The organism is Rhizobium sp. 01T444, assembly GCF_056398305.1.
On the sequence record NZ_JBFTPD010000002.1, the window covers coordinates 450721 to 561451 of the forward strand.

Here is a 110731-nt window from a genome sequence, read left to right on the forward strand (position 1 = left end):
GATCAGGCCGCGTTCGCTTCGTCGCGGATGCGGGCCTTGATATTGTCCACCATGTTTTCGCGAATGGTCGTTTCGCCGTGGGCTGTTCTCATATGTTCGACGGCGCGGCGAACGACTTCAGCGTCATTGTCGGCCCTGGTGTGCCAATCGCATCCGGGAACGAGTGTACCGCATTCGAAAAGTCGCATGGTCTTCTCCTGTCTCTGAAATACAAAACCATCGCGCTTTCGCGCGTTTGAGGAATGTGCGGCAACGGAGAAGGTTCCGGGGGAGAAAGCTTCGGCCGACTTGGACGCCGGCCGAAAGGCTCTGTTTATTGATGGGGCATTGCCCAGGCCATGTAAGTCTCCGAAAGGTGCGCAGGCCTGTTGCTGTTGGCAGCACCTGTTGCCTGCTGTTGAAGTTCTTCCGGAGTCTTGCCGCCTGCGAGCTGCAATTTCACCTGCTCGACAAAGCAGGAGAGCGGCAGGTCGGAACCGCTTTTCGCTCTCAAGTCTTCGGCGATGCGCGTTAGAAACTCGGGCGCTTCGATTGCGCGGGACGTTTCCTGGATATCTGCAGAAGCAGGCGAGCTGCTTTGTACCGTCATGACAATCCTCCTCCGATTGTAACGCACAGAGACTAATTTAGGACGCACTCAGTTCTGATGAAGGCCGTTCAACGCGATTTTACCGGAATAGTATTTCAAATTTACCAGCAGGTTTGCCTTTATCAGCATGCCGGTCTTTGCCCGCATGCTTGGCGCCGGCTTATGGCCAGCGCACGACGGGCGGCAGGGAAGAAAGAATGGATTCGACATTGCCGCCGGTTTTCAGGCCGAAGATCGTCCCTCGGTCGTAGAGCAGATTAAACTCGACATAGCGGCCACGGCGAATCAATTGTTCGTCACGGTCGGCCTCCGTCCAGTCTTTGTTGAAGTTTGAGCGGACGATCTTGGGGTAAACCATGGCGAAGGCCCGGCCGACGTCACGTGTGAAGGCGAAATCGGCTTTCCAGCCGCCGGCTTCCTCGTCGGAATGCAGCCAGTCGTAGAAGATGCCGCCAACACCGCGCGCCTCGTTGCGGTGCTTGAGGAAGAAATAGTCGTCGCACCATTTCTTGTAGGCCTCGTAATCGGCGACCGCATGGTTACGGCAGGTGATTTCCATGGCCTTGTGGAAGAGCTGTGTGTCTTCATCTTCCTGCGTGCGGCGGCGACCGAGAACCGGGGTCAGGTCGGCGCCGCCGCCGAACCAGCGGCTGGTGGTGACGACCATGCGGGTGTTCATGTGAACGGCCGGCACGTTGGGATTGACCGGATGGGCGATCAGCGAAATCCCCGACGCCCAGAAGCGCGGATCTTCGGCGGCGCCCGGTATCTGTGCCCGGAAGTCGGGCGCGAATTCGCCATAGACGGTGGATGTATGAACGCCGACCTTTTCGAAGACGCGGCCTTCCATCATCGACATGCGGCCACCGCCGCCTGCACCGTTTTCGCGCGACCAGTCTTTGGCGACAAAGCGGCCGGGCTCCTGATCGGAGAGGGGGCCTTCGAGTTCATCCTCCAGCGCTTCGAAGGAAGCACAGATCGTGTCCCGCAGTCCCTCGAACCATGTACGGGCGGCAGTCTTTTTGTCCTCGATGTCTTCGGGCAGGCCGATCGGCAGTTCCGGTCTTTCCATGCGATTCGCTCTTTGTTGATTACAATCCCGGTTTAGCAGGTGCAGCAGAAGCCTGCCAGCAGTGGAAAGCGCCTGCAAGATTCGACTCGCAAAGGGCGGATTTCGATACTACTTTTCATGCAGAGGTAGGTTTTATGGCAAAAATTCCGGGGCCTCCGCCCTTCGAAGGCTTGAAGCGCAGAATAGCAAAGCATCGGGCAGAGGCGTCCGCCCGCGAGAGGGATCATTTTGTCCGCGAAACATACCGGATGGGGCTTTTGGAAGCCCGCGCCAAGGCGCGCGAATGGTTCGACGAATATCCGAAAGCCGCCTATTGGACCGAAGTGGAAAGCTGGCGCCAGCTGGAAGGCGACCAGATCGAATTCACCATGCGTCGCTTGCCATCCGCCGATTGAACTTATTCGGCTGCATCACGCAGGCGGCTTTCGATCAGAAGGCCGCTTTCGTCGAGGATCGGATGCGCCACTGAGACGATGTGCGCATTGATACGCTTCAGGTCACGCAGCATATCGAGATGAAGTGAGCTCGTCTGGAGGCTGTCGGCACGCCCGTCGCGCAGCCGCTCCAGATGTCGCTCGGCCGATTGCTTTTCCATGCGGCGGACCTCGACCTTCACTTCCATCATCTGCCGGGCGAGATTGAAGTCGCGGGTGACGAAGATCGTCTGGGCGACGCGCAGGTTGTCGATCGTCAGATCAAACAGTTTGCGCAATTCCCTGTAGCCGTCTTCGGAGAATTTCAGGCCGAGCGAGACCTTCTTGCCGACCTGCTCCAGCAAGCCTTTCTCGATGATGTCGCCCATATGCTCGAGATTGATCGCGTAGTCGATGATAACGATAGACCGGCGAGCATTCTCGTCGCTGAGCCCGCCGCGGCCGAGCTTGGAGAGATAGACCTTCACCTCCTGCTGCAGCAGATCCACGCGCTTTTCGAGCGCAGGGATTTCGGCGAGCTTGGACATGTCATTGTGTTCGAAGGCATCGGAAGCGCGCAGGAGCATGCGTTCGATCAGATCGCCGACGCCGAGTACTTCGCGCGTCGCGCTGGCAAGGGCCACGACGGGCGTCGACAGCTCCTGCATATCGAGAAACTTGGGACCCTGATCCGGCTGCACGTCATCAGGCACGAGGCGGGCGGTAAAGACAGCCAACATCCGCGAAAAGGGCCAGGCCACGGCGGCAAGAAGGATGTTGAAGATCAGATGCGTATCGACCGGCAGCTTGGCGGGGCCGAAGGGCAGCATTTGAAGCAGCGGCGCCGCATAGCCGGCAAGCGGCAGCGCAATCAGGCAGCCCGCGGTGCGGACGATGAGATTGCCGAGCGTGACGCGTCTCGCCGAGGCGGGGCCGGAGAGGGTTGCGACAACGGGCGGAATCGCGCCGCCGAGATTGGCGCCGAGGACGAGAACGATGATCAGTTCCGGGGACACGATGCCCGTTGACGCGAGCGACAGTATCAGGACGACGACGGCAAGGCTCGACGACGAGATAAAGGCGAGTGCTGCGGAAAAAACCAGGGCGACCGGCCACGCATCGCCGAGCAGGCCGATGAAGGCAGCCAGTGCCGGCGACGTGCGCATGGGCTCCGTCGCATTGCTCAGTAGATGCAGGGAGAGCAGCATCAGGCCGATGCCAATCATGGCCGCGCCGCCGCCGTGGCGGGCGCTGGACTTTCCGCGATAGAGCACGATGCCGCCAAGAATAAGCAGTGGCGAAAGCCATTCGATGCCGGTAGCGACTATCCAGGCGGTCACGGCAGTCCCGACATTGGCGCCGAGCAGCACGATCTGGGCCATGCGCGGCTTGATGAGATCGCGCTCCACGAAAGAGGCCGTCATGAGGGCCGTCGCAGTCGAACTCTGCAGGGCGATGGTTGCCAGGAAACCTGACAGGATCGAGCGCGGCCCGTTCGCGGTGCCTGTCGCAAGCCCGGTCCTCAGGCGTGCGCCGAAGGCACGCGTAACACCGTCCTTGACCTGCGCAAGGCCGAAGAGCAACAGCGCAATCGCGCCGAACAGATTGATCATGACGATCGTGGATTCCATGGCCTTGGTCTTTTTCTTCTTCTTGAGAAGTTTTCTCGGGTCTACGTTTCCGTAGTCGAGTAAATCATTGGAATCTCACTGCTTGTGCAGAATTATTGATTGCCTGGCTAATTAATATAGGCGCTTTTGCGTCGATTCAAAGCGTCGTTTGCGACATCAAGGCCGCCAAGGATCGGCATGGGCCGGTTCACGACCAGGCGGTCTGCCGCATTGCCTCGCCTGTTATCATCGCGGCGGAGACGGCAAGGTTGATCGAACGCTGGCCTTCCACCATCGGAATCAGAATGCGCCCGTCGGCGCGTTCATGCACATGATCGGGCACGCCGGCGCTTTCACGGCCGAAGAGCAAGATATCGTCGGGACGGAAGACGAAATCCGTGTAGCGCTGCGATGCCTTCGTGGTGGCGAGGATCAGGCGGCGGCCGGTGGCTGCGCGCCATTCCTCGAAGCGTTCCCAATTGACATGGCGGGTGAGGGCGGCGGTGGCCAGATAGTCCATGCCCGCGCGCTTCAGATTTCGATCGGAAATGTCGAAACCGGCGGGCTCGATGATGTCGACCGCAAAACCCAGGCAGGCGGCAAGGCGCAGGATCGTTCCGGTATTGCCTGGGATATCGGGTTGATAGAGCGCCAGTCTGAGGTCTGCCATGGGAAATTGTCCGTTGAGATGATAAGCAACTTGCCTATCCGAACTGTGATTTTGAGGCAACAGAACGCTTTTTGACCTGTCGATGGCCACTTTCCGAGCGGTCGGGGCTGGAAATTTAGGCATTTTCGCGTTATCGGTGCATATCTTCAATCGCCAACAGGGAGCGCCGACATGGATACATTTGTGCTGATGCGTCTCCCGCCCGTGATGCCACGCTTGGCGATCTGGCGCATATAAGGCGCTTTTCTTTCCCCAATTGCCCATTTTGAATAATTGCGCGGCCATTACGGCCTCGCCCCTTGAGCCTCCGGTTCCCATATGTGCTTTCGTGCGCCCTAAGAGCGCAAAGCCGGGGCCGGAACGCGGAAGTTCTGGAGCGATTTCATGTTTGACTGGTTCGAACGGCGACTTAATCCCTATCCGAGCGAGGAGCCGGTCGCTCCCCCGAAGGGTCTTTTTGCCTTCTGCTGGCACTACAGCAAGCCGGCGGCGGGATGGCTTGCGCTTATGGCCTTCTTGACGGCGCTGATCGCAGTCGGTGAAGTGGCGCTCTTCCAGTTCCTTGGCGATATCGTCGACTGGTTGACGAATGCCGATAAGGCGACCTTCCTGCAGAATGAGGGTCACAAGCTGATCTGGATGGGCGCGCTGGTGCTGATCGGACTGCCGCTCATTGCCGGTCTCGATTCGCTGATCATGCACCAGATGATGCTCGGCAATTATCCGATGATCGCGCGCTGGCAGATGCACCGCTTCCTGCTGCGCCATAGCATGACCTTCTTTGCCAACGAGTTCGCCGGACGCGTGGCCACAAAGGTCATGCAGACGTCGCTTGCCGTGCGCGAAACGGTCATGAAGATCCTCGACGTCTTCGTCTATGTCGTGACCTACTTTCTTTCGATGATCGTCATCATCGCGGCTGCCGACTGGCGGCTGATGCTGCCGATCCTCGCTTGGCTCGGCATCTATATAGGCATCGTCGCCTATTTCGTGCCGCGGCTTCGCAAGATTGCGGCGCAGCAGGCGGATGCGCGCTCGCTGATGACCGGCCGCGTGGTGGATAGCTATACGAACATTGCCACCGTGAAGCTGTTCTCCCATGCAGGCCGTGAGGAGGTCTATGCCAAGGAGAGCATGGACGGCTTTCTGGACACGGTGCACAGGCAAATGCGCAAGGTGACGCTCTTCCATATGAGCGTCTACATGAACAACTGCATTTCGCTGTTTGTCATTTCCAGCCTGTCCATCTGGCTGTGGCTGAACGGCACGATCTCGGTCGGCGCGATTTCCATTGCCATCGGCCTTGCGATGCGCGTCAACGGCATGTCGCAGTGGATCATGTGGGAAGTCTCGGCGCTCTTCGAAAACATCGGCACCGTCTATGACGGCATGGAGATGATGTCGAAGCAGCACGATATCGTCGACAAGCCGGGTGCGCCTGCGCTGACGGCGAAGAAGGGTGCGATCCATTACGAACGCATGGGCTTCCACTATGGCAAGGGCAAGGGCATCATCGACAACCTGTCGCTCGATATCAAGGCCGGCGAGAAGGTCGGTCTGGTCGGTCGCTCCGGCGCAGGCAAGACGACGCTGATGAACCTGCTCCTGCGTTTCTACGATCTGGAAGCCGGGCGCATCACCATCGACGGCCAGGATATCTCAGATGTGTCGCAGGATAGCCTGCGCTCGTTGATTGGTGTTGTGACGCAGGATACGTCATTGCTGCATCGCTCGATCCGCGACAACATTGCCTATGGGCGTCCTGACGCAACCGATGAGGACGTCATCGAGGCGGCAAGACGGGCGAATGCCTGGGAGTTCATCGAAGGGCTTGTCGACATGCACGGCCGCAAGGCGCTTGATGCGCAGGTCGGCGAGCGCGGTGTGAAACTTTCCGGCGGCCAGCGCCAGCGTATCGCGATCGCCCGCGTCTTCCTGAAGGATGCGCCGATCCTGGTGCTCGACGAGGCGACCTCGGCGCTCGATTCCGAAGTGGAAGCGGCGATCCAGGAAAACCTCTTCGCGCTGATGGAAGGCAAGACTGTCATCGCGATCGCTCACCGCCTGTCGACGCTAACCGAGATGGACCGGCTGATCGTGCTGGACAAGSGCCGCATTATCGAAAGCGGCACGCATGGCGAACTGGTCAGCCATGGCGGTATCTATGCCGATCTATGGAATCGCCAGTCCGGCGGCTTCCTTGCCGATCACGAGGAAGAGGCCGAAGTCGCAGCCCAATAAAATAAGCCCTTCCCGTTTCTGCGGGGAGGGCTTTTCTTTTGTCCTGCCGAAGAAATCAATTTTCCGCTTAGAGCGTGCGGACTCGGTCGGCGCAGAGGCTGTCGGCCCAGTCGATGACACGATGATGCTCCACGACGATGATCGAGTTCGAAGCAAGCGACTGAAGCGTGAAAATCCGCAGCCGTTCCTCCCGTTCGATCCAGCTTGCGATGGCTTCCGTCACGATGCTGTCGCGCGGCACATCCAGCGCGTCCGCCAGGGCGTCGAGCTTTTCCGCAAGGGAAAGCGGAAGATGCGCATTGAGCGTTTTCGTTTCCATATCTGCGGTCTCCGGTAAGGCGCGATCATGGCACGAGATCGTGGCTGCTTCCACCCGTATCAAGGGAGATGACGCCGATATTACCGATCATTACGAAAATATAAGGTTGCGTCCGCCTTATATTCTCTTTGCCGCAATTCTGAACGGGCCTATATCGCGGTGATGCTGCTCACTCCGATCCTTCGCCTGTTCGAAACTTGGATAGATCCTTTCCGCGCCAGCGACAATCTTCAGCCGCCGCGCAATACTTTCGGATTCATCTGGTTCTACATCGGTCAGGCCAGGTGGCCCTTTATCGCCATGCTGGTGCTCGGCGGCATGTCGGCGGCAATCGAAGCAGCCCTCTTCTGGTTCGTCGGGCGCCTCGTCGACATCCTCAGCACGATCAAGCCCGGAGCCGGCTGGGGCACGCTTCTGGCCACCCATGGCGGCGAGATTTTCGGCATGCTGGCGCTGATCGGCATTGTCCGTTTCGTCGTTGCCTTCCTGATCGCGCTGATCGACCAGCAGGTGATCACGCCGGGTTTCTATAATCTGGCGCGCTGGCAGTCCTATCTGCATGTGTCGCGCCAGTCGCTTGCTTTCTTCCAGAGCGATTTTTCCGGCCGCATCGTTACCAAGGTCTGGTCGGCGGGGCAGGCGACGGGCGATCTCGTGACATCGCTGATGGAAAGCGTCTGGTTCGTCGGCATCTATGCCGTCACCACGCTGGTTCTGGTCGGGCAGCTCGATTTCTCGCTGGCGGCGGTGGTTCTCTTCTGGCTGGCGGCTTTCAGCGTGCTTGCCCGCTATTTCGTGCCGCGCATCCGCTATCACTCGCGTGAAACCGCAGAGGCAGCCTCGCTGCTCAATGGCCGCATCGTCGATGCCTACAGCAATATCCAGACGCTGAAGCTCTTCGCACGCGACGAGGAGAGCGACCGCTACATGCTTGACGGCTTCAACGCCTATCAGGAAACGGTGCTGAAGTTCACGCGTTTCATCACCGGGGTTCGTGCGTCTATGGCGCTGCTCTCGGGCCTGATGATCGTCACCATGGCCGGCCTCAGCATCGATCTGTGGCTGCGCGGGCTGATCAGCTCGGGTGGGGTCGCCTTTTCGCTGACGCTGGTTCTGCGGTTGAACTTCCTTCTCGGCCGATTGATGACCCAGTTTAACGGCATCATGCGCAATCTCGGCACCATTCAGAATGCGGCCGAGCTGATTTCCCAACCGCTGCATCTCGTCAACCGCCCCGATGCGAAGGAACTCGTCATCAAGCATCCGGGTATCCGTTTCGAGAATGTTTCCTTCCACTACGGCAAGGAAAACGCGGTCATCGACAATTTTTCGCTGACGATCCGTCCTGGCGAAAAGGTCGGCATCATCGGCCGCTCCGGTGCGGGCAAGTCGACGCTGGTGAATATTCTCCTGCGTCTTTACGATCTCGAAGGTGGGCGCATTCTGATCGATGGGCAGGATATCGCTGCCGTCACCCAGGAATCATTGCGTATGCAGATCGGCATGGTCAGCCAGGATACGTCGCTGCTGCATCGCTCCGTGCGTGACAATATCCTCTTCGGCCGGCCCGATGCCGGAGAGGAACGCCTTGTCGAGGCTGCCGGACGCGCCGAAGCGCTCGATTTCATCGAGCGGCTGCGGGACCAGCAGGGGCGCAAGGGTTTTGACGCGCATGTCGGCGAGCGCGGGGTCAAGCTCTCGGGCGGCCAGCGCCAGCGYRTCGCCATTGCGCGTGTGATGCTCAAGGATGCGCCAATCCTTGTTCTCGACGAGGCGACGTCGGCGCTCGATTCGGAAGTGGAAGAGGCGATACAATCGAACCTCAACCGCGTGATGGAAGGCAAGACGGTGCTTGCGATCGCCCACCGGCTTTCGACCATCGCCGCACTCGACAGGCTTGTCGTGATCGACCGCGGCAAGATCATCGAGGAAGGCACGCATGATGCGCTCCTCAAGCAGGGCGGGCTCTACGCCGAACTCTGGGCACGCCAGTCGGGCGGCTTCCTCGCCTCCGATGACGATACGCGCTCAGTATTCGCGAACGAAATCGCTGACTAGGCCGTAATGGTTCGAGCCGAAGCTGTCCTCCAGCCGGCTCGTCGAGCGGATGAGCAGCGGCGGTCTTGCGAAGATATGGTCGATGCTGATGCCGAACGAGCCGGCGCTGACCGGCCAGGTGGTTGGTTCCGGGAAATCTGTGGTGAGGCCGGYTCCGCGCAGAAAGTGCTGAATCGTCGGCGCGAGGATCGAGGAATTGAAGTCTCCGGCGACCACCAGAGCCCCCGTGTGAGATTGCATGAAAGTCGGGAGATCCTGGAGTTCGTCAGACTGGAAATCATCAAAATATGGCTTGGACAGGTGAGGGAACAGGAAATCGACAGGCGTTCCATCGAAGTCGATCGAAACCGACACGAGCCGCTTTTTCCAAAGCTCGCCGATGTCATGGATCTCCTGCTGGACAAAGGGACGCTTCGACAGCACAAGCGTATCGCATGTCTCGCTCGCATCGCAGCCGATACGGTAGGGATAGAGTTGCAGAAGCCGTGGCAACTGCGCAAAGACCGGCTCGGCCTCCATGATGTCGACCACATCGGCGCCTGAAGCCAGTATGGCGTCGGCAATCCGCCCACCGTTTTCAAAATTGTCATTCTCGATGTTGAAGGACATTAGCCGGAAAAGGCGAGGAGCATTCTCCGGAGGCGTCCTGCCGGCGAATTCGCGCAGCATGATGACACCGTGGATATTCAGGAAGGTTGCCACCGCCAGCATCAGAAAGCCATACCAGTGCCGCTTGAAAAAGAGGGCAATGACCGCGCCGACGGCGCAAACGATGCTGAGATGAATCTGGAAGCTGTAAACGAGCGAAAGCAGCCAGAAATCGGTAAAATAGCGGAGCGAAACGAGGGCCAGGACAATGGTGATGAGGACGCTCAATACGCAGAAAACAGTATGCCTCATCGGCGCAAATCCAAATTCATATGGCAAACTCACCAGCGCCTAACACGCCCCCTCGTTTGTTGCAACGCAGCAAAGTTGCAAGCCAGTGATTGCCTTAAAAAATTCACTGAAATTTCCCGCGACATTGTGCCCCCATCCCCTTGTCAAGGGTGGACATAATTTGCGATCAAGCATAGAACGCGCCGGATTGGTGGGGAATCTATGGCCGAAATTTGTTCTGATAGATTCGCCGCCTCTGGAGGGGCAGGGCGGAATTCCGCGACAATTGCGCAGAGGATGGTTAAGCCGTGAGCGAACACGTAACGACAAGCGAGGCTTCAGAGCCCACTCGCCGTGATTTCCTTTATCTCACCACTGGCATGGCTGGTGCGGTCGGTGCCGTTGCGGTTGCATGGCCGTTCATCGACCAGATGCGCCCGGATGCGTCGACGCTGGCATTGGCTTCCATCGAAGTCGATGTCGCAAGCCTTACGCCCGGCATGTCGCTGACGGTCAAGTGGCGCGGCAAGCCGATCTTCATCCGCAACCGCACGCCGGAAGAAGTCAAGGCCGCCGCTGACGTCCAGCTGTCGGATCTCAAGGACCCGATCGCTCGCAACGCAAACCTTCCTCCCGACGCTCCGGCAACGGGCGCCGACCGCTCGGGCGGCAAGGATAAGGAAAACTGGATCGTCATGATCGGCACCTGCACCCATCTCGGCTGCGTTCCGCTCGGTCAGGCCGGTGAATACAATGGTTGGTTCTGTCCCTGCCATGGCTCGGTCTACGACACGGCCGGCCGCATCCGCAAAGGTCCGGCGCCGCAGAACCTGGCGATTCCGACCTTTTCGTTTTTGTCCGACACGAAGATCAAGATCGGTTGAGGGGAGACTGATTAATGAGTGGCCATTCCAGCTACGAACCATCAACCGGCCTGGAAAAGTGGGTCGATGCGCGCCTTCCGCTGCCGCGCATGGTCTATGACAGCTTCATTGCCTATCCGGTTCCGCGGAACCTGAACTACGCTTACACTTTCGGCGCCATGCTCGCCGTCATGCTGATCGTACAGATCCTGACGGGCGTCACGCTCGCCATGCACTATGCCGCCGACACGACGATCGCCTTCAACTCCGTTGAAAAGATCATGCGTGACGTCAACCACGGCTGGCTGCTGCGCTACATGCATGCCAACGGCGCTTCGTTCTTCTTCGTCGCCGTCTACCTGCACATCGCCCGCGGCCTCTACTACGGCTCCTACAAGGCGCCGCGCGAAATCCTCTGGATCCTCGGCGTCGTCATCTACCTGCTGATGATGGCAACCGGCTTCATGGGCTACGTTCTACCCTGGGGCCAGATGTCCTTCTGGGGCGCGACTGTTATCACCGGCTTCTTCTCGGCCTTTCCGCTGGTCGGCGAATGGGTTCAGCAGTTCCTTCTCGGCGGCTTCGCCGTCGACCAGCCGACGCTGAACCGTTTCTTCTCGCTGCACTACCTGCTGCCCTTCATGATCGCCGGCGTCGTTGTCCTGCACATCTGGGCTCTGCATGTGGTCGGCCAGACGAACCCGACGGGCGTTGAGGTCAAGACCAAGACGGACACGGTTCGTTTCACGCCTTACGCAACGCTCAAGGATGCGCTCGGCGTCTCGGTCTTCCTGATCGTCTATGCCTACTTCGTCTTCTACCTGCCGAACTATCTCGGCCATGCCGACAACTACATTCCGGCCGACCCGCTGAAGACCCCGGCCCACATCGTTCCGGAATGGTACTTCCTACCGTTCTACGCCATGCTGCGTTCGATCACCTTCAACGTCGGTCCGATCGACTCCAAGCTCGGCGGCGTCCTCGTCATGTTCGGCGCGATCCTCGTGCTGTTCTTCCTGCCCTGGCTCGACACTTCGAAGGTGCGCTCGGCGGTTTATCGTCCGTGGTTCAAGCTGTTCTACTGGCTGTTCGTGATCAACGCGATCATCCTCGGCTGGCTTGGCTCACAGCCTGCAGAAGGCCTGTACACGACGATCTCGCAGGTCTGCACACTCCTCTACTTCGCCTTCTTCCTGGTCGCGATGCCGGTTCTCGGTCTGGTGGAAACACCGCGCCGTATTCCGAACTCGATCACTGAAGCGGTGCTCGAAAAGCGCAACAAGATTGCTGCGGCCAAGGCCTGAGCGAGCGACGGGAAGGAATAGAAACATGAAAAAGCTTGTTGCAAGCATTCTGTCGCTCGCGGTCACAGCCGGTGTTGCCGGTGTGGCTTTTGCTCAGGAAGCAGCGGCTCCGGCCGCTCATCACGAGGAAAGCGCTACGCCGCATTATCCGCTGAAGGAGCCCAAGGAAATCGACTGGACCTTCGCGGGTCCGTTCGGTCACTACGACAAGGGCCAGCTCCAGCGTGGCTTGAAGGTCTACACGGAAGTCTGTTCCGCCTGCCACTCGATGAACCTCGTACCCTTCCGCATGCTGAGCGAGCTCGGCTATTCGGATGCGCAGGTGAAGACCTTCGCGGCCAATTACGAAGTCCAGGACGGCCCGGATGCCAGCGGTGAAATGTTCACCCGCAAGGCGGTTCCGTCTGACCACTTCCCGTCGCCCTATCCGAATGTGGAAGCGGCTGCTGCCGCTAACAACGGTGCGGCTCCGCCTGACATGTCGCTGCTCGCCAAGGCGCGCGAAGTCGAGCGCGGCTTCCCGCAGTTCGTCTTCGACATCTTCACGCAGTATCAGGAAAGCGGCCCCGACTACATTCACGCGCTGCTGACCGGCTACGAAGAGCCGCCGGCGGGCGTCAAGGTGGCGCAGGGCTCGCATTACAATCCGTATTTCCATGCCGCTGACGTGCTCGCCATGCCGAAGCCGCTCTCCGACGACCAGGTCACCTATGACGATGGTTCGCCGCAGACGGTCGATCAGTATTCCAAGGATGTCTCGTCGTTCCTGATGTGGGCGTCCGAGCCGCACCTCGAAGAACGCAAGCGCACCGGCTTCATGGTCATGATCTTCCTGCTGATCTTCACCGTGCTGATCTACCTGACCAAGCGGTCGATCTATTCCCGGACCGATCACTAAGCGGACCCTTAGTCCCRAGGAAAAGGCGGCTTTWYAGCCGCCTTTTTTATTTGGTTTGATCCGRCGCAGTTGATAGTGTGCGGGCGCTTYRTGCCCCTCGCAGATACGGATTATCGATGAACAATACGCTTTCGGAGCTTGCGGCCAGCATCCGCTCCATTCCGGATTACCCCAAGCCCGGCATCATCTTTCGCGACATCACCACGCTGCTCGGCAATCCGCGTGCCTTTCGCCGGGCGGTCGATGAGCTCGTGCAGCCCTATGCCGGTCTGAAGATCGACAAGATCGCCGGCATGGAAGCGCGGGGCTTCATCCTCGGCGGCGCGGTTGCGCATCAACTGTCCTCGGGCTTCGTGCCGATCCGCAAGAAGGGAAAGCTGCCGCATGACACGGTGCGCATCGCCTATAGCCTGGAATATGGCGTGGACGAGATGGAAATGCACCGCGATGCCGTCCAGCCGGGCGAGAAGGTGATCCTCGTTGACGATCTGATCGCCACGGGCGGCACTGCTGTGGGCGCGACACAGCTTCTTCGCCAGATCGGCGCGGAAGTGGTCGGTGCCTGCTTCGTCATCGACTTGCCGGATCTCGGCGGCCGCAAGAAGCTCGAAGACCTCGGTGTCGATGTTCACACGCTCGTAGAGTTTGCCGGTCATTGAGCATCTCAATTTCAGTAGAGCCGTTGCAAGCTCTGCTGAAATTGCTCCAGCCGGATCATTCAAATTCCAGCACGCTGCTTTCGAAGCGGATGACGGGAATACTGTCCTGATTGACGCCTTCACAAAGAATGGTGTTGAGATGCCAGCCTGGCCGCGATGCAAGCGGCCGGCCCGAGAGAAAGGTCACGGAGTAGCTAACCGTCTCATCGACAAAAACCGGCTTCAGCCATTGCAGCTTCTGGAAGCCGGGTGAGGGGCCGAGGTTCGGTGGCTTCAGGCCCTCCTTCTTCAGCCGGCCAATCTCCGCTATCCAGTATTTGAGGAAGCATTGCATCCAGGCGGCCGTCGTGTGCCAGCCGGAGGCGCAGAGCGCGCCGAACATGGTGTCTTTCGCGGCTTGCCCGTCGGTATGGAAACGCTGCGGATCGTATTTCCGTGCGAAGCGGAGGATATTTTCCTCGGTAAAGACGTAGGTGCCGATCTCAATCTTGTCGCGGGCGGCGTAAAGTTCGGTCATTCTCATACGTCGGCCTCCGGGTTACCACGCATGCCAAAGATGACGGAATTCTCCGACAGGCAGACCAATTCGCCGCGCTGGTTTTCCACCTCGTGGCGGAATTTGACGATGCCGAGGCCTGGACGCGAGCGCATCGGACGCGCCTCCAGCACCGTCGAATGGCCGGAGAGAGTGTCGCCTGCCAGCACCGGTTTGCGCCACTCCATGAAATCGACGCCTGGTGCACCTTCGCAAAGCGAGTTCAGCACGAAACTGTCGGCCATCATGCGCATGAACATCGCCGAAGTGTGCCAGCCGGAGGCAGCAAGGCCGCCGAGGATGCTGGCGCGGCCTGCCGCTTCGTCCAGATGCATCGGTTGCGGGTCGAACTCCGCTGCGAATTCGATGATTTCGGGTGCCGTTACCGGCTTCGGGCCGAGCGGGAAGCGCCGGCCGGGCTGGAAATCCTCATAGGCAAGCTTTTCTGCAGGCATCAGGGTCTCTCATCATAGGCAGGCCTCATTGCTTACAATAGCATCCGCGCGGGCTCAATGATTCCCTGGGGGGCGAACCAGAATGGCAGAACTAAGGTCGATACTCGATGAGGCGGCGCGGGAGGGGTTGATCACCGCCGAGGCCGGCGAGCAGCTGGCACCGTTCCTTGCAGCGCGTGGCGTGATCGTCGAGGCACGTGCGAGCGGGCCTGAAGAGCCTGCCTGGTCTGATACCGAGACACCGCGCTTCGTGCGCGGCTTCCACGATGTACTGATCACAATCGGCATTCTCATCGCACTCGCGGGCCTCTGGGGGCTTGCTTCGCTCTATGCGGTGCTGCCTGCGATCCTGGTGCTGGCGGAAATCCTCGTGAAGCGCCAGCGCCTCGCGCTGCCGGCTGTCGTGCTGACGCTGGCGGTTTTTTCCTGGACCTTCCGGATGATGCTGTCGGTCTATCCCTCCAATGCCGATCTGTGGCTGACCGGCGATGGTATCGATAGGTTCATCGTCGCCTTCCCCGTCATCATGGGGCTTTTCTATCTGCGCTACCGTGTGCCGCTTGCGCTTGCACTCTCCATCTTCTCGGGGCTGGCCCTCGTGCTCGCGCTTGTCTTCCGCCTGCTGCAATGGGGGAGCGGCGACGATGCCTTCATCCTCAACCATCCGACTCTCGTGTCGGTCATCCTGTTTGCCTGCGCCGTCGGCTTGTTCGTCGCCGCACTGGGCTTCGATCTCAGCGACAGGTTCCGCCGCACAACGCGATCGGATGTCGCCTTCTGGCTTCATCTCGTCGCCGCGCCGGCCCTGCTTTACAGCATCCGGATATTGCTTTCACTAGACGGCGGCTGGCTGGATATCATGGACGCCAACTCCTTCAAGACGCCTGTTGTCGTCGTGATCGTCGCGCTGCTGATGCTGATTGGCCTGATCATTGACCGGCGCGCTTTCGTGACGTCCGGCCTGCTGACACTGGGACTGGCGATCTATGGGATATTCCAGCAGGGGAGTGCGACCGTCGATACCTACATCTTCGGAACGCTTGTTGTCGTCGGCGTGATCGTGCTCGTCATCGGTACGGGCTGGATGCCGCTTCGGCGCATCGTGCTGCGCGCCTTGCCCGCAGGCGTAGTGGAAAGGCTGCCGCCCGGCTGAGCGGCAGCTAAAAGCGTGTCACGATCTTTCAGATCCGCTTCCCACGCTTCAGGTCTTGTTTTTCCGTACGTCGTTGTCGCAAAACTGCTGAACGGCTTTGCGCGACATGCTTTGGTCAATCAGGTGTTGAAGCGGAAGTGGATGACGTCGCCGTCCTGGACAACATATTCCTTGCCTTCGTCGCGCGCCTTGCCGGCTTCCTTGGCGCCGACTTCGCCGCCGAACTGGATGTAGTCGTCATAGGCGATGGTGTTGGCGCGGATGAAGCCGCGTTCGAAATCCGAGTGGATGACGCCGGCCGCCTGCGGCGCCTTGGTGCCACGCTCGATCGTCCAGGCCCGCGTTTCCTTCGGGCCGACCGTGAAATAGGTGATGAGATGGAGCAGCTTGTAACCGGCGCGGATCAGGCGGTCGAGGCCCGCTTCGTCAAGACCGAGGGCCGAGAGGAATTCCTTGGCCTCTTCGTCCGGAAGCTGGGCGACTTCGGATTCGATCGCCGCCGAGATGGTGACGGTTTCGGCACCCTGAGCCTTGGCCATCGCAGCGACGGCCTCGGTATATTTGTTGCCGGTCGAGGCATCGCCTTCGGCGACGTTGCAGACGTAGAGAACCGGGTGCGATGTCAGAAGGTTGAGGCCTTTCAGGATGTTGGTCTCTTCGGCATCGAGCTTCGAAAGCAGCGTGCGGACTGGCTTGCCGTCCTGCAGCAGCGCCAGCGAGGCTTCCATGATCGGCAGCATTGCCATGGAATCCTTGTCCTTGCCAGTGGCGCGCTTGCGCGTCTGCTCGGTGCGGCGCTCGAGGCTATCGAGGTCGGCGAGCATCAGTTCGGTTTCGATCGTATCGGCGTCGGCAACCGGGTCGATGCGGCCTTCCACGTGGGTGATGTCGCCGTCTTCGAAGCAGCGGAGCACATGCACGATGGCATCGACTTCGCGGATATTGGCAAGGAACTGGTTGCCGAGACCTTCACCCTTCGAGGCGCCGCGCACGAGGCCGGCAATATCGACGAAGTTGATCCGGGTCGGGATGATTTCCTTCGACTTGGCGATAGTGGCAAGCTTCTGCATGCGTGCGTCGGGAACGGCCACTTCGCCGGTATTCGGTTCGATCGTGCAGAAAGGATAGTTCGCCGCCTGTGCTGCCGCCGTCTTGGTGAGCGCATTGAAGAGGGTCGATTTGCCGACATTCGGCAGGCCGACGATACCGCATTTGAAGCCCATGGCTGAAACCTGCTGTTCTCTAGAATTCCTTGGCCGTGCCTATGGGATAAAGGAGGGGAGCGGTCAAGTCTTAGAGAGCTTTTCTCGCGGCTCCCTTGCCGACAGGGTCTGGTGGCCTTATTCTTGTTATGGCGGGATTTTTGCCGACACCGAGTGTCGAAATTCTGCAATCGAAATAGTTTAGTTAGATCGAACCCCCTTCCCATGTCATCAAGGGCGGATTTCCGATGGTTGACAACGATATTGCCTTGAAACCCAAAACCAGAACGAAGCTCAAGCTGGACAAGCCGAAGCTTTACAAAGTCATTCTCGTCAATGACGATTATACGCCGCGCGAGTTTGTCATCATGGTGCTGAGGATCGTCTTCCGCATGAGCGAGGATACCGGCTACCGTGTGATGATGACGGCGCACAAGCTCGGCTCGTGCGTGGTGGTTGTCTGCACCAAGGACATAGCGGAGACAAAAGCCAAGGAGGCCATCGACCTTGCCAAGGAGATGGACTTTCCGCTGATGTTCACCACGGAGCCTGAGGAATAGGGGCCTGAGAAATAGGACAGGCGTCTCAAGACGGCCGGCGGATCTGGTAGCCGGTCTTGTCTCGAATGAAACCGCAGTTTTCATAGAAACGCAGTGTCGCCGGATTTTTCGATCCGGTCAGCAGCATCACCTTGTAGCAGCGGCATTCCAGGCTTGCGCAATCGCATGCTGGATGAGCCTGCCGGCATAACCTTGCTTGCGGTGATCGCCGTGGGTGACGACGTTTTCGATCAGTGCATAGGAGGCGCCATTGCGCGTCAGGTTGGGCACGATGATCAGCGTGACGGTCGCAGCAGCAATCTCGCCGGCAACGCCGATGAAGACCGTCATGCCGGGTTGCGCCAGAATGGCGGAGAAACGCTCCATTGCCACATCAGGCGCGAGGACCGGATCGGTCGGGCTGAGGTGCTGATAAAGGCTGGTCAGGTTCTGCAGATCGCCGACGACCGCAGGTCGGATGATGAAGTCCCCGACAGTCATTGCGTTCAGTCGCCTTTGTTGCCGAACATCTTTTTCAGCATCTCGGCCATGGGGCCGGTCGCCGGAAGCTTCTGCTGGCCGTGATTGCGGGCCTGATGGATATGGGACTTTCCCGCTGGCTTCTTCTCCGGCTTCGGCTTTTCCTCTTCCGCCTTGCCGCCGAGCGCCAGCGCGATCTTGTTCATGAGCTGGGAATCCTCTTTGCGGACCAGCATCTCGGCATTGTCGGCAAGCGTGTCGAGCAGTGGCTCCAGCCAGTCGCTGTCGACTTTGGCGAAATCGCCGAGCACATGGTTATGCACCAGTTCCTTGACGCCGGGATGGCCGATGCCAAGGCGCAGGCGGCGGTATTCCTTGCCGCAATGCGCGTCGAGCGACTTGATGCCGTTGTGGCCTCCATGGCCGCCGCCGGTCTTCAGCCGCGCCTTGCCGGCCGGCAGATCGAGCTCGTCATAGATCGCCACGAGATCGGAAGGCTGCAGCTTGTAGAAGCGCATGGCTTCGCCGACTGCTTCGCCTGACAGATTCATGAAGGTCTGCGGCTTGATCAGCAGCACCTTCTCACCCGCCAGCTCTCCTTCGGAAATCTCAGCCTTGAACTTCTTCGACCAAGGCGAAAAGCTGTGGCGGCGGTAGATGGCATCCACCGCCATGAAGCCAATATTGTGCCGGTTGCCGGCATATTTCGCGCCGGGATTGCCGAGACCCGCAATGATCAGCATGGCCTGTCTTCCTTGCAAGAGCTGTTGGCGTTCACCACCGCGAAATGGCGGCAAAGTCAAGTGGCAAAGGCGGGCGTGAACGGCAGGCGGCCGATCATTTCAGCAGATGCAGACCATATTTCAGGAAGATCTGCTTCTGTTCGCCGCTGGCGATCAGCTTGTCCAGCGAGGCCCGCATGCGGCCCAGAAGATCGTCCGGGAAATTCTTCTCGCAGGCAATACCCATCGGCTGGGAGGACAGTACCGTCACCATTTCCAGCGGCTGGTCGGCCTTCAGCTTGTCGAAATAGAGTTCGGAGATCGGCATCATGTCGATGCGCCCGCCAAGCAGCTTTCGCAGCGTTGCGTTGAAATCGCTGGCGACGTCGAGCTTGGTAAAGCCCTTCTCCTTCAGCGTCACTTCCGTGTAATCGTCGCGCTGTGTGCCGATGACGTATTTCTTTGCCTCTTCAAGATTGGTGGCAGAGACGCCCGAACCCTGGCGGGTGATCAGGATGTTGCGGTCAACGAGCAGCGGCTCGACCCATTTGAACAGGCCGTCACGCGCGGCATTGTGGGCGGTTGCGAATACGCAGGTCATGGGTGTCGCGCGCGCGAGACTGAAGGCGCGGGCCCAGGGCATTATCTCGATCGTATACTCGACGCCGATATCGGCCATGATCTTCTCGACCTGCTCGACGGTCGCGCCCTTGATGACTTTTCCGTCGCGGTAGTTGAAGGGGGCGTATTCCTCGGTCACGAAGGATACCGTCTCGGCCGAGGCAGACGTGGCAAAACAGGGCAGGGTCAAAAGTGCAAGAAGCAGCAGCTTTTTCATCGCGATACCTCCGATATTTCGTCAGTTCATGAAGCGCGTGCCACGTTCGGCAGCGAGCTGCTTAGTTCCTCGATCAGCTTGGCGGCATTCTGCGGACGGTGGAACAGATAGCCCTGACCATAATCAAGGCCCATCTGGTGCAGCGTACTGCATTCCTCCTCCGTCTCGATGCCTTCGGCGATGACGGTGCAGTTCATCTTGTGCGACAGCGTGGTGATGCCTTCGATCAGCATGCGGCTCTTCTGGCGCACGTCATCGTCAGCATCATTGATGGCGCGGGTGAAGGACTGGTCGATCTTGATGATGTCGACCGGGAAGCGGTTGAGATAGCTCAACGACGAATAACCGGTGCCGAAATCGTCAAGCGCTATGCGGCAGCCGAAACGGCGGAGTTCCGTCACGATCATGCGGATCTGCGGGTTGTCGTGCATCAGCACAGCCTCCGTGATCTCGACGACGATACGATCCGGCAGGATGCCGTGGCGGCCGAGGATGGCGGCAAGGCGGGCAGCGAGCGCCGGCTCGAACTGCAACGGCGAGAAATTGATCGCGAGATAGGTGTCCTGCATGCCGGGCAGGCGAGAAATCTTCGCCAGATTGGCGATCGCCTTTTCCATGATGACATTGCCGACCCGGACGATCTTGGCAGTCTCTTCGGCCACGCTGATGATCTCGGCCGGTGGCATGAGACCCTTCTGCGGATGATTGAGGCGCATCAGCGCCTCGAAGCCGGCGATACCGCGGCCGTTCAGGTTGACGATCGGCTGGAGATAGGCCTCGAACCAGTCGTCGGCGAGGCCGGCTTCGATATGGGCTTCGATCTCGGCGCGGCGGCGGGCATGATCGAGCATGCCGCTATCGAAGATCTGTGCGCCGTTCTTGCCATCGCGCTTCTTGGCGTACATGGCCATGTCGGATTTCTGCAGCAGTTCGGCGGCGGTCGCAGCGTGGCGAGGATAGATCGCAATGCCAACAGAGGCGCTGAGATGCATGTCCGGGCCGAAGGGCGTCTCGAAGATCGAAGCGATCTGGTCGCACATGGCGCGGGCGCGTTTTTCTGCATTCTTTGCCGGCAGCAGGATGGCGAATTCATCGCCGCCTAGACGGGCAGCTTCATCGGAGGGGGCAAGCAGCGTCTTCAGCCGCTCCACGAGTTCGATGAGGGCGGCATCACCGGCGGCGTGGCCCATATTGTCGTTGATCCACTTGAAGCGGTCGAGGTCGACGAAGAGGCAGGCGAGTTCCTGATCGGCGGCATCGGCGGCTGCGATCTTGCTGTCGAGCACGGCTTCGAAGCCCTGGCGGTTCAGGAGGCCGGTCAGATGGTCAGTGATTGCCTGGCGATGGTTGCGGTCTTCGGAGGCCTTCAGCTCCGTCACATCGGTCATGACGGAGAGCGACTGACCTTCCTCTCCGTGAGTCGTGAGCGCCGATTCCATGATCAGGACGTCCATGATGCGGCCGTCCATGCAGATGAACTTGACGGTGACGTCGCCGGTGCCGTTCTCACGCTGGCTCTTGCGCTTGATGAACTTGTCACGGGTGAAGGAGGTAACGAGATCGGAGAAGTTCCGGCCGATGACGGCGGCGCGGTGATAGCCGGTCGCAAACAGCCAGTAGTCGCTGACGGCGGTGATGTGGTCTTCCTCGTCGAGGGAGAAGAGCATGGCGGGCGTCAGGTTGTAGATATCGGTGGTGCGGCGATGCGCAAGCTTCAGCTCGGTTTCCTCGTTTTCAAGCTTCGTCTGCATTTCGTTGAAGCTCTGGGCGAGGCGGCCCATTTCGTCGTTCGACTGCCAGTCGACATGGTGGCGGGAGCCGAGCTGGCGTGTCGCCTCGATCGCAGCCGTCAGTCGCATCAGAGGCTGGATGACGAAGATGCGGTTGCCGATGAGTGCGGTGGCGAAAACGGCCAGCACCGCGAAAATGAAGATCGAAATGAAGACGACCTCTTCCTGCTTCAGGCCGGAAAACAGGCCGAGTGCCGGATAGAAGACGGAAATGCTGCCGAGGTTCTTCGGCCCATCGACGGTGTTGTAGATGATGGCCCGGGAAACCTGAACCAGCTTGCCATCGAAGGACCTCGGAATGGTCGACTGGCTGACGTCGAGCTCGCCGGACTGGTCGCGGACCTCCACCTTGACGATGGCGCCCTGCGAAACGACCGTCGCGCTGATCTGGGTCACGCTATCGGCATCGAGATCCCAAAGCGGCTTGGCGAGCGCCTGGGCATTCGCCACAAGAAGAACGGAAATATGGTCGCGTATTTCCTTGTCGGCACGCTCAGAGGAAAGGAAAAGAAAAAGAACAAAGAGGGGAGCTACAAAAACAAGCAGCGCGCCGCAAACAATCGCAAAAAATCTGTTCTCAACGGAATTATTCATGGTTCCGTTTGCTCCACGGGGTCGGAATATTCTGCGGTCACGCAGCAGGGCGGGGACTTCGCAACCAGCCGGAGCATGCTTCCATAAATGTGTTAAATGTTGCTGAAATAAGCCTTTTTCGGCAATGAAAAAGCCCGTCTTCCTCACGGAAAACGGGCCTTATGCTTTACAAATTGGTAGAAGCGATCAGGCTTGTGCTTCGCCTTCGGCAGCAGCTTCGTCGATGCCGCCAGCCGGAGCAATGATCGTCGCGATGGTGAAGTCGCGATCGGTGATGACGGGCGTCACACCCTTCGGCAGGGTGACTTCCGAAATATGAATGCTGTCGCCGATCTTGTGACCGGAAAGGTCAACCGTGAAGAATTCCGGGATCGCGTCAGCCGGGCAGTGAACTTCGACTTCGTGACGCACGATGTTCAGAACGCCGCCGACCTTGAGGCCCGGGGACTTGTCTTCGTTGACGAAGTGAACCGGGATTTCAACGGTAACCTGGGTGTTGCCAGATACGCGCAGGAAATCGACGTGCATCGTGAAGTCGCGGACCGGATCGAGCTGGTAGTCCTTCGGCAGAACCTTGTACTTCTTGCCGTCGACGTCGATGGTCGCAACGGTGGTCATGAAGCCACCGGCATGAATGCGCTTCGTCACCTCATTGGTGTTGATAGCGATAGAAACTGGGGCCTGCTTGTCACCATAGATGACAGCGGGAATAAAGCCGTTGCGGCGGAGTTCACGGGCGGACCCCTTACCAACCCGTTCGCGCGCCTCGGCCTTGAGCTCGTAAGTTTCGTGGCTCATGGCAAGTCCTTTCGAGGTTATTTGGAGAGCCCGCGGCGAGCTTGAAGCCTTGTGCCGTCGGACCGGAGGCGGGCAAGCCCATCCTCATCCGCGTTGCCTCCAAGGGTGTCTACGCGGACGCGTGGCCTATAATATAAGTGTCACGCAAACGCAAGCGGTGACAGGCTCGGTCGACAGGACCAATGCCGTTGGCCGTATCCGCTGATCGCGCCTCATCGGCACTACACCCGAAAAGATCGCGAAATGCAATCCCTGGTGTTTTGCAAGTAATTCCAAAAACCGCTGATAAGCCTTCGTTGTTTGGCCGTTAATCACAAAGTCGAACAGAAGGTTCCACTTTACCTGTGAAGACGCCGGATTATCCCTTCTTTAACGCGGCAAGACCGATGTCAGGCTTGAAAAGAATGGGTTTTCTCATGTTTGCGATCGTATACTGCCTGACATACCAACATGACTTGACGCTGGTTCTTCTGGCCGCCGCACTATGCCTTGTGTCCAATCTCGGAACGATCCTGTTCCTGAGAAGTGCTGGCAGGTCAAACGGCGTGCCACGCTGGATCTGGCTCTCCGTGGCGGGGGCGGCAGGCGGCTTCGGCATCTGGTCGACGCATTTCGTCGCTATGCTCGCCTATGATCCGGGCATCGTCGTCGGTTATGATCGCGATCTGACGCTTATTTCGCTCGGTGCGGCTTTTGCCTCTACCTTTGTGGCAGGCCTTGCCGCGGTGTCGCTTCCGGGTTCTCAGGCCAATATTGCTGCAGGCCTTGTCTTTGGCGTCGGCGTTGCAGCCATGCATTTCGTCGGTATGGCCGGTCTGCAGGTTCCTGGGACCATCGGTTGGGATCAGCATCTCGTTACTGCTGCGCTGATCGTATCGGCTGCCATGGCGACCTGGGGGTTCACGCTCACAAAGAACTGGAAAGGTTCGAACTGGAGCATTCTCGCTGCGGCATCTGCATTGTCGCTCGGCATCGTCTTGATGCACTTCACCGCAATGGGCGCGCTAGCGATTATCGAAGGGGGCGCAAACGCGATCGAGCCGCAGGCGCTTTCCAAGCCGTTCCTTCTGGCGATCATTCTCGTCGTATCGATCTCAATGCTCGCCTCAGGCATTTCGGCATCGATCATTGCGTTTCGGGCGGCCAAGCAGGCGAGTGCGAGTGAAACCAAGTTTGAGCTGCTTTTGCAGGGCGTGACGGATTACGCAATCTACATGCTCGATCCTTCAGGCGTCGTGACGAACTGGAATACGGGGGCGGAACGCGCGAAGGGTTATAGCGCCGCTGATATCGTTGGCCAGAACTTCGCCCGGTTCTACTCCATAGAGGATCAGCAGAATGGCCTTCCGCAGAGAGCGCTCGAATCCGCTCTCGCCAACGGCAGATTTGAGGCAGAGGGGCTGCGTTTTCGCAAGGACGGATCCTCGTTCTGGGCACATGTCGTCATCCAACCCGTGTATGACGATGGCCATGATCTCATCGGATACGTGAAGATTACCCGCGATATCACGCAGGCAAAGATCGACGGGGATCGCATCAAAGAAGTATCGAGGAACCTCGATCTGGCACTGGAGAACATGAGCCAGGGCATCTCGATGTTTGACCGCAATGAGCGGCTGATCCTCGCAAACGCCAGGTATAGCCAGCTCTTCGGGTTCCCTGAGAATTTCATTCGCCCAGGTCTTGTCTATTCCGAGATCGTTCGCAACGGCTATCAGATCGTTTTAGGCGATTGTGACGCCGCGGATTCGAGGGCGACCGATCACTATCGCAGGCATATGGCGACCATGCGCTCCGGCCAGAAGACCCTTGTGCATCAGACGACGAGCGGCCGGTCAATTCTTGCGACGTTCAATGTTCTCGCGGATGGTGGCTGGGTTACGACATTCGAAGACATTACCGAGCGGCTGGCGCGCGAAGAGAAAATCGCGTTCATGGCCAAGCACGATGCTTTGACCGGTCTGCCGAACCGTCCCACCTTCAATGACTATCTCTCACATCAGCTGACAATTGCCAAAAGGCTGTCGACCAAGGTTGCGGTGATTGGCATCGATCTGGATAAATTCAAAGAGATCAATGACCAGATGGGCCATGTGGCCGGAGATTTCGTGTTGAGCACATTGGCTGCACGATTGAACGGGATACTGCGTGACGAGGAACTCGTCGCTAGGCTTGGCGGTGATGAGTTCGCGGCCGTGAAGCGCTTCAATGACAGGGCAGAGCTAGACGACTTCGTTGCGCGGCTGGAAGCCACGCTCATGGAGAAGATGGATTTCGAGGGGCATCACATCGTCCCCGGCGCAAGCGTTGGTGTCGCACTTTACCCCGACGCCGGCGAAAGCGCCGAAACGCTTCTCGCAAACGCAGATCTGGCCATGTATCGCGCAAAACACGAGGTCGGGCGCAATGTCTGCTTCTATGAAGAGTCCATGGATGAAGTGTCGCGCGACAGGAGAAGGCTGGCGCGTGACCTCTGGGTCGCGATCGAGCGCGACCAGATGTACCTTCACTATCAGGTGCAGAAGTCGGTGGCGACCGGCAAGACGACCGGCTACGAAGTGCTGCTCAGGTGGAACCATCCTGAACGCGGAAATATTCCGCCCGTCGATTTCATTCCGATTGCCGAGGAATGCGGTGCAATCATGCCTATCGGAGAATGGGTCCTTCGCGAGGCATGCAAGGAAGCGGTCAGCTGGAAGGACGACATCAAGATCGCCGTCAATATTTCGCCCATCCAGATCGCCCATGCAAACATCGCCGAACTGGTTCGCTCCGTCCTCCAGGAAACGGGCCTGCCAGCATCGCGGCTCGAACTTGAAATAACCGAGTCATCGATCATCGTCGACAAAAGCAAGGCGCTGCTTGCAATGCGTGCGCTCAAGCAGCAGGGCGTTGCGATCGCCATCGACGATTTCGGAACAGGCTATTCGTCGCTCGAGACCCTTCGCTCGTTCCCCTTCGACAAGATCAAGCTCGATCGCAGCTTCATGAACGAAGTCGAGACCAGTCAGGAAGCAAAGGCGGTCATTCGCTCCATCCTGGCGCTGGGACGCGGCCTGTCGATCCCTGTGCTTGCTGAAGGGGTCGAAACGTTGAGCCAACTCGAACTATTGACGTCGGAAGGCTGTGACGAGGCCCAGGGCTACTATTTCGGTCGCCCGGCGCGAATGGAACAACAATCGGTTACCCTCAACACTGCGGCCTGACGCACGGCGAGATCAGAATCGAGGGCCTTCGCGTGCGGTAGTGCCCGGCAGGATACGTTCACTCTCAGCCGTGGTCGCAAAATAATATTTGTCCAAACGTGCCGGGTTGACACCGGAAGATATCCGATCTTCCTATGGCCGCATTCAAAGCGGCTGAGGAGAGTGTGAATGCGTCTCAAACTTGTCACGACAACGAGCCTTGTTGCCCTATCGCTGTTCGGGGCAGCGCAAGGGGCTGAGATCAATCAGGATGGAGCGAACAAGCTTCGCGACAGCCTGACGGGCTTCCTGCCCGAGGATTTCGCCAAGAGTGGTTTTGTGACCGTCAACCCGGCGGGTACCCGCTATGAGGTTATCTACGATCTTGCCAAGCTGCTTTCGAAAGTGGATACGACCAAGTACGTGGTGAACGGGCTGACGCCCTGGTCGGTCTTCGCCACACCGCTCGACAGCGGGCTCTGGAATCTCGAAGGCAACAACAGCTTCAACATCTCCGGCAACGTCAAGGGGCCGGACGACAAGAGCACCGATTTCACTTATTCCATTGCCTCGATGGTCTATAACGGTGTCTTCGATCCGGCGATCGCCTATCTACGTTCCGGCGATTTCAAGGCCAGCGATATCCGCCTCACGTCGAAGTCCGAAGCCGATCAGGTCGATGCGAGCTTTGCCGGCCTGAATTACAGGCTCGATTCGACTGACAGCGCCAGCGGCAATGGCCGGCTGGACTTCAAGGCGAGTGGCGCGTTTACCGCGCTGTCGGAGACGGTTACCAGCGCGCAGACGCCGCCGGTCACCATCAAGGCGGATTCGATCGACTTCAATGCCGATGTGGCCAGCCTGCCGGCGAAGGAAATTCGCGATATCGTCTTCTTTATCCTTGACCATGTGGATGAGAAGGAGCTCAGCAAGGAAGACGGCGAAAGGCTGAAGTCCGTCCTCAAGGCATCCTTTCCGCTGTTCTCCTCCGCCAACGAAACGATCACGGTAAATAATCTGGCGGTCGGCACCGTCGCCGGAAGTGGCGGCGCCAAGGCCTTCGGCTATAATTTCTCGGTCGACGGGCCGAGCGATGCGGTCCGATTTGCCTTCGGGATGAATGCCCAGGAGGTCACGCTCGACAGCCAGGTCGTGCCGGCGAGCTACCATGCCTTCCTGCCGAAGAGCATCGATATGCAGATCGCCGTGCCGGACATGGATTTCGCCGCTTTCGGCGATGAGTTCATGAAGATCGATTTCTCGTCGGGCAACAATTCGGAAGAAAGCGGCAAGCTGGCTGCCGAGAAGCTCTTCCACGACGGCGTCGTCGTCGTCGACCTGCCGAAGTTCACAGCGGTCTCGGATGTCTACGATATTGACGTCACTGGCAAGCTGCAGGGCCGCGTCGATACGCAGAAGGATTATTCGCTCCAAGCTTCGATCCTGGCGCGGGATCTCGACAAGTCGATCGCCGCCATCCAGGAGCTTGCCAAGAGCGATCCGAACCTCCAGCAGGTCTCCCTCGGCATGATGATGGCCAAGGGCTTTGCCAAGACGGACCCGGATGGCCGCTCGCGTTGGGATATCAGCGTCGCCGGCGACGGTTCTGTGGCGATCAACGGCCAGCAGATCAAGGGGCCGGATGCCGAGGAGCCGGATCAGGATCAAGGACAGGAGCCCGAACAGGAACAGGGTCAGGAATCGGAGCAGCCGCAATAAGCGCTCCGACATGCAACTTGGAATGGAAAAAAAGCCGGCCTCGCGCCGGCTTTTTTGCCTAGTGCCAAACGTTCATTAGTCTTTGTTTTTAAAGGACTTTCGTCGATGGCTGTGCTTGACTTTGCGTCCTGCGGCCCTCACATATTTGCAACCAGCGCGAATAGGGAGATTTTAGAGGTGCGTCTCAAACTTGTTGCGGTTGCAGGGCTGTTTGCTCTCTTTGCAACCGGCTCGGTGCAGGCTATGGAGATGCGGCAGAAAGATGCTGACGATTTCCGCGCCGGCCTTCTCAGCTCGTATCCAGATCTTGCGGATTCGGATTTCCTGACAGTCAAGCCGGCAGGTGACCGTCTCGAAGTCACTCTTGATTTCAATGGCTTTTTCGATGGGCTGGATCCGAAGACGTTCAGGATGACCGGGTTCGGGCCATGGTCGTTTTTCTTCACGCCACAAGACAACAATGTAGCCAAGCTCAATGCTGAGAATAGTGTAAAGGCCTCCCTGCTGGCTAAAGGAGTCGATGGGAAAGTTATTGAGGGCAATTTTACCATCGGATCTTTTGTGCTCGATGGTCTGATTGATCTAAATACATCTGGCGTTCAGTTAAATACATCCGCCTGGGGTGTTGATTTCCTTTCTAAAATAGGCGAGCGCCAAGCTGTTTTTCTCGCTGGCAAAATGGACAACACGATAAATTGGCGAGCTAGTTCTGCCGGTAACGGACACGTCGACTATAGCGGTAGCTGGTCGCTCTCGGATTACTATCAGGAGGCATCTCAATCACAGGTACCGGATTTTAAGATTTCCGCAGCCAAGATCGATCACGAATACCACTTGAACGATGTTCCAAAAAAGGAATTCAACAGCCTCATACTTTCGCTTTTTGCTAATGGCGGTGGATCGTTTAAGGATCTTGAGGATTTTGAGAAGTTCGGGACACTGTTGACTGCGTCATTTCCGATTCTCTCGTTTTTAAATGAATCAGTTTCTGCAGCCAACCTCACAGTCACGAGCCCCCTGGTAAATCTGGCGGCAGGGTATTTGAGCTCTGCGGTCATTCTTCAGGGGCAGCCTGACGCAATGCGGCTAGCCTGGGCGGTTAAGGCACAGGATATGAAGATGTATAGCCAGATGGTGCCGGCCGCTTATTGGGCCCTTTTGCCGAATAATGTGGATATGCAGGTTCTCTTTGAAGGTCTGGATTTCGCGTCCGCCGGAAACGAATTGATCACTGCCCAAGTTCAGACCAAGGACGATGTGAGGGCAATGGGTGAGAAGTTTAGCGAAAAGCTGATCGGCAGCAAGTCGATGTCGATTAGTCTCAAGCAGTTGAAACTGATCTCGGGCATATATGATCTGAAGATCTTCGGAACTGTTCGTAAAGTCGATGGCAAGAACCCACAGCTTGAGCTCTGGATTTCAGCTCATGATTTCGACAAGTCGATTGCTGCCGTTCAGGAGCTCACAAAAAAGGCACCTGATCTCAGCCAGGTCAGCTTTGGGATGATGATGGCCAAAGGCTTTGCTGATACCAATAGTTCGGACGGCAGTTTACTCTGGGCTGTCGTTTGGTACGCTGACGGCTCAGTGACTGTTAATGGTCAATCTTTGAGAGGGCCACACAACGCGGATCAGCGATAACGTTAAGGGAACTGCAATTCGAAGATCGAAAGAGCCGGTCAAATACCGGCTCTTTTAGTCGAAGAGGCTGGAGACGGACTCTTCCTGGGCCGTGCGGCTGATGGCTTCGCCGATCAGCGGAGCAGTCGTGACGACGCGGATATTGTGGGCCGATAACACGGCCGTGGTCGGCTGGATCGAGTCCGTAATCACGAGTTCGCGCAGCTTCGAGGAAGTGACGCGGGTGACCGCGCCGCCGGAGAGGACGCCGTGGGTGATATAGGCGGTGACGCTGGATGCGCCCTTGGCGAGCATCGCATCGGCCGCGTTGCAGAGCGTGCCGCCGGAATCGACGATGTCATCGATCAGCAGGCAGTCCTTGCCGGTGATGTCGCCGATAATGTTCATGACTTCGGATTCACCCGGCCGATCGCGACGTTTGTCGACGATGGCCAGAAGACAGTCCAGCCGTTTGGCGAGCGCGCGGGCGCGCACCACGCCGCCGACGTCAGGCGAGACGACCATGACGTTGCTGAGGTCATAGTGGCTCTTGATGTCGCGTGTCAGCACGGGAAGAGCGAAGAGATTGTCTGTGGGTATATCGAAGAAGCCCTGGATCTGCCCGGCATGGAGATCGAGCGTCATGACGCGGTCGGCGCCGGCTTCGGTGATGAGGTTTGCGACCAGCTTGGCGGAGATCGGCGTGCGGCCGGAGGCGCGGCGGTCCTGACGGGCATACCCGAAATAGGGGAGAACGGCCGTGATGCGGCGAGCTGACGAACGACGCATCGCGTCGATCATGATCAGCAGTTCCATCAGGTGGTCGTTGGCGGGAAAGGCGGTCGGCTGCACGAGGAAAACGTCCTCACCGCGCACATTTTCCTGGATCTCCACGAAGATTTCCTGATCGGCAAACCTTCGGACACTGGCTTTCCCTAAGGGAACATTGAGATAGTTGCAGATCGCTTCGGCGAGTTGCCGGTTCGAATTGCCTGCGAAAACCTTCATCTTGGTCCGCCTGTTATGCGCTGATAGCCGCGCTTTTTAGCCAGCTTCCCGGTGAATGCAAGGGCTAAGGCGTCACATACTTTTATATTTATAAAAAGCTTGTGACTAACCGCCCTGGCTTTGCCGCCAGGATGTGAACTCGGTGATCGTCTTTGAGGCGATCTGCTGCATCACGGAGGCGGGCACGCCGGCCCAGGGATCGGCCGCCGCCGTCGGCACGCTTTCCTGTCCCTGAATGCGGTGCAGGCGGGCGCCGGCATTGTCAAGCACGTCCCAGACATAGACCACGGTGACCTTGCCCTCGTCGCTGAAAGCAGAGAGGTAACCCTTCAGAATATAGTCGCTGCTGGTGTCGTTGGAGCTCTTGATGGCAAGGCCATGAGCGCGCGCCTCCGCGCCAAGCTGGCGGGACAGCGGGGTGACAGCTTGTACGGGCGCACCGATGATGGGCAGGAAGCGCACTGTATTGCCGCGTACCGAGGTCGATGATGAAACCGAAGGATCAAGCGCTGCTGTCTGCGTCGGCTGCTGCGGTGCCGGTTGCTCGGTGGCAGCGGATGGTGGCGCCAGTGATTGGCCTTCGATCGGTCCGGAGGCAGCGGGCGAAGAGCCGTCACGGGAAAGCGCATCGGCCTGGGCCTGCATAGTCGTCGGCGGAGCGCCGGTGCCGGGCCGGTAGGCCTGCGCTTGGTAGTTCGGCTGGGTCGGATAGGTCTGCTCGCTGTAAGCTGGCGTATAGCTGTTCCGGCGGGGTGTCGCCGGGAAGGTCCGTTGCGGCGCTCCGGCCATACGCTCGGCTTCGCTCTGCGTCACCGGTGTGGATGAGCGCTGACTCATCGAAGAGTCGCCGATTTCCATCGGCGGCGTGAGCGTCAATGCATCGGTCGTGTTGCAAGCAGAAAGCAAGGCAAGACAGATCAGGAGCGTGGGTGCAGTCGCAACTCGCGTCATCCCTCGGTTCGTCCTTCCCACATTCGCGTCAGCCCCATGCGAATTTATGGGGGTGGGGGGACCTGTCTGTCAATTCCGGATTCTTGCCGGTGATTGCGGAGGTTAGACCCCGATGAAATCCAGCGGATGGCGCGAAAGTGCACGAGGGGCTTCTCCTGTCGTCAGATAGGTCTGTCCGAGGGTCATGGCTGTGCCGGTGTCGGAATCGGCGATGATCATGTGCACGAAGAGCGACATGCTCGGCTCGATCGGCTGCGGATTGCCGGCATGGAACATCTGGTGCTCCATCCAGGACGGCGAGAAGCGCGCGCCGAGCGAATAGCCGCAAGCATTCAGGCGATGGCGGGCGAGGCCGCGCTCATCCATGATCCTGGCATGCATGTCGAAGACATCGCCGAAGGTATGGCCAGGCTTCAGCACGGTCTCGATCGCCTGGATCGTTTCGAGGCAGGCATTGTAGAGTTCTCGGTGGCGATGCGTCGGCTCGCCGATGACAATCGTACGCATCATGGCGGCATGATAATGTGCGTAAACACCGGCCCATTCGAGAGTCAGCTGGTCATTGGCGTCGAGCTTGCGGCGGCCGGCCTTGTAACGGCAGAGCAGTGCATCCGCGCCGGAGCCGATGATGAACTCGTTGGCCGGATAGTCGCCGCCGCCGGAGAAAACCGCGCCCTGCATGGCGGCGAGGATATCGGCCTCATCGGCACCCGGCTTGGTCAGGCGGATCGCTGCGTCCAGCGCATCGTCTGCCAGCACGGCGGCATGCTCGACATAGGCAACCTCGGTTGGGCTCTTGATGAGGCGCAGGTGGCTGACGAGGTAGGAAGCATCACTGATCTGGCCGAAGGTCGTCAGCTGCGCGTCGAGCAGCCGGGCGACGCGGCCGGTCATGCCGTGCGTGTCGTACTCGACGCCGATGCGGGTGCCGAGCAGGTCCATTTCGACCAGCAGGTTCTTGAGGTCCATCGTCGGATCGGCATTGACGCGGTCGACCCAGACATGGATGTCCTCGATAACGGAGGTATGCCGGGCCTGACGCAGGTCGGCCGAGCGGGTGAGGAGCGTCATTGTGCCGTCAGCCTTGACGACCAGCGTCTGAAAGAAGCAGTAGCCGAACGTGTCGTAGCCGGTCAGCCAGTACATGCTTTCCTGCGCAAAGAGCAGCAGGGCATCGAGCTTTTCTTCCTTCATCTTGTCCGTCAGGCGGGCAAGCCGGCTTGCGAATTCAGCCCGTTCGAAATGAAGTGCCATGCTGCTTACATCTCCCTGATGCTGATCGCCGAAATCTGGCGGCCGTAATCCGGCTCCTTTTTATGTGTGGTCCGCCGATAGGAAAAAAAGCGCTCGCTATCGGGATAAGTGCAGAGACCGAGGCTTTCGGCGCGCACGCCCGCGTTTTTCAGCCGATCGACGGTCAGGCCTGGCAGGTCGAACATGGCGTGACCCGCTGTCGGGGAGGGGATGAAGTAACGCTCATAGGCCGGATCATAGGCAAGGAAGCGCTCGACGAATTCCGGGCCGACCTCATAGCTTGCCTGGCTGATCGAGGGGCCGAGGCAGGCGACTATATTGGCCCTGTCGGCACCAAGCGCTTCCATGGCATTTATGGTGTTTTCAAGCACACCTGTCAGCGCGCCCTTCCAGCCGGCATGGGCAGCACCGATGACGCGGTTTTCGGGGTCGGCGAAGAGGATCGGGCCGCAATCGGCGGCGAGCACCCCAAGTGCGATACCCGGTGTCGCACTGACCATCGCGTCCGCCGGCGGCCGCACACCATCATAGTCGGACCCGATGGTGACGACGTCAGGCGAATGGACCTGATGGACGGTTGCCAGTCGCTCTATCGGCAGGTCGAACCAGGCGGCGACGCGTCTGCGGTTCTCCTGCACATTTTCGCGTTCGTCATGCGAGCCGAGGCCGACATTGAGGCCGCGATAGATGCCCTGCGAAACGCCGCCTGCGCGGGTGAAATAGCCGTGGCGGATCGCGCCGCCGGTCGCTTCGTTCAGCAGCGCGCTTTCAATCGGTGCGGGAGAGGCCGCGTCTGTCATCTGATAATATTCCGGGGCTTTGGAGAGGGTTCGACGTCATCCTGGCCGGACATTGTCCGGCGAAGCGGTGTCATTTTGCGGCGGATGTTGGCGAGCGTAAGGCTGGCTGTCAATCCACCGGACGGAACGGCATCAGGTCGATCGCCGGATAGGAGACGGCGAGCACCTTGAAGAGTTCGCCCATGCGGCCTTCACCTGCACCGGCGAGCCGATCGACCGCGCTCTGGATGATCTGCTGCGTATTCGGCTCGCGGTCGCGGCCGAGGGCTGCGGCGCGTTCGAGGATGCCGAGGCCGGTCAGGAAGTCGCCCTGATGCAGTGCGCCGTTAATGTGGACGCCGGCAGACGCTGCCGTCTCCGCCAGCTGCTGGAAATCGACATGGCTGGTCAGATCCGCTTCGCCGGGATGGGCAAGCGGCGGATCGAATTCGTGCATTCGCACGGCCTGCAGCGTATCGCCGAAACCGGTGACGAGATGCCCGTAGTCGATCGCAAGCGCTGTGCCGCTGAAGATCCGCAGCCTTTCGCAGATGGCGCTCATGACCGCCTGGCGGGCAGGCGAAATCTCGAACAGGGTGCCGGCCGGCACGTTTTGCGCGGGTTCCGGCAGCAGCGTTGGATCGAGGCCGGCGACGCCGGCCGCAAACATCAGTTCGCCATCGGCGTCGAGGCCGACCATGCGTTCACGAAAGCCGGTCGAGGTGCGGATGAACTGGCGGATCGGGATCGCGTCGAAGAGTTCGTTGGCGACGATCAATGTGAAGCCGGGGGGCACTTCGTCGAAGCCAGCATGCCAGCTGATCTTGCCTTCATAGGCTTCCAGCGTCTGGCTCTGGATATCGCGCAGGCGTTCGCTGGTTTCGACGAGATGGATCGTCATGTTGTCGAAGAGCGGCGGGGCGATGCGCGAAATCACGCGCAACATGTCCGCCATCATCGTACCGCGGCCGGGCCCGATCTCGACGAGGCGGACGCCTGCAGGCGTTGCGTGGCGCTGCCAGGCGTGGACGACGAAGACGCCGATCATTTCGCCGAAGAGCTGGCTGACCTCAGGTGCGGTGACGAAATCGCCCGAACGGCCGAAGGGCTCGCGGGTGCGGTAATAGCCGTGTTCGGGATCGGCAAGGCAGAGCGAAAAATAGTCGGTGACGCTGAGCGGCCCGTTTGCCTGGATGATCGTCTTGATCTTTTCGCTTAATGCGGTGGTCATGGCGGTCGTTCCGGGAGCTTCAGTGCTGCAGGGCAGCAGCCTGGCGGCGGGCGCGGAAGATCGCCCAAAGGCCGAGCAGGATCATCGGGAGGGACAGGACTATGCCCATCGTCAGCCAGTTTGTGCCGAGCAGGTAGCCGAGCTGCGCATCCGGCTCGCGGAAGAATTCCACGAAGATGCGTGAGAGCGCGTAGCCGCAGACGAAGACGCCGGTGATGAGCCCGGGGCTCTTCAGGGCCTTGGCGCCGTAGACGAGGGCGGCAAGAACGAGCAGCAGGACGATGCCCTCGAGGCCGGCTTCATAGAGCTGGCTCGGATGGCGGGCGAAGGGGCCGCCAGTCGGAAAGACGACTGCCCAGGGCACATCCGTCAGCCGGCCCCAGAGCTCGCCATTGATGAAATTGGCGATACGGCCGAAGAACAGGCCACAGGGCACGACCGTCGCAACGATATCGAAGAGGCTCCATATCGGGATGCGGTTGCGGCGGGCAAAGAGGATCATGGCGATCGTCGTGCCGGTCAGGCCGCCATGGAAGGACATGCCGCCGTTCCAGATCTGCACGGCGCGGATCGGATTTTCGATGATGGCGCCGAGATCGTAGAAGAAAATGTAGCCGATGCGGCCGCCGAGAACGATGCCGAGGGCTGCCCAGACGATGAAGTCGTCGAGCTGGGACCTTGATATGGGCGAGGTATTGTTCGGCCAGAGTGCATGGTTTGCAGCAATGCGGCGGGCATAGGCCCAGCCGAGCAGGATGCCGGCGACATAGGCCAGGCCATACCAATGAATCGCCAGCGGGCCGATCGAAAAAGCGATCGGGTCGATATTAGGGAAAGGCATTATAGCAAGAAGATCAGCAGCTATCGGCAAGGTTTTCCCACCCGTTGAGATGCGCGGAACATGGCGCTGCGATCTTTGGCGGTCAAGTACATTGTTCGTCACGGCCCCGTGCGCAAGGGCTTATCCCGTGCAAAGCGCTTGCATCCTTAACGGCGAAGCCCTACCTCCATTTCAGTGGCCGCAAGGCCTGACATTCACGTCGTGCGAAGGGAGAAATACGCCATGACGACCGGAACGAACCGCATCATGGATGAATTCGCCAAGCTGATGACCGATGCGGCAGGTGCCGCGCAGGGTGTGCGCAAGGAGGTCGAGACCGCCTTCAACGCTCATGCCGAGCGCTGGCTGAACAGCATGGATGTCGTCAAGCGCGAGGAATTCGAAGCCGTGCGTGAAATGGCGATCAAGGCCCGTGACGAAAACGAGGCGCTCGCAGCCCGCATCGCTGCGCTCGAGGCCAAGCTCGCTGCAAAGGGCAAGTGACTCAGCTTAAAGAAGATGCTGTATAAGGTGCGGCGTGGCCCATATGTTACATGCCGCATCTTGGATAAAAAAATCGGGTGTGATTTTTCACCTGTGGACACTGCCAAAAAAGCCAATGGGCAGAGTCTTTTACCTCCCCCGCTGAATTTGATTCCATAAGTGCTTTCCACAGCAGGCCAGGCCAAATTTCCGTGAAGGGGGCTGGCAGGGTGCAAGGGGCATTATACACTGATTTTAAATGATGATTCGAAGCGAATTGGTAAGCTCCGGGCAGGTTCACTGCGTTAGTCTGGCAGCGGTTCAGCGATCATCCCCAGTGGTTGTTTCCGGTATTGCGTGTGTCTCGTTTTGTGTTTTTCACGAAGTTAGGCCGCATTCATTCCGGTCAAGAAGGTGCTGCATGAGCCTTATGGAATTGGAAGTCGAACGCCAGTCGAACCCGGTCGACATGATCGAGTACGTGGCTTCAAACAATGACTGGGCCTTCGAGCGCTCCGGCGAAGACGAGATCGCGATGACGGTCGAAGGTCGCTGGGCCGACTATCACGTCTCCTTCTCGTGGATGGAGGAATTCGAAGCGCTGCATCTTGGCTGCGCCTTCGACATCAAGGTTCCCGAAATCAGGGTCAACGAGGTGGTGAAGCTGCTCTCGGCGATCAACGGCCAGGTGCTGATGGGTCATTTCGACCTGTGGCGGCAGGAAGATGTCGTCATCTTCCGCCAATCGCTGCTGCTTGCCGGCGGTGCCGAGCCCACGAACCGTCAGGTGGAAGTTCTGCTTTCCAGCGCGCTCGATACCTGCGAAGCTTATTTTCAAGCTTTCCAGTTCGTCGTCTGGTCCGGTATGGAAGCCAACAAGGCGATGGAAGCGGTCCTCTTTGAAACCGTCGGTGAGGCGTAAAACATGCCTGCGAATGCCTTTTCCGCTGCCAATCCGGTCGTTCTCATCGGTGCCGGCAATATGGGCGGAGCGATGCTCTCCGGCTGGCTGAAGAGCGGCGTTCCGGGTTCCGCCGTGGTCGTGGTCGATCCCGGCCCATCGCCGGCGATGCTGGCGACCATTGCCGATGCGGGTGCCTCCCATGTCACGGCCGCTCCCCCCGGTCTCAAGGCTGGGGTCCTGTTCCTTGCCGTGAAGCCGCAGGTAATGGAAGCCGTGCTTCCGGCGGTCAAAAGCGTGGTCGGGCCTCAGACGGTGGTGGTTTCGGTCGCTGCCGGCAAGACGCTCGCCTTCCTTGAAAAGCATCTCGGCGAGGCGGCCATGGTGCGCGCCATGCCGAACACGCCTGCCATGGTCGGGCGCGGTGTGACCGGCGCCTATGCCAATGCGCGTGTCAGCGCTGAACAGCGCGATGGCGTCAATGCTCTTCTTCGTGTGTCCGGCCCTGTTGAATGGGTGCCTTCCGAATCCGATATCGATTCGGTGACGGCGCTGTCGGGCAGCGGGCCTGCTTATGTGTTTTATCTCGTCGAATGTATGGCAGAAGCGGGCCGTAAACTTGGCCTGCAGGCGGACCTTGCCATGCGTCTTGCGCGGGAAACAGTCGCGGGGGCTGGTGAGCTGCTGCACCAGTCCCCCGACGACGCTGCGCGCCTGCGCCAGAATGTCACCTCTCCGGGCGGCACGACCGCGGCCGCACTTTCCGTATTGATGGCTGAAGATGGCATGCAGCCGTTGTTCGACGAGGCGCTTGCGGCTGCCCGCAAGCGCGCCGAAGAGCTCGCCGGCTGAGAAAGACTGTGATGGCTGAAGAGATCGCTTTTGCTGATTTCGCGCGCGTGGATATCCGTATCGGGACCATCATCGAGGCAAATCCCTTTCCGGAAGCACGCAAGCCGGCGATCAAGCTGCTCATCGATTTCGGCTCCGAGATCGGCGTCAAGAAATCTTCGGCGCAGATCACGGTTCATTATTCGCCGGAACGGCTCGTCGGGCGACAAGTGCTCGCCGTCGTCAACTTTCCGCCGCGCCAGATTGGCCCGTTCCGCTCGGAAGTGCTGACACTCGGTTTTGCCGATGAGAAGGGCGATATCGTCCTTGCGGCTGTCGAGCGGCCGGTGCCGAACGGCCAGAAGCTGATGTAGGCCGGCCAGACCGGTCAGCTGCGTTTTGCGATTGCATAAATGATCTGGTCTTCGCCGAAGCGCGAAGCGCATTTACGGCTGACTTTACTGCAAGCAGGCTCAGTGAATGTCGCGCGAGAGCGGATCGCTCAATGTGAAATCGTGGAAGACGGCTTCGAAGCCGGCGCGTTGCGGCGAGCAGAAGACGGGACCGACCAGCACCTCTTTGAAAGCGGGATCGAACCAGGCGAGGCGGGCCATGCGCCATTCGTCCATGGTGTCCGTGCTGTACTGAATGAACAGGGCGTCGCCGTTGCGGGTGGCGCGGACCGAGATGGCATCGAAGTCATGGCCGATGCGGAAGGCCGACCAGTCGGAATTGCCGTTGGTGACCACTGTGCTGAAATGCCTGGCCCCATCGGTATATTCGATGCCGCATTTCACCCAGTGCTTCTCGTCGGCACGGATCATCAGGCCGGCCTGATCGTAGAGCGCTTCATAATTGCCGGAGAAGGTGACCTCGGCGGTGAAGTCACCCTTGCGGCTTTCCTGCAGAAAGTGGCCGTCGTCGCGGTGGAAGCCGTAATAGGTGCCCTGCCAGAAATCGGTCTTTTCGCCGGAGCGGACATGGAGCGCGCCGTCACGTTCCTCGAAGAATGGTGGCGGGTTCAGCCAGCTCATATGTTTCACGTTCAGATCTCCCGCAGGAAGGGGTTTTCACGGCGTTCGTCACCGATGCGGCTGCCTGGGCCGTGACCGCAGATGAAGCCGACATCGTCACCGAGTGGCAGCACTTTGTCCCTGATGGAATCGAGAAGCTGGCGATGATTGCCACCGGGCAGGTCGGTACGGCCGATCGAGCCGTTGAAGAGTACATCGCCGAGATGGGCGAACTTCTGGGCGCGGTTGAAATAGATGACATGGCCCGGCGCATGGCCCGGCGTGTGATAGACTTCGAATTCGTGAGAGCCGAAGGAGATCTTGTCGCCATCCTTCAGCCAGCGGTCGGGCGTGACGTTCTGCAGGCCCTGTATGCCATATTTCTCGGCCTGGGTTTCTATGYGCTGCAGGAGCGGCAGGTCGTCCTCATGCGGGCCGACGATATCGACACCGAGCTTTTCCTTGAGCTCCTTGGCGCCGCCGGCGTGGTCCAGATGACCGTGGGTGAGCCAGATTTCCTTGATCTTGAAGCCCTGCTCTTCGATCACGCCCGAAATGACAGAGACGTCGCCGCCGGGATCGACGACCACGCCTTCCTTCGTATCGGGGTCGAAGAGAATGGTGCAGTTCTGCTGGAAGGGGGTTACCGGAATGATGCCGGCCTGGAGCATGCCCATGAATGCCTCGCTTCGCGTCTTTCAATTGCCTGTCTCTATAGGCGCAAACGCAGCCGAAGGCAGCCTGAATTTTCGGCCGGCTCACGCGAAAAAGACAGGCTGCAACAGGAATTTATCGGCTTTCGGAGAGCGGCGCTGCGCTGCCTACAAGTGAATTTTTGAAGCGATTTCAGATGCTTGCTTCGGCCTTCTTTATGCCATTCTTCAGCCACGCCGGCCGCGGCGGAACAACCACGCAACCCGTGCGTTCTCAGCCCATCGCAACAAGGAGACCTAGAATGACCTTGAAGAGAAACCTTCTGCTGGCCGGCGCCTTTCTGGCTGCGAGTGCCGGCCTTGCTCAGGCGGAGATGGTGGCGAGGTCCATCAACGACCTGAACATCCGCTCCGGGCCTGGCCCGCAATATCCCTCCGTCGGCCTTGCCACGCGCGGCTCGACAGCCGTGCTTGACGGCTGCATTGAAGGCAGCCGCTGGTGCCGCGTCGATGTAAACGGCGTGCGCGGCTGGGTCTATGCCGAATATCTGCAGGTCGATCAGGGTGGCTCGCCTGTCATCGTAGAGCAGCATCGCGACGATCTCGGCGTGCCTGTGGTGACTTATGAGACGACCTCCAGTGTCGTGCCGGCTGAGCCGATGCCTGCACCCGGTGACGAGCTGATCGGTCCGGTCGGCTCGGTCGAGGCGATTACGCCGCCGGAGGAAGTCCGCACCTATATCGACACTACGCCGGGGCAGGCCGTGCGGCTTGGCGGTGATGTGGTCGTCGGTGCCGAAGTACCTGCAGACGTGACATTCGAGACGATTCCGGATTACCAGTATCGCTATGTCCGCATCAACGATCGGCCGGTGCTGGTCGACCCGGGCACGCGCCGCATCGTCTATGTCTATCAATAAGCTCATGGGAAAGGCGGCCATGCTGCCGCCTTTCTCCTTTCCATAAAGGATCCGCAGAGCTCTCGCATGGGTTGCCAGAATCCTCTACTTCTCCTCGTAAACATGATAATATTCTAACATGTCATCCGGTGATGGCATGAGTCGGCGATCGGGGAGATCGCCAGAGGAGAAAATCATGGAAGCGCTACTTCCGCTCATCACACAACTGGTTGCAGGGGCAGTCGGCGGCAATGTCGCAAGCGCCGCGCTGAAACAGCAGGCGATCAATGTCGTTGCCCGCACGATTGCGGGCGCCATCGGCGGCATTGGCGGCGGCATGCTGCTCAGCATGGTCGGCGGGGAAGCAGCAATGACCGGGCTGATCGCTGACGGCATTGGCGGACTGATCGGCGGCGGCATCCTTTCGTCGGTCGCCGGGCTGGTTATGGCCAAGGCACGCTGAAGGTTCGGACGCTGGACAACGAAACGGCCGGCAAACGCACGCGCCTGGCCGGGTCCGCATGATCGGTGGATGGTTTATTCGGCGGCGATAGCGGCGGCCGAATAGATTCTTTCATGTAATCATTCATCAGCGTTTCGGCGATCGTCGCCGGCGTGACGCAATACGGGCCGATTTCAGACACGGGAGTAACGTCCGCTGTCGAACCGGTCTGGCAGCGCCCGGAGAAGCTGCTCAGCTTTTCCGGGAAGAAGGCCCGTTCGTCGACTTCAATGCCACGGCGTTTGGCGAGTTCGATCACCGTCCGGTGAGTGATGCCGTTCAGGAAGCAATCCGGGGTCGGCGTGTGAATGACGCCATCCTCGACGAAGACGATATTGGCGTTCTCGCCACGTTGATGCGGTTCGCCTGCGCGGAAACGCTCATCATCTCACTCCCGCGCGTCGTGCGATCGGCCGCACGTAAGCTTCAGAGAACTGAAGCCATCCTTGCCTCCTCCGGCACGTTTGCGCCATGTCTGTTGATTGTTGTCCCCATTACGTTCTATCCACTGACGCAAGGGGAAATTGCGCGTTGCGTTGGAGATTTGCCGGGCGGGCTTTAGTTTCCGGGGAAAGAACAGTCCGCGGGCCTGCAACGTTCGCGGGAAGCTAGCGGCGACGCAAATTACGTCAATAAAGCTGACATATTTTGCGAAAGTTCCGCAAGGCTCACGCCAAGAGAGAGGAAATGCCGAGTGCCACGACAGACCAGCTCGAAAGCAGGCAAACCTGAGCCGCTGGCCACGCCGATGGWAGATGTCGGGATCATCGATTTCGAGATCATCGAGCTGTTCTTCTTCGCTTATCGCGACTTCGTATCCGATCCCGACGCCATTCTCGAAAAGAGCGGTTTTGGGCGGGCGCATCACCGCGTCGTGCACTTCGTCAACCGAAATCCGGGCATGACGGTCGCCGATCTGCTCGATACGCTGAAGATCACCAAGCAGAGCCTTGCAAGAGTGCTGAAACAACTGATCGATTCAGGCTATATTCGGCAGGTAGCAGGCCCGGAGGATCGCCGACAGCGCAAGCTCTATCCCACCAAATCGGGCAGGGAGTTGGCACTGGCGCTCGCCGAGCCGCAATCACGCCGTATTGAACGGGCATTCGAGGGAGCTACCTCGGAGGCGCGAGAGGGCGTAAAGGCATTCCTCAGAGGCATGCGAGACAGACAGAAAGCGGATTGAATGGCGGTCAAGACAGGCATTTCCGATGACGCGGCGCATCTTCTCGTCGTCGACGACGATACCCGTATCCGCGCGTTGCTGAACCGCTACCTGACGGAAAATGGTTTTCGCGTGACCATTGCTTCTGATGGGGCGGAGGCGCAGCGCAAGCTGGCAGGGCTCGATTTCGACCTCATCATCATGGACGTTATGATGCCGGGCGAATCCGGCATCGAGGTGACACGCGGGCTCAGGGCCGTGAAGAATGTGCCGATCATCATGCTGACGGCGCTTGCCGAATCCGACAGCCGTATTGCCGGGCTTGAAGCCGGCGCCGACGATTATCTTCCCAAGCCTTTCGATCCGCGCGAACTTGTCCTGCGCGTCAACAATATCCTGCGGCGCAACAGCGGCGGCGATACGCCGAAGATCGAGCAGATCATGTTCGGTCCTTACACCTTCTCGCTGACGCGCAAGGAGCTGAAGAAGGCTGCAGAAGTGATCCGCCTGACGGATCGTGAGCAGGAGATCATGCTGCTTTTTGCCCGCCGGGCCGGCGACACTATCCCGCGGCACGAGCTCATCGGAGACGATGCGGAAGTCGGCGAACGTACCATCGACGTGCAGATCAACCGTCTGCGCCGCAAGATCGAGGATGATCCTGCCAATCCGGTCTGGCTGCAGACAGTGCGCGGTATCGGATACAGGCTGAGCATCGACTGAAACGACGGGTTCGGGACCGGCGCAAATGGTGACATTCGACAGCTTGCGGCGGGAAGACCGCTCTCCTGCACCCGGCTGGCGCTGGTTCGTGCGCTGGCTGCGCCGGCGATTGCCGACGGGCCTTTATACGCGTTCGCTGCTCATCATCATCATTCCGATGGTGCTTCTGCAGTCGGTCGTCGCAGCGGTCTTCATGGAACGTCATTGGCAGATGGTGACGGAGCGGCTGTCGCTCGCCGTGACCCGCGATATTGCTGCTATCATCGAGGTCATCGACACCTATCCGCAGGGTGATGATTACAGCGATATAACCCGCATTGCCCGCGACCAGCTCAACCTGCAGATTTCAATCGAGCCGGATGGAGATCTGCCGCCGCCGCGTGAAAAGCCGTTCTTCTCGATCCTCGACGGCATTCTGAGCGACGAGATCACCGAAGAAATCCGTCGGCCGTTCTGGATCGATACGGTCGGCAATTCCAACCTCATCGAGATCCGTATCAAGCTCGACAACCGCATCCTGCGTGTGATCACCAAACGCAGCCAGGCCTATGCATCGAACACGCATATTTTCATTCTCTGGATGGTCGGCGCGTCACTCGTGCTGATCGCCATCTCAATCCTGTTCCTGCGCGGCCAGATCCGGCCGATCCTCAATCTGGCGCGGGCGGCGGAAAATTTCGGCAAGGGACAGAAGGCCGATAGTTTCTATCCGCGCGGCGCTGACGAAGTTCGCCGGGCCGGCCTTGCTTTCATTCTCATGCGTGAGCGTATCGAGCGGCAGATGGAGCAGCGCACCGCGATGCTCTCAGGCGTCAGCCACGACCTCAGAACCATCCTGACGCGCTTCAAGCTGCAGCTGGCGCTCGCCGGGGACAACCCTGATCTTGCCGGGCTCAACGAAGACGTCAACGATATGCAGACCATGCTGGAGGCCTATATGGCCTTTGCCAAGGGTGAGGTGGAGGAGGATGTCGGCGAGCTGAAGCTCAGCGAGATCTTCGAAAAGCTCGAGATTGATTTCGAGCTGCATGGCAAGGTGTTGACCTATTCCATCGAGGGCGAGGACCATATCTCGGTGCGCCCCAATGCCTTCCTGCGGCTTGTGACCAATCTTGCCTCGAATGCAAGGCGCTATGCCGACACGCTCCATATCGAGGCCAAGCATGGCGCGAAGTGGCTGACGATTGTCTTCGATGACAATGGTCCCGGCATCCCGGAGAAGTACCGGGAGGATGTGTTCAAGCCGTTCTTCCGGCTGGATAGCGCACGTAATCTCGATGCTTCGGGCACCGGTCTCGGGCTTGCCATCGTGCGGGATATCGCCCGCAGCCACGGCGGCAATATCACGCTTGGCGACAGCCCGCTCGGTGGGCTGAGAGCGACTGTGCGTCTTCCGGCCTAGCTTTTTGCAGCCGGTTTGGGGGCGTCGAATTCATTCAGGTGAATGACGATCCAGCGCCAGAGCGAGACGACCTGGGTCAGCAGTTCGCGGCCGAGTGGCGTCAACTCGTATTCCACGCGCGGAGGCACCTGCGGATAGAGTGTGCGGATGACGAGGCCGTCGCTTTCGAGTGTGCGTAATGTCTGTGTCAGCACCTTCTGGCTGATATCCTCCACCCGCTCCAGCACCCTTGAAAACCGCAAGGGGCCATCGGCCTCAGAAAGCACATGCAGGACGCGCAGCGGCCATTTGGCGGCGGCGCGTTCCAGCATCTGCCGGGCGCGTGCATCCTGCTCGTCGCTCATATTGCGGCAGAAGTCGAAGATGTCGTCTCTCATTACAGTTACTTTCAGGTGTGTATAGATCTCCAAGGTACCTTCTTTCCATTGGAAACAATAGATCCTAAATGGAGCGGGAACCGAAAAGGAGGTTTCCCATGTCGAAGGTTTGGTTGATTACAGGAAGTTCGCGCGGTCTCGGGCGTGCGCTCGCTGACGCCGTGCTCGAGGCCGGCGACAAGCTGGTCGCGACGGCGCGTGATCCCGACCAGCTTGCCGATCTCGTCGAAGCGTATGGTCCCCGCGTTTTCACGTTGCCGCTCAATGTGACTGATGAGGCGGCGGCGGAAGCTGCGGTGAAAACCGCGGTCGAAACATTCGGCCGGCTCGATGTGCTGGTCAACAATGCCGGTTACGGCAATGTCGCGCCGATTGAGGATACGAGCCTTGCGGATTTCCGGGCGCAGATCGAGACCAATCTCTTCGGCACAATCATCATGACCAAGGCGGCGATCCCGGTCATGCGCGGGCAGGGGGCAGGGCACATCATCCAGTTCTCCTCCGTCGGTGGCAGGATCGGTCCTGTCGGGCGTGCACCCTATGCGGCGGCAAAATGGGGTGTCGAGGGCTTTTCCGAAGTGCTCTCCAAGGAGGTTGGGCCGCTCGGCATCAGGGTAACGGTGATCGAGCCTGGGGGCTTCCGCACGGATTTCGCTGGCTCGTCGACGGCGATTTATGAAGGTCGCCCGGAATACGCTGAAACGGTTGGTGCCATGGCAGATTACCAACGCAACTATAATGGCCGCCAACCCGGCGATCCGGCCAAGGCGGCCGCCGTGGTCCTGCACATTGCCTCGCTCGATACACCGCCGCTACGCCTGCTGCTCGGCAGCGACGCGGCCGCGGCCGTGGAGAAGGCGGATGCTGCGCGAATGGAAGCCGATCGCACTTGGCGAGTCGTCAGCCAGTCGACCGATTTTGAACAGGACGGAGGTGCCAAGCCTATGCCCTGGGAGAAGAAGGCCGGCTGAGGTGTGGACAAAAGAAAAGCGCCGCACTGTGGCGGCGCTTTTCGTCAGAATATCTTCAGCCTATCAGCTTGCGACGCAGAAGTGTTCGCGACCGTCATTGCCGACATAGGTGCCGCTCTGCGGATCGAAGCTGCGGTAGCGATAAGAGCAATAGCGCTGCCATTGAGCACTCCAGGGTTCCATGGCGCTGACTGGGCGACCATAGACGGGGCGGCCGTAGGCCGGCTCGGAATAGACCGGTTCGGAGTAGACCGGACGCGCGCGGTAAACCGGCGGCGGAGCATATTCCGGCTCATAGACCGGCGGGTCGATGTAGCGGCGCTCTTCATAGACCGGGCCATTATTGGCATTGGCGATGGCAGAGCCGACGATCAGGCCAGTGGCAAGGCCGACAGCACCACCGACCAGCGCATCGTTGCCGTGGTCGTGGCCATGACGCCAGTAGCGATCGCCTGCAGAGGCTTCGCCGATGGCCGAGAGCGTGAAGGCGGCAGCGGTTGCGGTCAGAAGAATGGTCTTTGCAAGCCTGTTCATGGCGTAAAATCCCGGTATCGGGAACCGGAAGCGGTCCCTTCTCAATGGTTCTGAAACTAGCGGCGTCATGCTGAACGAAGGCTGAACGACAAAACCCGGCATCCGCTGCCGGGCTTCAACTCGAATTCCACGCCTATGCGAGGGTTCAGCCTGAAATCTGCAGATTGACGGCCTTCGGGCCCTTGCCGCGGCGATCCGGCTCCGTGTCGAAGCTTACTTTCTGGTTTTCCGTCAGACCGGCCAGACCGGAAGCCTGAACGGCAGAAATGTGAACGAAGATATCGGCGCCACCTTTGTCCGGCTTGATAAAGCCGAAGCCCTTGTCGGTATTGAAGAATTTTACAGTGCCAGTCTCGGCCATGCCTCAGGTCCTTTTGTCTCCGCCCGCCATCCACACGGGCAGCATTACGCTATTGCCTTCTTGCGAAGACGCTGGCAGGCAATCTTGAAATGTGAGAAAAAGGTCCCCTCTACCTCCGCCGGTTCCAGACAGGACTTAACGCCTGCTGTTTTTTGGGACCGGCTGACCGGAATATTAGCGTTTCCGGCTCGCAAATTCTTAAGGACTTCCCATGCTCGCAAAATGCCCGAACGCGCGAAGAGTGCTGCGTTTGAAGGATTTTGGCAAGCAAAAGTTTTTTAACGTGTCCCTAAGAACACACCCGCAAAAATGACCTGTTTTCGCAAAAACGCAAAAAATCCTCCGTCGGGAGCAAATGATTAACGTTTTATATCGTCTGCAATATAAGTTCCGGGCAGATTTTACCAAAAATGCAACGCTAGCGCGTCTTAACACCTGCTTAAAAAAAATTTCAATTGGCACTAAACGCCCCACAAATGGACGCGTGTTCAGGCCGTTTGCGAGCGTCGACGGGTCATTTCGGGCACGAGCTCGACTACAAGCATAGCGATAAACATCAGCGCACAACCGACATAGCCGAGCGGCGGCATGCTCTCGCCCAAAAGAAGTGCGGCGAGCGAGGCGCCGAACAGTGCTTCGGCGGAGAGGAAGATCGCCGCCTGTGACGGCGTGGTGTAGCGCTGGGCGACGACCTGCAGCACGAAGGCGACGCCCGAGGAGAAGATGCCGACATAGAGGATTTCGGGTGCTGCCGCGCGGATATCTGACAGGCTGATCGGTTCGAAAATGGCCGCGATGATGAGCGCGCAGACTGCCGTGACCGCAAACTGGGCGCTGGACAGGGCAAGTGGCCGACCCGTTTCCCCAACCGTCGTTCCGGCAAGCGTGATCTGGACCGACCAGAAGATGGCACAGACGACGGTCAGCAGGTCGCCGATCGTAAGGGCCGAGAGTTGGCCGCCGGAGAGCAGGTAAATGCCTGACACGGCCATGATGGCGCCTGGCCAGATGATCCAGTGCGGCGAGCGGCGCAGGAAGAAGACGGCAATCAGCGGCACGAAGATCACATAGAGGCCGGTGATGAAGCTGGAATTGGTGACGGTCGTCGTCTGCAGGCCGACCTGCTGTGTCGACGCGCCGCCGAAGAGCGCCAGTCCGATCAAAAGATAGAGACCGAGATGTCTGCGGCTGGTTGCGATCTTTGCCCTGCGGGCTTCGAAGAGCGTGAACGGCAGGGTGGCAAGTGCAGCGATGGCGAAGCGCAGGCCGATGAACCAGAAGGGACCGATCGCCTTCATTGCCGTCGACTGGGCGACGAAGCCTCCGCCCCAGATGGCGGCTGCAAGCAATAGAAGGAGGTTCGCCTGAATGCGCGTCATTTTCACCCTCGATGTTGGGGAAGCGTCTGGGAGCTATGCTCAGCGGGTTAGCAGTTGCATTTCTTTTCGGCAAGGATGAGGATTCCCCATATGGTTCGGAGGACATGCAGATGAGGGGGCAACTGATTGCCGTCGCGACAGCAGTCGTTCTGGCGGGGCTTGAGAGCGCTTCAGCCGAGGCTTCCTCGTCCGTCCGTCTGATTTCGCTCTTTGCCGATCTGCCGGAGTCCGTGCGGGCGGATATCGAGCCTGATGATGGCAACTGCCATATCGAAGAGCGGCGCCTTGCCTATGGCGACGCCTTCGAAGTCACTCAGGAGAAGGGGATGAGGCTGATCATCGTGCCCTGCGGCCCGGCCGGTGCCTACAACATGCCTTCCGCGATCTATGGCGGTCAGGGCAGCCAGATTTCTCGAACGGTCTTTCCGCTGAAGTTTTCAGAAACGACAGGCGATACGGGTTTCAACATCCGCTACGATGCGATGGAGAGGCGTTTCACTTCCTTCGTGAAGGGGCGTGGCATGGGCGATTGCGGCAGCTATTATGCGTGGCGCGTCGCAGAGCCTGAGAACACGGATTTCCTTGTTCTCGAGGAAGTGCGCATCAAGGAAGGGTGCGATGCAAGGGCCGATGGCGGTCCGGCAACATGGCCGCTCGTGTGGAAGCGCCAATGACGGCAGGATATTCCGGCACGCCGCTCGCAAGGAAGCTGGGGCTCAAACCGGGACAGACGGCCTTGCTCATCAATGTTCCCGATGGGTTGGCCGAGATCAGCCGGTTCGAGGGTTTCGCTACGGTCGAACGAGTCTTTCCAAAGGCCCCCGATCGGCAATTCGATTATATCCACGTCTTCGAAACACATCGTGTGGCGTTGGAAGAGATGGCGGCGGCGTTATTCCGTGTGATCAGGCCCGATGGCATGGTCTGGATATCCTGGCCGAAGAAGAGCTCGAAGGTGGCGACCAGCATCACGGAGGACGCGTTGCGCGAGATTTTGCTGCCGACAGGCCTCGTCGACGTCAAGGTCTGCGCCGTCAACGAAACATGGTCAGGGCTGAAATTCATGATCCGCAAGGAATTGCGGAACTCGCTTTAGCCGGCACGGTCTGGGGCGCGGGAAACCCGAAGCAATTCGCCGTCATTCTCATCGGTCACCATCAGCAATGCCCCATCGGGGGCCACGATCACATCGCGGATGCGGCCGTAATCGCCTTCGAACATGCGCTCCTCGGCGGTGAAGGCGCCGCTCGCATCCCGCTGCATGCGCGACAGCAACTGGAACTTCAGGGCGGCGACGATGAAATTGCCGTTCCATTCCGGAAACATCTTGCCGCGATAGACCACGAGAGCGCCCGGGGCGATCGACGGATCCCAATAGTGCAGGGGCTGCTCCAGGCCCTCCTTGGCGGTGCCTTCGCCGATCTTGGCGCCGGAATAGTCGCGGCCATAGGTGATGATGGGCCAGCCGTAATTCTTGCCGGGTTCGGGATTGTTGATCTCGTCGCCGCCGCGTGCGCCATGCTCGACGGTGTAGAGCTTGCCGTCGGCACTGTCGAAGGTGATGCCCTGCGGATTGCGATGGCCCTTGGACCAGATCTCTGGCAGGGCTTTGCTGCTATTCTTGAAGGGATTGTCGGCGGGAATGCTGCCATCGGCGTTGAGATGGACAATGGAGCCGGCGTCATCCTTCCAGTCCTGCGAGCGGTTGCGGTCACCGCGATCGCCGACGCTGATGAACAGTGAGCCGTCGGGGGCGATCGCGATGCGTGAGCCGTACTGGATGTTCCCGCGGGTAAAGTGCCGCATGGTGAAAATGGGCGTGACGTTTTTGAGGCTCTTTTCATCTGAGGATAGTGTGGCGCTGAAAGCCTCGGTGCCGGAGCCTCGGTCGCTGGCAGTTGCGGCGGTCAGGTAGAGCTTTCGGCTGGTGGCGAAATCCGGGGCAAGCGCGACATCCATCAAGCCGCCCTGGCCGCGGGCGCTCACCTTTGGCACGCCATCGATCGGATCGGAAACCTTGCCGTCGCGGATGATGCGCAGCCGCCCCGGCCGCTCCGTGACGATATAGCCGCCATCAGGCAGGACCTCGACTGCCCAGGGGTGCTCCAGCCCTTCGGCGAGTTTCTCGACACGAACCGAAACTTCCTGCGTCCTGACGATGTCCCCGATCTGGGCAAGAGCTGGACTTGCAAAAGCAGCGGCTCCTGCCAGCAGCGCGGCGAAACGGAAAGTCGAAATGGCGTCCATCATAATCCCCCGTCGTCAGTTTAAGGGGAAGGTGGCGCGGGGCATGGTGCGCTTCAACCGTAGTCGGCGCTCCATAACGGTTTTGTGTTCTCGGATTGAATGAGAGCAGGTCAGTTGATTACGCGGGGAGGGAAACGGGTATCGAAATCGGCCTGTTGCAATTCCGCGCTCATTATCCGCTGTGTGATGTAGTAGCCGGTGCRCTTTGCTTCAGCTTTCAGGAAAAGTCCGCAGCCGATCAGCGCCATGCCGTAGAAGGTAAGGCAAACGATACCGACGGCGACCAGTTTCTCGACGATCGAAAGCCCGGGAAGACGGGGTCTTGGCGGTGCAGGCGGTGCCTCGTGGGCAGACGCGGCGGCCATTGCCAGCTCCATGTAGGTCGGCAGCGGCTCGAACGTGTCCGCTTCCTCGGTCCAGCTGGAACGCTGCGGCTTAGCGGGCATCGCGCCCGCCTCCCCAGATGACAAGGCCCTTAATGCGACGCAGCCAGATGGCGAGCCCGTTTGCGGCGACCAACGCGGCGAAAAGCACTGCTACGCCATCGGCAATCTTCTGGTCGGCATAGGAAGCGTGGAGCGAACTGGAAGCCATGGCCGGTCCTGCTTCGGCGACTGAAAAGAGGCCGAACGCCGCGACGACACAGCTTGCAAACGCGATGACCGCCACCATCAGCGACAGAGAAACCCGGCTTGCGCGCAGACGTCCCGCTGCGTGCTCGTCTTCCAGAAACATGGCATACCCTCAATAACCAATGTCGGATGGTGATAGAGTAGCGGTTTGATCTCGGCGCTCTCACGACCGAATTGCGGCATGCCGCGGCATTTGTTGCGGCTTATTCGTGGCAAATGGTAAACGGGCGATAACCTTGATTTTAAGGAATAAAACAGGGCCGACTTCAGAAACTGATTCAACTTCCTGTGAGCCTGGATCCACCCCTTGCGGCGTCTCTTCGAACCTCGGTTCAAAATTCCAGAGGCAGGTGCGGCAATCGATCAATAAGAATCATTGCCGCCATCACGCCTTTGCGCTTGAAATGATGTCACACATTGGACATAGAGCTTAGCGCAGAACTCCGGTCCCGGCCTTCTGCCCGTTTCAACCTTGTAGGACCGATATCATGGCTTTCCTTGCCGATGCCCTTTCCCGCGTGAAGCCTTCAGCCACCATCGCCGTTTCTCAGAAAGCGCGCGAGCTGAAAGCCAAAGGACGCGACGTCATCGGCCTCGGCGCAGGCGAGCCCGATTTCGATACGCCGGAGAATATCAAGAAAGCCGCCATCGACGCGATCAATCGCGGCGAGACGAAATACACGCCGGTGTCCGGTATCCCCGAACTGCGTAAGGCGATTGCCGCCAAATTCAAGCGCGAGAACGGTCTGGAATATTCCTGGGAGCAGACGATCGTCGGCACCGGCGGCAAGCAGATCCTGTTCAACGCCTTCATGGCGACGCTGAACCCCGGCGATGAAGTCGTGATCCCCGCGCCTTACTGGGTGTCCTATCCCGAGATGGTGGCGCTCTGCGGCGGCACACCGATTTTCGTTTCGGCCACCCAGGAGCATAATTTCAAGCTCCAGCCCGCCGATCTCGAAAAGGCGATCACGCCGAAGACCAAGTGGTTCATCTTCAATTCGCCGTCCAACCCGACGGGCGCTGCCTATACGCATGACGAGCTGAAGGCGCTGACAGACGTGCTGATGAAGCATCCGCATGTCTGGGTGCTGACGGACGACATGTACGAGCACCTGACCTATGGTGACTTCAAATTCGTCACGCCCGTCGAAGTCGAGCCGAAGCTCTACGACCGCACGCTGACGATGAACGGCGTCTCCAAGGCCTATGCGATGACCGGTTGGCGTATTGGTTATGCGGCAGGCCCGATCCAGCTGATCAAGGCTATGGACATGATCCAGGGGCAGCAGACATCGGGTGCGACCTCGATCGCCCAGTGGGCGGCTGTCGAAGCGCTGAACGGCACGCAGGACTTCATCCCAGAGAACAAGAAGATCTTCGAAGGCCGCCGTGATCTCGTTGTTTCCATGCTGAACCAGGCCAAGGGCATCGTCTGCCCGGTGCCGGAAGGCGCCTTCTACGTCTATCCGTCCTGCGCCGGGCTCATCGGCAAGACAGCCCCGTCCGGCAAAGTCATCGAGACGGACGAGGATTTCGTTTCCGAACTCCTGGAATCGGAAGGCGTTGCCGTCGTTCACGGCTCGGCCTTTGGCCTCGGCCCGAACTTCCGCATCTCCTATGCGACCTCGGAGGAGCTTCTGGAAGAAGCGTGCCGCCGCATCCAGCGCTTCTGCGGCGCCTGCAAGTAATCATCGGCTATCAGCCGCATTAAAAAAGCCCGCCAGGGATGGCGGGCTTTTTGTTTGTCCTGACCTTCTAATTGAACGCGCTGCGAAAATGATTCCGATTGTCGCGTTAAGCCGCTGATTTCAGATTCAAAGTCCGATCGCCGTCAGCATGATGAAGGTGGCGAAGAGGATGAAATGGGTCATGCCTTCGATGGCATTCGTCTCGCCGTCATTGAGGTTGATGGCGGCGGCAATCAGGGTAATCGCCACCATGACGGTCTGGACCGGCGACATGGCCATGATGAAGGGCTGGCCGGTATAGAGCGCGATCGCTTCCATGACCGGTACCGTGAGGATGACCGTCGAGAGAGACGCGCCCATGGCGATGTTGACGGTTGCCTGCATACGGTTGCGGAGCGCCGCCCTCAAGGCCGTCAAAATTTCCGGTGCGGCGGAGATGGCGGCAACCACGATGGCAGTCACGGCAACAGGAGCGCCGGTATCGCGCAGGCCTTCGCTCATGAAGCCTGACATGAATTCGGCAAGCGCGCCGATGATGACCACGCCGATAAGGATGATGGTGATCGAGGTCGCGACCGATCCCTCTCCGTCATGTTCCTCGGGATGTTCCTTCTGCCGTTCCGAACGCGGATAGCTGTAGGAGAAGAAGTAGCTGTGCTGGCCGACCTGCATGCGCAGGAAAAGGCCGTAGAGCGCGATCATGGCGATGATGGTGAAGCCGGAATAATAGTGCCACTTGTCGCCGGGCACGAATTCCGGAACGATCATCGAGATGCCCATGGCGGTCAGGATCATCACACCATAGGTCTTTCCGGAATTGTCGTTATAGGGCTGCTCGCCATGTTTCAGTCCGCCGAGCAGGGCGGCAAGGCCGAGGATGCCGTTGATATCGAGCATGAGAGCCGAATAGATCGTGTCGCGCACGAGCGTCGGCGACGTTTCCTCGCCGCTCATCATGATGCCAAGGATGATGACTTCGACAGCGACTGCCGAGAGCGTCAGGATCATCGTGCCGTAGGGGTCGCCAACCTTGACGGCCAGCAGTTCCGCGTGATGGGCGACGCGCATGGAGGCGAGCACGATGGTTGCAATCAGCGCGGCGGCGGCGAAAAGCGCCATGCCCCGGCCGGCCTCCGTGACCGAATGTTCCAGCAAGTAGGTGATGACCGCGACAATGACCGCCACGATCAGGAATTTTTCTTCCTTAAGATGCAATGCCATTTCTACCACCAGCGCCGATTTTGATTCCCTCGGGGAATCTAAGCCGGTGATTTTTCTATGCAAGCAGACTCCCCACTGATGAAATTTGCAGTCTGTGACGATTAATGAAATACTGCTTTTCATACGGCAGCCGGAACCCAGATCGCGGCGTCCTGGAAATCTTCTCAAGCGGCCCGCGCTGAACCGGACATGATCCGGGAGCCTACGGATGCGCAACGAGAAGAAGAGGAGACACATGCATGGTCAAGGTGGTCTACGAAGTCGTACCGCATGACGGCGGCTGGGCCTACAAGCTTGGAGACGTCTATTCCGAGGCATTTCCGAGCCACTCCGAAGCGCTCGAAGCAGCCCGTATCGTTGCGGCCGAGCAGCAGGTTGGCGGCGATTCCGCCGAGATCAGCTGGCAGGATGCGCAGGGCAAGTGGCACGAAGAATATGCCGAAGGTGGCGATCGTCCCGAGACCGAGGTCGTGGACGGCTTTACCAAAGGCCGTTCGCCCGAGGTTTCCCCGGAGCCCTGATCCGGTTGATTTTCTGAAATCCTTCAGCGCGTCGTCAGGCGCGCGTTTCCCTGCATGACTTGATATAATTCAGCAGACCCTTGACCAGCGCGTCGAAGGCGACACGGCAGCGGGGCGAGGTCTTGAGGCTTTCGTGCATGGCGACCCATGTGCCGAGCTGGATTTCGAATTCATCTGCCAGAATGTGAACGAGATCGGAATTGGGACGGCCCAGCCCGGTCTGACAGATGCCGATTCCCACACCGGCGCGAATGGCCGTGTAGTGCGCCAGATGATTGCTGGTTCGGAAGGTGGCGGTGAGTTCATCCACGGCCGGGTAGAGCTTTCGCATCATGCGGATATAGGCTGTCTGCCTGTCGAAGCCGATGATGCGATGACCGGCAAGCTCGGCGAGGGTTTGCGGTGTGCCGTGGCGTTCCAAATAGCGGCGATGCGCGTGAAAACCGAGCGGGATATCGCCGATGCGCCGCACCAGAAGTGCATCCTGCTGCGGTTCGGCCATGCGCACAGCAATATCCGCCTCCCGGTTCATGAGATCTTCCAGCGCATCCGATGCCGAAAGCTCCACCTGCAAGCCCGGATAGGCTTCCTGCAGATCGGCGATGATCGGCGGCAGCACTTCGACGCCGATGACCTCGCTGGCGCTGATGCGCACGGTGCCTTCCACTTTGTCGCGCTTGCTGGATGCTGTGCGCAGGAAGGCGGCGGCCGTCGTTGCCAATGTTTCGGCATAGGGCTGGAGGTCGAGCGCCACATCGGTCGGCAGCAGGCCATTCGAAGAGCGGATAAAAAGCTCTGCACCGACAGCCTCCTCGAGCGCGGCGATATGGCGGCCGATTGTCGGCTGCGTCAGGCCGAGCTCACGGGCGGCGGCCGAGAGCGACCCCTGGCGCAGCACGGTGAGGAAGGAGCGATAGAAATCCCAGCTTGGTTCGGTGCCCATATAATTATGTATAGCAGCGGAACTTATTTCGTCAATTTTGTTTATCTCGGGTTGAAGGCATAGTCGTCTCATCGAACAAGGAGACGATCATGAGCAGCGAATATCAGGACAAGAAACTGGCGCTGGTTCTCGGCGCCACCGGCGGCGTCGGCAGTGCGGTCGCCCGCAAGCTGCAGTCACGCGGCTGGAAGGTCAGAGCGCTCAACCGCAACGCCGCGAAAGCATCCGCGAGCGGGCAGGGTTTCGACTGGATACAGGGGGACGCGATGAATCTGGCGGACGTGCGCAAGGCTGCCGAAGGCGCAAGCCTGATCGTGCATGCGGTCAATCCGCCCGGTTATCGCGACTGGGAGAAGCTGGTTCTGCCGATGCTGGATAATACGATTGCCGCAGCTCGTGCCGTCGGCGCCCGCATCGTGCTGCCAGGCACCGTCTACAATTTCGGGCCGGATGCGTTTCCTGTTGTGACGGAGGATAGTCCGCAGCACCCGGTGACGAAGAAGGGCAAGATCCGCGTCGAGATGGAGAAGCGCCTGAAGGCTGCTTCCGAGACCGGCACTGGCGTCATCATCGTCCGCGCCGGCGACTTCTTCGGGCCGGGCGCTACCAGCAATAGCTGGTTCTCCGCTGCTTTTGCCACGCCGGGCAAACCTGTTGGTACGATCAAGAATCCGGCTAGGCCGGGCATCGGTCACCAATGGGCCTATCTGCCCGATGTAGCCGAGACGATGGTGCAGCTCGTCGAGCGTGCCGAGCGCCTTCCGGCTTTCGCCTGCTATCACATGAACGGCTTCTGGGATGGCGATGGCCGGCAAATGGCGGAGGCGGTCCGGCGTGTTGCCGGCGGTGCGGCCAAGATCGGTCGTTTCCCCTGGTTCATCGTGCCGTTGCTCGCTCCCTTCATGACGGTCATGCATGAACTGAAGGAGATGCGCTACCTCTGGAAGGTGACGCTGCGCATGAGGAACGACAAGCTGGTCGCCGAACTCGGAACCGAGCCGCACACGCCGATAGACGAGGCAGTGTGGGCCTCGCTCATTGCACAGGGCTCCCTACCAGAGCCGCATGGAGCAACGACCGCGGCACCTCTCTCTCATGTCGGGAAGGCGGGTTAAGCCAGTTCGGCGAGCGCGATGCGGGCGACAGTCAGAGGCTTTTCTGCCGACACGTGGTCATCATCTTCGAGGAACCAGGCGGCGGAAAGACCGGAATAGGCGGCTATCCATTTCAGCAGGCGGGTCGGCTCGATATTGGCCTCCTTGGAGACGATCGCAAGCTGACGCTTCAGACGAGCGGGGTCCGTTATCGTCGGCAGGTCTTCATTGGCGAAAATATTGGCAAAGTCGAAGCCGCGTTCGCCCCAGAGACGCTTGGGATCGATCGCCAGCCAGCCCCGTTCGCCGAAGTCGAGGATATTGCGGTGGTGAATGTCGCCGTGAAGAATGCTGAACTGCTGTGGCTCGGCCAGCAAAGCGCTCGCCGTTTTCCAGCAGTCGGCAAAGGTGGCGCCATGGGTGAGGGCGGCCGGCTCCAGATCGCGGAACCAGCGCTTTAGCGGTGTGGAGTCATGGAGAGGAGTAGGGCGGGGCGCGTGCAGCTTTGCCGCCGTGCGCACCATGATGCGGCTTGCCTCGTCGTCCTCGCCATTCATTGCCATGTTCAGCAGCGAGCGTTTATCCGTCGCGCGCTCCAGCAGAACTGCATCATCTTCCTGGGCATAGACACGGGCAGCGCCATCGCCGTCCCACCACTTCATCAACAGCGCGCCTTCGCGTTCGCTGCTGTGGGTCGCGACTTTCAGCATGGCCGGCTTGTTTTGCCAGATGACCGGCAGGAGGTGGCTTGAATGGGTGATGATGGGTTCGCCGTCAGCAGTCAGCGACCAGCGTTCGAGATAGGGAGAGAACATCGGCGCAAGCTAGCGGCAATGGCCTGAAATGGAAACCCCGCCGGATGGCGGGATTTCTGTTTGTCCAAGACGATCAGGCGACCTTTTCCAGGGCCGGATAATCGACATAGCCCTTTGCGCTGCCGCCGTAGAAGGTAGACTGGTCCGGCGGGTTGAGTGGCAGGTTCTTTTCCAGCCGTTCGACGAGATCGGGATTGGAGATGAAAGGCTTGCCGAAGGCGACGAGATCGGCCGTGCCGTTTTCGACGGCTTCGATCGCCATATCTCTGATATAGCCATTGTTGACCATCCAGGCAGCCTTGCCACCAGCCTTCTCATAGGCGGCGCGCAGCGCCTTGTAATTGAAAGACGGGTTGTCGCCCTGGCGATAATCGCGGTCGCCGCCGGTCTGGCCTTCTACGACATGGATATAGGTAAGGTCGTACTTGGCGAGACCTTCAACGACATGCGTGAAGAGCGCCTGCGGATTGGAATCGTAGGACTCACCCGACGGCGTGACCGGCGAAATGCGGATTGCGGTACGGCGAGCGCCGATTTCCTTGGTTACGGCCTCGACCACCTGGAAGGTGAACCGCGTGCGGTTTTCGATCGAGCCGCCATATTCGTCGGTGCGGTCGTTGACGCCGTCGCGCATGAACTGGTCGAGCAGATAGCCGTTGGCGCCGTGGATTTCGACACCGTCGAAGCCGGCATCGATCGCAGCGCGGGCAGCCTTGCGATAATCCTCGATGATGCCCGGAATTTCGGAGGCTTCGAGCGCGCGGGGCTCGGACGTATCGGCAAAGGCGCCGCTACCGTCAGCGTTGACCAGATAGGTCTTTGCCTTGGCGATACGGTTGGTCGAGGACACCGGCTTGCCGCCGTTCGGCTGCAGCGTCGTGTGGGAGATGCGACCGACATGCCACATCTGCACGATGATCTTGCCGCCTTCGGCATGAACCGCGTCCGTCACGCGCTTCCAGCCATCAACGGCTTCCTTGCTATAAAGGCCGGGAACGTTGGCATAGCCCTGGCCCTGATGCGTGATGGCGGTCGCTTCCGTGATGATGAGGCCGGCCGTGGCGCGCTGGCGATAATATTCGACGTTGAGGTCGTTCGGGACTGCGCCCGGAGAACGGTTACGCGTGAGCGGCGCCATGACGATATGGTTCTTGAGCGCGATATCGCCGATCTGAGTCGGCTGGAAAAGCTTGGCCATGGAAGGTCCTTTCTGCTTGGGGGATCACTCGGCAGCAGCGGGGGCAGTCTGCGCCCGGCCGGAGAGATAGGTGAGAACAGTGGCGGCAAGGCCGATCAGGGCCATGGCGGCTGCGGCGAGGGGAACGCGATTGAGATCGAGGCCGGCATCGATGACCATGCCGCCGACCCAGGCGCCAAGGGCATTGCCGGTGTTGAAGGCGCCGATATTGATAGTCGAGACCAGGTTCGGGGCCTCCTTGCCGAAACCGACGACGCCGACCTGCAGGGCGGGAACCGCGGCGAAAGTGGCGGCGGCCCACAGGAAGAGGGTAATCTCGGCGGGGATGAAGAAGCGGCTCGTATAGAAGAAGATCGCTGAAGTCAGTGCGATCGCCGCGAAGATGGCGGCAAGGGCTGTGCCGAGGCGCCAGTCGGCGAGCTTGCCGCCGATCAGGTTTCCGACCGTCAGGCCGACGCCGATCAGGAACAGGGTCCAGGTGACGCCTTCCGGCGAGATGCCCGTCACGTCGCGCAGCAGCGGAGCGATGTAGGTGAAGAGCGTGAACATCGAGGCCGAGAAGAAGACGGTAACCGAGAGCGCCATCCAGAGGCGGCCCTTCCGCAAGGCGGCGATCTCACGCAGAATGCTGCTCTGCTCTTCCTGCTTATCCCTGGGCAGGATGGCGATCAGGCCGGCAATGGTGACGATGCCGATGGCGGTAACGACCCAGAAGGTGGAGCGCCAGCCGAAGGCCTGGCCGATGGCGGTGCCGAGCGGCACGCCGAGCACGTTTGCGAGCGTCAGGCCGGTAAACATCAAGGCGACGGCGCGTGCCTTGCGGTCTTCGCTGACGAGATTGGCGGCGACGACCGAGCCGATGCCGAAGAAGGCGCCGTGGCAGAGGGCGGTGACGATGCGTGCCACCATCAGCACCCAATAATTCGGAGCGATGGCGCAGAGCAGGTTGCCGGCAATGAAGAAGGCCATCAGCATGATGAGTGCCGAGCGGCGCTTCAGCTTGGCGGTCGAGACCGCCATGATGGGGGCACCGAGCGCGACGGCCAGCGCATAACCCGTAACCAGCCAGCCGGCCTCAGGGATCGTGACAGAGAGGTCGGCTGCGACTTCGGGCAGAAGGCCCATGATGACGAATTCGGTGGTGCCTATCGCAAATGAGCTCAAGGCAAGAACGAGCAGGGCAAGGGGCATGATTAAAGATCCTGCGTTAGCTGCTGGAGGAAGGCAGCGATCGTTTCTTCGTTACGCTTGTAGAAGATCCACTGGCCGACGCGCTTGCTGGTGACGAGGCCGGCGCGGTGAAGCGTGCCGAGATGGGCGGAAACTGTGGATTGGGAAAGGCCGCAGCGTTCGAACTGGCTGGCGCAGACGCCCATTTCAAACGGGTGTTCCTGCGTCGGGAAGTGCTCTTCCGGATTCTTCAACCAGTTGAGGATGTCCATCCGGGCAGGGTTGGCCAATGCCTTGAGAATCTCGTCTTTGTCCATCGTCGTTCATCGAAGTATAAATCGGATTTTCCCGATATATGGATCGGTGATTTTCGATATGCAAATCACGGAGGCGTGAGCTGACGGTTTTTCCGGCTTGCTTAAGTTTTAAGCAAAAAAAGAGGGCCACCGGAAAACCAGGGCCCTTTTAAGTGTGAAGGTCAAAAACCTCCAGAGGGGAACAGCCAACGCGGTGGCACTGGGAGAGAAGCCACCAAATGCATCAGCTATGAGCGATATGGTGGTTCTTTGTGCAGCTTTCAATACATTTTTGTGCATGTCTGCTATGCACTGCACAAATTTTTCCGCATTGCGGTATCTACCGACAAAAATTCGGGCAAAAAAAGAGGGCCACCGGAAAACCAGGGCCCTTATAAGTGTGAAGGTCAAAAACCTCCAGAGGGGAACAGCTAATGCGGTGGAACTGGGAGGAAAAGCCACCGTGTGCATCAGCTATGTGCGATATGGTGCTTTAATGAGCAAACAACAACCCTTTTTTGTGCATGTCAGTCATGCGTGGGTTGCATGATTTGAAATTCGTTCCATAAAAATGGAAATCAGAAGTTCCAGTTGCGGGCCTTGCTGACGATGAAATCGCGGAAGGCTTTCAGCTTGGCGGCGTTCTTGATCTCGTCCGGATAGCAGAAATAGGTATCGAAGGAGGGGACGTCGGCATTGATTGCCAGCTGGATCAGACCGGGGTCGCGACCGACGATATAATCCGGCAGGCAGGCGATGCCGATGCCGAGCAGGCAGGCCCGCTTGATCGAGGTCTGGCTGTTGATCTGCAGATGCGGAATGCGCTTGTTGTCCGACGAGCGACCGGCGATTTCCAGCCAGTTGACGTCGAGCAGGTAGTTCGGCGCAGGCTCCCCGAAAGTGATGATGCGGTGATTGTCGAGATCCTCGATCGTCTGCGGCTCGCCGTGGCGGTTGATGTAGGAGGGGGCCGCATAGACGTGCATATGCACGGTGAAGAGCTTACGCTGGATGAGGTCCGACTGCTGCGGCTGGCGAAGGCGGATAGCGCAATCGGCATGGCGCATGTTCACATCCACTTCCTCGTTGTCGAGGATGAGCTGGATCTGCACATCGGGATAGAGCTGCAGGAATTCCTGGATCTTGTCGGTCAGCCATCCCTGGCCGAGGCCGACTGTCGTGGTGACGCGCAGCTTGCCGGACGGCGTTTCCGTCGTCTCGGTCAGTTGCATCTTCACGGTTTCGAGCTTCAGCAGCACATCATGGGCGGTGCGGTAAAGCAGTTCGCCCTGTTCGGTCAGGATCAGGCCGCGTGCGTGGCGGTGGAAGAGCTTGGTGCCCACATCCTGCTCGAGCGCGCTGACCTGACGGCTGATGGCCGACTGGGACAGATGCAGCTTGTCAGCCGCATGCGTAAACGATCCGGCTTCGGCAGCTGCGTGGAAAATACGCAGCTTGTCCCAGTCCAATGGCATTCCCCCACCCCTCATGCCACTGTTACTCCGCTGCTACGGCAACGGGCATGTGGCCCGTCAGATAACGTTCTGCCTCGAGGGCGGCCATGCATCCCATGCCTGCGGCGGTGACCGCCTGGCGGAACGTATCGTCCGTCACGTCGCCTGCGGCATAGACTCCCTCCAGGCTGGTCGCAGTCGAATCCGGTGCGGTCCAGAGATAGCCACTGTCCTTCAGCTTCAGCTTGCCCTTGAAAAGTTCGGTTGCCGGCGCGTGACCGATCGCCACGAAGACGCCGTCAACGACGACATCGGTGATGGCGCCGGTGCGGGTGTCGCGCAGGCGAGCACCGGAAACGGACGGCGGCATTGGGGGCTTTGCCGGCGTGCCCGTGATCTCGGCGACTTCGGTATTCCAGAGAATCTTGACGTTCTCCTTGGAGAAGAGACGTTCCTGCAGGATTTTTTCTGCACGGAAGCTGTCGCGGCGGTGCACGACGGTGACCGACTTCGCGATGTTCGACAGATAGAGCGCTTCTTCGACGGCGCTGTTGCCGCCGCCGACCACGATCACATCCTTGTTGCGGTAGAAAAAGCCATCGCAGGTGGCGCAGGCAGACACGCCAAAGCCCTGGAAATGCTGCTCGCTTTCGATGCCGAGCCACTTGGCCTTGGCGCCGGTCGCAATAACAAGCGTATCGGCAGTCCAGACTTGGCCGCTATCGGTGCGGGCGACGAAGGGACGCTGGTTGAGGTCGACTTCGGTCACGAGGTCGTTGACGATCTCGGCGCCGACATGCTGCGCCTGCTGCAGCATCTGGTCCATCAGCCAGGGCCCCTGGATAGGATCGGCAAAGCCCGGATAGTTCTCGACATCGGTGGTGATCATGAGCTGGCCGCCCTGTTCCAGACCGGCGATCAAAACCGGCTTCAGCATGGCGCGCGCGGCATAGACCGCTGCCGTATAGCCGGCAGGTCCGGAACCGATAATGAGCACCTTGGTATGGCGGGCAGACATGGAATTTCCTTTCGACTTGCAGGATGCGGCGGCTAAGAGGCGAATAAGGCCGTTTCGCGATCCCTGCGCCATTTATGAACGACCAATGCTTTTATTCAAGGGCAGCCTTGCATTACCAACAAGGCAAATGCAGGCGCTGTGCAAGATTCCGTCATCTGACTGAAACTTTCTTGCGTATTCCGTCGCTTTATATAGAAGCTGCCCGCGGGGAATTAAAGAAAGGCCTAAGCGTGGTTCGCGCTGAACTTGACGTTATCGACATAAAGATATTGCGGGAACTGCAGGCCGACGGCCGCATGACCAATGTGGAACTTGCCGACCGGGTGGGAATTTCAGCGCCGCCCTGCCTGCGCCGGGTGCGCAAGCTCGAAGAGGCGGGTGTCATCGAAGGCTATCACGCGATGCTGAACAGCCCGAAGCTCGGGCTCGATCTCGTCGCCTTCTGCATGGTCGGCCTCAAACATCAGTCCGAAGCCAATCTGAAGGCCTTTGCCGCTGCCACCACCGAATGGCCGCTGGTGCGCCAGGCCTGGATGGTTTCCGGCGACAGCGATTTCCTGCTGCATTGCGTGGCCCAAAACCTCACACGCTTCCAGGATTTCGTCATCGAGGTGCTGACGGCCAACGAGCATGTCGATACCGTTCGCACCATGCTGACGATCCGCCAGGTGAAGAAGCTCGGGCTCGTCGAACTGTAATCTAAAGCGTGTCGCGATCTTCCAGATCCGCTTGCCACGCTTTAGGCTCTTGTTTTTGCATGTCGTTGCCGCAAAACCGCTACACACTTTTGCGCGACATGCTTTAGCCGCGCCAGGCCTTGCTCAGCCAATCGGTATTGCCGATGCGGCGATACCATTTCTGGCCGCCGCCTTCAAAAACTTCACTCATTTTCGGACTGCCGGCAAAGACGACGATCTTGGCCTCCGGTGGCAGCTCGGGATCGCGCCAGAAACTGTTGATGTGGCTGGGCACACAGGCATTCTTGAAGCTCACGCACCATTCGCGCGGCCAGTATTGCAGATGTCCATGCGCTGCGAGCTGCGCACTCTGGAACTGCTGGGAGATCTCGTATTTGGACATGGCCGCCACCGGATCGGCGATATAGGTATCCAGAATATAAGCGTGGGCGCCGATTTCGTAGCGGAAGACCGAACTATTGCCGACCGAGCCCAGGAACCTGTCGCGGGTGGGATTGACTATGCGCAGCGGCTTGGCGCGGAAGAGATCGTCATCACGGATGATGAGGAACTTTCCCGGATGCTGGAAGAGCGGTTCCAGATCATCGACGATGACGAGATCGAGGTCGAGGAAGAGGCCGATGCCCTTGAGATCGGCAAGCTCGCGGCGGAAGAGCGCAAGCTTCTGCCAGCGGCGATCCTTGGAGCCGGCCGGCAGGCCGAGCTCAGGCAGGGGGAAGGTTTCTATACCCTCGTCGAGGCCGGCGGTATTGTCGGTGAAGCAGACAAAGCGATGCGGGCGCTTCAGGTGTCGTTTGACACCGCGGTAGAGATTGTTGACATATTCGGCGCCGTAGAGCGTCCCCCACTTCATACAGAGCACGTTGACCAGGTTTTCGTTGTCGTTTGCGGTCGACATCTACGTGTCCCTACCTCCCTGATATGTCGTTGCCATGGTCTGACGAACGGCTTACGCGCCGAGAAGTTGCTGGTAAATCCGATTGATCGCCGTCGCTTCCTTTTCCAGCGCGAAATTTTCTCGCACGTGCGCCAGCGCCGTTTCGCCCTGCGCAATGGCGAGGGTGGGATCAGCAAGATAGGTGGCGATCGCCGCCGCCAGTGCCTCGCCGTCACCTGGCGGCACGATGATGCCGTTCTCGCCGGGCACGATCATTTCAGCGTAGGCGCCGGCGTCAGAGGCCACGACCGCTGTTTTCGAAGCCATGGCCTCCAGCGGTGTCAGGCCGAAGCCTTCATTGCGGGAGGGCGCGACATAGAGCGTCAGGCGGCGATACCAGACCTTGATATCTGGCACTTCGCCAATGAAGACGATGCGGTCGGTCAGGCCGGCTGCGGCGATATCGGCCTTCAGCTTGTCGGCGAATGCAATGTGCTCCGGGGTGACGCGACCGGAAATCACGGCCGTCCAGTCCGGATACTGCGGCAGCAGCGCGATCATCGCCTGGACGAAAAGATCGGTGCCTTTCTGATGGCGGACGCGACCGAAGCAGCCAATGAGGTAGCGGCCGGGCAGGCCTGTGGCAGCGATCGTGTCGACAGACCCTTCGGGGGGATGGAAGAGCGTGAGATCGACGCCGTGCTGGATGACCGTGTATGGTACCTTGAGGAACGAGCCGGAACGGCTGCTGGTGGCGATGACAGCATCCATCTGGCGGATCAGCCAGCGGGTGTAGGAGCTATGTCGGCGTTGGGCGGCCGAGGTGAAGACGAGCTTCAGCGGCATGCGCAGCACGTGACGCATGAGGATGCCCGCCGCCATCTCATTGTTGCGGCGTGCGTGCCAGACCCGGTGACGCCGTCCCGCGGGCGGACGCCGGAGGCCAGCAAGCTGCGGCCATTTCAGGCGCGGAAGTTCCGGCGGAAGGCCGGGGCCGAGGGCTGCGATCCTGATCCCTAGCCGGATCTGGCAGGGGATGAGCTGGACGATCGTCGACGTGACGCCGGAGAGCCGGCGTTTCAGGTTGGGCGCGATGATCTCGACGTCACTGATATCCGGCACTGGCTGCTCTTGAAGAGGGAGGCGCGGGCGATCAGCCCCAGGAGACGGAGAGGATTTCGTAGGCCTTCGAACCACCCGGCGCGTTGACTTCGATGGAATCGCCGACTTCCTTGCCGATCAGTGCGCGGGCGATCGGGGAGGAGATCGAGATACGGCCCTGCTTCACATCGGCTTCCTGATCGCCGACGATCTGGTAGGTCTTTTCCTCTTCGGTGTCCTCGTCGACGAGCTTCACCTTGGCGCCGAACTTGATCTTGTCGCCCGACATCTTGGAGAGATCGATGACTTCGGCGCGCGCCGTCAGGTCTTCGAGCTCGGCGACGCGGCCCTCATTGTGGCTCTGCGCTTCCTTGGCGGCATGGTACTCGGCATTTTCGGAAAGGTCGCCATGGGCGCGCGCTTCCGCGATTGCCTCGATGATTCGCGGGCGCTCCTCCTGCTGGCGCCAGCGCAGTTCTTCCTGCAGCTTGACGAAACCACCCTGTGTCATCGGTACCTTATCAACCATTTTTTCGTCCTTCTCTCCCCGCGTCTGCAGTTCTCGCAGACACAAAAGAAAACAGGTCCCGAAGGGAACTTCGGAACCGTGCTACAATCTTAGTTCGTTGCTTATAGCAGATCGGCACGCGCGATTTCCATAAAATTCTTACCGAAGCTTTCCGCTTCCCGCAGAAGTGCCTGCTTTTGAAGGGAAGTTGGGTGGAGGCTCATTTCTTCGTCTTGATTTTGCCACCGTGAACATTTAGTGAACATCGGGATGAAGAAATCGCTTAAAGAACGGTTGGCGATCCTCTCCGATGCCGCCAAATATGATGCTTCCTGCGCCTCCAGCGGCACAGTCAAACGGGATTCGGCTGCCTCTGGAGGGCTCGGCTCCACCGAAGGCTCGGGCATTTGCCATGCCTATGCGCCGGATGGGCGATGCATCTCGCTTCTGAAGATCCTGCTCACCAATTTCTGCATCTATGATTGTGCCTATTGCATCAACCGCTCGTCCAGCAATGTCGAGCGCGCCCGCTTCACACCGGAAGAAGTGGTCTGGCTGACACTGGAATTCTACCGGCGCAACTATATCGAGGGATTGTTTCTCTCCTCCGGCATCATCCGCTCGTCCGACCACACGATGGAGGAAATGGTGCGCATCGTGCGGGAGTTGCGGGTCACGCATCAATTTCGCGGCTACATCCATCTGAAATCCATTCCGGAGGCCTCCGCGCATCTGATCGAGGAGGCGGGGCTCTATGCCGATCGCCTGTCGCTCAATATCGAACTGCCAACCGATAGCGGCATCAACCGTTTTGCGCCGGAGAAGAAGCCGGCCAGTATCCGCCGGTCGATGGGCGATCTCAGGCTGAAGATCGAGGCTGCGGAAGAGCCGACGCTGCAGACCAAGAGGCGCAAGCGCTTCGTACCGGCCGGCCAGAGTACACAGATGATTGTCGGCGCCGACGGCGCCAATGATGCGACGATCCTGTCGACCAGCGGCCAGCTCTATAGCAGCTATGGTCTCAAACGAGTCTATTATTCCGCCTTCAGCCCGATCCCCGACAGTTCGAAGAACCTGCCGCTCATCAAGCCGCCGCTGATGCGCGAGCACCGGCTCTATCAGGCGGACTGGCTCTATCGTTTCTATGGTTTCGGCATCGACGAAATCACCTCGACACAGCAGGGCGGCATGCTGGATCTCAATCTCGATCCCAAGCTCGCCTGGGCACTCGGCCATCGCGAGGACTTCCCCGTCGATGTCAACCGCGCCGATCGCGAGAAGCTGCTGCGTGTGCCGGGCCTCGGCACCAAGACGGTAAAGGCGATCCTGACTGAGCGGCGGCAACGCCGTCTGCGGCTTGAAGACTTGCCGCGGCTCGGCGTGTCGATCCGCAAGGTGCAGGCCTTCATCACTGTCGAGGGCTGGACGCCGCATCGTCTTGTCGACCGGCCGGACTTGCGCGCGATGTTCGAGCCAAAACCCGAACAGTTGTCGCTGCTATGATGCGCCGGGTGGTTCTGGAGGGTAGGGGCAATTTCGAGGAATGGCGCAAGGCCGCTCGCGCCTTCGCCGCAGCTGGGATTCTGCCAGAAGAGATCGACTGGCATGAAAAGAGCAGCGAACCGGGCTTTGCCTTCCAGCGTGACGCCTTGCCGCCTGCTCCTCCTGCCGACGCCAAGCCGATGAGCGTTTCGCCGGCTTTCATGGCGTTAGCCGAGGCCGTGATCTGCCATAGCGATGCCAGGCGTTTTTCGCTGCTCTATAGCCTGCTCTGGCGATTGCAGGAAAACCGGAACCTGCTGGATCTGGCGTCCGATGAAGAGGTTTCGCGTGCTCTGCTGATGCAGAAGAGCGTGCATCGCGACGCCCACAAGATGACGGCCTTCGTGCGCTTCAAGGAGGTGGCGGCACCTGCCGGCGGGCGGCGAAAATTCATAGCCTGGTTCGAGCCGGATCATTATATCGTCGCGCGCAAGGCGCCCTTCTTCCAACGCCGCTTCACCGACATGGACTGGCTGATCGCGACGCCGAAGGGTTCGGCCGCCTGGGACGGCGAGCGGCTGACGACAAGCAATGTGGCCTGCGAGAAACCTGACATCAGTGACGCGACCGATGATCTCTGGCGCATCTATTATGCCAGCATCTTCAATCCGGCGCGGCTGAAGGTGAAGGCCATGCAGGCAGAGATGCCGAAGAAATACTGGAAGAACCTGCCGGAAGCCGATCTCATCCCTGGCCTGATCGCCGAGGCCGAAGCAAAAGTGCTCGCCATGGCCGAGCGCGAGGCGACCATGCCGCTTCCCTATCACAATAAGATCCAGGAGGCGGCAGCCCGCATGCCGGCCCCGCAGATGGCCCCTGCGGGAACGCTGGAGGCATTGCGCGAGGAGGCCGCCGTCTGCAGCCAATGCCCGCTGCATGCGAAGGCGACGCAGACCGTCTTCGGCGAAGGGCCAGATGATGCCGAGATCATGTTCGTCGGCGAGCAACCAGGCGATCAGGAGGATCTCGCAGGTCGACCCTTTGTCGGGCCGGCGGGTAAGGTTTTCGACGAAGCGATCGCGCAGGCCGGCATCGATCGGTCGAGGCTCTATGTCACCAATGCCGTCAAGCATTTCAAATACGAGCCGCGCGGCAAGCGGCGTATCCACCAGAAGCCCAATCTCGGCGAGGTGCAGCATTGCCGCTGGTGGCTGAAGCTGGAACTCGATCTCGTAAAGCCGAAATTGATCGTGGCGATGGGCGCGACGGCGCTCTATTCGCTGACCGGCGAGAAGCAGAAGCTGGAGGATCTGCGCGGACGCCCGATCGCGATGGAGGAGGGGCGATTGCTCTTTGTCACGGTGCATCCCTCCTATCTGCTGCGAATTCCGGACGAGGGGAGGAGGGCACAAGAGCTGACCCGCTTCCGGCAAGATATGAATCTGATCAAGGGCCTGGCTGCCTGAGCGTAGAATTCGATTCAATGCGTCAGGGGACGAAGACCGGATCTTTCGGCAGGTTCGGCGGATTATATCCGGTCACCATGCGCACCCTCACGGATTCATGCAGGTTTGCGCCGTCGGGGATGAAACGCCTGTCTTCGCGGGGCAGATAAATGCCCCTTCTGTCGCCGCGCCTGCGCCAGGAGTTTTCCGGCACGCGCCGCGGGATATATTCGAGCAGCTTCCACCCTACGCTCATTGAGTTGTGCAGCGGCGCTGCCGCATTGAGCTCGACATAGTATTTGTCGCTTTTGCCAAGGACGATATTGTTGATCGTGCGCGAAACGTAGAGCAAGCCTGAGGGCCCCGTTTCGCGGATCATCCAGTCGAGCGGTATCTTGATCTGTGCGCTCTCGGCCTCCGGGTAACCGCCGCCGATATCGCCGTGGACGCCTGCAAACCAGACCTCCTTAAAGTCCTGTTTTGCGATCGCGGGCTTGAAGGGATTGCCGCGGTAATCCTGATCCGGCGCCCACAATTCCGGTTGAAACATGGTTCTGCGTTCGTCGATCGCCATGGCATGGCGCACATATTCGACGCTCGGATTCTTGCGGGTGAAGGGGTGGGTCTTGAACTGAATGCGCCCTTTGCCCTTTTCGATGACAGAGGCAACCGTATCAAAGAGACCGAGCAGCTTGATCGGCGGGCGGTCGTTGCGCAGCATGCGCTCGTAGAGCCGCATGCTCTTGAAGGCCGATGAGGGATCCCCGCCATCGGCGCGCTGCTCCTGTTCGGGAATGCCCTTATAGGTTCTGTAAGCGTAATCGAGCAGGTTCAGGTGATATCTGCTACACAGCCCAAAAGCATGGATGAAACCTGCGAGAACGCGGGCCGTATAGGCGCCGCGGCTGAAGCCGAAAATATAGATGCGATCCCTGTCGGGATGGCCGCCGTGATCGTCGGGCGTGCCGGCATCGTAATTTTCGACGAGGAAGCGGTAGGCGCCTTTGACGTTTTCATCGAGACCCCAACCAGTGGTAAGGCCCCAGACCTCGATAGACTTGCGGTAGAAGGGCGACCAGGCGTCTGCCGCACCCAGCGTGCCGACGCCGGGGTCGTAATAGACGATCTGTTCGTCGGAGCGCTTCAGCGTTCCGAACAGACGTAAAATATTGGTGCGATCTGCAGTTATCTCGTTCGACGTGCCGTCGAACAGGATGACGATATTCTTCGACATGCTGCTTCCCCGATACGGCCGGGGAGCAGGCTAACACCAAGTATCCATGTCTGCAATTTTGGGTCGCAGTTTTGACGAGCCTAGGAGGCGAGCGCGAAGAGGCGATGCCTCTCCCGGGATCAGAAGTAGCTCTGCAGCGGGCGGACTTCGAGATTGCCGGCCTTGAGCGCCTTGATGGCTTGGGCGGCAGCTTCGGCGCCGGCCATCGTGGTGTAATAGGGCACCTTCTGCATCAGCGTGGCGCGGCGCAGCGACTTCGAATCCGAGATCGCCTTGTTGCCGTCGGTCGTGTTGATGACGAGTTGGACCTGGCGGTTGCGGATGGCGTCTTCGATATGCGGACGTCCCTCGAGAACCTTGTTGATCTTCGCGGCGGTGATGCCGTTTTCGGCGAGGAAGCGGGCGGTGCCGCCGGTCGCGAGAACCTTAAAGCCCTGTTCGACGAGGATGCGGATCGCCGGCAGAACGCGCGGCTTGTCTTCGTCGCGCACGGAAACGAAGACCGTGCCTTCACGCGGCAATTCGACGCCGGCGCCGAGCTGTGACTTGGCGAAGGCCAGCGCGAAATCGGTATCGAGGCCGATGACTTCGCCGGTCGAGCGCATTTCCGGTCCGAGCAGCGTATCGACGCCCGGGAAACGGGCGAAGGGGAAGACTGCTTCCTTGACGGCGATGTGCTTCAGGGCACGCGGATCGGGCTTCTCGCCGTAAGCCGCAAAGGTCGCATCCAGCTTCTCGCCGGCCATGACGCGGGCGGCGATCTTGGCGATCGGCGCGCCGATGGTCTTGGCGACGAAAGGCACCGTGCGCGAAGCGCGCGGATTGACTTCGAGCACGTAGACCGTGCCGTCCTTGATGGCGAACTGGACGTTCATCAAGCCGCCGACATTGAGGGCCTTTGCCATGGCTTTCGCCTGGCGCTCCAGCTCGTCGAGCATCTCGCGCGAAAGCGTGCGCGGTGGCAGCGAGCAGGCGCTATCGCCGGAATGGATGCCGGCTTCCTCGATGTGTTCCATGATGCCGGCGACATAGACGTCTGTGCCGTCGGACAGGCAGTCGACGTCCACCTCTATGGCGTGGCTGAGATAGCTGTCGAACAGCAGCGGGTTCTTGCCGAGCAGGGTGTTGATCTGGCCGGTCTTGTCGTTCGGGTAGCGTTGCTTGATATCCTCGGGTACCAGTTCCGGAACCGTGTCGAGCAGGTACGTCTGCAGCTGGCCTTCGGAATGCAGGATCTGCATGGCGCGGCCGCCAAGCACGTAGGACGGGCGCACGACCAGCGGGAAGCCGATTTCGGCGGCGACGAGGCGGGCCTGCTCGACCGAGTAGGCAATGCCATTGTTCGGCTGATTGAGATCGAGCTTCATCAGAAGCTTCTGGAAACGGTCGCGGTCTTCGGCAAGGTCGATCATGTCGGGCGCGGTGCCGAGGATCGGGATGCCGTTCTTTTCGAGCGCTTCTGCGAGCTTCAGCGGGGTCTGGCCGCCGAACTGGACGATGACGCCGACGACTTCACCCTTTTCCTGCTCTGCGCGCAGAATTTCGATCACGTCTTCGGCCGTCAGCGGCTCGAAATAGAGGCGATCGGAGGTGTCGTAGTCGGTGGAAACCGTTTCCGGGTTGCAGTTGATCATGATTGCTTCGTAGCCGGCATCCTTCAGCGCGAAAGCGGCATGGCAGCAGCAATAGTCGAATTCGATGCCCTGGCCGATACGGTTCGGGCCGCCACCGAGGATGACCACCTTCTTGCGGTCGGAGACCAGCGCCTCGGAGCGCGCAGCGCCGACGAAAGGCGTTTCATAGGTCGAGTACATGTAGGCGGTCGGCGAGGCGAATTCCGCGGCACAGGTGTCGATGCGCTTAAAGACTGGGCGGACGTTGAGCGCGTTGCGCAGCTCGGCCACTTCCTTCGGGCGCTTGCCGGTCAGGGTGGCGAGGCGGGCGTCGGAGAAGCCCATGGCCTTCAGCATGCGCAGGTTGGTTGCATCATCAGGCAGGCCGTGCTCGCGGATGCGGGCTTCCATCTCGACGATGTTCTTGAGCTGGGCGATGAACCACGGGTCGATCTTGCAGCCTTCATGAACCTCTTCGATGCTGAGGCCCATGCGCAGCGCCTGGGCGACCATACGCAGGCGGTCCGGCGTCGGCGTACCGATCGCGGCGCGGATGGCGTTGTGGCTGGATTCGCCTTCTTCGGAATCCGGGATCTCGATTTCGTCGAGGCCGGTCAGACCGGTTTCGAGGCCACGCAGTGCTTTCTGCAGCGATTCCGCGAAGGTACGGCCGATCGCCATGACTTCACCGACCGACTTCATGGCCGTGGTGAGAACCGGGGATGCGCCCGGGAATTTTTCGAAGGCGAAACGCGGGATCTTGGTGACGACATAGTCGATCGACGGTTCGAACGACGCCGGCGTCGCGCCGCCGGTGATGTCGTTTTCGAGTTCGTCGAGCGTATAGCCGATCGCGAGCTTGGCGGCGAYCTTGGCGATCGGGAAGCCSGTGGCCTTGGAGGCCAGSGCCGASGAGCGCGACACGCGCGGGTTCATYTCGATGACGACGAGGCGGCCGTCCTTCGGGTTGACGGCGAACTGCACGTTCGAGCCGCCGGTTTCGACGCCGATCTCGCGCAGCACCGCGATCGAGGCGTTGCGCATGATCTGGTATTCCTTGTCCGTCAGCGTCAGCGCCGGAGCGACGGTGATCGAGTCGCCGGTATGGACGCCCATCGGATCGATGTTTTCGATGGAGCAGATGATGATGCAGTTGTCCGCCTTGTCGCGGACGACCTCCATCTCATACTCTTTCCAGCCGAGGACGGATTCTTCGACCAACACTTCGGTGGTCGGCGAGGCATCGAGGCCGCTGCCGACGATTTCGAAGAATTCCGAGCGGTTATAGGCAATGCCGCCGCCGGTGCCGCCGAGCGTGAAGGACGGGCGGATGATGGCGGGCAGGCCGACATGGTCGATCGCCTGGGCGGCGATCGCCATGGCATGGCTCATGTAGCGCTGCTTGCGGTCGCTCTCGCCGAGGTTCCACTGGTTTTCCAGCTCGTCAAGCGCCTTGTCGAGATCGGAGCCGGAAAGGCTTTCGCGCAGCTTGGTGCGCTCAGCCTCATGCGTCTTGCGGTCGGCGTCCTTGATGTCGGTGGCGTTTGCCAGCATCGAGCGCGGCGTTTCAAGGCCGATGCGGGCCATCGCCTCGCGGAACAGCGCGCGGTCCTCAGCCATGTCGATGGCGGCAGGTTTTGCGCCGATCATCTCGACATTGTAGCGATCGAGCACGCCCATGCGCTTCAGCGAGAGAGCGGTATTCAGTGCCGTCTGGCCGCCCATGGTCGGCAGCAGCGCGTCGGGGCGCTCCTTGGCGATGATCTTGGCGACGACTTCAGGGGTGATCGGCTCGACATAGGTTGCGTCGGCGAGGCCCGGATCGGTCATGATCGTTGCCGGGTTGGAGTTGACGAGGATGACGCGGTAGCCTTCCTCCTTCAGCGCCTTGCAGGCCTGGGTGCCGGAATAGTCGAATTCGCAAGCCTGGCCAATGACGATTGGTCCCGCACCGATGATGAGGATCGATTTGATGTCTTGGCGCTTCGGCATGGGCGATATCCATTTCTAGCTGCGCAAAAAGCCGGCCAGGGTGGGAGGTCACCGGGTCGGGTCGCGCATTGAGGGTCTTTTCAGGCTAGAAGCGGCTTATAGGCAAATGTTTTTGCAAACGGAACCCCATAAATCATGGAATCGACAGGAATTCGGACCGGCCTTTGGAAGCCTATTGCCCGCCGGGCACGACGAGCGTGCGAATCTCGCCGCCAAGCGCCGGATTGGCGATCGCTTCAGGCGCCTGTTCGAGTGTGATCCGACGCGAAATCAGCGGCTCCACCTTGATTGCGCCTAAGGCGATGAGATCGGCGGCGCGCCCGTGCGTGAAAGGGTTGAGGAAAGAGCTGACGAGGTTCACTTCGCGAAACAGCAGGTCGAAGGGCTCGATCTCAATCTTTGCGCCTTGCGGCATGACTCCGAGGATGATGGCCGTGCCGCCGCGTCTTGCAAGCTTGGAAGCCTGCATCATCGTTTCCGGCACACCAGCACATTCAAAGACGACATCGCCGCCGCCGGGCAGCAATCCACCTTCTCCGGTAATGCCGCTGACGGCATCCGCCTGTGACGGATCGAAGGTCACCGTCGCGCCAAGCCTTTCGGCGAGCGCGCGTTTCTCGGCGTTACGGGTAACCAGAAGAATGCGTGTCGCACCGGCGAGCCGGGCAAGCTGGACGGTGAGCAGGCCGATCACACCGCCTCCAAGCACGATCACGGAAGCGCCTGTCTTGATGTTGGCGAGATCGACGCCGTGCAGGCAGCAGGCGAGTGGCTCGCAAAAGGCGCCGTGCAGGGGATCGAGGCCAAGCGGCAGGGCGAAGGCCTGTTTCTGCGGAAGGATGACATAATCGGCAAAACCGCCGTCTTTATGGATCCCGATCGCCTGCAGGTTCCGGCAGAGATTGACGCGGCTGTTGTGGCATTCCTCGCAGCGCCCGCAGGCGATATTGGGATCGCCCGTGACCCGCATGCCGGGGTGGAAGCCGGTGACCTCGGGGCCGACCGCTTCGATGATGCCGGCGAATTCGTGGCCGAGGGTCACTGGTGGATGGGAGGGGAATTCACCCAAGAAAAGATGCCGGTCGGTGCCGCAGATGCCGCAAGCTTCCACGCACACCAGCAGATCACCCGGTCCGGGAACGGGCTTTTCGACCTTGCGCAGAAACAGCTTTCCGGTCGCTTCCAGGCGCACGGCTTTCATCGGCATTCTCCTCCAGGTCTCCTTATCATCAGGAAGCGGGAAAGCAGGAGTCGCGTCAAGCATTTGCCGGCATTTCTTCAGCCGAAGCGTTTGCGGGCTTCCTCGGCAAAACTCCGGCTGACCGGGATCTGCGTGCCGTCACGGGTGAGGATCAGGATCTTGCCGTTATCGCGTTTCAGGGATTCGACATGGGCATCGGCCACCCAATGCGACCTGTGCACCTGAAGCCCTGGCGTTTCTCCGATCTCGCGCAGCGCATCGGAAAAGCGCAGGAGCACCAGCTCGCGGCCGCGGCTGGTGATGACCTCGGTATAATGGTCCTGCACGGAAAGGCGCAGCAGGGCGCCGCGGTTCTGTGGCTTCAGCCGGTCGAGTACGGAGGCTGCCGGAGGTGTTTGCGCCGTTGCCTGCTCGATCTGCCGATGCATGGCGAGGTAGGTCAAAAAGCAGAAGAGGGCGCAGAGCGGCAGCGCGAAGAGCGCCCTTGCGAAGCTGCTGCCAAGCGCGGCCGGATTGCCAGTGAAGGCATAGTCGACGAGGCCGATTGCAAAGCCGATCGGCAGGGCTGCGACCAGTGAGCCGATCATCATGCGCCAGAACATGCGGTCCAGCACCTTGCGCAGCAGCGCATCGGCAAGAACCGAAAATAGGACGGCGATGGACCAGGCGACGGCGTGCAGGACCAGCCAGTAGGCGAAGCGCTCGCCGGCCGCCATGCTTTCCATCGTCCCATAGGGGCCGGTGATCGCGAAGATCAGGACGATGGCGAGGAAGGTTCCCCAGAAGCGCGGCGCGCGCCAGAAGACCTGCAATTCGCGAAGCGTGGATTGCAAGGATGGGTGATCCACGAAGTTTTCCCGCCGTCTACGCCATGTTTGTTGAGAGGAATGCAGTCATGCCGGAAACGGGGGACGAATTCAACCGGAGCCGCTCATGACCCTGGAACCTCTGCTTAATGCCCCTGTTGCCATTCAGGTCCACGTTGCCGCCGTGGTGCCGGCGGCTATCCTCGGCGCCTATCTGCTCGCGTGGCCGAAGGGCACGCCGCGGCATCGTCTGCTCGGCAAAATCTGGATGGTGCTGATGGTGGTGACGGCTCTGTCGAGCTTCTTCATCCACCAGATCAATCTCGTCTATGGCTTCAGCCCAATCCATCTTCTTTCCGTCCTCGTGCTGGCCGGAAGCTGGCGGGCGGTTCTTGCCGCGCGGCGACATGATATCCGTACACATCGGCGGATCGTATCGGGCATGTATTTTGGCGGCATCGTCGTTGCCGGCCTTGCGACACTGCTGCCGGGCCGGCTGATGCATGCGGTCACATTCTCCGGCAATAGCTGGCTGGCCCTGGCGCTGCTTGGGCTGGTCACCGCTGCGATCGGCGCGGCCATCGGGTTTCGTCCGCGCCGCAGCCGGGTCGCGTGAGGAAGCGGCTGGAATTCGTCCTCGCGGCGGATATATAACTGACTCCTGTGAGCATGCATGAGGCGCATCGCCGGGGAGATCGATCATGGAATGGAAAGGCCGGCGTCAGTCCGACAATATCGAGGATCGCCGTGGCGATCCATCCGGTGGCATGGGACGCAATCCCTTCGGCCGTGGCGGCGGCTTCAGCTTTCCATCAGGCGGCGGCGTTGGCCGTCGTGGTGGCGGGCTCAGCATTGGCACGATCATCTTTCTCGTGGTCATCTACCTGATCTTCAAGGCGATGGGTATCGACCTGATGCAGGTGATGGATGGCGGCGGCGGTTCGACGGGCGATTCCGGCTATTCGCAGAGCGAGTCTTCGCCACAGGCGCCTGCCAATGACGAGATGACCGCCTTCGTGCGCACGGTTCTCGCCGAAACCGAAGATACCTGGCATGGCATCTTCCAGTCGCAGGGCAAGGATTATGAGGAGCCACGTCTCGTGCTCTTCTCCGGCCAGACCCAGTCGGCCTGTGGATTTGCCTCGGCTGCCACCGGTCCGTTTTACTGCCCCGGTGATCACAAAGTTTATCTCGACACGGCCTTTTTCCAACAGCTTTCCGACCAGTTCGGCGCATCCGGCGATTTCGCCGAGGCCTATGTGGTCGCCCATGAGGTCGGCCATCACGTGCAGAACCTGCTCGGCATCCTGCCGAAGTTCAATCAGGCGCGCCAGAGCATGAGCGAGGCCGATGCCAACAAGATGTCGGTCCGCGTCGAACTGCAGGCAGATTGCTTTGCGGGCATCTGGGGCAAGTATACGCAGCAGAAAGGCATTCTCGACGCCGGCGATCTGGAGGAGGCGTTGAACGCTGCGCAGCAGATCGGCGACGATACGCTGCAGAAGCGTTCGCAGGGCTATGTCGTGCCTGAGAGTTTCAACCACGGCACGTCGGCGCAGCGCATGCGCTGGTTCAAGCGTGGCTTCGATAGCGGACAGCTTTCGGCCTGCGATACTTTCTCCAACCCGATCTGATCAGGATATTCGGCACCCTGCCCGAAGGCAGGGTGCCGGTCAGCCGGGCAGCTTACTTTTCGCTGTCCATGTGCTTGAGCTGAGCTTCAGGATAACGGGCGCCCTTGGCGGCCCCCTTCGGCACGGCGCGTTCAATGGCGGAGAGATCGTCTGCGGTGAGTTCCACTGCGCGGGAGCCGAGCGCTTCCGTCAGCCGGTCGCGGCGGCGGGCGCCGACCAGCGGTACGATATCCTTGCCCTGTGCCGCTACCCAGGCGATCGCGACTTGTGCGACCGAGGCGCCCTTGAGGGTGGCGATCTTCCGGAGTTCTTCCACCAAAGCAAGGTTTTCATCGATATTGCCTTCCTGGAAGCGCGGACTGACGGCCCGGAAATCGCCTGCGCCCTGCTGGCCTTTCTGCCAGTGGCCGCTGATGAGGCCGCGCGACAGCACGCCATAGGCTGTGATGGAGATGCCGAGCTCACGGGTCGCGGGCAGGATCTCACCTTCGATGCCGCGGGAGATCAGCGAATATTCGATCTGCAGGTCGGCAATCGGTACGACGGCAGCGGCCCGGCGGATCGTATCGGCGCCGACTTCGGACAGCCCGACATGGCGGACGTAACCAGCCTTGATGAGATCTGATATCGCGCCGACCGTGTCCTCGATCGGCACATTCGGATCGAGGCGGGCAGGGCGGTAGATGTCGATATAATCGACGCCTAGGCGCTGCAGCGTATAGGCAAGGAAGTTCTTCACGGCGATCGGGCGCGCGTCGTAGCCGTTCCAGCCATTGGAGGGATCACGCAACGCCCCGAACTTGACGCTGATGATGGCGTCTTCGCGCTTGCGGCCCTTGAGCGCCTCACCGATCAGCATTTCATTATGGCCCGTGCCATAGAAGTCGCCTGTGTCGAGCAGGTTGATGCCGGCATCGAGCGCTGCGTGGATGGTCGCAATGCTTTCAGCGCGATCAGATGGGCCGTACATGCCCGACATGCCCATGCAGCCAAGGCCGATAGCCGAGACTTCTGGACCGGTTTTTCCCAAACGATAGGTCTGCATTTTCTTCTCCTTCAGCGGCGCCCGACGGCGTCTTCGGATGCTGTTTTACCGCAGCCGAATTTGTGCGATAATCCGGATAGTCTCGAACGGGCCGTACGGGAAAATGCACAATGGACGACCTTCCCCTCAGTGATCTGGATGCCTTTGCCGCAATTGCAAGAGAGCGCAGCTTCCGCTCCGCAGCCCGCAAGCGCGAGGTTTCTGCGTCGTCGCTGAGCGACTCCCTGCGGCGCCTCGAAGAGCGGCTCGGTGTCAGGCTTCTCAATCGTACGACGCGCTCCGTCACGCTGACGGCGGCGGGCCAGCGATTGCTCGAGAGGCTTTCGCCGGCGCTTGCGGAAGTGGCGGCCGCGCTCGGTCAGCTCGACAGTTTTCGTGACAGTCCGGCGGGCACGCTCAGGCTCAACGTGCCTGGTATCGTCGTAAAGCTCTTCATGGCCGATCTCGCCGTGCGGTTTCTGGCGCTCTACCCGCAGATCACGCTGGAGATCATTGCCGAAGATACATTCATCGATGTGCTGGCCGCCGGCTTCGATGCCGGCATTCGTTATGACGAGCGGCTGGAGCGCGACATGATTGCCGTGCCGATCGGTCCGCGCCGGCAGCGCTATGTGACGGCGGCTGCTCCCGCCTATCTGGAAAAGTGGGGCGTGCCACAACATCCGCGGGATCTGCTGGAGCATAGCTGCATCCGCCATCGCTTCATCAGCGGCGCTTCGCTTGCCTGGGAATTCGAACGGGGTGACGAAGTGCTCGTGATTACGCCATCCGGTCCCATCATCGCCAATGCTGTGGAGATGGAGATCGAGGCCGCCCTTGCCGGTCTCGGCGTCATCCGTACCTTTGAAGAACTGCTTGCGTCAGGCATTGCTGAGGGCAGGCTAGTGCCGATCCTTGAGGAATGGGACAGCGAATTTTCCGGCCCCTTTCTCTATTATCCGAGCCGCCACCACATGCCCGCGCCATTGCGGGCTTTTGTCGATTTTGTACGGATGGAGCAGCGAAAGAACGCGTGAACCATCTGTTTCGGCGGTCTCTCCATCAAAAACATTGAAATGTTCACGTATTGTTTCGGTCATTCCAATCGGCTATGTCATATATCCGGCGACGAGATCGTCTTTCCAGAAAATATCAGCTGTAGAGATGTCTTATGCTTGATCCGAAATTCGTTCGCCGCGGCCTTTTCCTGGTCTTCATCATTCTCTTTCTGGACGTTATCGGCATTGCGATCATCATGCCGGTACTGCCTGTTTATCTGGAGCAATTGACGGGCGGCACGGTCAGCGATGCAGCCGTGGACGGCGGCTGGCTGATGCTGATCTACTCGCTGATGCAGTTTCTGTTTGCGCCGCTGCTCGGAAACTTGAGCGATCGTTTCGGGCGCCGTCCGATCCTGCTGCTCTCGGTGCTGACCTTCGCGTTCGACAATTTCATCTGCGCCATCGCCACCAGTTATTGGATGCTCTTCGTCGGCAGGGTGCTCGCGGGCATCAGTGGCGGCAGTTTCGCCACCTGCTCGGCTTACATTGCCGACATCAGCAATGAAGAGAACCGCGCCAAGAATTTCGGCCTAATCGGTATCGCCTTCGGTGTCGGTTTCACCGTCGGCCCCGTGATCGGCGGCTTCCTTGGCGAGTTCGGGCCGCGCGTGCCGTTCTATGGTGCCGCCGCGCTTTCCTTCATCAATTTTGTTGCCGCCTGTTTCCTGCTGCCGGAAACGCTCGAAGCGAAGAACCGCCGTACCTTCGAATGGAAGCGCGCAAACCCGCTCGGCGCTTTGCGGCAGATGCGGCACTATCCCGGCATCGGCTGGGTTTGCCTCGTGATGTTCCTATTTTTCCTCGCCCATGCCGTCTATCCCTCGGTCTGGCCCTTCGTCTCGACCTTCCGCTATGGTTGGAGCGAAGGGCAGATCGGCCTGTCTCTCGGCCTCTACGGGATCGGCGCCGCTGTGGTCATGGGACTCGTTCTGCCGCGTGTCGTGCCTGTACTCGGTGAATGGAAGACGGCGCTGCTCGGCCTGTGTTTCTCGATGGCCGCCCTCACAGGTTATGCTTTCGCCTGGGAGGGCTGGGTCGTCTATACCGTGATCGTACTGACGGTTATGGAGAATGTTGCCGATCCGCCGCTGCGCAGCATTGCCGCCGGCAAGGTGCCGCCATCCGCACAGGGTGAGTTGCAGGGCGCGCTTACCAGCATCGGCAGCATCACGACGATCATCGGCCCGCTGATCTTCACCCAGATGTTCGGCTATTTCACCAAGCCGGATGCACCTATCACCTTTGCCGGCGCGCCCTATCTGCTGGCCGCTTTCTTCATCCTCCTTGCTGCGGTTGTATTCCTGACGCGGGTGACGACATCGAAAACACCGGCACAAGCCTTCAACGCAGCGGAGTGATCCATCAAAAACAGTGAAGCCGTGATGAATTTTTCAGCATCTGCCTGTTTTGGGGTGGTTCTTTGCGTCGCTTTGCTCTAAGCCGACATGATATTTTGCCGCACTGCGGCCCTTAACGATTCAATCTCAGGAATAGTGTCATGGACACGCCGATCGACGTGCGCGCCGTTGCGCCTGCAAACGACAACCGCTGGTCTGCGCATTTTCGCGCCACGCTGATGCTCGGCGTGCCGCTGATCGGCGCTCAGCTCGCGCAATTCGGCATCGGCATGACCGATGTGATGATCGTCGGTCAGCTCGGAGCAGAGCACTTGGCCGCCATGGTGCTTTCCGCGCAGTTCCTGTTCACGATCCTGATTTTCGGTTCTGGCTTTGCGATTGCCGTTATCCCGATGGTGGCCCAGGCCTATGGCCGCGGCGATGTCGTGAGCGTGCGCCGGTCGCTGCGCATGGGTATCTGGGTCGTCATCTGCTACTGGTTGCTGATGCAGCCGGCCTTCTACAATTCCGAGGCAATACTGCGTTATTTCGGGCAGAAGCCTGAAGTGGCGAAGCTTGCCCACGGTTATATCATCATCGGTCAGTTCGGTGTGCTGCCGGGTCTGCTCTATAATGTCATGCGCGGGCTTGTCAGCGCCATCGGCAAGGCTGGCGTCATTCTCCAGGTCACCATCGCCATGCTGGTGCTGAATGCGATCGGCGCCTACATCCTCGTGCTCGGCCATTTCGGTCTGCCGGTCATGGGGCTGGAAGGGGCCGCCATCGTGTCCGTTGCGGTGCAGGCGGCCGGTTTCCTCTTCATCCTCTCCTATGTACAGGGCAGGGAGGAGACGCGGCGCTATGAGATTTTCGTGCGCTTCTGGAAGCCGGACTGGCATGCCTTTTTCGAAGTCATACGCTTGGGCCTGCCGATCAGCATCACCATCCTCGCCGAAGTGAGCCTCTTCACGGCAGCCTCGCTGCTGATGGGCCATATCGGTACGATCGAGCTTGCTGCGCATGGCATCGCTCTGCAGTGGGCATCGATGGCTTTCATGATCCCGCTCGGTCTCGGCCAGGCGGCAACGGTGCGGGTCGGTGTCGCGCACGGGCAGGGCGATCATACCGGGCTGGTACGCGCGGCGATCACGGTGCTGATCATCGCCAGCATCGCTGCGATCATCGGCAGTGTCATCTTTGCGACCGTGCCGCAGCTTCTGGCGCGCCTGTTTCTCGATGTCAGCCTGCCGGAAGCGCCCGAGGTGCTGGCCTATGCCGGTCCGCTGATCGTCATCGCCGGTCTCTTCCAGTTCGTCGATGGCGTGCAGGCGATTGCCAGCGGCTTGCTGCGTGGGCTGAAGGATGCGCGCGTGCCGATGATCCTGGCGTTGATTGCCTATTGGCCGATCGGCTTTTTCCTCGCCTGGGCCTTTGCCTTCCCGCTCGGTCTCGGCGGTCTCGGCATCTGGCTAGGCTTTCTTGTCGGGCTTGCGGCCGCGGCCGCCATGCTCTGCACGCGCTTCTATATTCTCGTTCGCCGGGAAGGGGCTGCGGCCGGCGCCTGAGCCGGCCGTCCTACAGCATCGGCCCGAAGATCGGAATCGATTTTCGGAAGCCTAATGCGTAGATTCAAAGAGTTAGAACGTCCTTTGTGCGTCCGAATGGACGCACGGCGCTCTAGTATCAGGCGGCCACGGGCTTGTAGCTGGCGATATCTGCGCGGATGCCGAGGCGCGCAAACATTTCCTGCGGGTCGAAATTGGCGGCCTTGTGGGCTGCAGCAACGACCGCCCGCACGCGTTCGACGACATCGGCGCTTTCCCATTCGGCAACCGTGACGAAATTGAATTCGCCGGGGCCGGCAACCTGTTCCAGCACCGTATGATTGATGAAGCCGCCCTGTGCCTCCAGCACCTTATGGGTCATCATCACATTGACGAGAAATTCCTCGCGCGCCGCAGCTGGTACGACGAATTTGTCTATCCTGTAGAAAGCTCCGCTCATCCGATCTTCTCCTGCATCTGATGTGTTGCAGGCAGTTCTGTAATTCCTCAAGTTAAGTTGAGGTCAATATGCCGGCAAGAAAAAAGGCCCGCCTGAGCGAGCCTTGATCCGGTATCAGCGTTCGGCGAGTGCCGCTTCGCCCTTCTTCTCGCGCACCATGTTAACAAAGCGGCGGAAGAGGTAGTGGCTGTCCTGCGGGCCGGGAGAGGCTTCCGGGTGGTGCTGGACGGAAAAGACCGACTTGCCGAGAACGCGCAGGCCGCAATTCGTGCCGTCGAACAGCGATACGTGAGTCTCTTCAACGCCTTCGGGCAGCGACTTCGTGTCGACCGCGAAGCCGTGGTTCATGGAGACGATCTCAACCTTGCCGGTCGTGTGATCCTTGACCGGGTGGTTTGCACCGTGATGGCCCTGGTGCATCTTCTCGGTCTTGGCGCCGAGTGCCAGGCCCAGCATCTGGTGGCCGAGGCAGATGCCGAAGACCGGGATATCGGTGCTGATCAGTTCCTTGATGACTGGCACGGCATATTCACCTGTAGCGGCCGGGTCGCCCGGGCCGTTCGACAGGAAGATGCCATCCGGCTGAAGGGCGAGCACATCCTGGGCACTCGCCGTTGCCGGCATGACCGTGACCTTGCAATCGAGACCGGCGAAGAGGCGCAGGATGTTGCGCTTCACACCGTAATCCAAGCAGACGACATGGTACTTGCTGTCGGCGGCGGCGAGTTCACCGTATCCTTCGTTCCAAACCCAAGGTGTCTGCGACCACTGCGAGGACTGGCCGGAGGAGGCGATCTTGGCGAGGTCGAGGCCTTCGAGGCCGCTCCACGCCTTGGCTTCCGCCTTCAGCGCTTCGATGTCGAAATTTCCCGAAGGATCGTGAGCGATGACGGCGTTGGGCGAGCCGTTCTCGCGGATCCAGGCCGTTAGCGCGCGGGTGTCGATGCCGCAGAGGCCGATGATGCCGCGGGCCTTCAGCCAGGCGTCGAGATGCTTGGCAGCACGGTAGTTCGAGGGCTCGGTGATATCGGCCTTGAAGATCACGCCGACCGCGCCGTGGCGTGCTGCAGGCGTCAGGTCTTCGATATCCTCTTCGTTGGTGCCGATATTGCCGATATGCGGGAAGGTGAAGGTGACGATCTGACCGAGGTAGGAGGGGTCGGTGAGGATTTCCTCGTAGCCGGTGAGCGCCGTGTTGAAGACGGCTTCCGCCTGAACGCTGCCGGTTGCGCCAATACCCTTGCCTTCGATGACGGTGCCGTCGGCAAGAACGAGCAGGGCGGTCGGCTTTTCGGTTGTCCAGGGTGCTGTCGCGGTCATCTTCATCCCGTTTCCGGCGGGCTTGGCGTTCTGAAAACGCGAGCCGGCCATTTGATCTCGCAGGTGCAGGCGCGCGGCTTTTGCCGCGTTTGACGCCTGATCACGAATTTTGGTGCAGGTGGCGGTAGATAGCCACGCTCTCTGCCTAGGTCAATCTTTGTACTGCAGATTGCGGCACTTTTCCTGCCGATATTGCCGGGATTCTCGCAATTTATTTGATCCCACACATCAGCGTGGTTTATGAAAGCGCCATTCCAGAGCGGTGGGCCGGGAAACGGATTCGCCGCTTCAAGTTTTTGTTCAAGCATCGGCTTATCTGAAAAGCCCCTTCACACTTTTCGGTCCGGTGCTTCAGAAGGAGTAATGACATGCTGCGCGATCAACTCGCCACCCAGCTCAAGGAAGCCATGAAGGCGAAGCAGATGGAGCGTCTCGGCACCATCCGCCTCATCCAGGCCGCGATCAAGGATCGCGACATCGCCAATCGCGGCGTCGGCAAGGAAGAGGCGGGAGACGACGAAGTGCTGCAGATCCTCGCCAAGATGGTGAAGCAGCGCGATGAGTCGGCGAAGATCTACGAAGAGAACGCCCGCCCCGAGCTTGCAGCCAAGGAGCGCGCGGAAATTGTCGTTATCCAGGACTTCATGCCGAAGCAGCTTTCCGACGATGAGGTGCGTGCCAATATCGCCGCCATCATCAAGGAAGTTGGCGCAGAAGGCCCGAAGGACATGGGCAAGATCATGGCTGCCCTGAAAGAGCGCTATGCCGGACAGATGGACTTTGCCAAGGCTTCGGGCACCGTCAAAGAGCTGCTGAAATAAGGCGCCTTGCCTGCGGTTGTTCTTCGACCGCAGGCCCAAGCGCGGCTTCGGCGGCTGAATCGATGATGGCGAATTTCGCCGCCTGATAGTTCCAATATTCGAGCACGAAACCGCGGGAGAGCCAGAAATCGCCCTTTCTCGGCGGTTCGGTCCATCCCACGCTTCCCATATCGGCGGCCTGCGCGAGCAGGCGTTTCAGGTGGGTATTGGAAATCATGAACTGATCGCGAATCTCGCGCAGCGACAACGGGCCGACGATGACGCGATCGGCAGAACGCGGAAAGCCCGGCAGGCGCGAAATCAGATAGTCCATCACGAGGCCGCCGGAATTGGCCCAATTAAAGAGATTGAAGGTAGCGCCCGGATCGCGCACTGCTTGGGTTTCGATGATCTTCTTGGCGATTATCGGCTGCAGGCGGGCGATCAATGTTGGATCGGCCATCAGATTTTTCGCGCGGCGGCCGCCATCGAGGCTATCCAGAATCATCAGATGGGCGACCAGCCATTTGGTAAAATGATGCTCCGCCGTTTCCGTCGGCTCAAGGAAGCGCGTACGTTTGTCATCGCCCGGAATGGGACGCAGAAACCGGTAGACCAGCATTTCCTGCACGAAGGCAGCTGCCGTGTTGCGGCTGGCGATCTTGTTCTGGATGACGAAATCGATGAAGCGGCCGGAATAGAGGCCGCGCCTCTCTTCACCAGGATAGCCGTAATAGAGAGCAAAACCAGTATGCGCCATCAGCCAGCGCTGCTGTGCGGCGAATATCGATGCAATACGCGGGCTGTCGCGATAAATCGCGAGCATTTCATTGGCACAATGAAGAATTGCAGCAAGAAAACTATCGTCGGCTGCAAGATTTTCTGCGGTGTAGGCCATAGCGCTGTCCAGGAGTTTCGCGCATTCATTTGCCACGCCTATTGGAAGTGTCAATGCTTTTGTATTTTAGGGGTTAATTGGTAAGGTAAAGCTCAATAAAAGCGGCGGCGTATAGCCCAAAAATTAAGAAGGCAGGAGCTGGGGGCGCTCCTGCCTTCTTGCTCTTTGCTTCCGTCAGCGACGCAGGGTCGAAACCCAAGCCGGCGGGTATTTGCAAAGGCACCCTTGCGAGGCGGCGCCGGGGGTAGGGATGGTGCCTCGCTTGGGGATCGCTTTGTTGAGTTCGAACTTATGGCCAGCCCCCGGCTTATTCAAATTACAAAAATATAATAATCCCGGATTCGGCCTTTCGGGATGTGAATATGGAGTTCGGCCGCGCACTCCGAAAAAGCCTGGGCAACCCACTCCGATCTCTTTTAACTGATTGTTTTTTCATATTCTTTCTCCGAACCGGCTTTCCGCGATATGGACGGCGCCATTCTCTCGGAACTTGGAAAATGTCAAAAATGTCGCACCCCCAGTCAGGGGCCGATAACACGTTGTTGAGTGGCATTGGCCGACGTTTGTGACAATGTCCTGCGCCCTGTGAAAAGCGGGATTTACGGCAGAAGTTTCGTGGCGCGGCGCGGTAAAGCTGCTTATATGGATGTTCTGCAAGAGGTAGAGATGCGCTTTTCCCCCACCTTCCTGGACGATATCCGCGACCGCGTTCCCATTTCGAACGTGATTGCGCGGCGCGTGGGCTGGGACAAGCGCAAGACCAACGTGTCGCGCGGCGACTATTGGGCCTGCTGCCCTTTCCATGGCGAGAAGTCGCCGAGCTTCCATTGCGAGGATCGCAAGGGCCGTTACCATTGCTTCGGCTGCGGCGTGACCGGAGATCATTTCCGCTTCCTGACCGAGCTCGAAGGCCTGAGCTTTCCCGAGGCGGTGCAGACGATCGCCGACATGGCCGGCGTGCCGATGCCGGTCGCCGATCCGCAGATGGAAAGACGCGAGAAGGAGCGTACCTCGCTTCTCGACGTCATGGAAATGGCGACCCAGTTCTTTCAGGACCAGCTGCAGACGGCGAATGGTGCGAGGGCACGCGCCTATCTGCGCGACCGCGGGTTGACGGGGCGCACCATCGAGACCTTCCGGCTCGGTTTTGCACCCGACAGCCGCAATGCGCTTAAGGAATTCTTGGCCGGCAAGGGTGTCAGCAAGGAGCAGATCGAGGCCTGCGGGCTTGTGGTGCACGAGAATGTGCCTGTTTCCTACGACCGGTTCCGCGACCGCATCATGTTCCCGATCCTGTCGTCGCGCGAGAAGGTCATTGCTTTCGGCGGACGCGCCATGTCACCGGATGCGCCGGCGAAATATCTCAATTCCAACGAGACCGAACTCTTCCACAAGGGCAACGTGCTCTACAATTTCGCCCGGGCGCGTCGCGCGATGCAGGGCGCAAATGGCGAAGGCACCATCATTGCCGTCGAAGGCTATATGGATGTCATTGCGCTGCATCAGGCCGGTATCGAGAATGCCGTGGCACCGCTCGGTACGGCGCTGACCGAAAACCAGCTCGATCTGCTCTGGAAGATGACGTCGCAGCCGGTGCTCTGCTTCGATGGCGACGGCGCCGGCATTCGCGCCGCCAACCGCGCCGCCGATCTGGCGCTGCCGCATCTTAAGCCGGGGCGGAGCGTGCGTTTTGCGCTGCTGCCTGACGGCAAGGACCCCGATGATCTCGTGCGTCAGGACGGCAGGGCGCCTTTCGACAAGGTCATGGCGCAGGCAAAGCCGCTGTCGGAAATGCTGTGGGACCGCGAGGCGAGAAACGGGACCTTCGATACGCCTGAGGCGCGCGCCGAGCTGGAAGCACGGCTGAAACAGCTCGTTGCCGTCATTGGTGACGAGAATGTGCGGCGCCATTACCAGCAGGACATGCGCGACCGGCTGAACAGCTTCTTCCAGCCGCAGTTCCAGAACCGCGGCGGCGACCGGCGCAACTTCGGTGGCGGCAGCAATTTTTCAGGAGGCAGCAATTTCGGCGGGGGCAATTTCCGTGGGCAGAAGGAGCGGGGCGGGAAGGCCGGAGGACCTCGAACGCAGGCATTCGCATCGGATCGCCTGACCCGTTCGGGGCTCGTGCGTGGCCATCAGGAAAATGCGGCGCTCCGGGAGTGTGTGCTGGCGCTGACCGTCGTCAACCATCCCGCGCTGATGCTGGACGATTATGATGAGATCGCTGCCATCGATTATGACAATCGCGATCTGCAGAAGCTCTGGTCGGCGATGCTGGGAGCAGCTGCCGTTGTCGCCGGGCCACATCTGACGCGTGATTACCTGTTGGAATGCCTTGATGTCGCCGGCTTCGGTTCGCTCCTGAAAAACCTTGACCAGCAGGTGCGTAATGCCCGGCTCTGGACGGCTACCGAGCAGGCAGCGATGGAAGATGCCCGTGAGGGTTATCGCCAGGCGCTCGCCTTCCACAAGCGCGCCAAGGATCTGCGCTGGCAGAAGATCGAGCTGGAGCGTGATATCGCCCAGGCGACCGAGGCGGGCGACGATGCCGAGATCGACCGGCTGATGCGCGCTTCGCAGGAAGTGCATTTCGAGGCGTTGCGGCTCGAAAACCAGGAAGCCATTATCGATGGCTTCGGTGTGCTCTCCGGGCGCGTCAAGGGCGCTGCGAGCCACTGATGTCGCAGACTGAAAGCCACGAGCCGCTGTTTTCCGCATCCGATGCGCTGTTTTCAGGCGCGGCCAAGCCGCTCGATGTGCTGAAGCGTGTCTACGGCTATCCCGCCTTTCGCGGGCGGCAGCAGGAAGTCGTAGAGCATGTGGTTGCCGGTGGCGATGCCGTCGTGCTCTTCCCGACAGGTGCGGGCAAATCGCTCTGCTTCCAGATTCCGGCTCTTTGCCGCCCGGGTCTTGGTATCGTCGTCTCGCCGCTGATTGCGCTGATGCGTGATCAGGTGGAGGCGATGAAGCAACTCGGGATCCGTGCCGCGGCACTGAATTCCTCGATTTCGCGCGAGGAGTATGGCGCGATCCGTCGCGGCATTTCCTCTGATAATCTCGATCTGCTCTATGTGACGCCCGAGCGCATCCTGATGGATGGGTTCCGCGAGCTGATCGGCAATACGAAGATCGCGCTCTTTGCTATCGATGAAGCGCATTGTGTCTCGCAATGGGGCCACGATTTCCGGCCGGAATATCGCGAACTCGGCAAGCTTGCGGAACAGTATCCCGGTGTGCCCCGCATCGCGCTGACGGCGACGGCCGATCCGCATACGCAGGAGGATATTATCGAGCGGCTGATGCTCGACAATGCCGAAGTCTTCACCACCAGCTTCGACCGGCCGAATATTTCCTATGAGATCGTTGAGCGCGACCAGCCGCGCCAGCAGCTCCTGCGTTTCCTTTCCGGCCACAAAGGCAATAGCGGCATCGTCTATTGCCTGTCGCGGGCCAAGGTGGAGGAAACCGCCGACTGGCTGAACACCCAGGGCATACGGGCGCTCGCCTATCATGCCGGCATGGACCGAGCGCTGCGCGACGCCAACCAGGATGCGTTCCTGAAGGAAGAAGAGCTTTGCCTTGTCGCGACAGTTGCCTTCGGCATGGGCATCGACAAGCCGAACGTGCGTTATGTCGCCCATCTCGATCTGCCGGGCTCGGTGGAGGCCTATTATCAGGAGACGGGCCGCGCCGGACGTGACGGCCTGCCGTCCGAGGTGTGGATGGCCTATGGCATGGCCGACGTGATCCAGCGCCGGCGGATGATCGACGAGGGCAATGCGGCCGACGAGATCAAGCGCATCGAGCGCGGCAAGCTGAATGCGCTGCTGGCGATCTGCGAGACGGCTTCCTGCCGGCGCCAAGCGATCCTGGCGCATTTCGGCGAGGCGCATGGTGGCAAATGCGGCGGTTGCGATACCTGCCTGAAGCCGGTCGAGACATGGGACGGGACCGAGGCGGCGATCAAGGCGCTGGCTGCGATCTACCGCACCGGCGAGCGTTTCGGCGCCGGGCATGTGATCGATGTGCTTGTCGGCAATAGCAATGAAAAGACCGAACGCTTTCGCCATGTCGATATGCCTGTTTTCGGCGCAGGCAAGGATATTGCCGTTCGCACCTGGCAATCGGTCTATCGCCAGCTGATGGCGATGGGGCTGATCCGCGTCGACCATGAGGCGTTCGGAGCCCTGAAGCTCGAGCCGGAGGCGCGCGCCGTCTTCAAGCGTGAGCGTGAGGTCTTCTTCCGCAAGGATCGCGCGCCTTCCGAGCGCAGAGCGAAGAAGACTGAGCGAGCGGAGCGCAGGACCGGGCTTTCAGGGGCGGATGGCACGCTCTTCGAAGCGCTGAGGGCCGAGCGCATGTCGATTGCCAAGTCACTCGGCGTGCCGCCCTATGTTGTCTTCCCGGATACGACGCTGATCGCCTTTGCCACCGAGCGGCCGCGCAGCCGCAAGGAGCTTCTCGGCATTTCGGGCGTCGGCCAATCGAAGCTCGAGCGTTACGGCGACGCTTTCCTCGATATCATTCTCTCCCACGACGAATAGTCCGGTTGCACCTGCCTTCCGCTGCAATCGGCACAGATCTCTGCTAGGGTTGCTCCAGAGTTTGGGGGAACTTCAATGGCACATTTCAACAGAGCAGTCACATCACTGCCCGGGCGCGAGCGGATTGCCAGACATCCGCATGGCGGGCAGGTCTTCATTCATGCAACGGCGGAGGAAACCGCCGGCGCCTATGGCATATGGGAAACCTTCTCGGCGCCAGGCACCGGCCCGTCGCGGCATATGCACACGCGGGAGACGGAGGTCTTTCGGGTCATCGAGGGGAGCTATCGTTTCTGGTGCGGAAACGAGATGATCGAGGCGCCCGTCGGCTCCGTCGTCGTGCTGCCGCCGAATGTTCCGCATCATTGGCGCAATGTCAGCGATGGCATGGGCCGGATGATGGGCTTCGTCACGCCTGGTGGCTTCGAGCATTTCTTCGTGGAGCTCGAACGGGCTGGTGCGGCGACACCGGAATCGATCTTGCCGATCCAGCATAGGTTCGGCCTCGTGGAGATCGGCGACGGTCCCGATCCCTGAGATGCCCGATCCTTGAGATGATGATGGATGGTATCCTATAAGGGCCATCCGGAGGATTATCATGAGCCAGAATATCTATGACACGGCGGAGTTCTTCGCCGGATACAGCGCCATGCGCCGCTCGGTCGAAGGGCTTGAGGGTGCGGCCGAATGGCCGGCGGTTCGGGCGCAATTACCTGATCTCACAGGCAAGCGGGTGGTCGATCTCGGCTGTGGTTTCGGCTGGTTTGCCCGCCATGCTCGCTCGGTGGGTGCTGCAAGTGTCCTCGGCCTCGACATATCCGAGAACATGATCGGCCGGGCTAGGGCGGATACGCATGATGAGGCGATCACCTATGGGATTGCCGATCTCGAAGAGCTGGAACTGCCGGAAGCCTCATTCGATTTCGCGCATAGTTCGCTCGCTTTTCACTATGTCAAAAATTTCGAGCGGCTTGTCGCCACAGTCTACCGGGCGCTCGTTCCCGGTTCGCGTTTCGTCTTTACGATCGAGCATCCGATCTTCATGGCGCCGCGCAATGCCGGCTGGAGCACGGATGCCGATGGGCAGCGCATATGGCCGCTCGACGGCTATGCCGTCGAGGGAAGCCGCACAACGGACTGGCTGGCGAAGGGTGTCGTCAAGCAGCATCGCCGCCTCGGCACGACTATCAATATGCTGATATCGGCTGGTTTTACGATCCGCCATGTCGAAGAATGGGCGCCGAACGAGCAGGATCTGACCGCGCATCCCGAATGGGTCGAAGAGCTCGACCGGCCGATGTTTCTGCTGATCTCGGTCGAGCGTTGAGCAAGACAAGCCAGCGGCAATATGCTAACCGACGCTCAGACGGGAAACATCAAGAGAAGGGCCCTCAATGACCTCGAATTTCCTCTCGCACCTGCGCGGCGAACTGGCTGCGCTCAAGGATGCCGGCCTCTATAAATCAGAGCGCGTCATCACGTCGAAGCAGGCCGGCGAAATCGCCGTTGCCTCTGGTGAACGCGTGCTGAATTTCTGCGCCAACAACTATCTTGGCCTTGYCGATAACGAGGAACTGGCGGACGCCGGTAAGAAGGCGCTTGACCGTTACGGCTACGGCATGGCCTCGGTGCGTTTTATCTGCGGCACGCAGGAAGAGCATAAGCAGCTTGAAGCCCGTATCTCGTCCTTCCTCGGCATGGAAGACACGATCCTCTATTCCTCCTGCTTCGATGCCAATGGCGGTCTGTTCGAGACGCTGCTGTCCGAAGAGGACGCGATCATTTCCGATGCGCTGAACCATGCCTCGATCATCGATGGCGTGCGCCTCTCCAAGGCCAAGCGTTTCCGCTACGCCAATAATGATATGGCGGCGCTGGAAGAAGAGCTGAAGAAGGCCGAAGGCAGCCGCTTCAAGATGATTGCGACCGATGGCGTCTTCTCCATGGACGGTATCATCGCCAATCTCCAGGGCGTCTGTGATCTTGCGGAAAAGTACGGTGCGATGGTCATGGTGGACGACAGCCACGCCGTCGGCTTCGTCGGCAAGCATGGCCGCGGCTCGCCGGAATATTGCGGCGTCGAAGGCCGTATCGATATCATCACCGGTACGCTCGGCAAGGCGCTCGGCGGCGCGTCCGGTGGTTATACTTCGGCTAAGGCCGAGATCGTCGAGTGGTTGCGGCAGCGCTCGCGCCCCTATCTCTTCTCCAATACGCTGGCGCCGGTCATTGCCGCCGCCTCGCTGAAGGTCTTCGACCTCATTGAAAATGGCGATGCGCTGCGTGAGCGGCTGACGGCCAATGCATCGCTCTTCCGCTCCGAAATGACCAAACTCGGCTTCACGCTGGCGGGCGAGGGTCATGCGATCATCCCGGTCATGCTGGGCGATGCGAAGCTTGCGCAGGATATGGCGGCACTGATGCTGAAAAAGGGCGTCTATGTGATCGGCTTCTCCTTCCCCGTCGTGCCGAAAGGGCAGGCGCGTATCCGCACCCAGATGTCGGCTGCGCATTCGAAGGCGGACGTGGAGCGGGCGATTGCCGTTTTTGCCGAAGCGGGCCGTGAACTCGGCGTTATCTAAGAGCCTTGAGGAGAGAAAAGATCATGTCCAACATGATGAAAGCACTGGTCAAGGCGAAGCCCGAAGTCGGCCTCTGGATGGAGAACGTGCCGGTGCCGGAAGTCGGCCCGAACGACGTGCTGATCCGCGTGAAGAAATCGGCGATCTGCGGCACGGACGTGCATATCTGGAACTGGGATCAGTGGGCGCAGAAGACCATTCCGGTGCCGATGGTGGTCGGTCACGAATTCTCGGGCGAGATCGCCGAGATCGGCTCCGCCGTTACCAAATACCGCGTCGGCGAACGTGTTTCCGGCGAAGGCCATATCGTCTGCGGCAAATGCCGCAACTGCCGTGCGGGCAGGGGGCATCTTTGCCGCAATACGCTCGGCGTCGGCGTTAACCGGCCGGGCTCCTTCGGCGAGTTCGTCTGCATTCCGGAAGCCAATGTCGTTGCCATCCCCGACGATGTCACGGATGAGATCGCAGCGATCTTCGATCCGTTCGGCAATGCCGTTCACACCGCGCTCTCCTTCGATCTCGTCGGCGAAGACGTGCTGGTGACGGGTGCGGGGCCGATCGGCATCATGGGCGCGCTGGTTGCCAAGCGTTCCGGTGCACGCAAGGTCGTCATCACCGATATCAATCCGAACCGGCTCGATCTTGCCCGCAAGCTCGGCATCGATCACGTCGTGGATGCTTCGAAGGAAAACCTCGCCGATGTGATGAAATCGATCGGTATGACCGAAGGCTTYGATGTSGGRCTYGAAATGTCMGGTGCCGCRCCCGCATTCCGCGACATGATCGACAAGATGAACAATGGCGGAAAGATCGCCATCCTCGGSATTGCGCCTGCTGGTTTCGAGATCGACTGGAACAAGGTGATCTTCAAGATGCTGAACCTCAAGGGCATCTATGGCCGCGAGATGTTCGAGACCTGGTACAAGATGATCGCCTTCGTGCAGGGTGGCCTGGATCTGTCGCCGGTTATCACTCATCGCATCAAGATCGACGAATTTCGAGATGGTTTCGAGGCGATGCGCTCGGGCAATTCCGGCAAGGTCGTGATGGATTGGATGTGAGAAGACGGAAATGAAATACGAGGGAAGCTGCCACTGCGGCAATATCGCCTTTACGGTTGAAGGCGCGTTTACGGAAGCAGTCGATTGCAACTGCTCGCTCTGCCGCCGGCGCGGCGGGCTTCTGGGCTTCGTGCCACGGGAGAAGCTGCATCTGACGGTGCCGGAAGAAAACCTGTCGACCTATACGTTCAACAGCCATGCCATCAAACATCACTTCTGCGCCAAGTGCGGCATCGCGCCCTTTGGGGAAGCGACGGCGCCCAATGGCATGGAGATGGCATCCGTCAATCTGCGCTGCATTCCGGCGTTCGATCTGTCTGCCCTGACGGTGAATGCGTTCGACGGTCTGTCGCGGTAAGCCGGCTTTCTTGTTCGACGCAGCAGCGGCGTTGCGACGTCGAACTCACGCAAAGTCAAGTGCAGAATTTTTCTGCCCTTGTCTTTCCCTGGTGACATACTAAATAAGCGTAGCAATCGCTGGCGCGGTTCAAAGCCTGTGGATAAGGCTTTTTCCGGGTTTTCGGGGGCTTTTTTTCTGGAAAAGCTTGACGAGAACAAATTTTGTGGGAATCACCGTTCGACTTGAGCGGTGAACTGGGTCAAGGCGGATCGCACAACCATGGCCGGAAATCCAATAGCAATGAAATTTTGCTGTCCGATGCCGGCTATCGTGGTTAATCAGGCTTTAAATGTCATCCCGTTAGGTGGGTATAGGTGATTCGAGGCCGGCGCGCACGTGCCAGGCCACGACAGGGCCATTCACCGAAGCGAGTATGAATAGCGTCAGGAAGGCGACGATATAAATGGCAACGAAGGTCAAAGAGAACGAAGAAGCGGAAGTCGAACGCGACGGCGCAAGCGACGGCCCTCTTCTCGATCTTTCCGATGACGCGGTCAAGAAGATGATCAAGGCCGCCAAGAAGCGCGGCTATGTGACGATGGACGAGCTGAACGCCGTCCTGCCTTCCGAAGAAGTGACGTCCGAACAGATCGAAGACACGATGTCGATGCTGTCAGATATGGGCATCAACGTCATCGAAGACGAAGAAGCCGAGGAAGCCGGCGCTTCCGGTAGCGATGACGACGACAGCTCTGATAGTGAGGACGGTGAGGGCGGCGAACTCGCACCTTCCAGCGGTACCGCGCTTGCGACCGCCAAGAAGAAAGAGCCGACCGACCGTACCGACGACCCGGTGCGCATGTATCTGCGCGAAATGGGTTCCGTCGAGCTTCTGTCGCGCGAAGGCGAAATCGCCATCGCAAAGCGCATCGAGGCCGGCCGCGAAACGATGATCGCAGGCCTCTGTGAGAGCCCGCTGACGTTCCAGGCGCTGATCATCTGGCGCGACGAACTGAACGAAGGCACGACGCTGCTGCGCGAGATCATCGATCTCGAAACGACCTATTCCGGTCCGGAAGCCAAGGCTGCCCCGCAGTTCCAGAGCCCCGAGAAGATCGAGGCCGACCGCAAGGCTGCCGAGGAAAAGGAAAAGACGCGCCGCGCCCGCTCCGGTGACGACGACATCACCGATGTCGGCGGCGAAGGCATGCCTCCGGAAGAGGAAGAAGAGGACGAGGACGAATCCAACCTCTCTCTCGCCGCGATGGAAGCCGAGCTTCGCCCGCAGGTCATGGAAACGCTCGACATCATTGCCGAGACCTACAAGAAGCTGCGCAAGCTGCAGGACCAGCAGGTCGAGCAGCGCCTTGCTGCCACGGGCACGCTGTCTTCCGCTCAGGAGCGCCGCTACAAGGAGCTCAAGGACGAGCTGATCAAGGCCGTGAAGTCGCTGTCGCTCAACCAGAACCGCATCGATGCGCTGGTCGAGCAGCTCTATGACATCAACAAGCGCCTCGTGCAGAACGAAGGCCGCCTGCTTCGTCTGGCCGAATCCTACGGCGTCAAGCGCGACTCGTTCCTGGAGCAGTATCAGGGTGCTGAGCTCGATCCGAACTGGATGAAGTCGATCGGCAATCTGGCCGCCCGCGGTTGGAAGGAATTCGCCAAGAGCGAGAACACGACGATCCGCGACATCCGCCAGGAGATCCAGAATCTCGCAACGGAAACCGGCATTTCGATCTCGGAATTCCGCCGCATCGTGCACATGGTGCAGAAGGGCGAGCGTGAAGCGCGTATCGCCAAGAAGGAAATGGTCGAAGCGAATCTTCGCCTCGTCATCTCCATCGCCAAGAAGTACACGAACCGCGGTCTGCAGTTCCTCGACCTCATTCAGGAAGGCAATATCGGCCTGATGAAGGCGGTCGACAAGTTCGAGTACCGCCGCGGCTACAAGTTCTCGACCTATGCGACATGGTGGATCCGTCAGGCGATCACCCGCTCGATCGCCGACCAGGCCCGCACGATCCGTATTCCGGTGCACATGATCGAAACGATCAATAAGATCGTCCGCACTTCGCGCCAGATGCTGCATGAAATCGGCCGCGAGCCGACGCCGGAAGAACTGGCCGAAAAGCTCGCTATGCCGCTCGAAAAGGTCCGCAAGGTCCTGAAGATCGCCAAGGAGCCGATCTCGCTCGAAACCCCTGTGGGCGACGAAGAAGATTCGCATCTCGGCGATTTCATCGAGGACAAGAACGCGCTGCTGCCGATTGACGCCGCCATCCAGGCGAACCTGCGCGAGACGACGACCCGCGTTCTGGCATCGCTGACGCCGCGCGAAGAGCGCGTTCTGCGCATGCGCTTCGGTATCGGCATGAACACCGACCATACCCTCGAAGAAGTCGGCCAGCAGTTCTCGGTTACCCGCGAACGTATCCGCCAGATCGAGGCGAAGGCGCTGCGCAAGCTCAAGCATCCGAGCCGCTCCAGAAAGCTGCGCTCGTTCCTCGACAGCTGAGCTTTCACGCTTCCAGACGATCGATACCAGAACCCGGCCAGCCTTGTTGGCCGGGTTTTTCTCTGCCTGCGATCCTGAGCGGATTAGCCCGTCGGGGAACGTCTAGCCCGATTGATGACTCTCGCGCCGCTTGTCCCTATGTGGTGACAGGCCTATAATTTCGGCAGCGGGGGAAGAGAGCGGTCGCGGCGTGCGAGCTGTATCATGCGCCGCGTGACCGTGGCCTCCGTCGGGAGGTGCAGCATGACCACCTACATTCTGCTGATAAACTGGACCGATCAGGGCATCCGGAACGTGAAGGATTCTGCCAAGCGACTGGATGCGGCAAGGAACATGCTCGGCGGCATGGGCGGTTCCTTCGACAAGTTTTATCTCACCATGGGCGAATATGACATGGTGGCCGTCTGCGAGGCGCCTGATGATCGCGTGATGGCGCGCTTCACGCTGTCTCTCGCCACAGGCGGAAACGTCCGCACGAAAACCATGAAGGCATTTTCGGAAGTGAACTACCGCGACATCATCGCGTCGCTCTCGTAGGTCAGGATGGCCAATAGCTGGTGATGAGCCGGATGCGGCGTTGCGGTTGTCCCGCGGCGCTGGCAGTGTCGCTGCGCCTTGAACCCAGAGCATGGACTTGCCTTGCCGATGGAACATGCCGGCCAGTTGCAGAGAGGAAAGTTCGATCCGGCCTGGCCGGTATCGCTCGTACTGCATCTGGTCATCGGCTTGCTTCTGCTTGCTTTCCTGCCTGATGTGCAGTCCATCAGGCCTGCGCCGGAAGACAGCATCGACGTTGAAGTCGTGACACCGCCCGCGATCGCCACTCCAGCTCCGCCGCAAGCCGTCCAGCCGCTGCCGGACAAGAGCGAAGAGAAAGCAAATTCTGCCGCGGGAGAGGATGCCCTGCCGGCAGCCGAGACGGCATCGAGGGAGATGCCTCCTCCATTGCCGACATCGCCGAAGCCGGTGACGTCGGGTCCGCCGGAGTTAAGGCAGGCAAAAGAGCTCTTTTCGGGAAAGACGCTGGCCAGCCCACGCAGTCGCGAGGCGCGCCAGTTGCTCGGCACATTGTCCGGCGGGGAGCGCAATCTGCAGCTCTGCAATCTCGAAGCGCTGGAGCAGATCAGCCGTTCGCGTCCGGGCTCTGCCCCTGACCTCGTTGCGCCCTATGCCATGAAAGCGGAGAAGGTGAGGGGTAACAGCGTCGAGGTGGATGGCGGGGCTTTTCGCAGCAAGCGCAGCTGGTTCAACGTCCGGTTCCATTGCGAGGTCGATCCAGCGGGGCAGGCGGTTGTCGCCTTTGCCTTTGCCATAGGTGACGCCATTCCGAGGAGCGAGTGGCAGGAACACAATCTGGTCGCCGATGATGGCGAGGCCGATCAGTGAGCCTGAAGCGATAGGCGCTGTGCACAAACTTCACGAGGTTTTTTCGATTTGTGGCTTGATGCTGCCAGTTTTAAAGGCCACATCGCTGCTGTGACAGAAGACGAAGTCGAACCGGCAGATACGGACCACGAAAAGGAGCACCAGGAGCCTCGCGTTCGCTGGGTTGTGGTCGCGTCCGTGCTCGTGCATGTTCCAGTCGTCGCGCTCCTCATTTTCGGCTTGCCTGATATTCAGCCGAAGCCTGCAGAAGATGAGAGCGTTAAGGTCGAGCTCGTCCCGCCACCGGAAGAGAAGAAGCCCGAGGAAAAGCCGAAAGAGGAAGAGAAGCCGAAGGAGCAGGCGAAGGCCAAGCAGCCACCGCCTCCACCGCCACCTCCGCAATCACCTCCGCCTGCCGCAGAGACGGCAGAAAAAACGAAGCAGACGCCTATGCCGCCGATGCGTGTTGTCACGGAATTTGGTGATAAGAATAGTGGTCCCAAAAAAACGTTGGCAGGCAATTCGTCTGAAGGCGAAGCAAAGCCGGCAACGACGCCCCCAAAGCGCGATGTTGAGCCGCAGCAAGTGCCCACAGAGGCCGCTGCGGAGAAACCAAAAACTGAGACGCCTCCATCAAGGCCCGTTCCAGATGATGTGAAGCTTCCGGAAGTTGCGGCGGCTGATGCTTCTCCGGAGCCAAATGGGCCGTCAGCAGACGTGTCGGGTGAAGCCAAGACCAGTATCGAGCAGACCAAGCCGCCGGCGCAGAAAACTCCTGAAAAGCCAAAAGAGATGGTGAAGAACAATGATCTGGCGAACGCCAAGACGCTGTTCTCGTCCACTGAGGACGGAAGCTCCCTTGCGCAGTCTGCAGTCGACGGTCTCCCACGCAGCAAAAGGGTGGCCGTTCTTTGCGCCAGCGAGCTTCGAGCCCAACTCGCTTACGGTTCCCCGAGTTACCAGCCCTACGCACTACCCCAGTACGGGTTGCGAGCAGGGACCCTGCTGAATATTGACGATGCAGCCTTTGGTACGGCCAAGGGCTGGTACCATGTTCGTTTCCGTTGTGAGGTGGATGCGGATGCCACGAAAGTGGTTTCGTTTGCCCACGAAGTGGGCGGCTTGATCCCCCGTAGCCAGTATGGAAAATACGATATTCGCGAATAGTCCGCGGCACCTTTGGTCGCGCCCATCCCGAAACAAGCCACGCGCAAGGAACTATCTCTATCGTTTTCCCATGGCCGTGATGATTATGGTGGATAAGGGGACAATGATATGTCGAACGAGATCGAGCACTTCTTCGAGCGTCAGGAAGAAGCCGTCAGCCTGATGTTTCTGGAAAACAAGGCAGACGAGCTGACCGATATTCTGGTCGCCGCCCTGGAAGAAGCTTTCGAAATTCTTCTGGAAAGCGCGCCGGCCGAAACCTTCCACTAAAGCGCCCACACCGACTTTCAGACAGAGTTTCTTCCCATACAGGATCGTCATGGTCGTTCCGCTTCAGGAGGATGGCAGGCTTCCGGTTTCGCTCCGGAGCCATCTTGGCGGCTATGAATGGCGGCGGGACGCGCTCGGCCGTTCCTCGGCTTGCGTTTTCCGATTGGAAGGCGAGAGGCGTCCCGGGCTTTACCTGAAGGTCGAGGAGGCGGGGCCGTTTTGCGAGCTTGCCGATGAGGCCGAGAGGCTTGTCTGGCTTCGCAGCCAAGGCCTCGATTGCCCCGAGGTCATCGCCCATGAGAGCGATGGCGAACGTAGTTTTCTCCTGATGACGGCGCTGCCGGGTGCGGATCTCGTCAGTGCCGCGACGCTGTTGCCGGAAGAGCGCGTCGGGATCTTCGCCTCTGCGCTCAGCACTCTCCATAACGTCGATATCAGCGCTTGTCCGTTCGATCATCGTCTGGAGAAGCGCCTCGCGGTCGCTGAAGCGCGCATGCGAGCCGGCGTCGTCGACGAGACGGATTTCGACGAGATACGTCTCGGCAAAAGCGCCTTCTTCCTCTTCGGCGAATTGCAGCGGCTGCGGCCCGAAAGCGAAAATCTCGTCGTTACGCATGGCGATGCCTGCCTGCCGAACTTCATGGTCGCAGACGGGCGGTTTGCCGGTTATGTCGATTGCTGCCGCCTTGGCGTCGCCGACCGCTATCAGGATGTCGCGCTTGCCTGCCACAGCATCGCCTATAATTTCGGCGAGGAGTTCGTGCGGCTGTTTCTCAATGCTTACGGCCTGTCGATCATCGATCCCGTGAAGCTGGACTACTATCAGCTCCTGGATGAGTTCTTTTAGAACTCTTTGTTTTGAGGCAAAATCGCTGCGCACTTTTGCTGGACTTGCTTCCGCGTCGCTTGCCCGGCTTGCGGCCGGCTGTCAGAGTCGGCCGGAAAGGAGATTGCCATGGCCACCAGCCAGTTCAGGATGCTGCGTTCGTCCGTGCCGGGCGTTGAAGCAGTGGTGGCGACATCAGGCCATCGTTTCGCGCGCCATACGCATGAGCAGTTCGGCATTGGCCTCATCTTTTCCGGTGCGCAGAAATCGCTGAGCGGACGCGGCATGGTCGAGGCGGAGGCCGGCGATCTCATCACCGTCAATCCGAATGAGGTTCATGACGGAACGCCGATCGGCGAGGCGCGCTCCTGGAGCATTCTATATTTCGATCCTGCCGTGATGGAGGGTCTTGCGCGCGAGGTTGCACAAGGCGGGATCGGCCGCTCGGAGATTCCGCACCCCGTCATTCACGACAGGTTGCTCGCCGAACGATTTCGCGTGCTGTTTTCTGCCGTGACCCGCAACGAGGAACGAATGCGCTGCGAGGAGTTGCTGTTGTCGGTCATTGCCGATGCCCTGCGGGAAACGGCGATGCGGGAGGAGCCGGCAACGGCACCGCATTCCATTGTTCACGCCCGCAGCATGATCGATGATGATCCGGCGGCCGAGATTTCACTTTCCGATCTGGCAGGGGAGAGCGGCCTCAGCCGGTTTCAGGTGCTGCGCGCCTTTGCGCGGGCGACGGGTTTTACGCCGCATGCCTATCTCGTTCAGGCTCGCGTGCATCTTGCCCGGCGGCTGATCGCCGGCGGTTCGTCGCTGGCGGAGGCTGCGGCCGAAAGCGGCTTTGCCGACCAGGGCCATATGACGCGCGCCTTCGTTTCCCGCTATGGCCTGACGCCCGGCGCTTATGCGCGCGGCCATTCCTGATCTCCTGCAATTTCGTTCAAGACCCCGCGCTGCCCAACCTGTTTGTTTGCTCCATCTCGAAGGGAGCGGCAGATGAGCAGGGAATTTCAGGGTTACATCTATCTCACGCTGGCCATGGTGACGGTTGGCAGCACTGTCATCGCCAGTAAGGTCATTGCCTCGGGCCTGCCGCCTTTTACGGCGACGGCGCTACGCTTTGCCGTAGCCTTTCCCTTCTTCCTTTTCCTCATGCGCTGGACGGGATCGCGGCTGCCGCGGCTCTCCGGGCGGGACTGGCTGATCCTCGTCACACAGGCGGGGGTCGGGAGCGTCGGCTACACGACCTTGCTGATTTCAGGCCTGTCGCTGACATCGGCGGCCAATGCCGGCGTCATCATCGGCACGCTACCTGTCGTCTCCGCGGCGATCTCCATCCTCCTGCTTGGCGAGAGGCCGCATCGTTTCCTGCTGCTGGCGATCGGGCTTGCGGCTGCGGGTGTCTTTTCGATCGCCTTTTCGCCGGCGGCCGGGCAAGGGTCTCTTGTCGGGGACATGCTGATCTTCGGGGCCGTCATCTGCGAAGGGCTGTTCATTCTCTTGAACAAGCGGCTTGGTACGGCCATTCCGCCGCTGACGCAGTCGGCATTGATGACGGCGATCGGTTTTATGGTCGCAGCCGTACCGGCTCTGTTCGAGTATCATGATATCGGCATCGGTTTGCGGTCCGCCATCCTTGCCGTGGTCTATTATGCGCTGGTACCGACAGTCGGCGGCTTCCTGCTCTGGTATGCGGGGGCGGAGCGCGTCAGCGGTGCAGAGGCGTCCCTGTTTACCGCCGTAGCGCCGGTATCCGCCGTCATCTTCGCCTTCCTTTTCCTGGGGGAAGCGATCGGCCTCAACCAGATATTCGGGATCGCCTGTGTGCTCGCAGCCGTCATCGGGCTTGGTTTCGCCAGCCTACGCCGAAACGGGAAAGCTTAGGCGCGGCGGAAGACGTTGCGATATTCCCGCGGCGTCATTCCGGTTTGCGTTCTGAACTGCCTGTTGAAATTGGCAAGCGAACTATAGCCGACCGCATCGGCGATATGGCCGACGGGCTGGACCGTGGCCGAAAGGCGCGCGCAAGCATCACCGATGCGCATACGGATCAGATAGTCGGAGACGGTCGTACCAGTGTGGCGGCGGAAGAGCCGGTGCAGGCCGGAGACGCTGAGTGCGGCTATATCGGCGAGCTCTTCCAGTGCGATCGTGCGAGCATAATTCAGATGCAGGTGGGTGAGTACCCGGTCGATGCGCTCACGGCTCTCCTGCAATTCCCGGCTTTGGCCGGGTGTGCTGGCCAGCGCAGATGCCTGCCGGTCGCCGGCGATGGAGCCGAGAATGTCGAAGAGCGAGAGCAGCCGTTCGGCAGGCGGCTTTGCGAAGATCGCCTCGATATCGTTGCGGACGGCTTCGGCTGCCTCCTTCGAGAAGTGCAGGCCGCGATCTGCACGGGCAAGCATGGACTCGACCGGACGAAGCTCCACAGCCCCTGATGTCATCTTCTGTATCCAGTCCGGATGGAACCAGAGCACGAGGGCGATATGCGGGTTTGCCTCGTTGTATTTCGCGCGCGATACCCAGGTGTGCGGCAGGTTGGGGCCGACCAGCACGAGGTCGCCATCCTCATATTCCCCGGTATGGTCGCCAATGAAACGCTGGCCGATGGAATTCAGTGTCAGCGTCAGCTCGAACTCGGGATGATGGTGCCACTGGAACGGGATCGCGTCATCCAGCCGTCGGTTCAGCATGCTCCAGGAGCTGTCGGCATGCCGCGGCAATATCTCTAGATAAGGCCTCATCGGGCGCCTTTCGGACTATTGACGCCAGAATAGTATCATAATTTGCCAAGCTGGCACAACATGGCCGGCGCCCGTGCACTACACTCTCCTTATTGCCTGAAACCACAGGGATGAATCAAACGATGGGAGGATCTCATGCAACTGGCAGCGAAACGCGACGCTCATCCGACGGCCTCGTCGGTCACCACCCAGCTCAAGGACATCAAGAAGAGATTGCCGCTGCGCGTGCTCTCGGAGGCGGACTGGCAGCACTGGACGACAAAGGGCTATGTGATCGTTCGCCAGGCCGTTCCTGCAGCCAATGTCGAGCGGCTTGCGGAAGTGCTCTGGCGTTTTGACGAGAAGGATCCGAACGATTCTTCCACCTGGTATGCGCCGCAGCGCCGTGAGCACAAGATGAAAGAGCTCAACAATACAGGCATGCTGGAGATCTACAATCACCAGGCCCTCTGGGATAACCGCATGGAAAAGCGCGTCTACGATGTCTTCGTCGACATCTGGGACCGCGAAGACCTGTGGGTGACGATCGACCGCGCCAATCTGAACCCGCCGAAGAAGGTCAAGGGCAATCCGAACGGCTTCATCCATTGGGACGTCGATACGTCCATCCGGCCGCTACCGATCGGTGTGCAGGGCGTACTGAGTCTTAAGAAGCAGGACGGCGATGTCGGCGGCTTCCAGTGCGTGCCCTATCTCTTCGAGCATTTCGACGAATGGGTGAAGACGCAGCCTGAGGATCGTGATCCAATGCATCCCGACATGACCGGCCTTTCGACTGTCAATATCGATATGGAGCCGGGCGATCTGATGATCTTCAACTCGCTGCTTGCCCATGGTGTTCGCCCGAACCATGCGGAGAACCGTGTGCGCATGGCGCAATATATCTCCATGCATCCGGCCGAATACGACAATGCCGAAGAACGCGAAGAGCGCATCCGCCTATGGCGGGAACTCGACCATCCGAAGCGTGATGCCTTCCCCGGCGATCCGCGCGAATGGGAAAAGCACAATGCCAAGACCGCCGAGCTGACGCCACTCGGCCGTAAGCTGCTCGGCCTCGACCGCTGGTAAGCGGATAGCAGATCATAAGCCGCGGAGGTGGACGCCTTCGCGGCTCTTTCATCATCATTGGCGATATCACTGCGAAGTCCGGCACGAAGCCGCCGATGCTGTCCCTCAACCACACATCTGTAGGCCTATAAAATCTCGAGAACGAGAAGGGGGCTGCTGACCCCTTGGGATGGTCGCTTGCGTACCCTATCTCTTTCCAAGAGATTTCAATCCGGAGATGACATCCATGTCAGGCAAGCCGATCAAGATTCCCGGGCCGGACCATCCGATCACCGTCGAACACAATCCCTCCCGTATCGTCGTCAAACTGGGTGGCCGAGTGATTGCCGATACGCATGATGCGCTGACGCTTCGCGAGGCTTCCTATCCACCGGTGCAATATATTCCACGCAAGGATGTGGACATGTCGCTGCTGGAGCGCACCGACCACGAGAGCCATTGCCCCTATAAGGGGGACGCCTCCTACTACAGCATTCCTGTTGGCGGTGAGCGTTCGAAGAATGCGATCTGGACGTATGAGACGCCCAATCCCGCCGTCGCCAACATCAAGGGCTATATGGCCTTTTACCCTGACAGGGTCGATTCCATCGAAGAGCTGTCGTCGCCCGAAGCAGGGCAGTTCTAAGGGATAACTTGACTTCCACCTATGATCTACGCACCAGGTTCAAGATGACGCCGGATGCGTAAGCGTATTGGGTTAATATGAATCCCTCTCAGGTTGCAGTATCTTTGCCGCGCGCGAGGATACTGCAGACCGGGGGCTTCATGAAACTGGATCAGGTGGAGCTTCGCTCCGAAGTATTGGATATCCGGATTGTAGAGAGCATCGGCGATGGTTCTTTCAATCTTGAATTCGATATTTCTCGCAGTGACGGATACGTTCTGATCCTTCTGGAAATACTGGCGGGAAGGGGCGATTTCCTTGTTCAGGGTTTCAATGAGGAAAATAGTGCCGCCACCTCACTCAGGAGCCGACAAAGGGTCTACATATTGAGACCTGTCGACGCTGCCCGCAGGATCGCAGTCGGCATGTTCGCAGCCGTCAACAGCAAGGTCCGGGCGACAATCGCCTGTTTCAAACGGAAGATCGTCAACACATCCGAGGAATTGTCCTGTCCTCTGTGCCGGGCACTTTCCAAAGTGCTCGTCGCTTCCGCACTTGCCTGGATGGGCATTCCGTCTCCGGACATCCTGGATAGGGTCGAGATTTCCACCGCTCCCTCTGTCGAGCAGATGAGGAGGCTTCTCGGCGGCACAGCGACCATAGGCAGTTCGCAGAACGAGCTACTCGCGCTTGTCGATCCGGGTTTGCGTACGGCAATCCTTGATGTCATGGAAGAGACCATGTGGCTGCTTGATATGCGCGACCAACTCCATACTGCCGCGTGCCAAATGGTCGGCTGCTGTCCGCCCCCACGTTGATGCGGCAATTGCGCGCCGGAGCTTATTCCGGTTGACATAAATCATTTTCAAGCAGAACACCGTCCCGTTCTTATAAGATTCCTATATGTGCCTGTGGCTCGGCCGCAGGCCGGTGACTGAACAATGGACATACCAGTGAAAGAGCGGGATAGCGTTCTGCGCCATCCCGGCTATCTGAACTTCGCCGCCTCCAGAGTCTTCTCCTCGCTTTCCTTCCAGGCCGTGGGTATCGCCATGGGGTGGATGATCTATGATCAGACACACAGCGCCTTCGCGCTCGCACTCGTCGGTTTCTGCCAGTTCCTGCCGATGGCCGTGCTGACCTTTGTCGTCGGTCACGTCGCCGACCGGTTCGATCGCCGCCGGATCGGGCTCGCCTGCCAGCTGATCGAGGCGATCACTGCACTGGTGTTGGCGGTCGCGACCTGGCAGCAATGGCTTTCGCCGGTTGGAATTCTGGTCGCGGTCACCATCATGGGCGCCGTCGTCGCGTTCGAGCGGCCCACCATGGCGGCTCTCCTGCCCAATATCGTGCCGGCCTCGATGCTGCAGAGAGCCGTTGCCACTTCTACCTCGCTGATGCAGACGGCGCTGATCATCGGCCCGTCGCTCGGCGGTCTTCTCTATGGCGTCAGCCCCATTGCGCCTTTCGCGATCGCGGCCGTGCTTTTTGCTGTCGCGAGCTTCAACGTGATTTCGATCCGCATGGAGTGGACGCCTTCGAAACGCGAGCCGGTGACACTTACCTCCGTCTTCGCCGGCGTTTCCTTCATCCGCAGCCGGCCGGTGATGCTCGGCACGATTTCGCTCGATCTCTTCGCGGTACTGCTTGGCGGCGCGACAGCGCTGCTGCCGATGTTTGCGCGCGATATCCTGCATGCCGGCCCGTGGGGTCTTGGCCTGCTGCGCGCGGCGCCCGCAATCGGTGCGCTTGCCATGTCCATCGTGCTGGCCCGTCGGCCCCTCACATCGAATGTCGGCCGGAAGATGATGGCGGCGGTCGCGGTCTTCGGTGTCGCCACCATCGTCTTCTCGCTCTCGACCAACATTGCGCTTTCCGTCATCGCGCTGCTCGTCATCGGTGCCTCCGATACGGTCAGCGTCGTTGTGCGAAGCTCTCTCGTGCAGCTTCTGACACCGGATGAGATGCGCGGCCGCGTCAATGCCGTGAATTCGCTCTTCATCGGCACCTCGAACCAGCTTGGCGAATTCGAATCCGGCATGCTTGCCGGCGTGGTCGGCCCGGTCATGGCCGGCATTGTCGGCGGGTTCGGTACGATCGTCGTCGTGCTCTTGTGGACGCGGCTTTTTCCCGACCTGCTGAAGGTGAAGACCCTTCAGGGCTAGGCTTTATCTCCTTGTTGCATCGGCCGCGGGCGTTAATTGACGCGGCAATGTCGGATGTGGCCGGCGTCGAGCGTCCTTCGGACGTTAACACGAGAGGAGAAATGCTATGTCCTATGTTGATGGTTTCATCGTCGCCGTTCCCCGCGAGAATGTCGATGCCTACAAGGAATTCTCCGCCTATGCCGGATCGATCTGGAAGGAATACGGCGCGCTCGAATATGTCGAATGCCTTGGCAACGACGTGCCCTATGGCGAGCTGACCTCATTTCCACGCGCGGTGATGGCCAAGGATGACGAGGTGGTGGTCTTCTCCTGGATCCTCTACGAATCCAAACAGCAGCGCGACGAGGTCAATGCCAAGGTCATGGCCGATCCGCGCCTTTCCAGCGACAAGTGGAAGATGCCATTTGACGGCAAGCGCATGATCTATGGCGGTTTCGAGGAGTTGCTGCGGCTCTAACATCGAGCCGATGCCATTGACTTCGAGGGCAAGGCACGGCACCTCGCAGAGACAATCTGCGACGGAGACAGCCTTGCCCCAGACTACCTTTGTGATTTCCACCCTCGGCCAGGGCCTCTACGAATTTACCGATCAGGCCAATGACTTCGTGTGCCGGTCCGGCTTGGAAGAGGGGCTGCTGACGGTCTTTGTGCGCCACACCTCTTGCTCGCTGCTCATTCAGGAAAATGCCGATGCCGACGTGAAGACGGATCTCAACAGTTTCTTCCGTCGCCTCGTGCCACCGTCATCCGATCCGTCGATGGGCTGGGTCGTCCATACGACGGAGGGGCCTGACGACATGCCGGCGCATATCAAGGCGGCGCTCACGCAGGTTTCGATCAGCGTTCCCGTCAGCAGCGGCCGGCTGATGCTCGGCACATGGCAGGGCATCTATCTCTTCGAGCACCGAGACCGGCCGCACCGACGCGAGGTGGTGTTGCATCTGAGTCCGTGAGGTCATTAACCCTTGTGAATGCCAACTGAATGGGCGGTTCGAGCGGCATTCAGCTTCATGCGTTTAGTCTCCAGACAATCCCAAAAGGGAGATCGAGGAAACACTACGAGGAGACAACCCCAATGTCGCATTTCCTTGCCAAGGCTTCGCTTGCCGCACTGCTCGCCCTGAGTTCCCTCCCGTTTGCCGGCTCCGTTGCTTTCGCCGCGCCCCAGACGGATTTCGTCGTCAAGGCGCAGTATCATCGCCCGCCGGTTCGCGGCTGCTCGCCGATGCAGGCCATCCGCAAGGCCCGTTATTCCGGCCTGCGCGACGTGCGTATTTCCAACATTACGCCCCGCCGGGTCGTCGTTGCCGGCCGTGACCGCCGTGGCTGGGACCGCATGACCTTCGCCAATGCGCGCGGTTGCCCGCTCATGTATCGCTAATTCGTTCAGCCGGAGTCAGGAAAACTTGAGCTCCGGCCGTTTTGCCTTGACCGCGACACCGTCACCCGTTTTCTCTCGGAACTGTATGTAAGTGATTCCGGAACAGGCTCCGGCAGTTGCCCGCGCGGCTATCAACCACGAGGATCTTTTTCATGATGCAGTTTCTGGCGAAGGCGGGGCTTGCCGCCCTTCTTTCCGCTGCTGCACTGGCCGGCACCGTTGCGCCGGCTGCAGCACAGGTGAATATCATTATTGGCGAACCGGACCGTGGTCCGCCCCCACCGGACTGGCGCCGCCCGCCGCCACCGCCGCCGGGTTACGGCCGTCCGCCGGGTTACGGGCGTCCACCGCGTGGCGGCTGCGATCCGCGCATGGCGGAAAACATCGCCGAGGATTACGGCCTGCGCCGCACGCGCGTCGTCGATGTCACGCCGCGCCGTGTCGTCGTACAGGGCTGGAGCCGCCGCGGCCCCGACCAGATGACCTTCGGCAACGTTCGCGGTTGCCCGCTCATGCGCCGCTGATACCAGGCGCACGATCGTCCATCGCATAAAAAACCGCCCTTGCAGACAGCAAGGGCGGTTTTCTTTTGAGCAGCTTTTCACGTCGGGACAGGGCGCCGAAGCGCCCTGTCGAGCTTTACTGCTCGATTGCGAAAGTCATGCTGACGGTGACATTGTAGCTGTTCTCGCCGCCCTGGACCGGAACGGCAGCGGCATCGGAGGCTTCCTTCATCATCGCGGCGCGGTAGACCGGCTGCGGCATCGGGCGCATGACATTCTCGCTGATCTCGACGATGCGGCCGACCTTCACGCCGGCGGCTTCGCTCAAGGTCTTCGCTTTCTTGATCGCGTTGGCGACAGCGTTTTTGCGGGCTGCCTCCAAGGCTGCTTCCGGCTTGTCGTTGGTGAACTGGATATCGCCGCCCTGATTGATGCCGAGCGTGACAGACTGATCGATGATCTCGCCCAGTTTGGACAGGTCGCGGACGCGGACAGTGACCGAATTGCTGGTCTGGTAGCCGATCAATTGCGGCGGCTGCGGCTGGTTGTCGACCGGCTGCGGGTAATTGTACTGCGGCTGGATCGAAAAGCCCGAGGTCTGCAGATCGCGATCGGCAATGCCGCTCTTTTTGAGCGCGGCCAGCACCTCGTTCATCGCCTTGTTGTTTTCGTCGAGCGCTTCACGGGCTGTCTTTGCCTGTTTGACCACTGCGAGATTGACGACGGCCATATCGGGAGCCAATGCCGATTCGCCTTCTCCTGATACGTTGATGACCGCTTCGCGCGGCCGATTCTCCTGCGCAAGAAGCGGAGCTGATGCCGCGAGCGGCAGGCTCAGAAAGGCTGTCAGAAGGGCAGTCTTGGTGTAGTTCGGCGCCATGTTTGTTCCTCGGCTGTTTGCGTCCCTGCGAGCTTTGTGTCTGTGGATTGTGAAGCTATTGCGGCAGGAATCGATATGAGAATTGCTTTACCATGATGATTGCTTTCGACTAAAGGGTGTAGGGGGTAATCAACGCATGGTAGGTAATCTGGGCGTGTGGATGTTGCCCGCGGTTAAGCCTCGACTTATAAAGAACCGCATTTCTGTCTCATGCTGAAGTTTCGCTTTTATGAAAATCGGTGCCTATGTCATCAACCTGAACCGCTCCATCGCCCGATGGGAAGGGCTTTCGCGGAAGGCCGATTCGCTGGCGCTCGACGTCGGCATGATGCAGCGATCATCATGGAAGATGACGTGGAACCGCAGCCCGATCTGATGGAACGTGCAGAGGCTGCGCTTGCCGCGGTTCCGAAAGCGGAACTGGTCAAGTTGCTCAACCACCAGTCCAAAGGCATCCTGAAGAAGGCGACGACGAAATTCGGCGATGCCACCGGCCGCTGCATCCACGGGCCGCAGGAAGGACGATGACCGTCATGGTCTATCCCTTCGATGTGGCATTAGAACGCGGGTGGTCGACCGAGGTTAATACCTTTACGGTCGAGAACAATCTGATAGAGCTAGGGCTAAACAGCCACGAAACGGCGATTGCGACGAAGCTCGACTACAGACGGCAGAAATTCAAGGGAATACGCCGCTCGGTCACGTATCTGCTTCGCGCCGCCGATTATGCTAGAAGGGTGCAATATTCTCTATGGTAGCGAGCGAAGAGCCGATTGCCACGCCCTCCCGCCTCAAGCCCGTCCTCGTCATCCTGTGGCTGCTGCTGATTTCGGCTCCCATTCTGGAAAGCGATAGCTATCGCTATGCGGCGCTGTTGCTGATCGGGACGACCTTTGTCTGGTTCAAGCCGAATTTAGGTCTGCTGAAGCGAGACTGGCTGGCCAATGCCTGCCTTGCCTGGGGCGCCTACGCGCTGCTGCGCTTCCTCTTCGGCCTGATCGTCGACGGTGAAAAGGGCGCGTCCGACTGGCTCTACGCCTTTCCGCTGTTTTTCCCGGCTGTTGGCATCGCGCTTTATTCCAGCCGGAAACATGTCGAAACGGTCTTTGCGATCTATTTCCCGATCGCACTTGCCGCCCTGCTGATCTCCACCGACTACCGGCAGATTCTGGAAGGCGATGACCGTATTTCGCCGCTCTTCCATAACAATCTGATCCACGGCGCGATCGGCTGCGGCTTCCTGATGATCGGCGCCTTCTACTGGCTGTTGCACGCCTGGGAGACTGGCAAGCTCGCGCGCCGTTCCGGCAACTGGATTGTTGCCGTCGCGACACTCGTCATCGCGCTCTGCCTTTTCAATATTTACGGCTCCAAGGCGAAAGGCGTCTGGCTGAGCCTCGTCCTCGTCGGGCCGCTCATGCTGGCCTCGCTGCTGCTTTACGCAAATAAACGCCGGGCCGCCTTGGTAGGGGCTGTTGTCGTCGCCCTTATCGCAGCAGCGCTTTTTGTCGGTGGTGATGATATCTGGAGGTTTGCCGGCCCGACCTACGAGGCCACCGCACGGATCGAGACCGAAATCTCTGCGCATGGCGCATGGAATGCTGTCGCTGCTGCGATCGCGTCAAAAGATACGCCGGAGTCGATGAGTGAACGGCTGCAGCTCTGGGCAAATGCTTCGGAAGTGATTGCCCAGGCGCCTCTCTTTGGTGCCGGCAACCACTGGCTGACGCTCTGGAACTCGACCACCTATGCCAGCGTGCCCTATACGCTGCTTCATAACGGCTATTTCGAAATGCTTGTCCGTCACGGGCTGTTCGGCATTATCGTTTTCGCCATATTGGCAACGGCCATGTACAGCCGCGTTTTAGCTGCGTGGAGAGCCAAGTTGATCAGCCTCAGCGCGCTACTCGCCTATAGCACG

General features: G+C 59.7%; 115 protein-coding genes and 2 pseudogenes (1 of these 117 cut by a window edge). 65 read left to right on the forward strand and 52 right to left on the reverse strand.

What is annotated here, in order from left to right; all coding sequences use genetic code 11:
* Nucleotides 1-2: 2 nt before the first annotated feature.
* The 3 genes from AC1DTN_RS04950 to hemF all read right to left on the reverse strand — a co-directional run bounded on the left by AC1DTN_RS04950 (nucleotide 3) and on the right by hemF (nucleotide 1661).
* Nucleotides 3-188 carry a DUF1059 domain-containing protein gene (locus AC1DTN_RS04950; protein WP_007824454.1) on the reverse strand — a complete coding sequence of 62 codons (186 nt, stop codon included), beginning with the start codon at nucleotides 186-188 and terminating at the stop codon, nucleotides 3-5.
* Nucleotides 189-313: 125 nt separating this feature from the next.
* Nucleotides 314-589, reverse strand: a complete 276-nt coding sequence (locus AC1DTN_RS04955; RefSeq protein ID WP_029868580.1) for a hypothetical protein — start codon at nucleotides 587-589, stop codon at nucleotides 314-316.
* Between the two features lie 160 nt (nucleotides 590-749).
* The gene (gene hemF, locus AC1DTN_RS04960; protein ID WP_029868581.1) at nucleotides 750-1661 is read right to left on the reverse strand and encodes an oxygen-dependent coproporphyrinogen oxidase; all 912 of its coding nucleotides are present in this window, start codon (nucleotides 1659-1661) and stop codon (nucleotides 750-752) included.
* A gap of 134 nt (nucleotides 1662-1795) precedes the next feature.
* Here hemF and AC1DTN_RS04965 point away from each other — a divergent pair, with 134 nt between their 5' ends.
* Nucleotides 1796-2056 (forward strand): hypothetical protein, encoded by a 261-nt coding sequence (locus tag AC1DTN_RS04965; protein ID WP_037100062.1) that lies wholly within the window; start codon nucleotides 1796-1798, stop codon nucleotides 2054-2056.
* Nucleotides 2057-2058: 2 nt separating this feature from the next.
* Here AC1DTN_RS04965 and AC1DTN_RS04970 read toward each other — a convergent pair whose 3' ends face one another.
* Both AC1DTN_RS04970 and AC1DTN_RS04975 read right to left on the reverse strand, forming a co-directional pair.
* A complete protein-coding gene (locus AC1DTN_RS04970; protein ID WP_442206990.1) occupies nucleotides 2059-3705 on the reverse strand; it encodes a Na/Pi cotransporter family protein in 1647 nt (548 codons plus the stop codon).
* A 187-nt stretch (nucleotides 3706-3892) separates the two neighbouring features.
* Nucleotides 3893-4354, reverse strand: a complete 462-nt coding sequence (locus AC1DTN_RS04975; protein ID WP_310386939.1) for a tRNA (cytidine(34)-2'-O)-methyltransferase — start codon at nucleotides 4352-4354, stop codon at nucleotides 3893-3895.
* A 384-nt stretch (nucleotides 4355-4738) separates the two neighbouring features.
* Between AC1DTN_RS04975 and AC1DTN_RS04980 the strand changes: the two genes are divergently transcribed.
* Nucleotides 4739-6595, forward strand: a complete 1857-nt coding sequence (locus tag AC1DTN_RS04980; protein ID WP_477920047.1) for an ABC transporter ATP-binding protein — start codon at nucleotides 4739-4741, stop codon at nucleotides 6593-6595.
* A gap of 67 nt (nucleotides 6596-6662) precedes the next feature.
* On the opposite strand, the gene AC1DTN_RS04985 is transcribed toward AC1DTN_RS04980, so the two are convergent.
* A complete protein-coding gene (locus tag AC1DTN_RS04985; protein WP_007824443.1) occupies nucleotides 6663-6914 on the reverse strand; it encodes a CopG family ribbon-helix-helix protein in 252 nt (83 codons plus the stop codon).
* 162 nt (nucleotides 6915-7076) lie between these two features.
* Between AC1DTN_RS04985 and AC1DTN_RS04990 the strand changes: the two genes are divergently transcribed.
* The gene (locus tag AC1DTN_RS04990; protein WP_477920070.1) at nucleotides 7077-8972 is read left to right on the forward strand and encodes an ABC transporter ATP-binding protein; all 1896 of its coding nucleotides are present in this window, start codon (nucleotides 7077-7079) and stop codon (nucleotides 8970-8972) included.
* Here AC1DTN_RS04990 and AC1DTN_RS04995 read toward each other — a convergent pair.
* Nucleotides 8943-9872 (reverse strand): endonuclease/exonuclease/phosphatase family protein, encoded by a 930-nt coding sequence (locus tag AC1DTN_RS04995; protein ID WP_477920048.1) that lies wholly within the window; start codon nucleotides 9870-9872, stop codon nucleotides 8943-8945. The two genes, AC1DTN_RS04990 and AC1DTN_RS04995, sit on opposite strands and share 30 nt — an antisense overlap.
* 287 nt (nucleotides 9873-10159) lie before the next feature.
* Here AC1DTN_RS04995 and petA point away from each other — a divergent pair, with 287 nt between their 5' ends.
* The 4 genes from petA to AC1DTN_RS05015 all read left to right on the forward strand — a co-directional run bounded on the left by petA (nucleotide 10160) and on the right by AC1DTN_RS05015 (nucleotide 13575).
* Entirely contained in the window at nucleotides 10160-10735 is a 576-nt protein-coding gene (gene petA / locus AC1DTN_RS05000; RefSeq protein ID WP_310386946.1) for a ubiquinol-cytochrome c reductase iron-sulfur subunit, read from the forward strand.
* A gap of 14 nt (nucleotides 10736-10749) precedes the next feature.
* Entirely contained in the window at nucleotides 10750-12018 is a 1269-nt protein-coding gene (locus AC1DTN_RS05005; protein WP_310386948.1) for a cytochrome b, read from the forward strand.
* A gap of 25 nt (nucleotides 12019-12043) precedes the next feature.
* On the forward strand, nucleotides 12044-12916 hold the full coding sequence (locus AC1DTN_RS05010; RefSeq protein WP_113322015.1) for a cytochrome c1: 873 nt from the start codon (nucleotides 12044-12046) through the stop codon (nucleotides 12914-12916).
* A gap of 116 nt (nucleotides 12917-13032) precedes the next feature.
* Nucleotides 13033-13575 (forward strand): adenine phosphoribosyltransferase, encoded by a 543-nt coding sequence (locus tag AC1DTN_RS05015; RefSeq protein WP_310386951.1) that lies wholly within the window; start codon nucleotides 13033-13035, stop codon nucleotides 13573-13575.
* Nucleotides 13576-13630: 55 nt separating this feature from the next.
* Here AC1DTN_RS05015 and AC1DTN_RS05020 read toward each other — a convergent pair whose 3' ends face one another.
* Together AC1DTN_RS05020 and AC1DTN_RS05025 are read right to left on the reverse strand one after the other, a co-directional pair.
* On the reverse strand, nucleotides 13631-14098 hold the full coding sequence (locus AC1DTN_RS05020) for a MaoC/PaaZ C-terminal domain-containing protein (protein ID WP_442206987.1): 468 nt from the start codon (nucleotides 14096-14098) through the stop codon (nucleotides 13631-13633).
* Nucleotides 14095-14565, reverse strand: a complete 471-nt coding sequence (locus tag AC1DTN_RS05025; protein WP_113322017.1) for a MaoC family dehydratase — start codon at nucleotides 14563-14565, stop codon at nucleotides 14095-14097. The genes AC1DTN_RS05020 and AC1DTN_RS05025 overlap by 4 nt, the downstream gene beginning before the upstream one ends.
* Nucleotides 14566-14647: 82 nt before the next feature.
* Between AC1DTN_RS05025 and AC1DTN_RS05030 the strand changes: the two genes are divergently transcribed.
* Nucleotides 14648-15718 carry a hypothetical protein gene (locus AC1DTN_RS05030; protein WP_442206986.1) on the forward strand — a complete coding sequence of 357 codons (1071 nt, stop codon included), beginning with the start codon at nucleotides 14648-14650 and terminating at the stop codon, nucleotides 15716-15718.
* A 119-nt stretch (nucleotides 15719-15837) separates the two neighbouring features.
* Here the strand turns inward: AC1DTN_RS05030 and ychF are convergent, their stop codons facing one another.
* Entirely contained in the window at nucleotides 15838-16941 is a 1104-nt protein-coding gene (ychF, locus tag AC1DTN_RS05035; protein WP_442206985.1) for a redox-regulated ATPase YchF, read from the reverse strand.
* A gap of 227 nt (nucleotides 16942-17168) precedes the next feature.
* On the opposite strand from ychF, the gene clpS reads away from it, so the two are divergent.
* Nucleotides 17169-17480: an ATP-dependent Clp protease adapter ClpS gene (clpS, locus tag AC1DTN_RS05040; RefSeq protein WP_442206984.1), complete on the forward strand. Its 312-nt coding sequence runs from the start codon at nucleotides 17169-17171 to the stop codon at nucleotides 17478-17480.
* A gap of 25 nt (nucleotides 17481-17505) precedes the next feature.
* On the opposite strand, the pseudogene AC1DTN_RS05045 reads toward clpS, so the two are convergent.
* The 5 genes and pseudogenes from AC1DTN_RS05045 to AC1DTN_RS05065 form a co-directional block, all read right to left on the reverse strand.
* Nucleotides 17506-17960: pseudogene (locus AC1DTN_RS05045) on the reverse strand (N-acetyltransferase family protein).
* Nucleotides 17961-17965: 5 nt separating this feature from the next.
* Complete coding sequence (pth, locus tag AC1DTN_RS05050; protein ID WP_442206983.1) at nucleotides 17966-18682, reverse strand: aminoacyl-tRNA hydrolase; 717 nt, start codon at nucleotides 18680-18682, stop codon at nucleotides 17966-17968.
* Between the two features lie 94 nt (nucleotides 18683-18776).
* Nucleotides 18777-19499, reverse strand: a complete 723-nt coding sequence (locus AC1DTN_RS05055; protein WP_442206982.1) for a substrate-binding periplasmic protein — start codon at nucleotides 19497-19499, stop codon at nucleotides 18777-18779.
* Between the two features lie 26 nt (nucleotides 19500-19525).
* Nucleotides 19526-21883 (reverse strand): EAL domain-containing protein, encoded by a 2358-nt coding sequence (locus AC1DTN_RS05060; RefSeq protein WP_442206981.1) that lies wholly within the window; start codon nucleotides 21881-21883, stop codon nucleotides 19526-19528.
* Nucleotides 21884-22069: 186 nt separating this feature from the next.
* Nucleotides 22070-22681 (reverse strand): 50S ribosomal protein L25/general stress protein Ctc, encoded by a 612-nt coding sequence (locus AC1DTN_RS05065; RefSeq protein WP_442206980.1) that lies wholly within the window; start codon nucleotides 22679-22681, stop codon nucleotides 22070-22072.
* A gap of 416 nt (nucleotides 22682-23097) precedes the next feature.
* Between AC1DTN_RS05065 and AC1DTN_RS05070 the strand changes: the two genes are divergently transcribed.
* The 3 genes from AC1DTN_RS05070 to AC1DTN_RS05080 all read left to right on the forward strand — a co-directional run bounded on the left by AC1DTN_RS05070 (nucleotide 23098) and on the right by AC1DTN_RS05080 (nucleotide 29226).
* Nucleotides 23098-25887, forward strand: coding sequence for a bifunctional diguanylate cyclase/phosphodiesterase (locus AC1DTN_RS05070; protein ID WP_442206979.1), 2790 nt, complete (start codon nucleotides 23098-23100; stop codon nucleotides 25885-25887).
* Nucleotides 25888-26055: 168 nt separating this feature from the next.
* Nucleotides 26056-27585, forward strand: a complete 1530-nt coding sequence (locus AC1DTN_RS05075; protein WP_442206978.1) for a hypothetical protein — start codon at nucleotides 26056-26058, stop codon at nucleotides 27583-27585.
* A 105-nt stretch (nucleotides 27586-27690) separates the two neighbouring features.
* Nucleotides 27691-29226 carry a hypothetical protein gene (locus tag AC1DTN_RS05080; protein ID WP_477920051.1) on the forward strand — a complete coding sequence of 512 codons (1536 nt, stop codon included), beginning with the start codon at nucleotides 27691-27693 and terminating at the stop codon, nucleotides 29224-29226.
* A gap of 54 nt (nucleotides 29227-29280) precedes the next feature.
* Here AC1DTN_RS05080 and AC1DTN_RS05085 read toward each other — a convergent pair whose 3' ends face one another.
* The 6 genes from AC1DTN_RS05085 to lgt all read right to left on the reverse strand — a co-directional run bounded on the left by AC1DTN_RS05085 (nucleotide 29281) and on the right by lgt (nucleotide 35299).
* Nucleotides 29281-30213, reverse strand: a complete 933-nt coding sequence (locus tag AC1DTN_RS05085) for a ribose-phosphate pyrophosphokinase (RefSeq protein ID WP_007824382.1) — start codon at nucleotides 30211-30213, stop codon at nucleotides 29281-29283.
* 105 nt (nucleotides 30214-30318) lie between these two features.
* Nucleotides 30319-31164: a hypothetical protein gene (locus tag AC1DTN_RS05090; RefSeq protein WP_442206976.1), complete on the reverse strand. Its 846-nt coding sequence runs from the start codon at nucleotides 31162-31164 to the stop codon at nucleotides 30319-30321.
* 102 nt (nucleotides 31165-31266) lie between these two features.
* Entirely contained in the window at nucleotides 31267-32418 is a 1152-nt protein-coding gene (locus AC1DTN_RS05095; RefSeq protein WP_113324361.1) for a M24 family metallopeptidase, read from the reverse strand.
* 5 nt (nucleotides 32419-32423) lie between these two features.
* Nucleotides 32424-33218: a peptidoglycan editing factor PgeF gene (gene pgeF / locus AC1DTN_RS05100; protein ID WP_442206975.1), complete on the reverse strand. Its 795-nt coding sequence runs from the start codon at nucleotides 33216-33218 to the stop codon at nucleotides 32424-32426.
* Between the two features lie 109 nt (nucleotides 33219-33327).
* On the reverse strand, nucleotides 33328-34428 hold the full coding sequence (locus tag AC1DTN_RS05105; protein ID WP_439016046.1) for a class I SAM-dependent methyltransferase: 1101 nt from the start codon (nucleotides 34426-34428) through the stop codon (nucleotides 33328-33330).
* A gap of 19 nt (nucleotides 34429-34447) precedes the next feature.
* Complete coding sequence (gene lgt, locus AC1DTN_RS05110) at nucleotides 34448-35299, reverse strand: prolipoprotein diacylglyceryl transferase (protein WP_439016045.1); 852 nt, start codon at nucleotides 35297-35299, stop codon at nucleotides 34448-34450.
* 192 nt (nucleotides 35300-35491) lie between these two features.
* Here lgt and AC1DTN_RS05115 point away from each other — a divergent pair, with 192 nt between their 5' ends.
* From AC1DTN_RS05115 to AC1DTN_RS05130, 4 genes are all read left to right on the forward strand, one after another.
* Complete coding sequence (locus AC1DTN_RS05115; RefSeq protein ID WP_113185736.1) at nucleotides 35492-35752, forward strand: accessory factor UbiK family protein; 261 nt, start codon at nucleotides 35492-35494, stop codon at nucleotides 35750-35752.
* 400 nt (nucleotides 35753-36152) lie between these two features.
* Nucleotides 36153-36653: a type III secretion system chaperone family protein gene (locus tag AC1DTN_RS05120; RefSeq protein WP_113323648.1), complete on the forward strand. Its 501-nt coding sequence runs from the start codon at nucleotides 36153-36155 to the stop codon at nucleotides 36651-36653.
* A gap of 3 nt (nucleotides 36654-36656) precedes the next feature.
* Nucleotides 36657-37484, forward strand: coding sequence for a pyrroline-5-carboxylate reductase (gene proC, locus AC1DTN_RS05125; RefSeq protein ID WP_439016044.1), 828 nt, complete (start codon nucleotides 36657-36659; stop codon nucleotides 37482-37484).
* 11 nt (nucleotides 37485-37495) lie between these two features.
* Entirely contained in the window at nucleotides 37496-37837 is a 342-nt protein-coding gene (locus tag AC1DTN_RS05130) for a tRNA-binding protein (RefSeq protein WP_442206974.1), read from the forward strand.
* A gap of 99 nt (nucleotides 37838-37936) precedes the next feature.
* Here AC1DTN_RS05130 and AC1DTN_RS05135 read toward each other — a convergent pair whose 3' ends face one another.
* Together AC1DTN_RS05135 and AC1DTN_RS05140 are read right to left on the reverse strand one after the other, a co-directional pair.
* Complete coding sequence (locus AC1DTN_RS05135; RefSeq protein ID WP_442207055.1) at nucleotides 37937-38497, reverse strand: DUF1349 domain-containing protein; 561 nt, start codon at nucleotides 38495-38497, stop codon at nucleotides 37937-37939.
* A gap of 11 nt (nucleotides 38498-38508) precedes the next feature.
* Nucleotides 38509-39153: an MBL fold metallo-hydrolase gene (locus AC1DTN_RS05140; RefSeq protein ID WP_477920052.1), complete on the reverse strand. Its 645-nt coding sequence runs from the start codon at nucleotides 39151-39153 to the stop codon at nucleotides 38509-38511.
* A 278-nt stretch (nucleotides 39154-39431) separates the two neighbouring features.
* Between AC1DTN_RS05140 and AC1DTN_RS05145 the strand changes: the two genes are divergently transcribed.
* Both AC1DTN_RS05145 and AC1DTN_RS05150 read left to right on the forward strand, forming a co-directional pair.
* Nucleotides 39432-40049, forward strand: a complete 618-nt coding sequence (locus AC1DTN_RS05145) for a DUF1236 domain-containing protein (RefSeq protein ID WP_439016041.1) — start codon at nucleotides 39432-39434, stop codon at nucleotides 40047-40049.
* A gap of 175 nt (nucleotides 40050-40224) precedes the next feature.
* Nucleotides 40225-40491, forward strand: coding sequence for a hypothetical protein (locus AC1DTN_RS05150; protein ID WP_113323654.1), 267 nt, complete (start codon nucleotides 40225-40227; stop codon nucleotides 40489-40491).
* Nucleotides 40492-40597: 106 nt separating this feature from the next.
* On the opposite strand, the pseudogene AC1DTN_RS05155 reads toward AC1DTN_RS05150, so the two are convergent.
* Nucleotides 40598-40870 (reverse strand): annotated as a pseudogene (locus AC1DTN_RS05155) (aminotransferase class IV); the annotation flags it as partial.
* Here AC1DTN_RS05155 and AC1DTN_RS05160 point away from each other — a divergent pair.
* From AC1DTN_RS05160 to AC1DTN_RS05175, 4 genes are all read left to right on the forward strand, one after another.
* Nucleotides 40835-41092 carry a hypothetical protein gene (locus AC1DTN_RS05160; RefSeq protein WP_442206973.1) on the forward strand — a complete coding sequence of 86 codons (258 nt, stop codon included), beginning with the start codon at nucleotides 40835-40837 and terminating at the stop codon, nucleotides 41090-41092. The pseudogene AC1DTN_RS05155 and the gene AC1DTN_RS05160 overlap by 36 nt on opposite strands.
* Before the next feature lie 132 nt (nucleotides 41093-41224).
* Nucleotides 41225-41716, forward strand: coding sequence for a MarR family winged helix-turn-helix transcriptional regulator (locus AC1DTN_RS05165; protein ID WP_477920053.1), 492 nt, complete (start codon nucleotides 41225-41227; stop codon nucleotides 41714-41716).
* A complete protein-coding gene (locus tag AC1DTN_RS05170) occupies nucleotides 41717-42418 on the forward strand; it encodes a response regulator (protein WP_007824352.1) in 702 nt (233 codons plus the stop codon).
* 25 nt (nucleotides 42419-42443) lie between these two features.
* Nucleotides 42444-43820: an ATP-binding protein gene (locus tag AC1DTN_RS05175; RefSeq protein WP_113323657.1), complete on the forward strand. Its 1377-nt coding sequence runs from the start codon at nucleotides 42444-42446 to the stop codon at nucleotides 43818-43820.
* On the opposite strand, the gene AC1DTN_RS05180 is transcribed toward AC1DTN_RS05175, so the two are convergent.
* Nucleotides 43817-44197 (reverse strand): winged helix-turn-helix transcriptional regulator, encoded by a 381-nt coding sequence (locus AC1DTN_RS05180; RefSeq protein ID WP_442206972.1) that lies wholly within the window; start codon nucleotides 44195-44197, stop codon nucleotides 43817-43819. The two genes, AC1DTN_RS05175 and AC1DTN_RS05180, sit on opposite strands and share 4 nt — an antisense overlap.
* A 98-nt stretch (nucleotides 44198-44295) precedes the next feature.
* Here AC1DTN_RS05180 and AC1DTN_RS05185 point away from each other — a divergent pair, with 98 nt between their 5' ends.
* Nucleotides 44296-45168: an oxidoreductase gene (locus AC1DTN_RS05185; protein WP_442206971.1), complete on the forward strand. Its 873-nt coding sequence runs from the start codon at nucleotides 44296-44298 to the stop codon at nucleotides 45166-45168.
* Between the two features lie 63 nt (nucleotides 45169-45231).
* On the opposite strand, the gene AC1DTN_RS05190 is transcribed toward AC1DTN_RS05185, so the two are convergent.
* The 3 genes from AC1DTN_RS05190 to AC1DTN_RS05200 form a co-directional block, all read right to left on the reverse strand.
* Entirely contained in the window at nucleotides 45232-45702 is a 471-nt protein-coding gene (locus tag AC1DTN_RS05190; protein WP_442206970.1) for a BA14K family protein, read from the reverse strand.
* Between the two features lie 145 nt (nucleotides 45703-45847).
* Nucleotides 45848-46063 carry a cold-shock protein gene (locus AC1DTN_RS05195; RefSeq protein WP_007824341.1) on the reverse strand — a complete coding sequence of 72 codons (216 nt, stop codon included), beginning with the start codon at nucleotides 46061-46063 and terminating at the stop codon, nucleotides 45848-45850.
* Between the two features lie 488 nt (nucleotides 46064-46551).
* Nucleotides 46552-47442 (reverse strand): DMT family transporter, encoded by an 891-nt coding sequence (locus AC1DTN_RS05200; protein WP_439016035.1) that lies wholly within the window; start codon nucleotides 47440-47442, stop codon nucleotides 46552-46554.
* A 110-nt stretch (nucleotides 47443-47552) separates the two neighbouring features.
* On the opposite strand from AC1DTN_RS05200, the gene AC1DTN_RS05205 reads away from it, so the two are divergent.
* Nucleotides 47553-48116, forward strand: a complete 564-nt coding sequence (locus AC1DTN_RS05205) for a DUF1176 domain-containing protein (protein ID WP_442206969.1) — start codon at nucleotides 47553-47555, stop codon at nucleotides 48114-48116.
* Entirely contained in the window at nucleotides 48089-48538 is a 450-nt protein-coding gene (locus AC1DTN_RS05210; RefSeq protein ID WP_442206968.1) for a hypothetical protein, read from the forward strand. The genes AC1DTN_RS05205 and AC1DTN_RS05210 overlap by 28 nt, the downstream gene beginning before the upstream one ends.
* Here AC1DTN_RS05210 and AC1DTN_RS05215 read toward each other — a convergent pair.
* The 3 genes from AC1DTN_RS05215 to AC1DTN_RS05225 all read right to left on the reverse strand — a co-directional run bounded on the left by AC1DTN_RS05215 (nucleotide 48535) and on the right by AC1DTN_RS05225 (nucleotide 50424).
* The gene (locus AC1DTN_RS05215; protein WP_442207054.1) at nucleotides 48535-49689 is read right to left on the reverse strand and encodes a PQQ-dependent sugar dehydrogenase; all 1155 of its coding nucleotides are present in this window, start codon (nucleotides 49687-49689) and stop codon (nucleotides 48535-48537) included. The two genes, AC1DTN_RS05210 and AC1DTN_RS05215, sit on opposite strands and share 4 nt — an antisense overlap.
* 110 nt (nucleotides 49690-49799) lie before the next feature.
* Nucleotides 49800-50135: a sortase gene (locus AC1DTN_RS05220; protein ID WP_477920054.1), complete on the reverse strand. Its 336-nt coding sequence runs from the start codon at nucleotides 50133-50135 to the stop codon at nucleotides 49800-49802.
* Complete coding sequence (locus AC1DTN_RS05225) at nucleotides 50125-50424, reverse strand: hypothetical protein (protein ID WP_442206966.1); 300 nt, start codon at nucleotides 50422-50424, stop codon at nucleotides 50125-50127. Before AC1DTN_RS05225 ends, AC1DTN_RS05220 begins: the two co-directional genes overlap by 11 nt.
* A 385-nt stretch (nucleotides 50425-50809) precedes the next feature.
* Here AC1DTN_RS05225 and AC1DTN_RS05230 point away from each other — a divergent pair, with 385 nt between their 5' ends.
* A complete protein-coding gene (locus AC1DTN_RS05230) occupies nucleotides 50810-52012 on the forward strand; it encodes a pyridoxal phosphate-dependent aminotransferase (protein ID WP_113322081.1) in 1203 nt (400 codons plus the stop codon).
* A gap of 126 nt (nucleotides 52013-52138) precedes the next feature.
* Here AC1DTN_RS05230 and AC1DTN_RS05235 read toward each other — a convergent pair whose 3' ends face one another.
* Entirely contained in the window at nucleotides 52139-53233 is a 1095-nt protein-coding gene (locus tag AC1DTN_RS05235; RefSeq protein WP_113322082.1) for a calcium:cation antiporter, read from the reverse strand.
* A 239-nt stretch (nucleotides 53234-53472) separates the two neighbouring features.
* Here AC1DTN_RS05235 and AC1DTN_RS05240 point away from each other — a divergent pair, with 239 nt between their 5' ends.
* On the forward strand, nucleotides 53473-53754 hold the full coding sequence (locus AC1DTN_RS05240; protein WP_007824317.1) for a DUF2188 domain-containing protein: 282 nt from the start codon (nucleotides 53473-53475) through the stop codon (nucleotides 53752-53754).
* Nucleotides 53755-53788: 34 nt separating this feature from the next.
* Here the strand turns inward: AC1DTN_RS05240 and AC1DTN_RS05245 are convergent, their stop codons facing one another.
* Nucleotides 53789-54697 (reverse strand): LysR family transcriptional regulator, encoded by a 909-nt coding sequence (locus AC1DTN_RS05245; protein WP_442206965.1) that lies wholly within the window; start codon nucleotides 54695-54697, stop codon nucleotides 53789-53791.
* An 89-nt stretch (nucleotides 54698-54786) separates the two neighbouring features.
* Between AC1DTN_RS05245 and AC1DTN_RS05250 the strand changes: the two genes are divergently transcribed.
* Nucleotides 54787-55812 carry an NAD-dependent epimerase/dehydratase family protein gene (locus AC1DTN_RS05250; protein ID WP_442206964.1) on the forward strand — a complete coding sequence of 342 codons (1026 nt, stop codon included), beginning with the start codon at nucleotides 54787-54789 and terminating at the stop codon, nucleotides 55810-55812.
* Here the strand turns inward: AC1DTN_RS05250 and AC1DTN_RS05255 are convergent.
* The 4 genes from AC1DTN_RS05255 to AC1DTN_RS05270 form a co-directional block, all read right to left on the reverse strand.
* Nucleotides 55809-56606 (reverse strand): aminoglycoside phosphotransferase family protein, encoded by a 798-nt coding sequence (locus AC1DTN_RS05255; RefSeq protein WP_113325119.1) that lies wholly within the window; start codon nucleotides 56604-56606, stop codon nucleotides 55809-55811. The two genes, AC1DTN_RS05250 and AC1DTN_RS05255, sit on opposite strands and share 4 nt — an antisense overlap.
* Nucleotides 56607-56679: 73 nt before the next feature.
* Entirely contained in the window at nucleotides 56680-57804 is a 1125-nt protein-coding gene (locus AC1DTN_RS05260) for an alkene reductase (protein WP_113325118.1), read from the reverse strand.
* 24 nt (nucleotides 57805-57828) lie between these two features.
* Complete coding sequence (locus AC1DTN_RS05265; RefSeq protein WP_113325117.1) at nucleotides 57829-58995, reverse strand: MFS transporter; 1167 nt, start codon at nucleotides 58993-58995, stop codon at nucleotides 57829-57831.
* 2 nt (nucleotides 58996-58997) lie between these two features.
* A complete protein-coding gene (locus AC1DTN_RS05270) occupies nucleotides 58998-59291 on the reverse strand; it encodes an ArsR/SmtB family transcription factor (protein ID WP_113325116.1) in 294 nt (97 codons plus the stop codon).
* Nucleotides 59292-59445: 154 nt separating this feature from the next.
* On the opposite strand from AC1DTN_RS05270, the gene AC1DTN_RS05275 reads away from it, so the two are divergent.
* Nucleotides 59446-59820 carry a hypothetical protein gene (locus AC1DTN_RS05275; protein ID WP_477920056.1) on the forward strand — a complete coding sequence of 125 codons (375 nt, stop codon included), beginning with the start codon at nucleotides 59446-59448 and terminating at the stop codon, nucleotides 59818-59820.
* Between the two features lie 28 nt (nucleotides 59821-59848).
* On the opposite strand, the gene AC1DTN_RS05280 is transcribed toward AC1DTN_RS05275, so the two are convergent.
* Both AC1DTN_RS05280 and trxB read right to left on the reverse strand, forming a co-directional pair.
* The gene (locus AC1DTN_RS05280) at nucleotides 59849-60745 is read right to left on the reverse strand and encodes a LysR family transcriptional regulator VtlR (RefSeq protein WP_112543602.1); all 897 of its coding nucleotides are present in this window, start codon (nucleotides 60743-60745) and stop codon (nucleotides 59849-59851) included.
* A 22-nt stretch (nucleotides 60746-60767) separates the two neighbouring features.
* Nucleotides 60768-61742 carry a thioredoxin-disulfide reductase gene (gene trxB, locus AC1DTN_RS05285; RefSeq protein ID WP_113325115.1) on the reverse strand — a complete coding sequence of 325 codons (975 nt, stop codon included), beginning with the start codon at nucleotides 61740-61742 and terminating at the stop codon, nucleotides 60768-60770.
* 230 nt (nucleotides 61743-61972) lie between these two features.
* Here trxB and AC1DTN_RS05290 point away from each other — a divergent pair, with 230 nt between their 5' ends.
* A complete protein-coding gene (locus tag AC1DTN_RS05290; RefSeq protein WP_007824299.1) occupies nucleotides 61973-62440 on the forward strand; it encodes an Lrp/AsnC family transcriptional regulator in 468 nt (155 codons plus the stop codon).
* 103 nt (nucleotides 62441-62543) lie between these two features.
* Here AC1DTN_RS05290 and AC1DTN_RS05295 read toward each other — a convergent pair whose 3' ends face one another.
* The 3 genes from AC1DTN_RS05295 to greA are packed head-to-tail and all read right to left on the reverse strand — an operon-like array spanning nucleotide 62544 to nucleotide 64947.
* Nucleotides 62544-63338, reverse strand: a complete 795-nt coding sequence (locus AC1DTN_RS05295) for a hypothetical protein (protein WP_442206963.1) — start codon at nucleotides 63336-63338, stop codon at nucleotides 62544-62546.
* 51 nt (nucleotides 63339-63389) lie between these two features.
* Nucleotides 63390-64439 (reverse strand): glycosyltransferase family 4 protein, encoded by a 1050-nt coding sequence (locus tag AC1DTN_RS05300; protein WP_439016015.1) that lies wholly within the window; start codon nucleotides 64437-64439, stop codon nucleotides 63390-63392.
* A gap of 31 nt (nucleotides 64440-64470) precedes the next feature.
* Nucleotides 64471-64947, reverse strand: a complete 477-nt coding sequence (gene greA, locus AC1DTN_RS05305; protein WP_113325123.1) for a transcription elongation factor GreA — start codon at nucleotides 64945-64947, stop codon at nucleotides 64471-64473.
* 249 nt (nucleotides 64948-65196) lie between these two features.
* On the opposite strand from greA, the gene AC1DTN_RS05310 reads away from it, so the two are divergent.
* Both AC1DTN_RS05310 and AC1DTN_RS05315 read left to right on the forward strand, forming a co-directional pair.
* On the forward strand, nucleotides 65197-66429 hold the full coding sequence (locus tag AC1DTN_RS05310) for a putative DNA modification/repair radical SAM protein (protein ID WP_439016014.1): 1233 nt from the start codon (nucleotides 65197-65199) through the stop codon (nucleotides 66427-66429).
* Nucleotides 66429-67874, forward strand: coding sequence for a UdgX family uracil-DNA binding protein (locus tag AC1DTN_RS05315; protein ID WP_442207053.1), 1446 nt, complete (start codon nucleotides 66429-66431; stop codon nucleotides 67872-67874). Before AC1DTN_RS05310 ends, AC1DTN_RS05315 begins: the two co-directional genes overlap by 1 nt.
* Before the next feature lie 22 nt (nucleotides 67875-67896).
* Here AC1DTN_RS05315 and AC1DTN_RS05320 read toward each other — a convergent pair whose 3' ends face one another.
* From AC1DTN_RS05320 to AC1DTN_RS05335, 4 genes are all read right to left on the reverse strand, one after another.
* Nucleotides 67897-69087, reverse strand: coding sequence for a T6SS phospholipase effector Tle1-like catalytic domain-containing protein (locus AC1DTN_RS05320; RefSeq protein ID WP_442206962.1), 1191 nt, complete (start codon nucleotides 69085-69087; stop codon nucleotides 67897-67899).
* Nucleotides 69088-69206: 119 nt separating this feature from the next.
* Nucleotides 69207-72692, reverse strand: a complete 3486-nt coding sequence (gene carB, locus AC1DTN_RS05325; RefSeq protein ID WP_477920057.1) for a carbamoyl-phosphate synthase large subunit — start codon at nucleotides 72690-72692, stop codon at nucleotides 69207-69209.
* Nucleotides 72693-72864: 172 nt separating this feature from the next.
* Complete coding sequence (locus AC1DTN_RS05330; RefSeq protein ID WP_442206960.1) at nucleotides 72865-73893, reverse strand: zinc-dependent alcohol dehydrogenase family protein; 1029 nt, start codon at nucleotides 73891-73893, stop codon at nucleotides 72865-72867.
* 77 nt (nucleotides 73894-73970) lie between these two features.
* Nucleotides 73971-74741, reverse strand: a complete 771-nt coding sequence (locus tag AC1DTN_RS05335) for a LytTR family DNA-binding domain-containing protein (protein WP_442206959.1) — start codon at nucleotides 74739-74741, stop codon at nucleotides 73971-73973.
* 85 nt (nucleotides 74742-74826) lie between these two features.
* Between AC1DTN_RS05335 and AC1DTN_RS05340 the strand changes: the two genes are divergently transcribed.
* The gene (locus AC1DTN_RS05340) at nucleotides 74827-75315 is read left to right on the forward strand and encodes a DUF2306 domain-containing protein (protein ID WP_439016009.1); all 489 of its coding nucleotides are present in this window, start codon (nucleotides 74827-74829) and stop codon (nucleotides 75313-75315) included.
* An 85-nt stretch (nucleotides 75316-75400) separates the two neighbouring features.
* A complete protein-coding gene (gene ypfJ / locus AC1DTN_RS05345) occupies nucleotides 75401-76333 on the forward strand; it encodes a KPN_02809 family neutral zinc metallopeptidase (protein WP_442206958.1) in 933 nt (310 codons plus the stop codon).
* A 52-nt stretch (nucleotides 76334-76385) separates the two neighbouring features.
* Here ypfJ and AC1DTN_RS05350 read toward each other — a convergent pair whose 3' ends face one another.
* Entirely contained in the window at nucleotides 76386-77378 is a 993-nt protein-coding gene (locus tag AC1DTN_RS05350) for an aldo/keto reductase (RefSeq protein WP_442206957.1), read from the reverse strand.
* Nucleotides 77379-77488: 110 nt separating this feature from the next.
* On the opposite strand from AC1DTN_RS05350, the gene AC1DTN_RS05355 reads away from it, so the two are divergent.
* The 3 genes from AC1DTN_RS05355 to AC1DTN_RS05365 all read left to right on the forward strand — a co-directional run bounded on the left by AC1DTN_RS05355 (nucleotide 77489) and on the right by AC1DTN_RS05365 (nucleotide 81320).
* Nucleotides 77489-78394: a LysR family transcriptional regulator gene (locus AC1DTN_RS05355; protein ID WP_442206956.1), complete on the forward strand. Its 906-nt coding sequence runs from the start codon at nucleotides 77489-77491 to the stop codon at nucleotides 78392-78394.
* Between the two features lie 134 nt (nucleotides 78395-78528).
* Entirely contained in the window at nucleotides 78529-79776 is a 1248-nt protein-coding gene (locus tag AC1DTN_RS05360) for a TCR/Tet family MFS transporter (RefSeq protein WP_113325104.1), read from the forward strand.
* A gap of 140 nt (nucleotides 79777-79916) precedes the next feature.
* On the forward strand, nucleotides 79917-81320 hold the full coding sequence (locus tag AC1DTN_RS05365; protein WP_442206955.1) for an MATE family efflux transporter: 1404 nt from the start codon (nucleotides 79917-79919) through the stop codon (nucleotides 81318-81320).
* A 118-nt stretch (nucleotides 81321-81438) separates the two neighbouring features.
* Here AC1DTN_RS05365 and AC1DTN_RS05370 read toward each other — a convergent pair whose 3' ends face one another.
* Together AC1DTN_RS05370 and carA are read right to left on the reverse strand one after the other, a co-directional pair.
* Nucleotides 81439-81759: an antibiotic biosynthesis monooxygenase gene (locus AC1DTN_RS05370; protein WP_442206954.1), complete on the reverse strand. Its 321-nt coding sequence runs from the start codon at nucleotides 81757-81759 to the stop codon at nucleotides 81439-81441.
* A 114-nt stretch (nucleotides 81760-81873) separates the two neighbouring features.
* Nucleotides 81874-83079, reverse strand: coding sequence for a glutamine-hydrolyzing carbamoyl-phosphate synthase small subunit (gene carA / locus AC1DTN_RS05375; protein ID WP_477920073.1), 1206 nt, complete (start codon nucleotides 83077-83079; stop codon nucleotides 81874-81876).
* 368 nt (nucleotides 83080-83447) lie between these two features.
* Here carA and AC1DTN_RS05380 point away from each other — a divergent pair, with 368 nt between their 5' ends.
* Nucleotides 83448-83900, forward strand: a complete 453-nt coding sequence (locus AC1DTN_RS05380) for a GatB/YqeY domain-containing protein (protein ID WP_113185705.1) — start codon at nucleotides 83448-83450, stop codon at nucleotides 83898-83900.
* Here the strand turns inward: AC1DTN_RS05380 and AC1DTN_RS05385 are convergent.
* A complete protein-coding gene (locus tag AC1DTN_RS05385; RefSeq protein WP_442206952.1) occupies nucleotides 83881-84777 on the reverse strand; it encodes a hypothetical protein in 897 nt (298 codons plus the stop codon). The two genes, AC1DTN_RS05380 and AC1DTN_RS05385, sit on opposite strands and share 20 nt — an antisense overlap.
* A 666-nt stretch (nucleotides 84778-85443) precedes the next feature.
* Between AC1DTN_RS05385 and dnaG the strand changes: the two genes are divergently transcribed.
* The 15 genes from dnaG to AC1DTN_RS05460 all read left to right on the forward strand — a co-directional run bounded on the left by dnaG (nucleotide 85444) and on the right by AC1DTN_RS05460 (nucleotide 101343).
* Complete coding sequence (gene dnaG, locus AC1DTN_RS05390) at nucleotides 85444-87459, forward strand: DNA primase (protein ID WP_113324530.1); 2016 nt, start codon at nucleotides 85444-85446, stop codon at nucleotides 87457-87459.
* Nucleotides 87459-89324 (forward strand): DNA helicase RecQ, encoded by a 1866-nt coding sequence (gene recQ, locus AC1DTN_RS05395; RefSeq protein WP_442206951.1) that lies wholly within the window; start codon nucleotides 87459-87461, stop codon nucleotides 89322-89324. The genes dnaG and recQ overlap by 1 nt, the downstream gene beginning before the upstream one ends.
* 75 nt (nucleotides 89325-89399) lie before the next feature.
* A complete protein-coding gene (locus AC1DTN_RS05400; protein ID WP_442206950.1) occupies nucleotides 89400-89861 on the forward strand; it encodes a cupin domain-containing protein in 462 nt (153 codons plus the stop codon).
* 61 nt (nucleotides 89862-89922) lie between these two features.
* Nucleotides 89923-90651, forward strand: coding sequence for a class I SAM-dependent methyltransferase (locus AC1DTN_RS05405; RefSeq protein ID WP_442206949.1), 729 nt, complete (start codon nucleotides 89923-89925; stop codon nucleotides 90649-90651).
* A gap of 67 nt (nucleotides 90652-90718) precedes the next feature.
* Nucleotides 90719-91906 (forward strand): glycine C-acetyltransferase, encoded by a 1188-nt coding sequence (locus AC1DTN_RS05410; protein ID WP_477920059.1) that lies wholly within the window; start codon nucleotides 90719-90721, stop codon nucleotides 91904-91906.
* Between the two features lie 23 nt (nucleotides 91907-91929).
* The gene (tdh, locus tag AC1DTN_RS05415) at nucleotides 91930-92967 is read left to right on the forward strand and encodes an L-threonine 3-dehydrogenase (protein ID WP_113324500.1); all 1038 of its coding nucleotides are present in this window, start codon (nucleotides 91930-91932) and stop codon (nucleotides 92965-92967) included.
* A gap of 10 nt (nucleotides 92968-92977) precedes the next feature.
* Nucleotides 92978-93325, forward strand: coding sequence for a GFA family protein (locus AC1DTN_RS05420; RefSeq protein ID WP_442206948.1), 348 nt, complete (start codon nucleotides 92978-92980; stop codon nucleotides 93323-93325).
* 445 nt (nucleotides 93326-93770) lie between these two features.
* Entirely contained in the window at nucleotides 93771-95825 is a 2055-nt protein-coding gene (gene rpoD, locus AC1DTN_RS05425; protein ID WP_112543627.1) for an RNA polymerase sigma factor RpoD, read from the forward strand.
* Between the two features lie 243 nt (nucleotides 95826-96068).
* A complete protein-coding gene (locus AC1DTN_RS05430; RefSeq protein WP_113324502.1) occupies nucleotides 96069-96362 on the forward strand; it encodes a GYD domain-containing protein in 294 nt (97 codons plus the stop codon).
* Between the two features lie 108 nt (nucleotides 96363-96470).
* The gene (locus AC1DTN_RS05435) at nucleotides 96471-97211 is read left to right on the forward strand and encodes a DUF930 domain-containing protein (RefSeq protein ID WP_442207052.1); all 741 of its coding nucleotides are present in this window, start codon (nucleotides 96471-96473) and stop codon (nucleotides 97209-97211) included.
* 48 nt (nucleotides 97212-97259) lie between these two features.
* On the forward strand, nucleotides 97260-98357 hold the full coding sequence (locus AC1DTN_RS05440) for a DUF930 domain-containing protein (protein ID WP_442206947.1): 1098 nt from the start codon (nucleotides 97260-97262) through the stop codon (nucleotides 98355-98357).
* A 108-nt stretch (nucleotides 98358-98465) separates the two neighbouring features.
* Nucleotides 98466-98627, forward strand: coding sequence for a hypothetical protein (locus tag AC1DTN_RS05445; RefSeq protein ID WP_183740999.1), 162 nt, complete (start codon nucleotides 98466-98468; stop codon nucleotides 98625-98627).
* A gap of 49 nt (nucleotides 98628-98676) precedes the next feature.
* Nucleotides 98677-99474, forward strand: a complete 798-nt coding sequence (locus AC1DTN_RS05450; protein WP_442206946.1) for an APH(3') family aminoglycoside O-phosphotransferase — start codon at nucleotides 98677-98679, stop codon at nucleotides 99472-99474.
* 108 nt (nucleotides 99475-99582) lie between these two features.
* Nucleotides 99583-100383, forward strand: a complete 801-nt coding sequence (locus tag AC1DTN_RS05455) for an AraC family transcriptional regulator (RefSeq protein ID WP_442206945.1) — start codon at nucleotides 99583-99585, stop codon at nucleotides 100381-100383.
* A 72-nt stretch (nucleotides 100384-100455) separates the two neighbouring features.
* Nucleotides 100456-101343 (forward strand): DMT family transporter, encoded by an 888-nt coding sequence (locus AC1DTN_RS05460; RefSeq protein ID WP_442206944.1) that lies wholly within the window; start codon nucleotides 100456-100458, stop codon nucleotides 101341-101343.
* Here the strand turns inward: AC1DTN_RS05460 and AC1DTN_RS05465 are convergent.
* Entirely contained in the window at nucleotides 101340-102203 is an 864-nt protein-coding gene (locus AC1DTN_RS05465; RefSeq protein ID WP_442206943.1) for a helix-turn-helix domain-containing protein, read from the reverse strand. The genes AC1DTN_RS05460 and AC1DTN_RS05465 overlap by 4 nt on opposite strands.
* A 135-nt stretch (nucleotides 102204-102338) precedes the next feature.
* Between AC1DTN_RS05465 and AC1DTN_RS05470 the strand changes: the two genes are divergently transcribed.
* The 8 genes from AC1DTN_RS05470 (at nucleotide 102339) to AC1DTN_RS05505 (ending at nucleotide 107951) form a co-directional block, all read left to right on the forward strand.
* On the forward strand, nucleotides 102339-103274 hold the full coding sequence (locus AC1DTN_RS05470) for a phytanoyl-CoA dioxygenase family protein (RefSeq protein ID WP_113185690.1): 936 nt from the start codon (nucleotides 102339-102341) through the stop codon (nucleotides 103272-103274).
* A gap of 226 nt (nucleotides 103275-103500) precedes the next feature.
* Entirely contained in the window at nucleotides 103501-103899 is a 399-nt protein-coding gene (locus tag AC1DTN_RS05475; protein ID WP_007824207.1) for a DUF427 domain-containing protein, read from the forward strand.
* Between the two features lie 140 nt (nucleotides 103900-104039).
* Nucleotides 104040-104696 carry a hypothetical protein gene (locus AC1DTN_RS05480; RefSeq protein WP_477920062.1) on the forward strand — a complete coding sequence of 219 codons (657 nt, stop codon included), beginning with the start codon at nucleotides 104040-104042 and terminating at the stop codon, nucleotides 104694-104696.
* 123 nt (nucleotides 104697-104819) lie between these two features.
* Nucleotides 104820-106043 carry an MFS transporter gene (locus AC1DTN_RS05485; protein WP_442206941.1) on the forward strand — a complete coding sequence of 408 codons (1224 nt, stop codon included), beginning with the start codon at nucleotides 104820-104822 and terminating at the stop codon, nucleotides 106041-106043.
* A 106-nt stretch (nucleotides 106044-106149) separates the two neighbouring features.
* Complete coding sequence (locus AC1DTN_RS05490; protein WP_113324512.1) at nucleotides 106150-106503, forward strand: DUF1428 domain-containing protein; 354 nt, start codon at nucleotides 106150-106152, stop codon at nucleotides 106501-106503.
* 73 nt (nucleotides 106504-106576) lie between these two features.
* Nucleotides 106577-106999: a secondary thiamine-phosphate synthase enzyme YjbQ gene (locus AC1DTN_RS05495; RefSeq protein WP_439015991.1), complete on the forward strand. Its 423-nt coding sequence runs from the start codon at nucleotides 106577-106579 to the stop codon at nucleotides 106997-106999.
* Nucleotides 107000-107121: 122 nt separating this feature from the next.
* The gene (locus tag AC1DTN_RS05500; RefSeq protein WP_113324514.1) at nucleotides 107122-107427 is read left to right on the forward strand and encodes a hypothetical protein; all 306 of its coding nucleotides are present in this window, start codon (nucleotides 107122-107124) and stop codon (nucleotides 107425-107427) included.
* 152 nt (nucleotides 107428-107579) lie between these two features.
* Nucleotides 107580-107951 (forward strand): hypothetical protein, encoded by a 372-nt coding sequence (locus tag AC1DTN_RS05505; RefSeq protein ID WP_113324515.1) that lies wholly within the window; start codon nucleotides 107580-107582, stop codon nucleotides 107949-107951.
* A gap of 115 nt (nucleotides 107952-108066) precedes the next feature.
* Here the strand turns inward: AC1DTN_RS05505 and AC1DTN_RS05510 are convergent, their stop codons facing one another.
* Nucleotides 108067-108810 carry an SIMPL domain-containing protein gene (locus AC1DTN_RS05510; protein ID WP_113324516.1) on the reverse strand — a complete coding sequence of 248 codons (744 nt, stop codon included), beginning with the start codon at nucleotides 108808-108810 and terminating at the stop codon, nucleotides 108067-108069.
* A gap of 229 nt (nucleotides 108811-109039) precedes the next feature.
* On the opposite strand from AC1DTN_RS05510, the gene AC1DTN_RS05515 reads away from it, so the two are divergent.
* The 4 genes in view from AC1DTN_RS05515 to AC1DTN_RS05530 are tightly spaced (each overlapping or abutting the next) and all read left to right on the forward strand, a layout consistent with a single transcriptional unit that may run on beyond the window.
* Entirely contained in the window at nucleotides 109040-109186 is a 147-nt protein-coding gene (locus tag AC1DTN_RS05515) for a hypothetical protein (RefSeq protein ID WP_439015989.1), read from the forward strand.
* Nucleotides 109165-109338, forward strand: a complete 174-nt coding sequence (locus AC1DTN_RS05520; RefSeq protein WP_439015988.1) for a hypothetical protein — start codon at nucleotides 109165-109167, stop codon at nucleotides 109336-109338. Before AC1DTN_RS05515 ends, AC1DTN_RS05520 begins: the two co-directional genes overlap by 22 nt.
* Entirely contained in the window at nucleotides 109335-109568 is a 234-nt protein-coding gene (locus AC1DTN_RS05525) for a hypothetical protein (protein ID WP_439015987.1), read from the forward strand. The genes AC1DTN_RS05520 and AC1DTN_RS05525 overlap by 4 nt, the downstream gene beginning before the upstream one ends.
* On the forward strand, nucleotides 109562-110731 hold the 5' portion of the coding sequence (locus AC1DTN_RS05530; protein ID WP_477920064.1) for an O-antigen ligase family protein. 174 nt of this gene lie beyond the right edge of the window; only the first 1170 of its 1344 coding nucleotides appear in the window; its start codon is at nucleotides 109562-109564; the stop codon falls past the right edge of the window. Before AC1DTN_RS05525 ends, AC1DTN_RS05530 begins: the two co-directional genes overlap by 7 nt.

Bases quoted from the DNA above. Each gene is read 5' to 3' on its own strand.
- AC1DTN_RS04950 (WP_007824454.1), bottom strand. From the start codon at position 188: ATGCGACTTTTCGAATGCGGTACACTCGTTCCCGGATGCGATTGGCAC.
- AC1DTN_RS04955 (WP_029868580.1), bottom strand. From the start codon at position 589: ATGACGGTACAAAGCAGCTCGCCTGCTTCTGCAGATATCCAGGAAACG.
- hemF (WP_029868581.1), bottom strand. From the start codon at position 1,661: ATGGAAAGACCGGAACTGCCGATCGGCCTGCCCGAAGACATCGAGGAC.
- AC1DTN_RS04965 (WP_037100062.1), top strand. From the start codon at position 1,796: ATGGCAAAAATTCCGGGGCCTCCGCCCTTCGAAGGCTTGAAGCGCAGA.
- AC1DTN_RS04970 (WP_442206990.1), bottom strand. From the start codon at position 3,705: ATGGAATCCACGATCGTCATGATCAATCTGTTCGGCGCGATTGCGCTG.
- AC1DTN_RS04975 (WP_310386939.1), bottom strand. From the start codon at position 4,354: ATGGCAGACCTCAGACTGGCGCTCTATCAACCCGATATCCCAGGCAAT.
- AC1DTN_RS04985 (WP_007824443.1), bottom strand. From the start codon at position 6,914: ATGGAAACGAAAACGCTCAATGCGCATCTTCCGCTTTCCCTTGCGGAA.
- AC1DTN_RS05005 (WP_310386948.1), top strand. From the start codon at position 10,750: ATGAGTGGCCATTCCAGCTACGAACCATCAACCGGCCTGGAAAAGTGG.
- AC1DTN_RS05010 (WP_113322015.1), top strand. From the start codon at position 12,044: ATGAAAAAGCTTGTTGCAAGCATTCTGTCGCTCGCGGTCACAGCCGGT.
- AC1DTN_RS05015 (WP_310386951.1), top strand. From the start codon at position 13,033: ATGAACAATACGCTTTCGGAGCTTGCGGCCAGCATCCGCTCCATTCCG.
- AC1DTN_RS05020 (WP_442206987.1), bottom strand. From the start codon at position 14,098: ATGAGAATGACCGAACTTTACGCCGCCCGCGACAAGATTGAGATCGGC.
- AC1DTN_RS05025 (WP_113322017.1), bottom strand. From the start codon at position 14,565: ATGCCTGCAGAAAAGCTTGCCTATGAGGATTTCCAGCCCGGCCGGCGC.
- AC1DTN_RS05030 (WP_442206986.1), top strand. From the start codon at position 14,648: ATGGCAGAACTAAGGTCGATACTCGATGAGGCGGCGCGGGAGGGGTTG.
- ychF (WP_442206985.1), bottom strand. From the start codon at position 16,941: ATGGGCTTCAAATGCGGTATCGTCGGCCTGCCGAATGTCGGCAAATCG.
- clpS (WP_442206984.1), top strand. From the start codon at position 17,169: ATGGTTGACAACGATATTGCCTTGAAACCCAAAACCAGAACGAAGCTC.
- pth (WP_442206983.1), bottom strand. From the start codon at position 18,682: ATGCTGATCATTGCGGGTCTCGGCAATCCCGGCGCGAAATATGCCGGC.
- AC1DTN_RS05055 (WP_442206982.1), bottom strand. From the start codon at position 19,499: ATGAAAAAGCTGCTGCTTCTTGCACTTTTGACCCTGCCCTGTTTTGCC.
- AC1DTN_RS05060 (WP_442206981.1), bottom strand. From the start codon at position 21,883: ATGAATAATTCCGTTGAGAACAGATTTTTTGCGATTGTTTGCGGCGCG.
- AC1DTN_RS05065 (WP_442206980.1), bottom strand. From the start codon at position 22,681: ATGAGCCACGAAACTTACGAGCTCAAGGCCGAGGCGCGCGAACGGGTT.
- AC1DTN_RS05070 (WP_442206979.1), top strand. From the start codon at position 23,098: ATGTTTGCGATCGTATACTGCCTGACATACCAACATGACTTGACGCTG.
- AC1DTN_RS05075 (WP_442206978.1), top strand. From the start codon at position 26,056: ATGCGTCTCAAACTTGTCACGACAACGAGCCTTGTTGCCCTATCGCTG.
- AC1DTN_RS05080 (WP_477920051.1), top strand. From the start codon at position 27,691: ATGGCTGTGCTTGACTTTGCGTCCTGCGGCCCTCACATATTTGCAACC.
- AC1DTN_RS05085 (WP_007824382.1), bottom strand. From the start codon at position 30,213: ATGAAGGTTTTCGCAGGCAATTCGAACCGGCAACTCGCCGAAGCGATC.
- AC1DTN_RS05090 (WP_442206976.1), bottom strand. From the start codon at position 31,164: ATGACGCGAGTTGCGACTGCACCCACGCTCCTGATCTGTCTTGCCTTG.
- AC1DTN_RS05095 (WP_113324361.1), bottom strand. From the start codon at position 32,418: ATGGCACTTCATTTCGAACGGGCTGAATTCGCAAGCCGGCTTGCCCGC.
- pgeF (WP_442206975.1), bottom strand. From the start codon at position 33,218: ATGACAGACGCGGCCTCTCCCGCACCGATTGAAAGCGCGCTGCTGAAC.
- AC1DTN_RS05105 (WP_439016046.1), bottom strand. From the start codon at position 34,428: ATGACCACCGCATTAAGCGAAAAGATCAAGACGATCATCCAGGCAAAC.
- AC1DTN_RS05115 (WP_113185736.1), top strand. From the start codon at position 35,492: ATGACGACCGGAACGAACCGCATCATGGATGAATTCGCCAAGCTGATG.
- AC1DTN_RS05120 (WP_113323648.1), top strand. From the start codon at position 36,153: ATGAGCCTTATGGAATTGGAAGTCGAACGCCAGTCGAACCCGGTCGAC.
- proC (WP_439016044.1), top strand. From the start codon at position 36,657: ATGCCTGCGAATGCCTTTTCCGCTGCCAATCCGGTCGTTCTCATCGGT.
- AC1DTN_RS05130 (WP_442206974.1), top strand. From the start codon at position 37,496: ATGGCTGAAGAGATCGCTTTTGCTGATTTCGCGCGCGTGGATATCCGT.
- AC1DTN_RS05135 (WP_442207055.1), bottom strand. From the start codon at position 38,497: ATGAGCTGGCTGAACCCGCCACCATTCTTCGAGGAACGTGACGGCGCG.
- AC1DTN_RS05145 (WP_439016041.1), top strand. From the start codon at position 39,432: ATGACCTTGAAGAGAAACCTTCTGCTGGCCGGCGCCTTTCTGGCTGCG.
- AC1DTN_RS05150 (WP_113323654.1), top strand. From the start codon at position 40,225: ATGGAAGCGCTACTTCCGCTCATCACACAACTGGTTGCAGGGGCAGTC.
- AC1DTN_RS05170 (WP_007824352.1), top strand. From the start codon at position 41,717: ATGGCGGTCAAGACAGGCATTTCCGATGACGCGGCGCATCTTCTCGTC.
- AC1DTN_RS05175 (WP_113323657.1), top strand. From the start codon at position 42,444: ATGGTGACATTCGACAGCTTGCGGCGGGAAGACCGCTCTCCTGCACCC.
- AC1DTN_RS05180 (WP_442206972.1), bottom strand. From the start codon at position 44,197: ATGAGAGACGACATCTTCGACTTCTGCCGCAATATGAGCGACGAGCAG.
- AC1DTN_RS05185 (WP_442206971.1), top strand. From the start codon at position 44,296: ATGTCGAAGGTTTGGTTGATTACAGGAAGTTCGCGCGGTCTCGGGCGT.
- AC1DTN_RS05190 (WP_442206970.1), bottom strand. From the start codon at position 45,702: ATGAACAGGCTTGCAAAGACCATTCTTCTGACCGCAACCGCTGCCGCC.
- AC1DTN_RS05195 (WP_007824341.1), bottom strand. From the start codon at position 46,063: ATGGCCGAGACTGGCACTGTAAAATTCTTCAATACCGACAAGGGCTTC.
- AC1DTN_RS05200 (WP_439016035.1), bottom strand. From the start codon at position 47,442: ATGACGCGCATTCAGGCGAACCTCCTTCTATTGCTTGCAGCCGCCATC.
- AC1DTN_RS05205 (WP_442206969.1), top strand. From the start codon at position 47,553: ATGAGGGGGCAACTGATTGCCGTCGCGACAGCAGTCGTTCTGGCGGGG.
- AC1DTN_RS05210 (WP_442206968.1), top strand. From the start codon at position 48,089: ATGGCCGCTCGTGTGGAAGCGCCAATGACGGCAGGATATTCCGGCACG.
- AC1DTN_RS05215 (WP_442207054.1), bottom strand. From the start codon at position 49,689: ATGGACGCCATTTCGACTTTCCGTTTCGCCGCGCTGCTGGCAGGAGCC.
- AC1DTN_RS05225 (WP_442206966.1), bottom strand. From the start codon at position 50,424: ATGTTTCTGGAAGACGAGCACGCAGCGGGACGTCTGCGCGCAAGCCGG.
- AC1DTN_RS05230 (WP_113322081.1), top strand. From the start codon at position 50,810: ATGGCTTTCCTTGCCGATGCCCTTTCCCGCGTGAAGCCTTCAGCCACC.
- AC1DTN_RS05235 (WP_113322082.1), bottom strand. From the start codon at position 53,233: ATGGCATTGCATCTTAAGGAAGAAAAATTCCTGATCGTGGCGGTCATT.
- AC1DTN_RS05240 (WP_007824317.1), top strand. From the start codon at position 53,473: ATGGTCAAGGTGGTCTACGAAGTCGTACCGCATGACGGCGGCTGGGCC.
- AC1DTN_RS05245 (WP_442206965.1), bottom strand. From the start codon at position 54,697: ATGGGCACCGAACCAAGCTGGGATTTCTATCGCTCCTTCCTCACCGTG.
- AC1DTN_RS05250 (WP_442206964.1), top strand. From the start codon at position 54,787: ATGAGCAGCGAATATCAGGACAAGAAACTGGCGCTGGTTCTCGGCGCC.
- AC1DTN_RS05255 (WP_113325119.1), bottom strand. From the start codon at position 56,606: ATGTTCTCTCCCTATCTCGAACGCTGGTCGCTGACTGCTGACGGCGAA.
- AC1DTN_RS05260 (WP_113325118.1), bottom strand. From the start codon at position 57,804: ATGGCCAAGCTTTTCCAGCCGACTCAGATCGGCGATATCGCGCTCAAG.
- AC1DTN_RS05265 (WP_113325117.1), bottom strand. From the start codon at position 58,995: ATGCCCCTTGCCCTGCTCGTTCTTGCCTTGAGCTCATTTGCGATAGGC.
- AC1DTN_RS05270 (WP_113325116.1), bottom strand. From the start codon at position 59,291: ATGGACAAAGACGAGATTCTCAAGGCATTGGCCAACCCTGCCCGGATG.
- AC1DTN_RS05280 (WP_112543602.1), bottom strand. From the start codon at position 60,745: ATGCCATTGGACTGGGACAAGCTGCGTATTTTCCACGCAGCTGCCGAA.
- trxB (WP_113325115.1), bottom strand. From the start codon at position 61,742: ATGTCTGCCCGCCATACCAAGGTGCTCATTATCGGTTCCGGACCTGCC.
- AC1DTN_RS05295 (WP_442206963.1), bottom strand. From the start codon at position 63,338: ATGTCGACCGCAAACGACAACGAAAACCTGGTCAACGTGCTCTGTATG.
- greA (WP_113325123.1), bottom strand. From the start codon at position 64,947: ATGGTTGATAAGGTACCGATGACACAGGGTGGTTTCGTCAAGCTGCAG.
- AC1DTN_RS05310 (WP_439016014.1), top strand. From the start codon at position 65,197: ATGAAGAAATCGCTTAAAGAACGGTTGGCGATCCTCTCCGATGCCGCC.
- AC1DTN_RS05315 (WP_442207053.1), top strand. From the start codon at position 66,429: ATGCGCCGGGTGGTTCTGGAGGGTAGGGGCAATTTCGAGGAATGGCGC.
- AC1DTN_RS05320 (WP_442206962.1), bottom strand. From the start codon at position 69,087: ATGTCGAAGAATATCGTCATCCTGTTCGACGGCACGTCGAACGAGATA.
- AC1DTN_RS05330 (WP_442206960.1), bottom strand. From the start codon at position 73,893: ATGAAAGCCGTGCGCCTGGAAGCGACCGGAAAGCTGTTTCTGCGCAAG.
- AC1DTN_RS05340 (WP_439016009.1), top strand. From the start codon at position 74,827: ATGACCCTGGAACCTCTGCTTAATGCCCCTGTTGCCATTCAGGTCCAC.
- ypfJ (WP_442206958.1), top strand. From the start codon at position 75,401: ATGGAATGGAAAGGCCGGCGTCAGTCCGACAATATCGAGGATCGCCGT.
- AC1DTN_RS05350 (WP_442206957.1), bottom strand. From the start codon at position 77,378: ATGCAGACCTATCGTTTGGGAAAAACCGGTCCAGAAGTCTCGGCTATC.
- AC1DTN_RS05355 (WP_442206956.1), top strand. From the start codon at position 77,489: ATGGACGACCTTCCCCTCAGTGATCTGGATGCCTTTGCCGCAATTGCA.
- AC1DTN_RS05360 (WP_113325104.1), top strand. From the start codon at position 78,529: ATGCTTGATCCGAAATTCGTTCGCCGCGGCCTTTTCCTGGTCTTCATC.
- AC1DTN_RS05365 (WP_442206955.1), top strand. From the start codon at position 79,917: ATGGACACGCCGATCGACGTGCGCGCCGTTGCGCCTGCAAACGACAAC.
- AC1DTN_RS05370 (WP_442206954.1), bottom strand. From the start codon at position 81,759: ATGAGCGGAGCTTTCTACAGGATAGACAAATTCGTCGTACCAGCTGCG.
- carA (WP_477920073.1), bottom strand. From the start codon at position 83,079: ATGACCGCGACAGCACCCTGGACAACCGAAAAGCCGACCGCCCTGCTC.
- AC1DTN_RS05380 (WP_113185705.1), top strand. From the start codon at position 83,448: ATGCTGCGCGATCAACTCGCCACCCAGCTCAAGGAAGCCATGAAGGCG.
- AC1DTN_RS05385 (WP_442206952.1), bottom strand. From the start codon at position 84,777: ATGGCCTACACCGCAGAAAATCTTGCAGCCGACGATAGTTTTCTTGCT.
- dnaG (WP_113324530.1), top strand. From the start codon at position 85,444: ATGCGCTTTTCCCCCACCTTCCTGGACGATATCCGCGACCGCGTTCCC.
- recQ (WP_442206951.1), top strand. From the start codon at position 87,459: ATGTCGCAGACTGAAAGCCACGAGCCGCTGTTTTCCGCATCCGATGCG.
- AC1DTN_RS05400 (WP_442206950.1), top strand. From the start codon at position 89,400: ATGGCACATTTCAACAGAGCAGTCACATCACTGCCCGGGCGCGAGCGG.
- AC1DTN_RS05405 (WP_442206949.1), top strand. From the start codon at position 89,923: ATGAGCCAGAATATCTATGACACGGCGGAGTTCTTCGCCGGATACAGC.
- AC1DTN_RS05420 (WP_442206948.1), top strand. From the start codon at position 92,978: ATGAAATACGAGGGAAGCTGCCACTGCGGCAATATCGCCTTTACGGTT.
- rpoD (WP_112543627.1), top strand. From the start codon at position 93,771: ATGGCAACGAAGGTCAAAGAGAACGAAGAAGCGGAAGTCGAACGCGAC.
- AC1DTN_RS05430 (WP_113324502.1), top strand. From the start codon at position 96,069: ATGACCACCTACATTCTGCTGATAAACTGGACCGATCAGGGCATCCGG.
- AC1DTN_RS05435 (WP_442207052.1), top strand. From the start codon at position 96,471: ATGGAACATGCCGGCCAGTTGCAGAGAGGAAAGTTCGATCCGGCCTGG.
- AC1DTN_RS05445 (WP_183740999.1), top strand. From the start codon at position 98,466: ATGTCGAACGAGATCGAGCACTTCTTCGAGCGTCAGGAAGAAGCCGTC.
- AC1DTN_RS05450 (WP_442206946.1), top strand. From the start codon at position 98,677: ATGGTCGTTCCGCTTCAGGAGGATGGCAGGCTTCCGGTTTCGCTCCGG.
- AC1DTN_RS05455 (WP_442206945.1), top strand. From the start codon at position 99,583: ATGGCCACCAGCCAGTTCAGGATGCTGCGTTCGTCCGTGCCGGGCGTT.
- AC1DTN_RS05460 (WP_442206944.1), top strand. From the start codon at position 100,456: ATGAGCAGGGAATTTCAGGGTTACATCTATCTCACGCTGGCCATGGTG.
- AC1DTN_RS05465 (WP_442206943.1), bottom strand. From the start codon at position 102,203: ATGAGGCCTTATCTAGAGATATTGCCGCGGCATGCCGACAGCTCCTGG.
- AC1DTN_RS05470 (WP_113185690.1), top strand. From the start codon at position 102,339: ATGCAACTGGCAGCGAAACGCGACGCTCATCCGACGGCCTCGTCGGTC.
- AC1DTN_RS05475 (WP_007824207.1), top strand. From the start codon at position 103,501: ATGTCAGGCAAGCCGATCAAGATTCCCGGGCCGGACCATCCGATCACC.
- AC1DTN_RS05480 (WP_477920062.1), top strand. From the start codon at position 104,040: ATGAAACTGGATCAGGTGGAGCTTCGCTCCGAAGTATTGGATATCCGG.
- AC1DTN_RS05485 (WP_442206941.1), top strand. From the start codon at position 104,820: ATGGACATACCAGTGAAAGAGCGGGATAGCGTTCTGCGCCATCCCGGC.
- AC1DTN_RS05490 (WP_113324512.1), top strand. From the start codon at position 106,150: ATGTCCTATGTTGATGGTTTCATCGTCGCCGTTCCCCGCGAGAATGTC.
- AC1DTN_RS05500 (WP_113324514.1), top strand. From the start codon at position 107,122: ATGTCGCATTTCCTTGCCAAGGCTTCGCTTGCCGCACTGCTCGCCCTG.
- AC1DTN_RS05505 (WP_113324515.1), top strand. From the start codon at position 107,580: ATGATGCAGTTTCTGGCGAAGGCGGGGCTTGCCGCCCTTCTTTCCGCT.
- AC1DTN_RS05510 (WP_113324516.1), bottom strand. From the start codon at position 108,810: ATGGCGCCGAACTACACCAAGACTGCCCTTCTGACAGCCTTTCTGAGC.
- AC1DTN_RS05515 (WP_439015989.1), top strand. From the start codon at position 109,040: ATGAAAATCGGTGCCTATGTCATCAACCTGAACCGCTCCATCGCCCGA.
- AC1DTN_RS05525 (WP_439015987.1), top strand. From the start codon at position 109,335: ATGACCGTCATGGTCTATCCCTTCGATGTGGCATTAGAACGCGGGTGG.